Source organism: Nocardioides mangrovi (assembly GCF_020073815.1).
Taxonomy (GTDB): Bacteria; Actinomycetota; Actinomycetes; order Propionibacteriales; family Nocardioidaceae; genus Nocardioides; species Nocardioides mangrovi.
In genome coordinates, this window is sequence record NZ_JAIQZJ010000001.1 from 57,672 (window position 1) to 171,114 (window position 113,443).

The window sequence follows — 113,443 nt, forward strand, 5'->3', positions numbered from 1 at the left end:
CATCGTCAACGGCACCACCAACTTCATCCTCGACAAGATGGACTCCTCCGGCGCCGGCTTCGCCGAGGCGCTCGAGGAGGCCCAGGAGCTCGGGTACGCCGAGGCCGACCCGACCGCCGACGTCGAGGGCTTCGACGCCGCCGCGAAGGCCGCGATCCTCGCCTCGCTCGCGTTCCACTCGCGGGTGACCGCCTCCGACGTCTACCGCGAGGGCATCACCGAGGTCACCGCGGCCGACGTCCAGTCCGCGGTCGAGATGAACAGCGTCGTCAAGCTCCTCGCCATCGCGGAGCTCAGGACCGGACCCGGGGGAGACGACTCGGTCGCCGTCCGCGTCCACCCGGCGATGATCCCGCGGTCCCACCCACTGGCGTCGGTGCGCGAGGCCTTCAACGCGGTCTTCGTCGAGTCCGAGGCCGCCGGCCAGCTGATGTTCTACGGCCCGGGCGCCGGTGGCGCGCCGACCGCGTCCGCCGTCCTCGGCGACCTCGTCACGGTCGCCCGCAACCGGCTCGCCGGGACCCGCGGCGCGGGCGAGTCGGCCTACGCCGACCGCGCCGTGCTGCCGATGGGGGAGACCGTCACCCGCTACCACGTCGCGATCGACGTCGACGACCGCGCGGGCGTGCTCGCGTCGGTCGCGATGGCGTTCGCGGAGCACGGCGTCTCGATCCAGACCGTCCGCCAAGAGGGCCGCGACGCCGACGCCCAGCTCGTCGTCGTCTCCCACGAGGCGACCGACGCCCAGCTGTCCGCCACCGTCGAGACCCTGCGCGGCATGGACGCCGTCCGCGAGGTCACCTCCGTCATGCGCGTCGAAGGAGCCACCGAGTGATCAGCCCGCCGACCTCCCGCACCCACCAGTGGCGCGGCGTGATCGAGGAGTACCGCCCGCTGCTCGAGATCCCCGAGGGCACCGCCGCGATCACGCTCCGCGAGGGTGGCACCCCGCTGGTCTTCTCCGAGTGGCTCTCCGGCCTCACCGGCGCGGAGGTGTGGCTCAAGGTCGAGGGCAACAACCCGACCGGCTCCTTCAAGGACCGCGGCATGACCGCGGCGATCTCGGTCGCCAAGCACGACGGCGCCGAGGCCGTCGTCTGCGCGTCGACCGGCAACACCTCGGCCTCGATGGCGGCGTACGCCGCGAAGGCCGGGCTGAAGCCGCTCGTCCTGGTGCCCGAGGGCAAGATCGCCGCCGGCAAGATGGCCCAGGCGATCCTGCACGGCGCCCAGGTGATCATGGTGCGCGGCAACTTCGACGACTGCCTGGCGATGGCCAAGGGCCTCTCCTGGGACTACCCCGTGGCGCTGGTCAACTCCGTCAACCCGGTCCGCCTCGAGGGGCAGAAGACCGCGGCGTTCGAGATCTGCGACCTCCTCGGCGACGCCCCCGACTACCACCTGCTGCCGGTCGGCAACGCCGGCAACATCTCGGCGTACTGGCTCGGCTACACGCAGTACGCCGGCTGGGGGATGGCGACCAAGAAGCCGATCATGCGCGGCTTCCAGGCCGAGGGCGCGGCGCCGCTGGTGACCGGGGAGCCGTTCCCGGACCCGGAGACCCGCGCCACCGCCATCCGGATCGGCAACCCGGCCTCGTGGAAGCTCGCCGAGGCGGCCCGCGACGAGTCCGGCGGCCGCTTCGCCTCGGTCAGCGACGGGCAGATCCTCGCGGCGCAGCGCGAGCTCGCCTCGCGGGACGGCGTCTTCGTCGAGCCCGCCTCGGCGGCCGGGATCGCCGGGCTGCTGCAGGAGCTCGCCGGCGGCGAGTCCTACCGCGGCGCGACCGTCGCGATCACCGTCACCGGCCACGGCCTCAAGGACACGGTGACCGCGCTCGAGGGCTTCACCGAGAGCGGCGGCACCATCGTCGACACCGTCGTGGACGCCGACGTCGCGGCTGCCGCCGCGGCGGCCGGACTCGCCTGAGGCCGCGGGTGGTGACCTTCGTCGAGGGGGCCGTCCGGGTCCGCGTGCCCGCGACCTCGGCCAACCTCGGCCCCGGCTTCGACGCGCTGGGCATCGCGCTCTCGCTCCACGACGAGCTCGAGGCGGAGGTCCGGCCCGACGGCCTGGTCATCGAGGTCACCGGTGCGGGCGCCGAGGACGTGCCGCGCGACGAGTCGCACCTCGTCGTCCGCTCGATGCGCGCGGCGTTCGAGGCGCTGGGGGAGCAGCCGCCCGGCCTGCGGCTGTCCTGCACCAACGTCGTCCCGCACGCCCGGGGCCTCGGCTCCTCCTCGGCGGCGATCGTCGCGGGTGTCGTGCTGGCCCGCGGACTGGTCGCGGGCGGCGCGCTGCTCGTGGACGACGACGCGCTCTTCCGCCTCGCCGCCCGGCTGGAGGGTCACCCGGACAACGTCGCGCCCGCCTTCTACGGTGGCTTCACGATCTCCGGCAAGGACACCCCGCCCGAGGGCGAGGGCGGCTTCTACTCCGTCGGCTCGGCGGTCGACCCGCGCGTCGAGGTGGTCGTCTTCGTGCCGCCGACGCCGGTCTCGACCGCGGTCGCCCGCGGCCTGCTGCCCGCCCGGGTCCCGCACGCCGAGGCCGCCGCCGACGCCGGGCGTACGGCGCTGCTGGTCGCGGCCCTCGCGGGTCAGCCGGAGCACCTGTGGCGCGCGACCCGCGACTACCTGCACCAGTCCTACCGGCGCCCCGCGATGGCCGACTCGCTCGCCCTGGTCGACGAGCTGCGCGACGACCAGGTGCCCGCCGTGGTGTCGGGCGCCGGACCCACCGTCCTGGCCTTCACCGACGCCTCGGGCGCCGCCGCGCTCCGGGCCCGCTGCCCCGACGGCTGGACCAGCCACCACCTCACCGTCGACCGGGACGGCGCCGTCCTCCTCTGAGCGTGGTCCCGTCACGCGTGCCGGATGCCACACCGGCGCCGACGCGGGTGTATGTTGTGGGCGCGCCGAGCTCTGGTCCCAGGGTTGGGCGCATCTCTCCCTCGTCCTGGTGCGGCCCCGCTTGGTGTGCCCCGGCGGCCGAGGGAACCTGACCCCACGCCGACGGCTCCAGGCCGGTACGGCGCTGATACGTGGGAAGGACCTCACGTGACGGAAACGATCGAAGCCACCACCGGCGACACCGGCGACCAGCCCCAGGGGCAGACCGCCAAGAAGCGCGGTGGAGGGCTCAACTCCATGCTGCTGGCCGACCTGAAGTCGATGGCCGGCGGCCTGGGGATCCCGGGCGCGGGCTCGATGAAGAAGGCCCAGCTGGTCGAGGCGATCAAGGCCCACCAGTCGGGCGGCGGCCGCCCCCAGCAGGACCAGGCGAAGCAGGACCAGCCGAAGCAGGACCGGCCCAAGCGGGACGAGCCGAAGCGGGACGAGCCGAAGCGGGACCAGCCGGACCAGGACGGGCCTAAGCAGGACCAGCCGGAGCAGCGGTCCGAGCCGCAGCAGGACCGCCCGCAGCGCGACCAGCAGCAGGATCGCCAGCAGCGTGACCGGCAGCAGGACCGGCAGCAGGGTGGCCAGCGCGCGAAGCAGGACCAGAAGCAGGGCAACCAGCAGGCCAACCAGCAGGGCAAGGGCGGTGACCAGAACAAGGGTCAGCAGCAGCCCCAGAACAAGAACGACCAGAAGAACGACCAGAAGAACGACGCCCGGAACGACCCCAAGGGCAACCAGCCGGCCGACCAGCAGGGCGACCAGCAGGGCGACGACGACGGCGACGGCGAGGGCAGCCGGCGCAACCGCCGGCGCCGCGGCCGGGACCGCTCGGGTCGCACCGGTCAGCGCACGGAGCCGGACACCACGATCCTCGAGGACGACGTGCTGGTCCCCGCGGCCGGCATCCTCGACGTGCTCGACAACTACGCCTTCGTCCGCACCAGCGGCTACCTCGCCGGCGCCGACGACGTTTACGTGTCGCTCTCGATGGTGCGCAAGTACGGCCTGCGCCGCGGTGACGCGCTCGTCGGGCAGGTGCGCCAGCCGCGGGAGGGTGAGCGCAAGGAGAAGTTCAACCCGATGGTCCGGATCGACGCCGTCAACGGCGCCGACCCCGAGACCGCCAAGCACCGCGTCGAGTTCGCCAAGCTGACCCCGCTCTACCCCTCGGAGCGGCTGCGCCTCGAGACCGGGCCGGACAACCTGATCGGCCGGGTCATCGACATCGCGGCGCCGATCGGCAAGGGCCAGCGCGGCCTCATCGTGTCCCCGGCCAAGGCGGGCAAGACGATGGTCATGCAGTCGATCGCCAACTCGATCACCACCAACAACCCCGAGTGCCACCTCATGGTGGTCCTGGTCGACGAGCGCCCCGAGGAGGTCACCGACTTCGAGCGCTCGGTCAAGGGTGAGGTCATCTCCTCGACCTTCGACCGGCCGGCCAGCGACCACACCACGGTCGCCGAGCTCGCGATCGAGCGCGCCAAGCGTCTCGTGGAGCTCGGCCACGACGTGGTCGTGCTGCTCGACGGCATCACCCGACTCGGCCGCGCGTACAACCTCTCGGCTCCCGCCAGCGGCCGGATCCTGTCCGGCGGCGTCGACTCCGCGGCGCTCTACCCGCCGAAGAAGTTCTTCGGCGCGGCCCGCAACATCGAGGACGGCGGCTCGCTGACGATCCTCGCGACGGCGCTGATCGAGAGCGGCTCGAAGATGGACGAGGTGATCTTCGAGGAGTTCAAGGGCACCGGCAACATGGAGATCCGCCTGCGCCGCGACTTCGCCGACAAGCGGCTCTTCCCGGCCATCGACGCGGTCCAGTCCGGCACCCGGCGCGAGGAGCTCCTGATGAGCCAGGACGAGCTCGCCATCATCTGGAAGCTGCGCCGGCTGCTGTCGTCCCTCGACGGCCAGCAGGCCCTCGAGCTGCTGCTCGAGCGGCTGAAGAAGTCGCAGACGAACATCGAGTTCCTCATGCAGGTCCAGAAGACCACGCCGACGGTCCCGGGCCGCGAGGACTAGCGGGGTCCGCACGACGGGCGGCGGTTCCCGCAATCGACAGGGGAGCGCGTTAGGCTGCCCCCGCACAGCAATCGAAAGGGGGCCGCGTGGCCCGGATCCTGGTCGCGGACGACGACGTCGACATCCGCGAGCTCGTCGAGTTCAAGCTCTCGACCCTCGGCCACGACGTGGTCGCCGTGGCCGACGGCGCGGCGGCGATCGACGCCTGCCAGGCGGAGCGTCCCGACCTTGCCGTGCTCGACGTCATGATGCCGGGGGTGTCCGGCCTGGATGCCATCCGCGCGATCCGCGCCGACCCCGCGCTCGCCGACCTGCCCGTGATCCTGCTGACCGCCCGTGCGCAGGAGTCCGACGTCGAGACCGGCTTCGACTCCGGCGCCGACGACTACATCACCAAGCCGTTCAGCCCCCGCGAGCTGGCCTCGCGGGTCCAGGCCCTGCTGACCCGCTCCGGCTGACTGGTCCGGCTGGCCGTTCGGCCTCCGGGACGCCGCTGTGACGGTAGTCTCGGATGAGGGGATGCGGCGCGCGATCCGGCGCGCCGTCGTGGGATTCGTTCGTCGTGCACTGGGGGGTGTGACCGAACCATGAGTGGCCGTCCGGTGACCCGCCTGGTGGCGCCCGTCCTGGCGCGGGTCGCCGTGGTCGCGGGGTTGATGACCCTGGTCGCGATCGTCGGCATCGCCGTGTCCGGGGCAGCGGTCGATCGCCTCGACGACGAGCTCCGGCCCGCGGTCGCGTCCAACCAGGCCGTGCTCCAGGACCTGACGAGCATGTCCGCCGCGGTCGAGGCCTGGTCGAGCACCGGGCGCGGGTCCGCCGCCGACGACTACCAGCAGGCGCTGGTCCAGCTGCCCGCCCACGAGCAGACCGTCCGCGAGTACGCCGCCGGCGACCGCGAGCTGACCGCACTGGCCGAGGGCCAGGAGCGGGCCGCGCAGACCTGGATCGCCGAGTACGCCGGTCCGCGCATGGATGCCGAGGGCGGGACCCCCGCGTCGGGCGCGGAGATCCGGAAGGGCACGGCCGCGTTCGACGACCTCCGCGCGGCCAACCGGGCCACCACCGAGGCGCTCGAGAGCCGGGTCCGGAGCTCGACCGACGCCATGTCCTGGCTGCTCAAGGGCACCGCGCTCGCCGTCCTGGCGGTCGCGCTGGTCGGCTACTTCGTGGTGGCGCGGTCGCGCCGCAAGCTGATGGCCGAGCTCTCCCAGCCGCTGCTCGACCTCGAGAAGGTCGTCTCGCGGATGCGCGACGAGCCCGACGTACGCGCCAAGCCGGCCGGGCCCAAGGAGGTCCAGGCGATCGCGCAGGCGATCAACGACCTGGCCGACGCCCAGTCGCGGGCCAAGGCGGTCGAGGTGTGGATCCAGAAGGAGATGCGGACCCTCGACACCGCCAAGGACGACTTCGTCTCCAACGTCTCGCACGAGCTCCGCACCCCGTTGACCACGATCAGCGGCTACCTGGAGATGGTGGCCGAGGAGTTCGAGGACGCCCTCGAGCCCCGCCACGAGCGGATGCTGGAGGCGACCCGCCGCAACGTCGCCCGCCTCAAGATGCTCATCGACGACCTGCTCACGCTGTCGCAGGCCGAGGGCCGGGCCAGCCAGATGGAGGTCATCGACCTCACCGGCCTGGTCCGCGAGGTTGTCATGGACGTCAAGATCACCGCGGCCCGGCGGGGTATCGAGATCGGGGTGGTCACGCCCGTGGCGCCGGTCGCGGTGCTCGCCGACCGGGCGATGCTGCACCGCGCGTTCCTCAACGTGGTCACCAACGCCGTGAAGTTCAGCCACGACGACGGCCGGGTCCGGGTCGAGCTGCGAGCCGACGGCGCCGAGGTCGCCGTGGCCGTCACCGACGAGGGCATCGGCATCCCCGCGTCGGAGATCGACCGGCTCGGCACCCGCTTCTTCCGCGCCTCCAACGCGGTCACCAACGAGATCGCCGGCACCGGCCTGGGGGTCCGGATGACCCAGACGATCGTCGACAAGCACCAGGGCAGCGTCCTCTTCTCCTCCGAGGAGGGTGCCGGTACGACGGTCACCGTCCGGCTGCCGCAGCAGTCCGCCTCGGTCCCGACCGTCACGCCGATCCCGATCACCCGCACCCCGGTCCCGGTCCCCACCCCTCGCGCCCTCGAGCCGGTCCCGGCCCCCGCGGTCACCCGAGAGACGAGCCCGGAGCCGTCCGGCGAGGTCGACCCCGCCGACGCCGGCGAGCTCCCGCGGATCGTGCCGGCCTTCGCCCGACGCCGCTCCTGAGCGGTGACCGAGCGGGAATGCCGCGGATTACCGCGACGTTCCCTCCCATGTCACAATCGTCTGTCGGTCCCGGTTCACGCACTCCTCGAAGGGGGGAGGCGACCCGGCGGCCATGAGAGGACACCATGAAGAAGGACATCCACCCGGACTACATCGAGACCCAGGTGACCTGCACCTGTGGCGCTCAGTTCACCACCCGCAGCACCGCGACCTCGGGCACGATCCACGCCGACGTCTGCTCGCAGTGCCACCCGTTCTACACCGGCAAGCAGAAGATCCTCGACACCGGCGGCCGCGTCGCCCGCTTCGAGGCCCGCTACGCCAAGAAGGCCGCTGACGCCAAGAAGTAGCTGCCTCCGAGCGCCGGTTCCCGCCACGTGCGGGGACCGGCGTTCTGTATTTCCACCGGCGCAGCAGGAGAGGGTGACGATGTTCGAAGCGGTCGAGGGGATGCTCGCCGAGCACACCGAGCTGGAGGGCCGCCTCGCCGAGCCCGAGACGCACGCCGACGCTCGGCTGGCCAAGCAGCTCAACCAGCGGTACGCCGCGCTGTCCTCCATCATCGGTGCCTGGCGGGAGTGGCAGCAGCTCGGTGACGACATCGAGGCCGCCCGCGAGCTCGCTAGCGAGGACCCGGCGTTCGCCGAGGAGGCCGAGTCCCTGACCGGCCGGCGGCACGAGGCCGAGGAGCGGCTCCGCCGGCTGCTCGTGCCCCGCGACGCGGCGGATGACAAGGACGCGATCCTCGAGGTGAAGTCGGGGGAGGGCGGCGAGGAGTCGGCGCTGTTCGCCGGCGACCTGCTGCGCATGTACACCCGGTACGCCGAGGCCCGTGGCTGGAAGGTCGAGGTCCTCGACGCGGCCGAGTCCGACCTCGGGGGCTACAAGTCCGTCACGGTCGCCGTGAAGGCGAAGGGCACGCCCGAGCCGGGGGAGGCGCCGTACGCCCTGCTCAAGTTCGAGGGCGGCGTGCACCGCGTCCAGCGGGTGCCGGTCACGGAGTCCCAGGGGCGTGTCCACACGAGTGCCGCGGGCGTCCTGGTGCTGCCCGAGGCCGAGCAGGTCGACGTGCAGATCGACGACAACGACCTGCGCATCGACGTCTTCCGCTCCAGCGGACCGGGCGGCCAGAGCGTCAACACCACCGACTCGGCGGTCCGGATCACCCACCTGCCGACCGGCATCGTGGTCAGCTGCCAGAACGAGAAGTCCCAGCTCCAGAACAAGGAGCAGGCCCTGCGCATCCTGCGCTCGCGGCTCCTCCAAGCCGCCCAGGAGGCCGCCGACGCCGAGGCCGGCGAGGCCCGGCGCAGCCAGGTCCGCACCGTCGACCGCTCCGAGCGGATCCGCACCTACAACTTCCCGGAGAACCGCATCTCCGACCACCGCACCGGCTACAAGGCCTACAACCTCGACCAGGTGCTCGACGGCGACCTCCAGCCGGTGCTCGACTCCTGCGTGGAGGCCGATCTCGCGGCGCGGCTCGAAGCCCTCGAGCAGTGAGCGATCGCCGCGAGCTGCTCCGCGCGGCCACCGGGCGGCTGCGCGAGGCGGGGGTCGCGAGCCCCGAGCACGACGCCGCGGAGCTCCTCGCGCACGTCCTCGGTACGACGCGGGCGGGTCTGGTGCTGGTCGACGACGTCCCCGAGGTCGCCGCGGGGGAGTACGCCGCACTCGTCGGCCGCCGGGCCGGCCGCGAGCCGCTGCAGCACCTGACCGGGGTCGCGTTCTTCCGCTACGTCGAGCTCGCCGTCGGCCCCGGGGTGTTCGTGCCGCGGCCGGAGACCGAGCTGCTCGCCGGGTGGGCGGTGGAGGTCGCCCCGCAGGGCGGCGTCGCGATCGACCTCTGCACCGGGTCGGGCGCGGTCGCCAAGGCGCTCGCCGACGAGCGGCCCGACCTCGAGGTCCACGCGGTCGAGCTGGACGAGCCGGCGTACGCCTGGGCCGAGCGCAACCTCGCCGGCACCGGCGTCGACCTGCGCCAGGGCGACTTCGCGACCGTCTTCGACGACCTCCTCGGCACCGTCGACGTGGTCACCTGCAACCCGCCGTACATCCCGCTGGAGGCGTGGGAGTCGGTGGCGCCCGAGGCCCGCGACCACGACCCGCACCTCGCGCTCTTCTCCGGCGCCGACGGCCTGGACGCGATCCGGGTCCTCGAGCGGCGTGCCGCGGAGCTGCTGCGTCCCGGCGGGGTGCTCGGCTTCGAGCACGCCGACGTGCAGGGCGAGTCCGCTCCCGGGGTGCTCGCGGGGACCGGCCGGTGGGCCGACGTGCGCGACCACGAGGATCTGGCGGGCCGTGCGCGCTACACGACCGCCCGGCTGGCACGATGACCCCTGTGACGAGCGAAGGGACGAGCGAGCGCTACCCGACCGGCACCGACGAGGAGCGCGAGGAGGCCGTCGAGGCCGCCGCCGACGCGATCCAGCGGGGTGAGCTGATCGTGCTGCCGACCGACACGGTCTACGGCATCGGCGCGGACGCCTTCGACCCCGTCGCCGTCCGCGGTCTGCTGGCCGCCAAGGGCCGCGGCCGGGAGATGCCGCCGCCGGTGCTCGTGAGCGCCGCGACGACGCTCGACGCCCTCGCCACCAAGGTGCCCGGCTGGGCCCGCTCGCTGGTCGAGGAGTTCTGGCCCGGCCCGCTGACCCTGGTCTGCCACCAGCAGACGTCGTTGCAGTGGGACCTCGGCGACACCCGCGGCACCGTCGCCGTCCGGATGCCCGACCACGACGTCGCCCGGGCGATCCTGGAGCGCACCGGCCCGCTGGCCGTCAGCTCGGCCAACAAGACGGGCATGCCCGCCGCGACCGACGCCGACCAGGCGATCGACATGCTCGGCGACGACGTCGCCGTCGTCGTCGATGCGGGGGAGTCGCCCGGCGGCGAGGCCTCCACGATCGTCGACTGCACCGGCGACCAGGGCCGGGTGCTCCGGCTCGGCGCCCTCTCCCTCGAGCAGCTCAACGCGGTCCTCGAGCCCCTCGGGGCGACCCTGACCGACGACGGTCCGGCCCAGGGTCAGTAGGGCGGCCCATGCGCGAGTACCTCCTCGTCTTCCTCGTCGCCGCGGCCACGACGTACCTCCTCACGGTCATCGCCCGGGAGCTCGCACTGCGGACCGGCGCGGTGGCGAAGGTCCGCGACCGCGACGTGCACGCCGTGCCGATCCCCTACCTCGGCGGCCTGGCGATGCTGGGCGGCCTGGTGGCGGCGTACGTCGTCGCGCGGCAGCTGCCCTTCCTCTCCACGAGCGGCCCCTTCGTCTTCCGCGACGCCGGCATCGTGCTGATCGCGGGGGCGCTGATCTGCGCAGTTGGGGTGCTCGACGACCTCTTCGAGCTCGATGCGCTCACCAAGCTCGGCGGGCAGGTGCTGGCCGCCGGCTTCCTCATCGCCTTCGGGATCCAGTACGTCTACGTGACGGGCCGCGACGGCACGCAGTACCCGCTCGATCCGGCGCAAGGCGCGCTGCTGACCGGCTTCATCGTCGTGGCCACGGTCAACGCCGTGAACTTCGTCGACGGACTCGACGGCCTCGCCGCCGGCGTGGTCGGCATCGGGGCGGTCGCCTTCTTCGTCTTCTGCTACCAGCTGGCCAGCATCAACAAGGTGTCGCTGGCGACCACCGGCGCGCTGCTCAGCGCCGCCCTCGCGGGTGCCTGCGCGGGCTTCCTGCCGCACAACTTCCACCAGGCGCGCCTCTTCATGGGGGACAGCGGGTCGATGCTGATCGGCCTGGTGCTCTCGGCCAGCGCGGTCACCCTGACCGGGCAGTTCAGCCCCGACCAGATCTCCCAGGGCGCCGCGGGCACCCAGGCGAGCCTGCTGCCGACGCTGCTGCCGCTGCTGCTGCCGATCTCGATCCTGATCGTGCCGATGCTCGACCTGGTCCTCGCCGTCGTACGACGAACGCGCGCGGGGCGCTCACCCTTCGCCCCGGACAAGCAGCACCTCCACCACCGCCTGCTCGAGATCGGCCACTCCCACCGCCGTGCCGTGCTGATCATGTGGATGTGGGCGGCCCTGGTCAGCCTCGGCACGGTGCTGATCAGCCTCTACAACGACGAGGCGTGGATGTGGGCGTCGGTGGGCGCGATGGCACTGCTCACCGTCGGCCTGACCTTCCTCCTGCCCAAGCTCCACCACCCCGGCCGTGCGCTCCCGGAGCAGGCCTGACAGACTGGCGCGTGGCCGGTGGTCTGCAGGGGCTCCACCCCCGAGTTCGGCGGCCGAGAGCGCTTGTGCTAGTTTTCACAAGCACCCCGAAGCACCACCCTGTTCAGCCACGAGAGAACGGCCGCCGACCATGACGACCGCGACCAACCGGACCCCGGTGACACGCCCGAGGACCGGTCTGTCTGGCTGTGGTAGTTTCGCGCCGTCGCCGGTTGCCGAGGGTCGGACCACCTCCCGTGTCCGCCTGCCCGGTGGCGTCCTGCCTTTCGATGTCGATGCCGACGAATGGGACTTGGGTGAATGGTCGATGAGCGCTCCGACGCTGGCCCCGCTGACGCGGGTCTGCGCGGCCGCGACCTCATCGGGCTCGGCGGTCTTCTCGCCGGCTGCGTCGTCCTCGGCCTGGTCCTCGGTCTCGTCGTCGACAACGCCGCGGGCTCCTCGCCGGTCGGTGTCCTGGTCGGCATCGGGCTCGGTGTCCTGGCCGGCTGCGTCGGTTTCGTCGCCAAGGTCCGTGCCGCCCTGCGGGGGTGAGCACCGATGACCTCCACCGAGATGAGCGTCCCGATGTCCGAGACCACCCCGCCGCAGAAGGCCTCGATCTGGCGCGTCGTCAAGGACCAGCGCAAGGTCTGCTACGTCGCGCTGGCGATGATGGTCGCGAGCTTCTGGGTGATCGGACAGCTCGACCGCTGGCAGCTCGCCGGCTGCATCGCGGGCGGCGTCCTCCTCGGCCTGGTCAACCACCTGGCCACCGAGTTCTGGCTGCTCAAGCTCATCGCCAACGGTGAGCAGCCCACCCGCAACCAGATGATCGTCTCGACGGTCGTCCGCCTGACCTTCCTCACGATCGTCGCCGTCGGCGTCGCCGTGATCTTCTGGCCCGACGGCATCGGGCTGCTGCTCGGTCTGGCCGTCTTCCGGCTCATCGCCCTGGTGATGACCACGATCCCGCTGCTCAAGGAGTTGAAGAACCAGTGATGGCTCTGATCGGCGTGCTGCCGCTCGAAGGTGGATCCGACATCGAGATCGGCCACCACGTCCAGCGGACGTGGCTCGGGATGACGTTCAACGTCGACACGATCATCTCCACGCTCGTCGCCGGCGTGCTCGTCCTGCTGCTCGGCTTCTGGGCGACCCGCGCGCTGCGCAAGGACACCGAGGACCACGTCCCGACCAAGCCTCAGATCCTCTGGGAGCTCGTCGTCGGCGAGGTCAACAAGCAGGTCGAGGACAACCTCGGCAAGGTGCACCCCTACGTCGCGCCCCTGGCGATCTCGCTGTTCTTCTTCATCCTCTTCTGCAACTGGCTCGAGCTGGTGCCGACCGAGCTGACCATCGCCGGTCACGACGTCCACCTGCTGCCGGCGCCCACCGCCGACACCAACCTCACCTACGCGCTGGCGGCGGTGACGATGGTGAGCGTGTGGACCTACGGCATCCGCCAGAAGGGCGTGAAGGGCTACTTCCGGCACTTCATCGAGCCCTTCCCGGTGCTCGCCCCGCTGAACGTCCTCGAGGAGCTGATCAAGCCGATCACGCTCGCGCTGCGACTCTTCGGCAACATCTTCGCCGGCGGCATCATGCTGGCGCTGATCGGCCTCATCCCGCTCTACGCGATGTGGGCGCCCAACCTGCTCTGGAAGGCGTTCGACGCGATCATCGGCGTCATCCAGGCCTTCATCTTCGCGCTGCTGACGGTCCTCTACTTCGCGATGGCCGGTGCCGGCCACGAGGAGCACGAGTCCCACGAGGAGTACCTCGACGAGGAGCGCCGCAAGAAGGCGGAGGCCGCGCACGCGGACGACGCCGCCCCCGTTCCCGCGCACTGACCACCCGGTCGGGCGTGACCCGAGTTGTAAGAAACAGGCACCGGACCCCGGTGCGTAACCAAGGAGAGACATGGCAGACGCAACTGCAACTTCCGACGCCGTCAAGCTGGCCGGCGCCTTCGTCGGCGGTGGCATCGCCCTTGCTGGTGGCGCCATCGGTGCCGGTATCGGTGACGGCCTCGCGGGCTCGTCCTACATCGAGGGTGTGGCTCGCCAGCCCGAGGCCCAGGGTCGCCTCCAGACCATCTTCTTCCTGACGGTCGGCCTGGTCGAGGCGATGTTCTTCATCAACCTCGCCTTCATGGCGCTGTTCGTCTTCGTCCTCGGCGCGTGACGGAGGGCGCTTCGCCCCACCTCACCTGTCAGAAGCAAAGGAACTAATCGATGGCAAGCCTTGCGGTCACCCCCATGGCGGACAACTTCCTCGTGCCCAACGGCACGTTCTTCGTCGAGCTCCTCGCTTTCGCGCTCCTGCTGTTCCTGCTGGGCAAGTACGTCATCCCGCCGATCAACCGCGCGATGACCGCCCGTCAGGACGCGATCCGTGAGCAGTTCGCCGAGCTGGACGAGGCGAAGGCCGAGGCCCATGCGGCCGAGGACGAGTTCAAGTCGCAGATCGCGGACGCGCGCCACGAGGCGGCGCGGATCCGTGAGGAGGCCCGTGAGCAGGGCGCCGCGATCATCGCGGAGATGCGGGAGCAGGCCCAGGCCGAGGCGACCCGCATCGTCGAGCACGCGCACGCGCAGATCGAGGCCGACCGCAAGGCGGCCGCGGCCTCCCTGCGTTCCGAGGTCGGCACGCTCGCCACGACGCTCGCGGGCCGGATCGTCGGGGAGTCCCTCGACGACGAGGCGCGCCAGAGCCGGGTCGTCGACCGGTTCCTCGCGGACCTGGAAGGCGCCAGCTGATGGATCTGCGTGGAGCATCGGCGGACTCCCTCCGGGAGCTCACCACCGAGGCCGAGCAGGCGCTGCGCGCCGGCCAGCACGCCGAGCGCGTGGCCGGCGAGCTGTACGACGTCGCGGAGCTGCTGCGGGCCGAGCCGGCCCTGCGCCGGTTCGCGACCGACGCCTCGCTCCCGGCCGAGGCCAAGCAGGGCCTCGCCCAGCAGGTCCTCGACGGCAAGGTCGACGGCGTGACGCTCGCGCTGGTCACCAGCGCGGTGGCGCGCCGGTGGACCATCAGCCGCGACCTCGCCGACGCACTCGAGCGGCTCAGCGAGCTCACCTGGGTCCGGTCCTCCGACGCCAATGTCGTGGCCGACGAGCTCTTCTCGTTCGGCCAGACCGTCACGGCCCACCCCGACCTGCGCGACGCGCTGGCCAACCCGGCCCGCTCCCGTGCGGACAAGAGTGCGCTCCTCGACGGGCTGCTCGACGGCAAGGCCAGCACCGCGACGGTGGCGCTCGCCAAGCAGGCGCTCGGCGGCACCTACCGCACGCTCACCGCGGCCCTGGCGACGTACCGCCAGGTCGCGGCGCAGGCCAGCGGTCAGGCGGTCGCCACGGTCCGGGTCGTCACGCCGCTCAGCGACGCCGACCGGGCCCGCCTCGGCGAGGCGCTCTCGAAGCAGTACGGCAAGAACGTGCACCTCAACGAGGTCGTCGACCCCGGCGTCCTCGGTGGCATGCGGGTCGAGATCGGTGACGACGTCATCGACGGCACGGTCTCGAGCCGCCTCGACGACGCCCGTCGCAAGCTGGTCGGCTGACAGCGTCAGCACCGGCCGTCCATCCAGCACCCACGAAGACTTCAGAAGAGAACCAAGAGAGTAGGGACGCAATGACGGAGCTTTCGATCCGTCCGGAGGAGATCCGCGACGCGCTGCAGAAGTACGTCGCCGACTACCAGCCCGAGGCGGCGAGCAAGGAAGAGGTCGGCACGGTCGCGACCGCCGGCGACGGCATCGCCCGCGTCACCGGTCTGCCCTCGGCGATGGCCAACGAGCTGCTCGAGTTCGAGGACGGCACGCTCGGCCTCGCCCTCAACCTCGACACCCGCGAGATCGGTGTCGTCATCCTGGGTGACTTCGACAAGATCGAGGAGGGCCAGACGGTCCGCCGGACCGGCGAGATCCTCTCGGTCCCCGTCGGCGACGCCTTCATGGGCCGCGTCATCGACCCGCTCGGCACCCCGATCGACGGCCTCGGCGAGATCGCGTCCGACAGCCGCCGCGCGCTGGAGCTCCAGGCTCCGGGCGTGATGCAGCGCAAGTCGGTGCACGAGCCGCTCGCCACCGGCATCAAGGCGATCGACGCGATGACCCCGGTCGGCCGCGGTCAGCGCCAGCTGATCATCGGCGACCGCTCGACCGGCAAGACCACGATCGCGATCGACACGATCATCAACCAGAAGGCCAACTGGGAGTCGGGCGACCCGACCAAGCAGGTGCGGTGCATCTACGTCGCCGTCGGCCAGAAGGGCTCGACCATCGCCTCCGTGCGTGGCGCCCTCGAGGAGGCCGGTGCGCTGGAGTACACCACGATCGTGGCCTCGCCGGCCTCGGACAGCGCGGGCTTCAAGTACCTCGCCCCCTACACCGGCTCGGCTATCGGTCAGCACTGGATGTACGACGGCAAGCACGTCCTGATCGTCTTCGACGACCTGACCAAGCAGGCCGAGGCCTACCGCGCGGTGTCGCTGCTGCTGCGCCGCCCGCCGGGCCGCGAGGCCTACCCGGGTGACGTCTTCTACCTGCACTCCCGCCTCCTGGAGCGCTGCGCGAAGCTGTCCGACGAGATGGGCGCGGGCTCGATGACGGGTCTGCCGATCATCGAGACCAAGGCCAATGACGTGTCGGCCTACATCCCGACCAACGTCATCTCGATCACCGACGGCCAGATCTTCCTGCAGTCGGACCTGTTCGCGGCCAACCAGCGCCCGGCGATCGACGTCGGCGTGTCGGTGTCCCGCGTGGGTGGCTCGGCGATGACGAAGGCGATGAAGGCCGTCACCGGCTCGCTCAAGGTCGACCTCGCGCAGTACCGCGCGATGGAGGCGTTCGCGATGTTCGCCTCCGACCTCGACGCCGCCTCGCGTCAGCAGCTCGACCGCGGTCAGCGGCTCATGGCCCTGCTCAAGCAGCCGGCCTACTCGCCGTACCCGATCGAGGAGATGACCGTGTCGCTGTGGCTGGGCACCTCCGGCCGTCTCGACCGCGTCCCGACCGACGACGTGCTCCGCTTCGAGCGCGAGTTCCTCGACTACCTGCGCCGCTCGCACGACGGCATCCTCGCGGCCATCCGCGAGTCGCTGAAGTTCGAGGACGACACCGAGTCCTCGCTGTCCGACGCCTACGACTCCTTCCTGGACCAGTTCGAGACCTCCGACGGTGGCTCGATCAAGGTCGGCAACGAGCCGAAGGCCGAGGCGCTCGAGGACGACGAGGTCGAGCAGGAGCAGATCGTCAAGCAGAAGCGGGGCTGACGCATGGCCGTATCGCTGCGTGAGTACCGCGCGCGGATCAAGTCGACGGAGTCGATGAAGAAGATCACGCGCGCCATGGAGCTCATCGCTGCGTCCCGCATCATCAAGGCGCAGCAGCGGGCCCAGTCGGCCGCGCCGTACGCGCGTGAGCTGACCCGCGCCGTGTCCGCGGTGGCGACGTACTCCAACGTCGACCACCCGCTGACCCGGGAGCCGGAGGACCCCAAGCGGGCCGCCGTGCTCATCGTGACCAGCGACCGCGGTCTGGCCGGCGCCTACTCCTCCAGCGTGCTCAAGGAGGCCGAGCGCCTCGCCGAGCGCCTGCGGGGCGAGGGCAAGGACGTGGTCACCTACATCGCCGGACGCAAGGGCGAGGCGTACTACAAGTTCCGCAACCGCCCGATCGCCCAGTCGTGGACCGGGTTCTCCGACCAGCCGTCGTACGACGTGGCGCACGAGATCGGCCGCACGCTGATCGACGCGTTCCTCGCCGACGAGGGGGAGGAGAACGCCGTCGACGAGGTGCACGTGGTCTTCACGCGCTTCCGCTCGATGCTGGTCCAGGAGCCGACGGACGTCCGCCTGCTGCCGCTCGAGGTCGTCGAGGGCGAGGAGAAGCCGTCCAACGGTGACGTGCTCCCGCTCTACGAGTTCGAGCCGTCGCCGGAGGAGGTGCTCGACGGGCTGCTCCCGCAGTACGTCCAGAGCCGCATCTTCTTCGCGCTGCTCCAGGCCGCGGCCTCCGAGCTCGCGGCCCGGCAGAAGGCGATGAAGTCGGCGACCGACAACGCGGACGAGCTGATCAAGAAGTTCACCCGTATCGCCAACCAGGCCCGCCAGGCCGGCATTACCCAGGAAATCAGCGAGATCGTCGGAGGCGTCAACGCGCTCGCCGACGCCCAAGCCGGGAGTGAGTGAAAGACATGACTGCAACGATCGACGAGACGCAGGAGACGGGCACCGCCGGTGTCGGTCGCATCGCCCGGGTGATCGGTCCGGTGGTCGACGTGGAGTTCCCCGTCGACGCCATGCCCGACATCTACAACAAGCTGGAGAGCGAGGTCACCCTCGACGGTGAGACCGTCGTGCTCCCGCTCGAGGTGGCCCAGCACATCGGGGATGGCATGGTCCGCGCCATCTCGCTGAAGCCCACCGATGGCATGGTCCGCGGCGCCCAGGTGACCGACACCGGTGGCCCGATCACCGTCCCGGTCGGCAACGCGACGCTCGGCAAGGTCTTCAACGCCACCGGTGACGTGCTCAACCTGGAGGAGGGCGAGACCCTCGACGTCCAGGAGCGGTGGGGCATCCACCGCAAGGCCCCGGCCTTCGACCAGCTGGAGTCCAAGACCCAGATGTTCGAGACCGGCATCAAGGTCATCGACCTGCTCACGCCGTACGTCCAGGGCGGCAAGATCGGCCTGTTCGGTGGCGCGGGCGTGGGCAAGACCGTGCTCATCCAGGAGATGATCGCGCGCGTCGCGAAGGACCACGGTGGTGTGTCGGTGTTCGCCGGTGTCGGCGAGCGCACCCGTGAGGGCAATGACCTCATCGTCGAGATGGAGGAGGCCGGCGTCATCGGCCAGACCGCCCTCGTCTTCGGCCAGATGGACGAGCCGCCGGGCACCCGCCTGCGCGTCGCCCTCTCGGCCCTGACGATGGCGGAGTACTTCCGCGACGTGCAGAACCAGGACGTGCTGCTCTTCATCGACAACATCTTCCGGTTCACCCAGGCCGGTTCCGAGGTGTCGACGCTGCTCGGCCGGATGCCGTCCGCCGTGGGCTACCAGCCGAACCTCGCCGACGAGATGGGCACGCTCCAGGAGCGGATCACCTCGACCCGTGGTCACTCGATCACCTCGATGCAGGCGATCTACGTCCCCGCGGACGACTACACCGACCCGGCGCCGGCGACCACCTTCGCCCACCTGGACGCGACCACCGAGCTCTCGCGCGAGATCGCGTCGCTCGGTATCTACCCCGCGGTGGACCCGCTGACCTCGACCTCGCGGATCCTCGACCCGCAGTACATCGGTCAGGCCCACTACGACTGCGCGATCCGCATCAAGCAGATCCTGCAGCGCAACAAGGAGCTCCAGGACATCATCGCGATCCTCGGTGTCGACGAGCTCTCCGAAGAGGACAAGATCATCGTGTCCCGCGCGCGTCGTATCCAGCGGTTCCTCTCGCAGAACACCTACGTGGCCAAGCAGTTCACCGGCATCGAGGGCTCGACCGTCCCGGTGTCGGAGACCATCGAGGCGTTCAACAAGATCGCGGACGGCGAGTACGACCACGTGGCCGAGCAGGCGTTCTTCATGTGCGGCGGTCTGGACGACGTCGAGCAGAAGTGGGCCGACATCCAGAAGAACCTCTGAGGCACCTGATGGCAGACAACGACCAGCTCCAGGTGGAGCTCGTGGCGGCCGACCGGACCGTGTGGTCCGGCCAGGCCACCATGGTCATCGCCAAGACGGCCGAGGGCGACATCGGCGTGCTGCGCAACCACATGCCGGTGCTCTCGCTCCTCGACGACGGCGTCGTGTCCATCGACCCGGTCGACGGTGAGCGGATGTACGCCGCCGTCGACGGGGGCTTCCTCTCCGTCGCGAACAACCGGGTCTCGATCCTGGCCCAGTTCGCCGCGCTGTCCGACGAGATCGACGTCGAGGCCGCGCGCGCCGAGCTGGAGTCGGCCCAGGCCGCCGGCGACGACGACGAGGACGCCGCCAACCGGGCCCGCCGCGCCGAGGTCCGGATCCGGGCGGCCGAGAAGGCCTCCTGACCGACCGGTCGGATCCACCCCGACATCGCACCCGCAGGGTCGCCCGCTAGGGTGAGCACCCCTGCGGGTGCGAGTCATTTCAGGCTGGATGTGGAGGGCGTGGATGCCGGTGTGGCAGTGGCTGCTCGATGCAGCCGGGGTGCTGCTCGGCTTCGTCCTGCTCTACGGCCTCGGCCTCGTCGTCCGTCGTCGGCTGCTCGCCCGCAACGGCGGCACGTTCGAGCTCAGCTACCGCGTCCGGCCCGGAAGGGCCGGGCGCGGTTGGCTTCTCGGGCTCGGTCGCTACTCGGGCGAGGGCCTCGAATGGTTCCGCTACTTCTCGCTGTGGCCGCGCCCGAAGCGGGTGCTCGAGCGCTCCAGGCTGACCTTCGTCGGTCGTCGTGACCCCGAGGGGGTCGAGCAGATGTCGCTCTACCCCGACCACGTGGTCATCTCCTGCGCCACCCCCGAGGGCGGGGTGGTCGAGCTGGCCATGTCCCCGGCCTCGCTCATGGGCTTCCAGTCGTGGCTCGAGGCCGGGCCGCCCGGGACCGACTGGACCCGGACGACCCGACCTCGCACGACCTGACGAGAGACGGGGGTTCTCCGTCAGGCGGTCGTGGGACGGCCCTCCTCGAAGAGCCGCGGCACCCGGTGGTTGGCCACGAAGACGCCGTGCGGGTCGACGGCGCTGCGGATGCCGGCGAGCTGGGTCCACACGTTCTCGGCGTACGCCGAGCGGGTGTCGACCGGGTTCTCGGCGAAGTTGAGGTACTGGCGGCCGTTGGCGAACGGCTCCAGGGCCTCCATGAGGCGGACGGCGTCGGCGTGCGCCGCCGCGCCCATCTCGGGGGTGATCGCCATGCCGCCGGCGAACGCCACGAACTGCGCGTCCAGGCGGTCGAGCACGCCGCCGCCCGCGTGCGGACGGGCCAGCGCGCCGCCGAGCTGGCGCAGCTCGGCGAGCAGCAGGCTGCTGGACGCGTCCGGGCCGGCCTCGGCGATGAAGGCGTCGATCGCGGCCTCGGGGAAGGAGCCCAGCATCGCGGTGTCGGAGGCGAACGGCGCGCCGCCCTCGGGGTCCATGTGGATCCTGGTCAGCGCGGGTGCCGGCATGCGGCCGAAGGTGTCGATCTCGGGGCGGAGCGCCCGCAGGCCGGCGAGCAGCTCGGCGCCGCGCTCGTCGGAGCCGATGACGGCACCGTCGATGACGACCAGGTTGCGGCCGCGCAGGCCCTCGGGGAGCTCGGGCAGCGGCGGGATCCGCATCGCGCGGAACGCCGTGGTGATCTCGTCGGGCGCCTCGTAGGCCCAGGACGACCACTCGCGCAGCACCGGCTCGATCTGCCGGAGATCCCAGACGAGCATGCCGGCGTACGCGGTGGGGAGGTCGTACATGCGGAACTCGAGGGCGGTGACGACGCCGAAGTTGCCGCTGCCGCCGCGCAGCGCCCAGAAGAGCTCGGCGTTGGTCGTGGCGTCGCAGCGGACGAGGGTGCCGTCGGCCGTGACCAGCTCGACCGCGGTGAGGCTGTTGGTGGCCAGGCCGAGCTTGCGGGCGTACCAGCCGATGCCGCCGCCGAGGGAGTAGCCGGCGATGCCGACGTCGGGGGAGGAGCCGTGCAGGACGGCCCGGCCGTGGGCGGCGGCCGCCTCGACGGCGGGCTCCCAGATCGCGCCGCCCTCGACCCGGACGATGCCGCGGGTCGGGTCGGCGATCGCGGCGCCCATCTCGGAGGTGCGGACGACGACGACGTCGTCGAGGCCCTGGGCGGCCAGCGGGCCGGCGTTGTGGCCGGTGCTCTGTGGGGCGACCCGGAGGCCGGCCTCGGCCGCGAGCCGGACGACGGTGGCGACCTCGGCGGCGGTGCGGGGGAGCGCGACAGCGGCGGGGCGCTGGTCGACGGCGACGTTCCAGGGGAGGCGGGCGGCGTCGTACCCGGGGTCGCCGGGCAGGTGCAGACGGCCGTCGAGCAGGCCACGCAGCGCGTGGGCGACGGGCTGAGCAGCCGGGTGGGTGGCGGCCGGGCTCTGGGTCGAGAGCTCGATGGTCATGGTGGTGACTCCTTTGTCGGTGATCGGTGGGAGGACCATGACCGGACCCACTTGGAGGCGACTTTGAGCCGACTGGGAGCGCCGTGGCTGTGCTCTCCCTACGCTCTCCCTGTGGAGGTCTCCGTCCTCGGCCCGGTCGAGGTGACGCGGTCCGGTGAGCCGGTCGATCTCGGCACCCCGAAGCAGCGCGCGCTCATCTCCGCGCTCGCGCTTTCCCGCGGCTGGCCGGTGTCCGTCGACGGGATCGTCGACCTGCTCTGGGAGGACGCCGCGCCCCCGGGCGTCACGGCGACGCTCCAGGCCTACGTCTCCCAGCTGCGCCGCGCGCTCGAGCCCGACCGCGAGCGCCGGGCCCCGGCGACCGTGCTGGTCACCGTGGCCCCGGGCTACGCGCTGCGGGTGCCCGACGACAGCATCGACGCGAGCCGCTTCGAGCAGGCCGTGGTCGGTGCCCACCGGACGCTCCAGCCGCTCGGCGAGGGCTGGGGTGGCGGCGCCGTGCCCGCCGCCGACCTGAGCGCCGCCGCGGACGCCCTGGACGCCGGGCTCGCGCTCTGGCGCGGGGTCCCGTACGTCGAGCTCGGGGACGCGGACGCCGCGGTGGCCGAGCGGGCGCGGCTCGACGACCTCCGCCTCGTGGCGCTCGAGGACCGGGCCGTGGCCGCCCTGGCGCTCGGCCGGCACGCCACCGTCGCCGCCGAGCTGGAGTCCCTGACCGCGGCCCATCCCCTGCGCGAGCGGCTCTGGGGACTGCGGGCGCTCGCGCTGACCCGGTCGGGCCGGCAGGCGGACGCCCTGGAGGTGCTGCGCGAGGTGCGCGAGGTCCTCGACGCGGAGCTCGGGATCGAGCCGTCCGCGGCGCTGCGCGAGCTGCAGACCGCGGTGCTCCGCCAGGACCCTGCCCTCGACTGGGCGGCGCCCGAGGGTGGGCTGCCCGCGCCCGCCCCGGTGTCCGCTGCGCCGCCGGCACCCCCTCCGGTCGCGCACCCGGTCGCGCACCCGGCGGTCGACCAGGTCGCGCCCTGGCCGATGGTCGGCCGCGACCCCGACCTCGAGCTGCTGCTCGGCGCGCTCGCCCGGGCCGAGACGGGCGTGCCGACGTACGCCGCGGTGACCGGCGAACCGGGCATCGGCAAGTCCCGGCTGTCCGCCGAGCTGGTGCGCGAGGCGCGGCTGCGCGGGGCGACCGTGCTCGTCGGACGTTGCTCCCAGGACGACGGTGCCCCGCCGCTGTGGCCGTGGAAGGCGGTGCTCGACGGGCTCGGCCAGGAGCTGCTGCCCGACGCGGCCGCGGGTGCGGCGGAGGACGAGGGCAGCCGCTTCCGCACCTGGGAACGGATCGCCGGGCTGGTCCGTGACGCGGCGGCCGGCGACACCGTCGTCGTGGTGCTCGACGACCTGCACTGGGCCGACACCCCGACGCTGCGGGTGCTGCGCCTGCTGGTCGAGACCGTCGACCAGGCGCGGCTGCTGGTCGTCGGGACCTGGCGGCTGCACCCCGAGCCCACCGGCGCTCTCGCCGACGTCGCGGAGTCGCTGGCTCGGATGCACGCGCTGCGCCTCCAGCTCGGCGGGCTGCCCAGCGCCGCCGTCGCTCGCGTCTTCGAGGCCGTCTCGCAGCGCGAGCTGACCCGGGAGCAGGCCGCGGCGCTCCAGGAGCGGACCGACGGCAACCCCTTCTACCTCGTCGAGTTCGCCCGTCTGGCGGCCGAGCGCCGCGAGGGCACGGTGGCTGCCGAGGAGGAGCTGCCGACCGCGGTCACCGACGTGCTGCACCGCCGCCTGCTCCGGCTACCCGAGCAGACGGTGACCACGCTGCGGGCCGCGGCGGTCCTCGGCCGCAGCTTCGACGCGCCCACGCTGGCGACGGTCACCGGCATCGACGAGGACGACCTTCTCGACATCGTCGACCCCGCGCAGGCGGCCGGCCTGGTGCGCGAGGACGGCATCGACCAGTACCTCTTCGCCCACGCCCTCGTCCGCGACACCCTCCGCGGGTCGCTCAGCGTCAGCCGCCGGGCCCGGGTGCACGCGCGCGCCGCCGAGGCGCTCGAGGGCGTCCCGGGTCGCGAGACCGAGGTGGCCCGGCACTGGCGCGAGGCGGGTCCGTCGTACGCCGACCGCGCCTGGCGTTCCGGCGTCGACGCCGCGGGCCTCGCCCGCCGCTTCTACGCGTACGACGAGGCCGCGGAGCTGCTCCGCGGCGCGCTCGTCTCGATGGAGGGCGACGCCGGGGCGGGCCTGCAGGAGCGCTACGACCTGCTCATGCTGCTCATCGACGACCTGCGCTGGGCGGCTCTGCTGCCGCCGCTGGTCGGTGCCGTCGAGGAGGCGATCGAGGTCGGCAAGCAGCTGCGCGACCCCGAGGCCGTGGCCCGCGCCGCCCTTTCGGCGACCCAGGGCGTGCTGTGGCGCTCGGCGCCTCCCGGGATGGTCAACGAGACCGTGGTCGACGCGCTGCGGGGAAGCCTCGAGCGGCTGCCCGCCGAGGACAGCGACCTCCGTGCCCGCTCGCTGGTCTCGCTCGCCCGCGAGCTCGACAGCGGCACCTGGTCCGAGGAGCGCCGGGCGCTCTCGGACGAGGCGCTGGCCATGGCCCGGCGGGTCGGCGACCCGCGACTCGTCATGGACGTCGCCATGGTCGCCTTCGTGGCGCTCTGGGTGCCCCCGACCGCCGAGGAGCGGCTGGCGCTGATCACCGAGTCGGTCGAGCTCGCGCGGCAGACCGGCAGCGAGCGCGCCCATCTCGTCGCGACCTGCCTGCGCGCCGCCGTCCTCAACGAGCTCGGGCGGCCCGAGGAGATGTACGCGACCGCCCGGGCGGCGATGGCCGAGGCCGAGCGGCTCCGGATCCTCTACGGGCAGATCGTGATCTGCGGGATCCTCGCGCCCTGGCACGCGATGTCGGGGCGCCAGGACGAGGCCGAGGACCTCGTGGAGCGCTGCCGTGCCCTGGCGAGCAGCATCTCCCATGCCAACGCCGACGAGTCCGTGCTCAGCTGCCTGCTCGCGCTCCGGCTCTGGCAGGGGCGGTCGATCGAGATGGTGCCCGCGCTGCTGGCCTTCGACGAGTCGCCCTACCCCTTCCACGCCAGCGTGGCGGTGTACCTGTGGCGGGCGGGAGAGGAGCAGCGGGCCCGCGACTACCTCGCGGAGCACGACCCTCGGCTGCAGCACATGATCGACACCTCGCTGCTGTCCTGGTGCCACAGCGCGGAGATCGCCTTCTACCTCGGCGACCCGGGGCTCGCGGCCGACGTCTACGCGATGATCGCGCCGTACGCCGGCCACAACTGCAGCGCCGGGTCCTACCTCGGCCTCGGCCCGGTCGACAGCTACCTCGCGCTCGCGGCCGCCGCGACGGGGGAGTCCGCGGTCGCCGCCCGGCACGCCGACGACGCCCTCCGGCTCGCCGAGGAGTGGGGCGTCACCCTGGTGGCGGAGTGGCTCACCGGGCTGCGCCGCACCCACGGGTTCTGAGCCGATTCTGGACCGGTCAAGAAACTCTGGAAGACTGTCCCGGTGACGTCCCTCCTCCGCACCCGCAACGCCGTCGCCCTGAGCTTCGCGCTGAACGGGTTCTGCTTCGCCACGATGGCGTGCCGTCTCCCCGACATCCGCAGCGGCCTGGGGCTCGACAACGCCTCGATCGGCCTGCTGCTGCTCGCGATCTCGATCGGGTCCGTGATCGCGCTGCCGCTGAGCGGACGCCTCATCGATCGGTTCGGTGCGGCCACGGTCACCCGCTTCGGCGCGGTCCTGGTCGCGGCCGGGCTGACCGTCGCGATGACGGGCGTGGTGACCGACCTGATCGTCCTGACCGCGATCGGCTTCCTGGTCGACGGGGTGGGCATCGCGACCTGGGACGTCTCGATGAACGTCGAGGCCGCCGAGGTCGAGCGTCGCCTCGGGCGCACGATCATGCCCCGCTTCCACGCCGGCTGGAGCCTCGGATCGTTCGCCGGCGCCGGCATCGGCATCCCGATGGCGGCCGTGCACGCACCGCTCCTGCTGCACGTGCCGGTCTTCGCCGTCGCGGCGGCCGTCGCGACCTGGTGGGCGGCCGCGACGTACCTCCCGGCACAGGAGGACCACGCCGACAAGGCCGCCGCCGCGGGGTCCTGGAGCCCCTGGCGGGAGCCGCGGACCTTGGCGATCGGCGTGATGGTGATGGCGTTCGCGCTCTCCGAGGGGGCCGCCAACGACTGGCTCTCCCTCGCCCTCATCGACGGGTACGACGTGCGCCACTGGGTCGGCGTCGCCGGCTTCACGCTCTTCGTCTGCTCGATGATGGCCGGCCGTCTCTACGGCCCGGTCGTCCTCGACCGGTTCGGCAGGGCGCCGGTGCTGTGGGGGTCGGCCGCGACGGCGTTCGTCGGCATCCTGCTCGTCGTCTTCGGCAACGCGGTCGTGCCCGTGGGCCTCGGCATCGTCGTCTGGGGCCTCGGCGCCTCCCTGGGCTTCCCGGTCGGCATGAGCGCCGCGGCCGACGACCCGTTGCGGGCCGCCCGCCGGGTCAGCACCGTGTCGACGATCGGCTACACGGCCTTCCTTGCCGGCCCGCCGATCCTGGGCTTCCTCGCCGACCACATCGGCACCCTGGAGACCCTGCTGATCATCGCCGCGCTCATGGTCCCGGCCGCCCTCACCGTCTTCGCCGCGCGGCCGGCCAGGCCGGTCGCCGAGGAGGTCTCGGCGTGACCGGACCGCGGGTCACGATCGCCTACTGCACCCGCTGCCGCTGGCTGCTGCGCGCCCAGTGGTACGCCGCCGAGCTGCTGCAGACCTTCGAGGCCGAGCTCGGCGAGGTCGCGCTCGTGCCCGCCTCGGCCGAGGGCGAGGCCGGCGTCTTCCGGATCGAGGTCGACGGCACGTCGGTCTGGAACCGCAAGCGCGACGGCGGCTTCCCGGAGATCACCGAGCTCAAGCGCCGGGTGCGTGACCTCGTCGCCCCCGACAAGCCGCTCGGCCACGCCGACCGCTGACGCGACGTCAGGCCACGAGCGTGATCGGGCAGGTCGCGACGTCAGCAGCCGCCCGGGCGAGCCGTCGGTCAGCGGTCACCAGCTCGGCGTCGAGCGCCTCCGCCAGCGCCACGTAGGTCGCGTCGTACGCCGTCAGGTTGTCGCGCAGCTGCCAGAGCCGGGGGAGCAGGCCCTCGACCGGCCAACGGGTGCAGGGCAGGACTGCGAGATCCGCCAAGGCTCCCTCGGCACGGTCGGTGGCGACCCGGGAGCCGAGGACGAGGCCGCGCAGGACTGAAGCGGTCTCGACGACGGCGAGATGCGGGATGTGCAGGCCGCCAGCCCGCCGCGACGGCAGCTCACCCGCCACTCGGCGTCCGAGCGGGGAGACGATCAGCAGCTCGACGATGACCGACGCATCGAGGACGGTCCCGGTCATCGCCGGCGTTCGGCGGCGATGATGTCCGCTGCGGCGATGCCCGGTGAGGTCGGCCCGCGCGCCTCGATCCGCTCGAGGAACTCGTCCAGTGTCGGCTGCGCGACCAGCTGGGTGAGCTCGCGGAGGACGTACTCCGACAGGCTCATGCCCGCGGCCGCGGCGCGCTGCTTGAGCACGACGCGGACCTCCTCGGGCACCCCCCGGACCTGCAGCGTCGACATGACGACCACGGTACCCGGGGTGCATGCATTCTGCATGTGTCTGCTCCTCACTCGAAGAGCGCTCGGACGTCGGCCGCGGTCAGGCCGGTGGCCGAGGCGCCCTCCCCGTCGACCACCCGGGCGAACAGCTCGGCCTTGCGGTCCTTGAGCGCGACCACCTTCTCCTCGATCGTGTCGGTCGCGATCATCCGGTAGACGTGGACGGGGCGGGTCTGGCCGATGCGGTGCGCCCGGTCGACGGCCTGGGCCTCGACGGCGGGGTTCCACCAGGGATCGAGGACGAAGACGTAGTCGGCCTCGGTGAGGGTGAGGCCGACACCACCGGCCTTGAGGGAGATCAGGAACACCGGTGCGGAGCCGGACCGGAAGCGAGCGATGGCCGCGTCGCGGTCGGTCGTGCTGCCGTCGAGGTAGGTCGTGTCGATCCCGGCCTCTCCGAGTCCGGCCTCGACCCGTGTGAGGTAGGAGGTGAACTGGCTGAACACCAGCGCCTGATGGCCCTCGGCGGTGATCTCGGCGAGGTGGTCGACCAGGACGTCGAGCTTCGCCGACCCGACCCGGTCGTGTGCTGGCTCGAGGAGCGCCGCGTCCAGGGCCGCCCGGCGCAGGGTGGTGAGCGCGCTGAAGATCTCGACGCGGTTCTGCTCGAAGTCCTCCAGGAGGCCGAGGATGCGCTGACGCTCCTTCGCCAGGTGGGCGTCGTAGAGCTTGCGGTGGCGTGGGTTGAGCTCGACCTCGAGGAGCTGCTCCTGCTTGGGCGGCAGGTCCTCGGCGACGAGCTCCTTGGTGCGCCGCAGGAGGAAGGGACGGATCCGTCGGCGGAAGCGGTCGAGTGCGGCCTGGTCGCCGTTCTTCTCCACCGGTGTCACCACCTGGGAGGTGAACGAGCGGGGCCACGGGTAGATGCCGGGCACCGTGATGGACAGCAGCGACCACAGCTCCATCAGCCGGTTCTCGAACGGCGTGCCGGTCACGGCGAGCCGGAAGGGGGCGTCGACCTTGCGCGCCGCGGCGTAGGTCTGGCTCCGGTGGTTCTTGAGCTGCTGAGCCTCGTCGAGCACCAGGCCCGCCCAGCCGACCCCGGCGAAGGCCTCCTGCTCCAGCCTCAGCAGGGCATATGTCGTCACCACGATGTCGGCGTCGTGGGCTGCGGCGGCCACGTCGTCCGCCCGCCGCGTCACCCGGGCGACGCGGAGGCCGGGGGTGTGGCGCGCGGCCTCGCTCGCCCAGGCGGACACCACGCTCGTCGGCGCCACCACCAGGAACGGTCCGGCGTCGTCGGTCGCGACCGCATGCTGGATCAGGGCCAGGACCTGGAGGGTCTTCCCGAGTCCCATGTCGTCGGCGAGGATCCCGCCGAGCCGGTGCTGCCAGAGGAACGCGAGCCAGTGGAAGCCGTCGCGTTGGTAGCTGCGCAGCTCGGTGGCGAGCCCGACCGGCTCGGGCCGGGGGAGCTCGGCGAGGTCCGCGAGCGCTCGAGCCCGGCTCACCCACTCCGCCGCCTGGGCGTCGACGATGCCCAGGTCCCCGAGCTCGCGCCACACTCCCAGGTCGTGCTTGCCCACGCTCATCCGGTCGCCCTCGGCCTCGCGCAGCTCGGCCGCGGCGGCCACGACCTCGCGGAGCCGCTCGAGCTGCGGGTGGTCCGTGCGGAGGTAGAGCCCGCTCGGCAGCACGAGGTGCTCGTCGCCGCGGGTCAACGTGGCGAGGACGTCGGGCAGCGGGACCTTCTCGCCCTCGACCGTCACGGTGACGGCGAGGTCGAGCCAGTCCGTGGTGTCGGAAGGCTGGTCGTCGGCGACCTCGAGGCTGATCGAGGGGTCCGCCGTCGACTCGCGGAAGACGGGTGCGGCCTCCTCCACCACCTCGACGTCCTCGAGGTCGCGGACGGCCGGCAGGTCGTGGATCGCGAAGGCGAGGGCGTCGCCGTCGCGCACCGAGGCACGCTGGAGGAGGTCGGCCGGCACCCGGCCCCGGATCTCGCGCTCGGCATCGCGGTCGCGCAGTCCGGCGAGGGCGTCCCGCGAGTCGAGCGCGCACTGCTGCTCCGCGTAGTGCCAGGTCCAGGTCAGAGCGGCCTGGGTCGACGACGACCAGCGGACGGTGAGGCGCAAGGTCGGGCGCACCGGCTCCGGCAGCTGCACGCTGCCGTCCGTCGACCGCAGGTCGACCGTGCGCGCCAGCCGTGCGAGGACGTCGTGGGCCTGCTCGTGGTGGGTGAGCGGGACCCGGATGTCGGTGCCGGTGTCGAGGAGGTCGGCGACCGCGGCCGGCACTGGCGCGCTGGTGGGAGCGAGGACGAGGCGGCCCTCCCGCAGCAGGCCGACGGCGTACGCCGTGCCACCGATCGGGAACACTCCAGGCCCGCGCCACCACCGACCGTCGTGGTCCACGCCCACCCCGACGACGGTGGTGCCGGCGTCGTCGCGGGTCACGTCGCAGGCGATCGGCACGGCTGCGTCGAGCAGCTCGACGGACTCCAGCCCGGCGCCTGCGAGCAGGGGCAGGCCGACCTCACGAGCCCGGGCGAGCAACGTCACCAGTCGGCGGCCGAAGGCGTGGAGCTCGACCGGCCCGGTGTGCCGCCACCCCGGGTCGCTGGACATCAGCGCCGAGCGCAGGTCGAGCACGGCGTCGACCTCGGCGGTGCGGAACCCGCGCTGGGCGACCGGTCCGCCGAGGTTGGTCCAGTCGGCACCGGTCTTGACCCAGCGGCCCTTGGCGCCGAGCCGCATCGGCCGGAGCGTCAGGACGGACTCGGCGCCGCGGTAGTAGTGGTGGCGCGCCTCGAGCGCGACCTCCAGGGCGAGGGGGACCGGGTCGCCCTGCCAGGACGCCTGCTGGTCGCGGGACGTCAGCTCGGTCATCAGCTTGCCGACCTGCTGCTCCCACGCGGCCGGGCCGGTCGGCGCGTGCGGCGCCGGGCTGGCGATCGTCCTGGCGAGGGCGACGCCGTGCTTGCAGTCGACCTGGACGGGGCAGCTGCACGTCGACGTCGCCCAGAACGCGTCGCCGACGAGCTCGGCATAGAGATGGACGGAGTAGTGCCGGCCCGAGCTCCCGATCGCGTGACCGGTGGCGATCACGGTGTCGTCGGTGATCTTGGTGAGCTCGGGATCGATGATCCGGCCGTCCCGCGCGTAGTCGCGCCCACGCAGCAGCGCGCCCGGGTCGAAGAAGGGCGCCAGGGCGTCGAGGGTCAGGGCCGCGAGGATGCTCATCGTGCGGACATCGTGGCAAGGAATGCCGACATGCGGCCCGCTTCATCCACAGGGTCTCAGCAGGAGACCTGCTTCTCCGCCTCGCAGGCGTCGCGGCCGGCCCCGCCGTCGGCCCGGTCGTGGCCCCCGCGGCCGACGATCCTGTCGGCCCCGCCACCGCCGGTGAGGACGTTGTCGTAGGAGTCGCCCCTCAGGGTGTCGGCCCGCGAGGTGCCGACGACGTCGTGGACGCCGACCAGCACGTCGGTGCCGTCCGCGGTGCGGGCGGTGCCCGTGGCCAGGTCCACGACGACCGGGCCGACCCCGGCGAAGCGGGCGACCGACCGGGGAGAGCCGGACGCGTCCAGGACGTCGCTGCCGGGACCGCCGTCGAGGACGGTCAGGCTGCTGCGGGTGCCGGGCTCGCCGCCGTAGAGGTAGTCGTCCCCGGGCCCGCCGTACAGGCTCTCACCGACGAAGTCGCCGAAGATCCGGTCGTTTCCCGGGCCGCCGCGGACGGTCGTGGAGGAGTCCGCGAAGAGCCGCGACACCACGCAGATCGTGTCGTCGCCGCCCAGGCCGTCGACCTCGTCGACGTCGGTGCCGGCCTGGACCACGATGACGTCGTCGCCGTCCGTCCCGGTCCAGGTGCGCGTGTCGGCGTCGTAGGTCCAGGTGTCGGTCTGCTCCTGGCCGTCGCAGGGACGGTCGTCGACGGGACCCGCGGCGGCGGGCACGGCGGGGGCGGCGGTGAAGGCGAGACCGAGCACCGCGGTCGCGACCAGGCGGCGCCTCATCGCGCGCTCACCACCTGGTGCACGGTGGTCAGGTTGCTCCGCCAGAGCGTGGCGTGGCGGGCCCCCTTCGCGGCGGCCGCGACGTAGAGCCGGTCGCCGACGGCCGCGAGCTCCCCGTCGCGGCCCACGCCGAGCCAGCCTCGCGACGGCCGGATCTCGTGCGTCCCGGCGGTGGTGCCGTCGGTCGTCCAGAGGCGGCGGTGCGAGGTGCCACCGCCGCCACGGGTCCAGGCCACCGAGTCTCCGACGACGGTCAGCGCGTCGAGGGCGACGTCGCGGTCACCGTGCCCCGGGACGACCTCGGTGACGGAGGCGCCGTCGGTCCGGAAGATCCCGGCGCGCAGTCCGGCGTCCCGGGCGATGACGTAGACCGAGTCGTCGACCACCTGGAAGTCCGTGGGCTGCGGGATGTGGGCGAGGTCGGGGGAGTCCAGTCGGACCGTCCCCTCGGCGGTGCCGTCGCTCGACCAGAGCGCGGGGGCGTTCGGGTGGGCCTCGGAGCCGCGGAAGACGAGGTGTCCTCCGGCCACCGCCGCCTCCGGCCCCCGGGGTGACTCGGTGAAGACGGTGTCGGTGACCCGGTGGGTGCCGGCGAGGGTGCCGTCGCTGGTCCAGAGCTGCGCGGCGTAGTTGGTGGGCGAGACGTAGGTGAAGAAGAGGGCGTGGCCGTCGACCTCGTAGACCGGCGAGGAGATCTCGATCCGGTCCGTCCCCGGGTCGGTGACCTGCGTCGTGCCCGCCGCCGTGCCGTCGGTCGAGAAGAGGGCCCCGCCGCTGACGAGGTAGTAGCGGCCGCCGGCGCTGCCCTCGACGGCGTACGCCGCCCCCGGCAGCTCGGCCAGCTGCGTCACGGTGCCGTCGGCGGCGATGCGATCGAGGACTCCCGGGGCGGCGCCGCCGTCCCAGCCGGCGACGAGCAGGCTGTCGTCGAGCACCCCGACGATGTCGACGTGCCCGGCGAACGACGCGACCGAGGTGGTCCCCTCGGCGGTGCCGTCGGTCTCCCAGACCTGCTGCGGGTCGAAGGCGCCGCCGGTCCAGAAGTAGGCGTGATCACCTGCGGGCGTGACGTCCTCGATCCAGTAGCCGAAGCTCCCGTCCGGGATGTCCAGCAGTGGCTGGGTCCCGGTGCGGGTGCCGTCGCTGACCCAGGCGGTGGTGCCGTCGGTGTCGTTGATCTCGGCCAGCAGCCGGTCGCCCCAGGGCGTGAGGCCGACGCAGCAGAAGCCGTCGTCCTGGTGCACGTCGGTCAGCCGGCGCGTGCCGGCGGACGTGCCGTCGCTGTGCCAGAGCTGCTGGTGGTCACCGCTGCCGGCGACGAAGGAGACGCCGTCGCCGACCGCCGTCAGGTCGAAGGGATCCTTCGGTGCCGAGGCGGCGTGTGCCGGGCCGGCGAGGCCGGTCGCCAGGAAGACCGCGGCGACGACGGCGCAGGCAGAGCGGACGAGCATGCGACCCCCGAGTCAGCGACTGCGGCGGTCAGCGCTCCCCGCCGGGCACCCACAGTACGTCGCCGCGCTCCCGGTTGGCGTGCCTCGCGAGGATGAAGAGCAGGTCGGACAGCCGGTTGAGGTAGGTGATGGCGAGCTTGTTCATCGTCTCGCCGTGCACCTCGTACGCCGCCCACGCCGACCGCTCCGCGCGCCGGGCGACGGTGCGGGCGACGTGCAGCAGCGCGGCCCCCTCGGTGCCACCGCTGAGGATGAAGGAGCGCAGCGCCGGCAGGTGCTCGTTGTAGGTGTCGCACCAGCCCTCGAGGCGGTCGACGTACGCCTGCTCGACGCGCAGCGGCGGGTACTCCGGGTCCGCCACCACCGGGGTCGAGAAGTCCGCGCCCACGTCGAAGAGGTCGTTCTGGATGGTGGTCAGCACGGCGACGACGTCGTCCTCGAGCGCGCCCTGCGCGATCGCGACGCCGATGTGCGCGTTGGCCTCGTCGACGTCGGCGTACGCCGCCAGCCGCGGGTCTGTCTTGCTGGTGACGCTCATGTCGCCGAGCCGGGTCTCCCCGCCGTCGCCGGTGCGGGTGTAGATCCGGGTCAGGTTCACCATGGGTCGAGGGTAGCGACGTACCGTCGACCACCATGCGACGTCTCGCGCGGCCGACCCTCCTGGCGCTCCCGGCGCTGGCGCTCGCGGTGGCGGGCCTGTTCCACCCGCACCACCTGACCTACGACACGTCGTGGCGCTGGTTCACCCTCCACCTCCCGGGTCTGCTCGTCTTCCCGCTGGTCGGGCTCGCCCTCGCTGCGCTGGTCGGGACCCGGACCGACCCGCTGGCGTGGGCGATCCGGGTCACGGCCTACGTCTACGCCACCTTCTACACGGCGCTCGACGTGATCAGCGGGGTGGCGGCGGGCTATGTCACCCACGAGCTCGGGCCGGGGGTGCCGCGACCGGAGGCGGTGAGCCTGCTCTTCCGGATCGGCACGCCGCTCGGCGAGCTCGGGTCCTGGGCGCTGCTCGCCACGTGCGCCCTGGTGGTGGTCGACCAGGTCCACCGCCACCGCGCGAGGGGCGCGGTCGCGCTGGTGCTGCTGCCCGGTGCCTGGCTCGTGCACGTCGGCCACATCTTCGCGCCCGAGGGCGTCGTGGGGATGCTCCTGCTCGGAGTGGGTACTGCTGCCGCTGCGACAGCGGACGCGACACCTCCGAATTGATCGGGCGCGAGAGGCAACCGATCGCGCTCGTCGCGCGTCATAGTGGGTGACAGGCCGGTTGGAGCGACCGGGGCGATCTCGGGTCCCGGAGGACGGGGACACGTGCCATGACCATGGAGATCATCACCGACGGACCGACCCTGCTGCTGAGCGGCGACTTCGACGTGCGGAGCACGATGGAGGTCCGCAACGCCATCTACGACCACCTCGACGGCCACGACGAGGACGTCGTCGTCGACCTGACCGAGGTCAGCACCATCGACATGACCGCGCTCCGGGTGCTCGCCGTCGCGACCCGCGAGGCGACCCGCCACGGCCACCACCTCACGCTGCGCGGCTGCAACCCCGCCGTACGCCGGATGCTGCACCTGACCCGGCTGATCCGGGTCGTCGAGGTCGAGCGGGTCGCCGTCTCGGCCTGACCGGCGGCCCGTGTCGGATACCCCACAGGCGGTTACCAAGCGGTAGCCATCGCCCTACCCTCGGACGCATGACGGAGAAGGACCGCGCCACCAAGGACCGACCCTGGGTGATGCGCACGTACGCCGGGCACTCGACGGCCGCCGCGTCCAACGCGCTCTACCGGGGCAACCTCGCCAAGGGCCAGACCGGCCTGTCGGTCGCCTTCGACCTGCCGACCCAGACCGGATACGACCCCGACTCCTCGCTCGCGCGCGGCGAGGTCGGCAAGGTCGGCGTCCCCGTGCCGCACCTCGGCGAGATGCGCCGCCTCTTCGAGGACATCCCGCTCACCGAGATGAACACCTCGATGACGATCAACGCGACGGCGATGTGGCTGCTCGCGATGTACCAGGTCGTCGCCGAGGAGCAGAACCCCGACGCCACCCCCGAGGAGGTCGCCGCCCAGCTGGCCGGCACCACCCAGAACGACATCATCAAGGAGTACCTCTCCCGCGGGACCTACGCGTTCCCGCCCGAGCACTCCATGCGGCTGATCGCGGACGTCATCTCCTACACCGTCCACCAGATCCCGAAGTGGAACCCGATCAACATCTGCAGCTACCACCTGCAGGAGGCCGGCGCGACGCCGACGCAGGAGCTCGCCTACGCGCTGAGCACCGCGATCGCGGTGCTCGACGCGGTCAAGGACTCCGGCCAGGTCTCCGCCGACGACTTCGAGAAGGTCGTCGGCCGGATCTCGTTCTTCGTCAACGCCGGCGTGCGCTTCATCGAGGAGACCTGCAAGATGCGGGCCTTCGGCCGGCTGTGGGACGAGATCACCCGCGAGCGCTACGGCGTCCAGGACGCCAAGATGCGCCGCTTCCGGTACGGCGTCCAGGTCAACTCGCTCGGCCTCACCGAGGCCCAGCCCGAGAACAACGTGCAGCGCATCGTCCTCGAGATGCTCGGCGTCACCCTGTCCAAGAACGCCCGCGCCCGCGCGCTCCAGCTGCCCGCGTGGAACGAGGCGCTCGGCCTGCCGCGACCCTGGGACCAGCAGTGGTCGCTGCGCCTCCAGCAGGTGCTCGCCTTCGAGTCCGACCTCCTCGAGTACGACGACATCTTCGACGGCTCGCACGTCATCGAGGCCAAGGTCGCCGAGCTGGTGGAGGGCGCGAAGGCCGAGATCGACCGCGTCCAGGCGATGGGAGGCGCGATCGCCGCGGTCGAGTACATGAAGCAGGAGCTGGTCTCCTCCCACGCCGCCCGCCGCGCCCGGATCGAGTCCGGCGAGGAGGTCATCGTCGGCGTCAACAAGTACGAGACGACCGAGCCCTCGCCGCTCACCTCCGACCTCGACGCCGCGATCATGGTCGCCGACCCCGAGGCCGAGAAGACCGCGATCGCCAGCGTCGAGGCCTGGAAGGCCCAGCGCGACGAGGCCGAGGTGGCCGAGGCACTGGCGGCCCTGGCCGAGGCCGCGAAGACCGACGCCAACCTGATGGAGCCCACCCTGGTCGCCGCCCGAGCCGGTGCGACGACGGGGGAGTGGGCCGGCACCCTGCGGGAGGTGTTCGGCGAGTACCGCGGACCGACCGGCGTCAGCGGCGCCGTGGGTGTCGTCGGTGCCGGCGAGGCGGGCGAGGAGCTGACCGCCGTCCGCGCGCGGGTCCAGGAGACCGGCGAGGAGCTCGGCTCCCGCCTGCGGCTGCTGGTCGGCAAGCCCGGGCTCGACGGTCACTCCAACGGCGCCGAGCAGGTCGCGGTCCGGGCCCGCGACGCGGGCTTCGAGGTCATCTACCAGGGCATCCGGCTCACCCCCGAGCAGATCGTCGCCGCCGCGGTCGCCGAGGACGTGCACTGCGTCGGACTGTCGATCCTGTCCGGCTCGCACATGGAGCTGGTGCCGGCCGTCCTCGCCGGCCTCCGGGCGGCCGGCGCGGGCGACGTGCCGGTCATCGTCGGCGGGATCATCCCGGACTCCGACGCCCGCCGTCTGCGCGAGCTCGGGGTCGCCGCCGTCTACACGCCGAAGGACTTCGGGCTCACCGCGATCATGGGCGGCATCGTCGACGTGATCCGCGCGGCCCAGGGCCTCGACGACTGACGGATCACCAGCCCCAGGTGCCGGGCGAGCCCTTGAACGGGCCGACCACCCGGCTGGTGATCCAGCCGCCGTAGAACCCGCCCTCCTGGGGCTGCACCCGTTCGCCGTCGACCCGGCACTCGTCGACGAGGCCGGGCATCACGGCGACGTACCCCGCGATCCGCGTGAACGCCGCCGTCGGGTCCGGGTAGGTCCAGCCCGCGCGCTCGGCGGTCCGGGTCGGCGTCACCAGGTCGAAGTAGGCCGCGACGCCCTTCCACTCGCACACCGACGACCCGCGCGTCGGGCGCAGGACGCCTGGCTCGAACGCGTCGGGCGGCAGGTAGTAGGTCGGCGGGTGACTGGTCTCGAGGACGCGCACGGACCGGGTCGTCCGCGCGACGACCAGCCCGCCCAGCTCGACCTCGACGACCGCGTCCGTCGGGTCGATCCGCGGCGGGCGCGGGTAGTCCCAGACCGACTCCTGGCCGGGGCCCGGCGGTGTGCGCTCCACGCGTCGAGCGTACGACGGCGCGTGAGACGCCCCACGTGGAAGGTAAGGCATACCTTCCTTCGTGCTACGGTTCCGGCCGTGGGCAAGAAGAAGGGCGGCAAGGCCAAGCTCCCGAAGATGGAGTGCTGCGTCTCCAAGTCGAAGTGCGGCCGCTGTCCGCTGCGCATGTTGAAGGACGGCACCCTGCCCGCCGGGTATACGGTCAAGAAGCGCAAGCTTGTTCGCGTCGACGGCACGAAGGTCACGAAGAAGAAGCTCGCCAAGGCAGCCTGACCCCCCGCCAGACCGCCCGCCAGACCGCCCGATCAGGAGACGATCCCGTGGCCGCACCGCGCTTCACCGACCAGCTCAACGTGCAGATCGGCAACGAGCTGGCGGCCCACCACCAGTACCTCGCCTGCGCGATCTACTACGACGCGCTGACGATGCCGCAGATGGCGGCGTTCTTCTACGCCCAGGCGCTCGAGGAGCGCGGCCACGCGATGATGATGGTGCAGTACCTCCTCGACACCGACGCCCAGGTGGCGATCCCCGCGGTCGAGGCCCCGGTCAAAGAGTTCTCCGACGTCGCTGCTCCCGTCGCCCTCGCGCTCGACCAGGAGAAGCGGGTCACCGAGCAGATCAACCAGCTGCTGCGGATCGCGCGCGAGGAGTTCGACTTCGCCTCCGAGCAGTTCATGCAGTGGTTCATCAAGGAGCAGGTGGAGGAGGTCGCCACGATGAGCGACCTGCTCACCGTGGTCCAGCGCAACCTCGACGACGTCGAGGACATCGAGGAGTACGTCGCCCGCGAGCAGAGCGGCGGCGAGTCCGACCCCACCGCGCCTCGCGAGGCCGGCGCCTGAGCCGCGTCCTCGTCGTCGGCGCGGGCGTCGTAGGACTCACCTGCGCCGTCCGCCTCCTCGAGGCCGGCCACCGGGTCGACGTGGTCGCGCGCGACCTGCCGCTCGAGACCACCTCGGCCGTCGCGGCCGCGCTCTGGTACCCCTACCGGGCCCTGGCACAGGACCGGGTGACGACCTGGTCCCGCACGTCGTACGCCGCCTTCGCCGCGATCGCCGCTCCGGAGGAGTACGGCGGCGACCCCGAGGCGGGCGTGCGGATGGTGCCCGGCACCGAGGTGCTCGACGGACCGCGGCCCGATCCGTGGTGGCGCGCCGCGGTGCCCGACCTGCAGCCGGCCGCGGACCTTCCGGAGGGGTGGACCGCCGGGTGGTCGTTCGTGGCGCCGGTCGCCGACATGAGCGTCTACCTCGGGTGGCTGGTCCGGCGGGTCGAGGAGCTCGGCGGCACGCTGACCCGGCTCAACCTCGGCGCTCTGCCACCGCACGGGATCGTGGTCAACTGCTCGGGTCTGGGCGCCCGGCTGCTCGGCGCGGACCGGAGCGTGGTGCCGGTCCGCGGCCAGGTGGTCGTGGTCGAGCAGTTCGGGCTGGACCGCTGGTGGCGGCACGGCGGCGGACCGACGTACGTCGTCCCGCGCACCCACGACGTGGTCGTCGGCGGCACCGACGTCGAGGGCGAGTGGAGCCGGACGCCGTCGCCCGCGACGTCGACGGCGATCCTCGAGCGCGCCGCCGCCCTCGTCCCCGCCCTCCGTGGTGCCCGGGTGCTGCGCCACCGGGTCGGCCTGCGTCCCGTGCGACCGGCGGTGCGGGTGGAGCGTGTGGGGGACGTGGTGCACTGCTACGGCCACGGCGGCGCAGGGGTGACGCTCAGCTGGGGCGTTGCGGACGACGTCGTGGGCCTCGTCGACCGATAGGCTCCGGCCCGTGGGAGAGCCCCCGCCGCCGGACGTCCTTCTCCGGGGCGTCGTCGAGTCGGTCCCGGACGCGGTCGTGGTGGTCGACGCGGACGGGCGGATCGTGCTGACCAACTCCCAGTGCCGCGCGACCTTCGGGTGGGACCCCGAGGAGCTCGTTGGGCTGTCCGTCGAGGTGCTCGTGCCGACCAGCCGGCAGTCCGACGAGCGCCAGTACCGCGCCGACCCGCGCCTGCCGACCGGCCTGCTGCGGGTCACCGCGATGCGCAGCGACGGGACGGAGTTCCCCGCCGAGGTCTCCATGGCGCCGATCTCGGCCGAGGGCTACTCGTACGTCTCGGCGACCATCCGCGACATCACCGAGCGGGTCAACGAGGAGGAGCGCTTCCGCAGCCTCCTCGACGCCGCCCCCGACGCCACGGTGATCATCGATGACACCGCCACCATCGTCCTGGTCAACGACCGGGTGGAGGAGATGGTCGGCTTCACCCGGTCCGAGCTCCTCGGCAGGTCGCTGGTGGTGCTGGCCGCCGCACCGGAGCCCGAGGAGATCCTCGAGCGGATCGGCAACTACCTGCGCGAGCCCGAGTCGGTGCCGATGGGCTACAGCCAGGAGTTCCGGGTGCGGCACCGCGACGGCCACGACCTGCCGGTGGAGATCTCGCTGTCGCCGCTGGAGACCGCCGACGGCCTGCTGGTCTCGATCGCGCTGCGCGACCTCACCGAGCGGCGCCGGCTCGAGGCCGAGTCGCACCGGCTGCGCGACGACCTGATCGCGTCGGTCTCGCACGAGCTGCGCACGCCCCTGACCTCGATCATCGGGTACGCCGAGCTGATGGCCGATCTCGACGAGGCCGACCTCAGCCGGCGGGCCCGCAAGCTCCTCAGCGTGATCGAGCGCAACGCCACCCGCGAGCTCCAGCTGGTCAACGACCTGCTGACGATGGCCTTCCTCGACGACGACCGCCTGCGGATGCTGCAGGAGGCGCTCGACCTCGACATGGTCTGCGAGCGGGTGGTGGAGAACCTCCGGCTCCGGGCCCGTGAGCGCGCCCTCACCCTGGTCTTCCTCGGCGGCGAGGCGAAGCCGGTCATCGGCGACCTGCACCGCGTCATCCAGGTCGTCGAGAACATCGTCACCAACTCGCTGAAGTTCACCCATGCCGGCGGCCGCATCGAGCTGAGCGTCGAGGACGACGGCGAGATGGGTGTCGTCGAGATCCGCGACACCGGAATCGGCGTCTCGCCCGAGGACCAGGCCCGCCTCTTCGAGCGGCTCTACCGGGCGCCCCGCGCGGTCGCCGACCAGGTGCCGGGTGCCGGGCTCGGACTCTCGATCGCGCGCGCGATCGTCGAGGCGCACGGCGGCTGGATCACGCTGAACAGCGAGCTCGGCGTCGGCACCGTGGTGCGGGTCGCGCTCCCGCACCACGTCCGGCCTATCCCAGCGCCGTGACCGCCACGACGGCGGCCGGGGCGAGCGCGCCGTAGACGTGCGGGAAGGTGTCCTCGACGTCCGGGGCCGGACGCTCCTCGACGACGGGGACGTCGAGCAGGTCGGTCTCGATCTCGAGCAGCACCAGCGGCTCGGCGACGTCGGCGTAGAACGCCGCCCGCACGCCCTCCCACTGGTCGGCGCGGCTGGCGTGGAGGAAGCCCTCCTCCTCGAGCGTGACCCCGCGGGTCGAGGTCGTGTAGGCCCCGGACTCCTGGGCGGCCGTCCAGTCGGGGAGCGTGGCGATGTGGAAGATCCTCACCCGTCGATCTTCTCCCACACGCTCACGTGCTTGGTGCTGGCATCGGTGAAGGGCGACCGGTCCCAGTCCGCCCACCGGTCCCGCAGGCGCATCCCGGCGATCCGCGCCATCAGGTCGAGCTCGGAGGGCCACACGTAGCGGTAGGGCAAGGTCCCCTTGCGGTACGTCGAGCCCTCACGCGTGTAGTGGTGGGACCACGCGAGCTGGGTGGTGACGTCGTACTCGTCGACGCCGACGTGGTCGTCGCCGTGGTCGAAGACCACGAAGCGGTTGCCCTCGGGCAGCTGCCGCAGCTTCGGGACCCCGACCTCGACCACGAAGCGGCCCCCGGGCGCGAGGTGCGCGGCGGCGTTCTCGAAGACGGCGACATGGTCGTCCTGCGACGGCACGTTGCCGATCGTGTTGAAGACCAGGAAGGCCAGGCTGAAGTCACCCTCGACGCGCGTCTCGGTCATGTCGCCGACCGTCACCTGGACCCGGTCGCCTCCCGGCTTGGCCCGCAGCTGGTCGACCATCGCCTGCGACAGCTCGATCCCGTGCACCTCGACCCCACGCTCGGCGAGCGGCAGCGCGACCCGTCCGGTCCCGACCGCCAGCTCCAGCGCCCGCCCGTCGCCGGCCAGCTCGGCCAGCAGGTCCACGGTCGGCCCCAGCACCTCCGGCGCGAACATCTCGGGCGAGCCGGCGTCGTACCGCTCGGCGACCTCGGTGTCGAAGTGGTTCTCACGCATGGTCGCCATCGTGGCCACGCGAGCGGTCGTGGCGCGACCGAGTTTCTTTCAGAAGAGCCGGTGGCTCGGGTCGTCGAGGCCGCGGAGGGCGTCGTAGTCGACGACGGCGCAGGCGATGCCGCGGTCGGTGGCGAGGACGCGGGCCTGGGGCTTGATCTCCTGGGCGGCGAAGATGCCGCGCACCGGGGCGAGCAGCGGGTCGCGGTTGAGGAGCTCGAGGTAGCGGGTGAGCTGCTCGACGCCGTCGATCTCGCCGCGGCGCTTGATCTCGACCGCGACCGAGTGGCCGTCCGCGTCCTTGCACATGAGGTCGACCGGGCCGATGGCGGTGGGGAACTCGCGCCGGACCAGCGTGAGCCCGGGGGAGAGGGTCGCGGGGTGGTCGGCGAGCAGCTCCTGGAGGTGCTTCTCGACGCCGTCCTTCTGCAGGCCGGGGTCGATGCCGAGGTCGTGGCTCGACTCGTGGTGGATCTCCTCGATGAGGATCCGCAGCGTGTCGTCGCTCTTTGGGTTGGTCACCGTCCACTCGACCTGGCCGTCGTCGGTGGTGCCCTCGCGCAGGGTGCACGGCGGCGACATCCAGTTGAGCGGCTTGTAGGAGCCGCCGTCGGAGTGGACGAGCACGGACCCGTCGGCCTTGATCATCAGCACCCGGGTGGCCATCGGGAGGTGGGCGGTCAGCCGCCCGGCATAGTCGACCTGGCACCTGGCTACGACGAGTCTCACGGGCGAGGAATCTACCGGGGCGGCGGGCGGACCGGTGCGGCCTGGTGCTGGTTCCCCTTCATCCCGTGGTGAACCTGCGCTCCCCACGCGGAGCTCAACGGGGGGAGCGCGGGCTCGCCCGGGGGAGCGCCGGCTCGCCCTCATCCCGTGGTGAACAGGTACCAGCGCCGGCGCAGGAGCAGCTCGTGCAGCGATTGGATCGTTAAGTTACTCGCGAGTGAACTAGGACACTGTCACGGGCGGCCTTCCCGTGCCACGATGCGCCGCATGACGACCTCGCCCGGCTCTGCAGCTGCCTCCGAAGCGCGTACATTCACCACGATCGGCATCGTCGGTCTGGGCACCATGGGTGCCGGCATCGCCGAGGTCTTCGCCCGCAACGGGTACGCCGTCGTGGGCGTCGAGAAGGACGAGGACGCGCTCGGCCGCGGCCGCCAGTACCTCGAGCACTCCACGACCCGCGCGGTGAAGCGGGAGAAGATGACCGACCTCGAGCAGAGTGAGCTGCTCGGCCGGATCACCTTCACCACCGAGCTCGCCGACGTCGCCGGCGCCGACCTGGTCATCGAGGCGGTCGTCGAGTCGCTGGAGACCAAGAAGGACCTCTTCCGCCAGCTGGACGGGATCGTCGGCGCCGACACGATCCTCGCGACCAACACCTCGAGCCTCTCGGTCACCGAGATCTCCACCGCCAACTCCCGTCCGGGCCGGGTCATCGGCGTCCACTTCTTCAACCCGGCCCCGGTGCAGCAGCTGGTCGAGGTGGTCCGCACGGTGGTCACCGAGCAGCAGGTCCTCGACGACGTGACCGCGCTGATGACCGGCCTCGGCAAGACCCCGGTGGTCTGCGGGGACAAGGCCGGCTTCATCGCCAACACCCTGCTCTTCGGCTACCTCAACCACGCGGTCTCGATGTACGAGGGCCGCTACGCCAGCCGCGAGGACATCGACGCGGCCATGCGCTTCGGCTGCGGCTACCCGATGGGCCCGCTGGCGCTGCTCGACCTGATCGGGCTCGACACGGCGTACGAGATCCTCGAGACGATGTACCGCCAGGGCCGCGACCGCCTGCACGCGCCGTCCCCGATCCTCAAGCAGATGGTCACCGCGGGCTGGCTGGGCCGCAAGACCGGCCGCGGCTTCTACACCTACGAGGCCCCGGACAGCCCGATCGTCGTCGCCGACGACCGCACGCCGTCGGCCGACGCGAAGCCGCAGCTGCGCCACGACATCAAGCAGGTCGGCGTCGTCGGCACCGGCACCATGGCCAGCGGCATCGTCGAGGTCTTCGCCAAGAGCGGGTACGACGTCCTCTTCGTCGGCCGCAGCCAGGAGAAGGTCGACGGGGTGGTCGCCACCATCACCAAGAGCTTCGACAAGCAGATCCAGCGCGGCCGGGCCACCGAGGAGGCCAAGGCCGAGGTGCTCGCCCGACTGACCGGCTCGACGTCGCTCGACGACCTCCAGGACGTCGACATCGTGGTCGAGGCGATCGCCGAGGACCTGGCGATCAAGACCACGCTCTTCGAGAACCTCGACGAGATCTGCAAGCCCGGGGCGATCCTGGCGACGACCACGTCCAGCCTGCCGATCATCGCCTGCGCCCAGGCGACCTCACGGCCGCAGGACGTCATCGGCATGCACTTCTTCAACCCGGCGCCGGTGATGAAGCTGGTCGAGGTGGTCTCGACCGTCGTCACCTCCGACGAGGTCACCGAGACCACCCGCGCCCTGTGCGCGGGGGTCGGCAAGGTGGCCGTCTCCTGCGGCGACCGCGCCGGCTTCATCGTCAATGCGCTGCTCTTCCCCTACCTCAACGACGCCGTGCGGATGCTCGAGGCCCACTACGCCACGGCCGACGACATCGACACCGCGATGAAGCAGGGCTGCGCGCTGCCGATGGGTCCCTTCGAGCTGCTCGACGTGGTCGGCAACGACGTGTCCCTGGCCATCCAGCGCGAGCTCTACCTGGAGTTCCGCGAGCCGGGCTTCGCGCCCGCCCCGCTGCTGGAGCACCTGGTCACCGCCGGCTACCTCGGCCGCAAGACCAAGCGCGGCTTCCGGGACTACAGCCAGCGCTGACCTACAGCCCCAGCTCGACGGCCGCCTCCAACGCGGCCTCGATGCTCGAGCGCCAGCCGCCGGCGAGGGCCTCGTGGGTGTCGCCGTACAGGCTCTGACCGGCGACCAGGTTGCTCGAGCAGGAGCAGACCATGGCCGCCCGCAGGCCGCGGAGCCGCGCGACGACGAAGAGCGCCGACGCCTCCATCTCGATGTTGAGCACCCCGAGGTCGTGGAGCTCGGTGATCCAGGCGGGTCCCTCGGCGTAGAACGCGTCGTCGGTCGCGCTGATCCCGCGGTGCGCGGTGACGCCGTCGCGTGCCGCGAGCCGGGCGCTGTGGCGGGTCAGCGCGAGCGTCAGCTCGGGGTCGGGGACCGCGGGATAGCCCGCGTGCGCGTACGCCGCGGTGGTGCCGTCGTTGCGCAGGGCGCCCTCGCTGACCAGCAGGTCCCCGGGCGCCACGCCGGGCTGCACGGCCGCCGAGGACCCGACCCGGATGAACGACGTGACGCCGACCCTGGCGAGCTCCTCCACCGCGATCGCGGTGGACGGGCAGCCCATGCCGGTCGAGGTCGCGGTGATCCGACGACCCCGGTAGCTGCCGACGATCGTGCGGTGCTCGCGGTGGTGGGCCACCTCGACCACGTCGGTGAGGAACTCACCGATGAGCGGCACCCGGAAGGGATCGCCGGGGAGCAGGGCGACGGTCGACACCTCGCCGGGCGCCACCGCGATGTGGAACTGCCGGGCGCTGACACCCTCGGCGGACTTGTCGACGACGGACAGATCGGACTCGTGAGTCACGTGAGCCTCCTGTGCGGGGATGGTGGTCCCCGCCCTGACACTCGGTCATGGTGATAGGACTCGCGTGGGGGCGAGCCTAGCCGCCCCGGCGGCGTCAGTAGCTGAACTGCTCCACCAGGGTCCGCATCCGCTCCGCCATCCCGGCCAGCTCCTCGGCCGCCTGGCTGGTGCTGGCGGCGGCGGTCTGGGTGTCGGAGGCGGCCTGGGCGACGACCGTGACGTTGGCCGCGATGTCGGTCGAGCCGCTGGCGGCGTCGCCGACGTTGCGGCGCATCTCGTTGGTCGTCGCGGTCTGCTCCTCGACCGCGGAGGCGATCGTGGCCTGGGTGTCGTTGATCTGGCCGATGATCTGCGAGATCGCGGCGATCGCCGCGACGGCGTCCTCGGTGTCGGACTGGATCGCCTCGATCCGGCGGCCGATGTCCTCGGTCGCCTTCCCGGTCTCCTGGGCGAGCTCCTTGACCTCGTTGGCGACGACCGCGAAGCCCTTGCCGGCCTCGCCGGCCCGGGCGGCCTCGATGGTCGCGTTCAGTGCGAGCAGGTTGGTCTGCTCGGCGATCGAGGTGATCACCTTGATCACGTTGCCGACCTCGGCCGAGGAGTCGCCGAGCTTCGCGACGGTCGCGGTGGTCGACTCCGCGACCCGCACCGCCTCGGCGGCCACACCCGCGGCGTTGGTCGCATTGGTGGCGATCTCGCGGATCGAGGAGGACATCTCCTCGGTCCCGGTGGCCACCGTCTGCACGTTCTGGGAGACCTGGTCCGCGGCCGCGGACACCACGCCCGCCTGGGAGGAGGACGTCGAGGCTGAGGCGCTCATCTGACCGGAGACCTCCGAGAGCTCGGCCGAGGCCGACGCCAGCGACCGGGCGTTCTCGTCGATGGCGGCCATCGCGGCCCCCAGTCGGTCGAGCGCGTTGTTGAGGGCCACGCCCATCTGGCCGACCTCGTCACCGGAGGTCACCTCGACCCGTTCCACGAGCCGCCCCTCGGCGACCGCGTCGAGGACGGTCGAGACCCGGTGGATCGGCCGCACGATGAGGCGGGCGACGAAGAGGCTGAGGCCCACGGCGAGCGCGAGCCCGACGGCGAGCAGCACCAGGATGAGGGTCCGCGACTGGTCGTGCACCCTGTCCGCGCTGCGGGCGAGGCTCTCGGCCGCCGAGGTCTCCTGGGTGTAGAGCTCGTCCAGGGGCTCGGCGAACGCGTCGTCGAGCGGGTCGAGCTGCTGGGCGATCGCCCGGTAGGCCGCGGGCGTGCCGGCGAGCGGGAAGACCGCCGAGTCCCGCACGTCCTTCCACTTCGTCCACTGCTCCTCGAAGGTGGCCATCAGCTGCGCGCGGGCGTCGGTCGTGCTGCCGTGCGCGGTCGTGTACGCCGCGATCGCGGCGTCCGCCTCGGAATCGGTGTCCGCGATCTCCTGGGCGAGGTCGCTGCGCTCGGCGTCGGTCGTCGCGTCGACGTACCGCCAGACGAGCACCCGGTTGTCGCCCTCCATGTCGCGCAGGTCGCCGAGGGCGGCCAGCGGCTTGGCGCCCCGCGAGTAGAGGACGTCGGCCTTACCGCCGACCGCGCCGAGGCGGTCGATCGAGAAGACGCCGACGCCGGCCGCCACGAGCACCACCATGCCGAGGGAGAGCAGGATCTTGGCGCGGAGCCGGAGACCGCCGATCCACCGGCTGGGGTGCAGGGAACGGCTCGAGGTGTCGGCCATGTCGGGACCTTTCGAGAGGGCAGGCGGCATCGAAGCGGGGCGCCCTTCCCGAGTGGGAGCGATCCGACCATCACCATCGGCAGCGGCGGTCCGGACCTGAGCGAGACGCTCCCTCAGCGGGCGACGGTCATCTGCGGGATGCGGGCCCGGATCGCGTCGAGCTCGCGCTCGTCGGAGATGCCCTGCCAGTCGTGCCGCGGGGTGTACGGCGACTCGAGGGCGCGCAGCTCGTCCTCGGTCAGCCCGAGCTCCAGGGAGGCGACGGCGTCGTCGATCTGCTGGGTGGTCGAGGCGCCGACCAGGGGAGCGGCCACCACCGGCTTGTTGTGCAGCCAGGCCAGCGCGACCTGGGCACGGGAGACGCCGCGGTTCGCGGCGATGGTGCCGACGGCGTCGATGATCGAGCGGTCGCTCGCCTCGGTCAGCGGCGTGTAGAGGAGGTCGGCGTACGCGCCGTCCGTCTCCGAGCGCCGGGTGGCGTGCGCGTCGTCGTACGCACGAGCAAGGCGGCCGCGCGCGAGCGGGCTCCACACGACGGTGCCGACGCCCTCGTCGAGGCAGAGCGGGATCATCTCGCGCTCCTCTTCGCGGGCCAGCAGGTTGTAGTGGTCCTGCATCGAGACGAAGCGCGCCCAGCCGTGCTCGCGCTGGAGGTGCAGCGCCTTGGCGAGCTCGTAGGCGCGCATCGACGACGCGCCGAGGTAGCGGACCTTGCCGGAGCGGACCAGGTCGTCGAGCGCCTGCAGGGTCTCCTCGAGCGGCGTGGCGGGGTCGTTGCGGTGGACCTGGTAGAGGTCGATGTAGTCGGTGCCGAGGCGGCGCAGGCTGTGCTCGACCTCGGTCATGATCGCCTTGCGGGAGAGTCCGGTGGCGTTCGCGCCGGACCGCATCGGGTGCCGGAGCTTGGTCGCGATCACCACGGCGTCGCGGTCGGCGTAGCGCCGAAGTGCCGTGCCGAGGATCTCCTCGCTGGAGCCCAGGGAGTAGAGGTTCGCGGTGTCGAAGAAGTTGATGCCGGCCTCGAGCGCGTGCCGGACGAGGGGGAGCGCGTCGTCCTCGCCGAGCGACCAGGCCGGGTGGCCGCGGTCGGGCTCGCCGTACGTCATCGCGCCGATCGCGACGGGGGAGACGTCGAGGCCGGTGGTGCCGAGCTTGGTGTAGTGCATGGGTCGCCTCTATCGTTTGTGGAGAGTTCTCCGCTTGACCGTAGTGGAGAGTTCTCCACTTATCAAGGAGACGCATGCGCGCCGACGCCCGCGACAACCGCGACCGCATCCTGGCGGCCGCGCGAGAGGCGTTCGCGGACGACGGCGACGTCTCGATGAACCAGGTCGCCCGGCGGGCGGGAGTGGGGGCGGGGACGCTCTACCGCAACTACCCGACGCGGGAGGCGCTCGTTCTCGCGGTCTACCGGCAGGAGGTCGAGCAGCTGGTCGAGGCGGTGCCCGCGCTGCTCGCGGAGCAGCCGCCGCTCGACGCGCTGCGGAGCTGGACGGTCGACCTCGTCGACGCGATGCGCCGCAAGCACGGCCTGGGCGACGCGCTCAGCGCGACCGCGCACCAGGCGATGGCCGAGCAGTCCTACGGGCCGGTGATCGGGGCGATCACGGCGCTGCTCGAGGCCGGGCAGCGCGAGGGCGTCGTCCGCGCCGACGCCGACCCGCGCGACTTCCTCCAGCTCACGGGCGCCCTGTGGCGAGCGGCCTCGGGTCCCGAGGACCGCTCGCCCCAGATGCTCGAGCTGATCCTGGACGGGCTCACCGCTCGTCCGTGAGCCGGCCCGCCAGGGTCGGCACGACGATCGCGGCGGCGACGGTGTGCAGCGCGATCAGCGTGGCCGCGGAGGCGGCGTCGAAGCCGAAGGTCAGGTCGGGGACGAAGGACAGCAGGGTCAGCGCCACGGCGGAGCGCACGAAGGTACGCCGCGGGCGCCGGGCCCGGCGCGCCATGACGGATGCCATCGCGACGCCGCCGAGCGAGAAGACCAGCGTCAGCTGGGCGAACCCGGCGAGCGGGATGCCCTCACCGGTGCCGTCGGAGAAGGAGACGCCGGCCGCCGAGGCCAGGGCGGCGAGCGTGGTGGTGGCGACCGCGGCGACGACGGCGGCGGCCAGGCCGTGCTTCCAGACGGTCGGCCGTGCCGGGGTGCGGGTCGTGGTGGTCGCGGACTGGGTGCTGGCGATGGTGGACATGTCGGTCTCCGTCTCTGTGGCCGGCCGCCCGGTGCGGCCTGCTCTCACCACCTCCACGAACGCGGAGGCACTCGTACGACAGTCGCCGTGAGCTTTTCTGATCACTCCCTCGAGCTCGGGTGTGGTGTCGTATCCGGGTCCGGGCGTTCGTGGTGCTGGTGAGAGGCGGTCGTCCGGACCGCCCCCCGACAGGAGGAGAAGGACGATGACGCACTACCTGATGAGCGTGCACGGCGCCGCCGAGATCAGCGAGTTCGGCAACTACGGCTCGAAGGAGGAGATGGAGGAGGCGTTCGCGGCGACGGGCGCCTTCAACGAGCAGCTCAAGGCCGACGGCTACTGGGTGTTCGCGGGTGGGCTCCAGTCCTCGACCACCGCGACCGTGGTCGACGGTCGGGGCGACGTACCGGTGATGACCGACGGGCCCTACCTGGAGACCAAGGAGTACATCGGCGGCTTCTGGGTCATCGACGCCCCCGACCTCGACGTCGCGCTGCGGCTCGCGGCCGAGGCGTCGAAGGCCTGCCGCGGCAAGGTCGAGGTGCGGCCGTTCGACGGGCTCGCCTGAGGCGGCGGACCGGCTACGGCCGCGGGTAGCCGCGGCGGACCGTGCGGTCGAGGATCCCGAGCGTCGCGCGCAGCGCGTTCTCGGAGATGACCGGGAAGATCCCCGCGGCCGCCCAGTCCGGGTGGATGTCGCTCCAGTCGTAGAACGACGTGACGAGCGTGCCGCCCTCGGCGCCGGGCTCGAGGCGGTAGCCGTAGACGTGGCCGATCTGCGGCCGGACCCGGCCGAGGATGTCCCACGAGATCAGCCGGTCCTGGTCGAAGTCGCGGATCGACACCGTGACGTCGTACTTCCCAAGCTCCGGGTAGTCGTTGAGCGACTCCCGGTCCATGTGGACGACGAAGGAGTCGCCGGCCGCCGTCACCGGATCGCCGGTCGCGTCCTGGAGCATCCCGGAGGAGTCGATCGCGACGTGGCCCTGCGGGTCGCACAGCACGCGGAAGACGTCGGCGGCCGGCGCCTCGATCACGCGGCTGGTCTCGAGGCGGGTCGGCTGGTCGCTGGCGACGGCGTCGGGCATGGCGCGATCCTCGCACGGGTACGCCGAGACCATGGGAGTGGAGACGGGACGCATCACGACCGACATTCCGGCCCGGCTGGACCGGTTGCCCTGGGCGCGCTGGCACTGGCTGGTCGTCATCGGGCTCGGCACCGTCTGGATCCTCGACGGGCTCGAGGTCACGATCGTCGGCTCGATGTCCGACGCGCTCAAGGACCCGACCACCGGGCTGGGCATGTCCAGCTCCCAGATCGGTCAGGCCGGCGCGATCTACGTCGCGGGCGCCTGCGTCGGGGCGCTCTTCTGGGGTCACCTGACGGACCGCTTCGGCCGCAAGAAGCTCTTCCTCATCACCCTCGGCGTCTACATGGTCGCGACCGTGCTCACGGCGTTCTCGATGGCGCCGTGGTGGTACTTCGGCGCCCGCTTCCTGACCGGCTTCGGCATCGGTGGCGAGTACGCCGCGATCAACTCGGCGATCGACGAGCTCATCCCCGCGTCGTACCGCGGCCGCGTGGACGTCGCGATCAACGGCTCCTACTGGGTCGGCGCGGCCGGGGGAGCGCTGCTCACCATCCCGCTGCTCGACCCGACCGTGATCGACGCCGAGTGGGGCTGGCGGCTCGCCTTCGGACTCGGCGCGATCCTCGCGGTGGGCATCCTGCTGGTGCGCCGCAACGTGCCGGAGAGCCCGCGCTGGCTCTTCATCCACGGCCGCGACGAGGAGGCCGAGAAGATCGTCCACGGCATCGAGTGGACGGTGTCGGAGGAGACCGGCGAGCAGCTCCCGGACGTCGACGAGACGATCACGATCCGTCAGCGCCGGGCGATCCCGTTCACCACGATCGCGCGCACGGTCTTCACGCTCTACCCGAAGCGGACGGTGCTCTGCTTCTCGCTCTTCGTCGGGCAGGCGTTCCTCTACAACGCCTTCTTCTTCACCTACGGCGACACCCTCAGCACCTTCCTGGGCGTCGACCAGACCGGCTGGTACATCGCGGTCTTCGCGCTCAGCAACTTCGTCGGCGCGCTCGCGCTCGGCCCGCTCTTCGACCGGGTCGGCCGGGTCCGGATGATCACCTTCACCTACGTCTTCTCCGGGGTGCTGCTCGGCGTCACCGGCTTCCTCCTGGGCTCGGTCAGCGCCGTCTCGCTGACGATCCTCGGCGCGGTCATCTTCTTCTTCGCCTCGGCCGGTGCCAGCGCGGCGTACCTCACCTCCAGCGAGGTCTTCCCGATGGAGACCCGCGCGCTGTGCATCGCGTTCTTCTACGCGATCGGTACGGCGGCCGGCGGCATCAGCGGTCCGCTCCTCTTCGGCTGGCTGATCGACCGCGCGTCCGCCAGCGGCGACATCACCGGCATCGCGCCGGGCTACTTCCTCGGCGCGGGCCTGATGGTCGCCGCCGGCGTGGTCGAGGCGTTCCTCGGGGTCAAGGCGGAGGGACGCTCCCTGGAGAGCATCGCCCAGCCGTTGACCGCCGAGGACGCCAACGACAGCGAGGACGCCGGCGAACCTACGCCTCGGTGAAGTGCACGCTGAGCGGGTTGTCCGGACCGGACACCAGCGAGGTGAGGACGGAGTCCATCAGCGCGCCGCAGCCGGTGAACTCCGGGATCGAGTAGGCCCCGGCCATCGTGTAGTCGCCCGGCCCGCCCGGCTGGCCGATCTTCGCGAAGTCGACCGTGCCACTCAGCGTCGCAGTGGTGCGGGCGGTGCCGCAGCCGTCCTTGACCAGGTTGATCAGGTCGCCGACGCCGGAGACCTTGGTGATGTGGATGGCGAAGCTCTGCTTGGCCGTGATCGACCAGACGGTGTCGTCGACGTCGATCGTGCCCTTGACCGGCGACGCGTCCGCGACCTCCATCGTGATGTGCACGAGGTCGAGGTCCCCGAGACCGGCGGCGGTCTTCGCCGGCGGCAGGGCCAAGGGCCCGCTGAGCTTTCGCTTCAGCGGCTTGATCGTCCCGGTGAACTGCGTGGTCGGGAAGGCCACCTCGGTGCCGAGCTTCTTGACGGTCGTGGTCGCGTCGGCGTTCCAGGTGAGTGAGAAGGGCTTCGCCTTCTGCGCCTGGTGCGCCGCCCTCGCGACGGGTACGGCGTCCGCGGGCGCGGTCGCCAGCGTGGTGGTCATGATCCCCGAGAGGGCGAGCGCGGTGAGCGCCGCCCGGGCATGCCGGTACAACATGGATCTCCCTCCAGTCAGGCGCCTCCCTCACGGCGCCTCGTGCATGACGTGGGAGCCCCTACCCACTGCAGCACCGGTTGCAACTCGCTGTCACAACTTTTCTCGGGACGCCGTGGCGGCGCCCCGTAGGCTGGCTGCATGACCGGCGTGTGGATCCTCGTCCTCCTCGCGATCATCGTGGGCGTGGTGGTGGTCGCCCGCCGCAACGGCCAGCGCCGCGAGCTCGAGCGTCAGCGTGCCGAGCTCGAGCCGGTGCAGAAGCTGGCGGCCGAGGACGTCACCGCGCTCGGCGAGCAGCTCCAGGAGCTCGACCTCGACCTGGCCGGCCACCAGCTCGACGCCGGCCAGCGCGCCGACTACCAGCGCGCGCTCGACGCCTACGAGGCTGCGAAGACCGCGGCCGACGCGATGACCCGGCCCGACGACGTCCGCCACGTCACCGAGATCGTCGAGGACGGCCGCTACGCCATCGCGTGCGTGCGCGCGCGGGTGGCGGGGGAGCCGCTCCCGACCCGCCGGCCGCCCTGCTTCTTCGACCCGCGCCACGGGCTGTCGGTCACCGACGTGCTCTGGTCGCCGCCGAGCGGCGCGCCCCGCGACGTACCGGCGTGCGCGCTCGACGCCGAGCGCGTGCGCGCCGGCGCCGACCCGGACTCCCGGATGGTGATGGCGGGCGCCCAGCGGGTGCCCTACTACCAGGCCGGTGGCGCCTACCGCCCCTACGCCCAGGGCTACTTCGGCGCCTTCGGGCCGATGGAGCTGATGTTCGCGGGCCTGCTCTTCGGCGGCCTCGGCGGCTTCGACATGATCGGCGACGGCATCGGCGCGATCGGGGACGGCATCGGCGACCTCGGCGAGGGGATCGGAGACGCGGTGGGCGGCATCGGCGACGGCATCGGTGACATGTTCGACGGCTTCGACTTCTGATGTCCCTCCTCACCACGCTCGCTGCCGTGGCCGCGCTCGCCGTCACGCCGCTGCCCACCGGCACCGACGTCGACTACCAGCTCGGCGGCGACCGCCCGGTCCCCGCCCACGTCGGGATCGTGGCCCGCGACCGCGAGTCCGCGCCGATCGACGGCAAGTACAACGTCTGCTACGTCAACGGCTTCCAGACCCAGTCCAACGAGAGGAAGTTCTGGAAGAAGCACTGGAACCTCGTGCTCAAGAAGAACGGCAAGGCGGTCGAGGACTCCGCGTGGGGCGAGTGGCTGCTCGACGTCCGCACCGCGAGCAAGCGTGAGAGGCTCGCGCGCATCGTCGGCCGGTGGACCGACGGCTGCGCCGACGACGGGTACGACGCGGTCGAGTTCGACAACCTCGACTCCTTCACCCGCAGCCACCACCTGATCACCAAGAAGGAGGCGGTCGCGTACGCCGGCCTCCTCGTCGATGCCGCGCACGACGCGGGGCTGGCCGCGGGGCAGAAGAACCTCGCGGGCTTCGACGGCACCTCGATCGGCTACGACTTCGCGGTCGCCGAGGAGTGCGGTCGCTACCGCGAGTGCGCGTCGTACACGAAGTTCTACGGTGACCGGGTGCTCGCGATCGAGTACCGGCGGCAGGACTTCCGGTGGACCTGCCAGCACGTCGGGGACGACCTTCCGGTGGTGCTCCGCGACCGCAACCTCACCACCCACGGCGTGCGGAAGTGGTGTTGAGGGAGCAGGGCCTGCACACCACGACCCTCGGTGCGCGCGGCCCCCTCGTCGCCTTCTGCCACGGGCTCTTCGGGCAGGGCAAGAACTGGACCTCGATCGCCAAGGCGGTCGCCGAGGACCACCGGGTGCTGCTGGTCGACATGCCCCACCACGGGCGCTCGACGTGGCCCGACCACTTCGACTACGTCGACGTCGCCGACCGGGTCGCCGAGCTCTTCGACCCCGAGGACCCCGTGGCGCTGGTCGGCCACTCGATGGGCGGCAAGGCGGCGATGGTGCTCGCGCTTCGCCACCCCGAGCTCGTCGAGCGGCTCTGCGTCGTCGACGTCTCGCCGGTGGACTACGAGTCGGCCAGCGAGTTCGCCGGCTACATCCGGGCGATGCTCGCCCTCGACCTGACCACGATCGAGCGCCGCTCCGACGCCGACGCCGCCCTGGCCGATGCGGTCCGCTCGCCCACGGTGCGCAGCTTCCTGCTGCAGAACCTGCGCCGCGAGGACGACGGCACCTGGTCCTGGCAGCCCAACCTCGAGGTGCTCGGCCGCGACATCGCCGCGCTCAGCGGCTGGCCGGAGGACCGGCTCGCCGGAGCGGCGCCGTACGACGGTCGCACGCTGTGGATCAACGGCGAGACCTCCGACTACGTCCGTCCCGACTACGTCGCCGCCATGGACCGGTGGTTCCCGCGCAACCGCCGGGTGACCATCAAGGGCGCCGGCCACTGGGTGCACTCCGAGCAGCCGGCCGTCTTCACCGAGGTGCTGCGCCGCTTCCTGGCGTGAGCCGGGCGCGGGCTCAGGAGTCGCCGGCCTGCCGGGCCCGGTAGGCCGCGACCGCGTTGCGGTTGCCGCACGCGGTCGAGCAGAAGCGCTTGGACCGGTTGCGGGAGAGGTCGAGGACGATGCCGTCGCAGTCCTCGTCGGCGCAGACCCCGAAGCGGGACATCTCGTCGTCCCGGACCACGTCCAGCATGGCCATCGCGGTGTCGACCACGATCCGGGTCGCGGGTGCGGCATGCTCGGGGACGGCGTGCAGGTGCCAGTCCCAGGGTCCGTGCCGGACCAGCTGGGGCACCGCTCCCGCCTCGGCGAGCAGCTCGTTGACCAGCGCCGCCGCGTCGTCGCGGGGTGCGGAGAGCAGCTGGTAGAGCACGGGGCGGACGGCGCGGACGCTCTCGAGCTCGTCCTCGCCGGCGGACCGGTGCTCGGTGAACATGTGGTCGGCGTACCACGCGTCGAGCTCCTCGACCGTGGCCAGGGTGTCGTGCCCGACGACGCCGGAGTTCACCAGGACCACTGCCGCCTGCAGCATGATCTTGGTGTCATCCGTCAACGCCACGATGACAGATTACCGATCGGTCCGCCCTAGCATCATCCCAATGACGAGATTGGCCGAGGACCCGCTGCCCCGGGAGGTCGTCGCGGAGCCGTCGCGGCTGGCGGCCGGACTGGTCTTCGCCGTGATCTCGGCCGGCACCTTCGGCATGTCCGGCGCGCTCGCCCGCCCGCTGCTCGACGCGGGCTGGAGCGCGGGCGCGATCGTGCTGGTCCGGGTGCTGATCGGGGCGGTCGTGCTGCTGCCTGCGGCGCTGGTGGCCCTTCGCGGCCGGTGGAGAGCGCTGCGCCGCAACGCGGGGATGATCCTCGTCTACGGCGCCGTCGCGGTCGCCGGCACGCAGTTCTGCTACTTCTCCGCCGTCCAGTACATGCAGGTCGGCCCGGCGCTGCTGATCGAGTACACCGCCCCGGTCGCGGTCGTCGCGTGGCAGTGGGTGCGGCACGGGCAGCGGCCCGGTCCGCTGACCGTGGTCGGCGCCGGGGTCGCCGCCGTCGGCCTGGTGCTCGTGCTCGACCTGCTCTCCGGCGCCGACCTCGACCCGGCCGGGGTGCTGTGGGCGCTGGCGGCGATGATCGGCGCGGCGATGTACTTCGTGATGTCCGCCGACGGCGACAACGGGCTGCCCCCGATCGCCCTGGCCTCCGGCGGACTCCTCGTCGGGGCCGCCGCGCTCGGCCTCGCCGGGCTGGTCGGCGTGCTCCCGATGCACACCGCCCACGACGCCGTCACGTACGCCGGCAGCACGGTCGACTGGTGGGTGCCGATGGTCCTGCTGGGCGTGGTGACCGCGGCCGCGCCGTACGCGACCGGGATCGCCGCGAGCCGGCGGCTGGGCTCGCGGCTCGCGTCCTTCGTGGCGCTGCTCGAGGTGGTCTCGGCCGTGCTCTGGGCGTGGCTGCTGCTCGACCAGCTCCCGCGCGCGGTGCAGCTGGCCGGCGGCCTGCTGATCCTGGCCGGTGTGGTCGTGGTGAAGCTGGGGGAGCGGGCTACCGCGCGTCCTGCCGGCGCACCCACACCTCCCGGATGAGCATCAGGATCGAGGCCGCGGTCGGGATCGCGAGCAGCGCGCCGACCACGCCGAAGAGCGCGGCGCCGACCAGCGCCGCGATCACGGTGAGCGCGCCGGGGATGTCGACCGACTTCGACATCACGCGCGGGTAGATCACGTAGTTCTCGACCTGCTGGTAGACCACGTAGAAGACGATGCACGCGAGGCCGATCTTCCAGTCCTCGGCGAAGGCGATCGCGGTGACGATGACCGCGCCGATGGTGGCACCGATCATCGGGATCACGTCGAGCAGCGCGACCACGAAGGCGAGTGCCACGGCGTACTCGCTCAGGCCGGCGAAGAAGAGGAAGACCAGCGACGACAGACCGGCGCACAGGGCGACCAGGAAGGCACCGGACACGTAGCCGCCGACGCTGCGGAAGATCCGGTTGCCGAGGCGGCTGACCCGGTCGCGGCGCGAGGCCGGGGCCAGGCGCCAGAGCGCGGACTTGATGGTCTCGAGCCCGGCCAGGAAGTAGAGCGTCAGCACGACGATCACGAAGGCGTTGAAGAGCGCCCCCACGACGGCCAGGCCGATGCCGACGGCACCGCCGAAGATGGCGCCGGCGAAGTCGCCGGTGGTGACGTAGTCCTGGATCTTGTCGATGACGTCGTACTCGTCGTCGAGGCGCTGCACCTGCCGGTTGCGCTGCAGCTCGTCGAGCCAGTGCGGCACGTTGTCCGTCAGGGAGTTCACCTGGTCGACGATCACCGGCACGATCGCGACGAGGAACAGCGCGACCGCGGCCAGGAACGCGACGATCACCGTGAAGACGGCGTACGAGCGACGCATGCCGTGCCGCTCGAAGAAGCGCACCGCGGGGTCGAGCCCCGCCGCCAGGAACATCGAGACCACGATGAGCATGAGGGTCGAGCCGATGGCTTGGACGTGCATCGCCAGCCAGACCGCGGCCAGGACCCCGAGGCCGCCGATGAAGCCGACGTAGAAGGGTGCCCGGTGGTCGAGGGGCGGACCCGGCTCGCCGAGGTCGTCGTCGGCCTCGGTGAGGGGGCCGTCGCTCATGCGGGGTCCCCGCGGAAGTGCGCGCTGGAGGAGCGGAGCGGGGGAAGCGCGCAGTGGGGTGGGGTGATCACTCCTCGTCCTTGCCGAAGCCGGCGACGACGTCACGGAGGGAGGCGAGCTGGGCGGTGATGGCGTCGCGGCGCTTGGCCATCCGGTCGACCTCGGCGCGGACCGCGGCCAGCTCGCGCTCGGCCTCGGCGGTGCCGGTCGAGGCGATCGACTCGGCCTGGGTGCGCGCGGAGGTGACGATCTGCTCGGCCTCGCGGCGGGCGCGGGAGAGCAGCGCCTCGGCCTCGGTGGTCGCCTGGGTGCGGTGCTCGGTGGCCTGGGCGGTGGCGGCCCGGGCGCGGTCCTCGGCGGCCGCGGCGCGCTCCTCGGCCTCCTCGACCAGGCGGCGGGTCTCTGCGGTGGCGCTCGCGTGGTGGTCGGTCGCCTCCCGGGCGAGCCGCTCCTTCTCCACGGCGAGCGCGCGCCGGGCCTCCTGGACCTCGCGGTCGGCGGCGGCGCGCAGCTGCTCGGCCTCGCGCTTGGTGGAGGTGCGCTGCTCGTTGGTCTCCTGGTCGGCGGCCAGCCGCAGCTGGTCGGCCTCGCGCTTGGCGGAGGCGATCAGGTCGGCGGCCTCGCTGCGGGCCAGCGAGCGCTCCTGCTCGGCGTCGGCCATCAGGCGGGCGCGGTTCTCGTCCAGCTCCTTGAGCTGGACCAGGCGCATGTCCTCGGCCTCGCGGGCCGCGTCGGCGCGGGTCGCCTTGGCGTCGCGGGTCGCCTGCTCGCGGATCTCGGCGGCGTCACGCTCGGCGTTGTCGCGGACCTCGCCCGCCTCCTCCTCGGCCAGACGGAGCATCGCGCTCGCGCGGCCGCCGAGGCCGGCGTACGACGGGTTCTCGTGCTCGTCGAGCTGCTGCTGCAGCGACTGGACCTGCTTCTCCAGCTCGAGCGCGCGCTGCTCGGACTCCCCGAGGCTGCGGCTCAGGCCGGCCTTCTCGGTGGCGAGCTGCTGCACGCGGGCGTCGACAGCGGTCTTGTCGTAGCCGCCGCGCCGGACCATCGGGAAGGTGCCCGCCGCGCCGCCCACGGCAGCCTGCGACGGAGCGGCGGCCGGGGGGAGGACCGGCGCCGGGGCCGGGGCCGGGGTCGCGGCCGCGGGGCGCGGCTGCGCGGGCGGCTGGGTACGGGCAGGCTGCTCCCGCGGGGGCACCGCGGGCATCACCTGGGTGGAGTCATCGTCGGCGACCGCAGCGTCCGCCGTGGCGTCCTCCGGCTCGTTGTCGTCGAAGATGGACAGTCCCTGGTCGCTCATGCGGCGCTACCTCTTCCGGCGGGTCGATCGGGTGTTGACGCCCAGTGTTGCGGATGAGACCGCGGGATCACAGGCCGGGTTGCCGTGAAATCGCAAGGAACCCCCGGCGGACCGGGGGTTCCTGCGTGGCTGGTCCGGGATCAGACGCCGCGGAAGCGGTTGATCGCGTCGAGGTGCTTCGCGCGCATCTCCTGGTCGCGGACGCCGAGGCCCTCCTCGGGCGCCAGGCAGAGCACGCCGACCTTGCCCTGGTGGGCGTTGTGGTGCACGTCGAGCGCGGCCTGGCCGACCTCGTCGAGGGTGTAGGTCTTCGACAGGGTCGGGTGGATCTTGCCCTGGGCGATGAGGCGGTTGGCCTCGTAGGCCTCGCGGTAGTTGGCGAAGTGGCTCGAGACGATCCGCTTGAGGTTCATCCACAGGTAGCGGTTGTCGTACTCGTGCATGAAGCCCGTGGTCGAGGCGCAGGTGGTGATGGTGCCGCCCTTGCGGGTCACGTAGACCGAGGCGCCGAAGGTCTCCCGGCCGGGGTGCTCGAAGACGATGTCGATGTCCTCGCCGCCGGTGAGCTCGCGGATCTTCTTGCCGAGGCGCTGCCACTCCTTGGGGTTCTGCTGGGTGTTGTCCTCGTTCCAGAACTGCCACTTCTCCTCGGAGCGGTTGATCACCATCTCCGCGCCCATCGACCGAACGATCTTGGCCTTCTCCTCGTTGGAGACCACGCAGATCGGGTTGGCGCCGCCGTTGAGGGCGTACTGCGTCGCGAAGCCGCCGAGGCCACCGGAGGCGCCCCAGATCAGGACGTTGTCGCCCTGCTTCATCTGGCCGGCGTTCTTCGACACCAGCTGGCGGTAGGCCGTGGCGTTGACCAGGCCGGGGGAGGCGGCCTCCTCCCAGGTGAGGTGCGCCGGCTTCGCGAGCAGCTGGTTGGACTTGACCAGGGCGATGTGCGCGAGGCCGCCGAAGTTGGTCTCGAAGCCCCAGATCCGCTGCTGCGGGTCCATCATCGTGTCGTCGTGACCGGCGGGGTCCTCGAGCTCGACGGACAGGCAGTGCGCGACGACCTCGGCGCCCGGCTTCCAGGCGGTGACGCCGGGGCCGGTCTTGAGCACGACGCCCGCGAGGTCGGAGCCGACCACGTGGTAGGGCAGGTCGTGGCGCTTGGTCAGCTCCGAGAGGCGGCCGTAGCGCTCGAGGAAGCCGAAGGTGGAGACCGGCTCGAAGATCGAGGTCCAGACGGTGTTGTAGTTGATGGCGCTCGCCATCACCGCGACCAGCGCCTCTCCCGGGCCGAGCTCGGGCAGCGCGACGTCCTCGACGTGGAGCGACTTGCGGGGGTCCTTGTCGCGGCTGTCGATGCCCTCGAACATGTCGACGTCGTCCTTGTGGACGGTCGCGGCGCGGTAGTGGTCGGGGATCTCGAGGTTTGCGAAGTCCTCAGAGGCAGTGTCGCCTGCCTGGATCGCGTCGAGGATGTGCTGCACGTCGGCTCCTGGGTGGGTCAGGGTCGGGCTTTGGCGGGGAGATTACCCATCGGTAACCGTGGGCGACACCCTCCGCGGTGTGACTTATTTCGCGGGCTCGACGAGCTCGACGAGGACGCCGCCGGCATCCTTGGGGTGGATGAAGTTGATCCGCGAGTCCGAGGTGCCGCGGCGCGGCTCGTCGTACAGCAGGCGCACGCCGCGCTCGCGCAGGATCGCGCAGACCTCGTCGACGTCGACGACGCGGTAGGCCATCTGCTGGATGCCCGGGCCCTTGCTGTCGAGGAACTTCGCGATCGTGGACTGCTCGTTGAGCGGCGCGAGCAGCTGGATGTGGGAGCCGGAGTCGCCGACGGCCATCATGGCCTCGCGCACGCCCTGCTCCTCGTTGACCTCCTGGTGCGCCAGGCGCATGCCGTAGGTGCCCTCGTAGAAGGCGATCGCGGCGTCGAGGTCGGGCACGGCGATGCCGACGTGGTCGATGGCGGTGAAGAGGTGCGTGGCGGCGTCCAGACTCATGCCGGACATGGTCGTACGGCGCGGGGCCGGCCGCGAGTGCGTGTGACATGTTCCACCCTCGCCCCGCAGGTGACCCGTGGGTAGGGTCGGCGACAGGACCACCCCTTGATCTCTGGAGGCTTGTCATGTCCGGAACGTCCGTCATCGTCGCGGGTGCACGCACCCCGATCGGCCGCCTGCTCGGCGGCCTGAAGAGCCTCTCGGCGGCCGAGCTCGGCGGCGTCGCCATCAAGGGCGCGCTGGAGAAGGCCGGCGTCGCGCCGGAGCAGGTCGACTACCTGATCATGGGCCAGGTCATCCTCGCCGGCGCCGGGCAGAACCCCGCCCGGGCCGCCGGCATCGCGGCTGGCCTGCCGTGGAGCATGCCGTCGATCACCATCAACAAGGTCTGCCTCTCCGGCCTCAACTCCATCGCGATGGCCGACCAGATGATCCGCGCGGGCGAGGTCGAGATCGTCGTCGCCGGCGGCATGGAGTCGATGACCAACGCCCCGCACGTCCTGCCGAAGTCGCGCGAGGGCTTCAAGTTCGGTGACGTGAAGCTCGTCGACTCGATGGCCTACGACGCCCTCTACGACCAGGCCACCCAGCAGGCCATGGGCGGGCTGACCGAGCAGATCAACGCCGAGGGCGTGAAGCTCACCCGCGAGGAGCAGGACGCGTTCGCGGCCGCCTCGCACCAGAAGGCCGCCGAGGCCTGGAAGAACGGCGTCTTCGACGACGAGGTCGTCCCCGTCACCATCCCGCAGCGCAAGGGCGACCCGATCGTCGTCTCCGCCGACGAGGGCGTGCGTGGCGACACGACCGCCGAGTCGCTGGCCAAGCTGCCCCCGGCGTTCGCCAAGGACGGCACCATCACGGCCGGCTCGGCCTCCCAGATCTCCGACGGCGCGGCCGCCGTGGTCGTGATGAGCAAGGCCAAGGCCGAGGAGCTCGGCCTGGAGTGGCTCGCCGAGATCGGCGCCCACGGCATGGTCGCCGGCCCCGACTCCTCGCTGCAGCTGCAGCCGGCCAACGCCACGCAGAAGGCCCTCGACAAGGAGGGCATCACCGCCGCGGACCTCGACCTGGTCGAGTTCAACGAGGCGTTCGCCGCGGTCGGCATCGAGTCGACGCGCGCCCTCGGCCTCGACGGGAGCAAGGTCAACGTCAACGGCGGCGCGATCGCGCTCGGTCACCCCGTCGGCATGTCCGGCACCCGGGTCGTCCTGCACCTCGCGCTCGAGCTCAAGCGTCGCGGTGGCGGCGTCGGTGCGGCGGCTCTCTGCGGCGGCGGCGGCCAGGGCGACGCCCTGATCGTGCGTGTCCCCCAGGGCTGACGCCGACGTCACGGACCTCGTCGCGCGCGCCCGCGCCGGCGAGGCCCGGGCGGTCGCCCGCCTCATCTCGCTCGTCGAGGACGAGTCGCCGCTGCTGCGCGAGGTGATGACCGAGCTCGCGCCGTACGCCGGGCGCGCCCACGTCGTGGGCATCACCGGTGCGCCGGGGGTCGGCAAGTCGACCTCGACCAGCGCGCTGGTGGCGGAGCTCCGGCGCGCCGGCAGGCGGGTCGGGGTGCTGGCGGTCGACCCGTCGTCGCCCTTCTCCGGCGGCGCGCTGCTGGGCGACCGGGTCCGGATGGGCGAGCACGCGCTCGACCCCGGCGTCTTCATCCGGTCGATGGCCGCCCGCGGCCACCTCGGTGGCCTCGCGTGGACGACGCCCCAGGCGTTGCGGGTGCTCGACGCCGCCGGCTGTGACGTGATCCTCGTCGAGACCGTCGGGGTCGGGCAGAGCGAGGTCGAGGTGGCGGCGCTCGCCGACACCACCCTCGTGCTCCTCGCGCCCGGGATGGGCGACGGCATCCAGGCCGCGAAGGCCGGGATCCTCGAGATCGGCGACCTCTACGTCGTCAACAAGGCCGACCGCGACGGCGCCGACCAGGTCCGCCGCGACCTCCGGTCGATGCTCGCGCTCGGCGACCGCCCCGAGGGTGCGTGGAGGCCGCCGATCGTGAAGACCGTCGCCTCGTCCGGCACCGGCGTCGACGAGGTGGTCGCCGAGATCGACCGGCACCGCGCCTGGCTCTCCGACAGCGGCGAGCTCGAGCGCCGGCGTACCCGCCGCGCCCGTGAGGAGATCGAGGCGATCGCGCTCACCACGCTGCGTCGGCGGTGGGACGACGACCGCGGCCGCGCCGACGTCGGTCGGCTGGCCGCGGAGGTCGTCGCCGGCACCTCCGATCCCTACGCAGCGGCTGACGAGCTGCTCGGCACCGTCCCGGACTGACGGGAGCGCGGGCGGCCCGGGAGGAACGCCGCGGCGAGCGCCACCGCCGCCGTGGTCACGCTCAGGTAGACGAGGCTGGCCCCGAAGGCGTCCACCATGCCGGCATCGACCCGGCCGAAGAAGACGATGCCGACCAGCGCGACGCCCAGCGCGTTGCCCACCTGCTGCACGGTCGAGGCGGTGCCGGACACGGTGCCCGCGTGCTCGACCGCCACCGAGCCCATGACGGTGCCGACCAGTGCCGCGAGGGCGACCCCCATCCCGAGCCCGGCGACGGCGAGGCCCGGCGCGAGCCACGCCACGGACCCGCCCACGCCGACGTGCTCGACCGCGGCCAGCAGCAGGAGGTGACCGATCCCGAAGGTGGCCGCCCCGCCGGTGATCGCCGCGCGGGCGCCGTACCGACCGACGAGGGCGCCTGCCTCGGCGGTACCGACCATGTACGCCGCCGCGACGATCGTGAAGACCGCGCCGGAGGCGAGCGGGCCGAGGCCGCGGCCGTCCTGGAGGTAGAGCGCGAGCACCAGGAAGTACGACGCCATGCCCGTGAAGAGCAGCGCCTGGCCGACGAGGCCGGCGCGGACCGGGCGAGCGCCGAGGGCGGCCGGGTCGAGCAGCGGCCGGGTCCCGCGCCGGCGCAGGGCGCGGCCGCGCAGCCAGGCCAGCTCGGCCAGGAGGGCCGCTCCGGCCAGGCTCGCCCAGGTCCAGAGCGGCCAGCCCTGGCGCTGTCCCTCCACCAGCGGCAGCACCAGGGCCGTCAGCGAGGCGACGACGAGCGACGCCTCCACGACGTCGACCCGCGGCGCGCCGGGGACCCGGGTGTCGGGCAGGAACCGGGGCGCGGCGGCCAGCGCCACCAGACCGATCGGCACGTTGACCAGGAAGATCGCCCGCCAGCCGGTGCCGGCCAGGTCGAGGTGGATCAGCAACCCGCCGACGAGCTGGCCGGACGCCGCGGCCACGCCCATCACCGTCGCGTAGGCGCCGAGGGCGCGCACCCGCTGCGGCCCGGCGTACACGTCGCCGATCAGCGCGAGCACGGTCGGGCCGACGGCGGCTGCGGCCGCGCCCTGGACCAGCCGGGCCAGGACCAGCGTGGTGGTGTCGGGTGCGAAGCCGCACGCCGCCGAGCTGGCGACGAAGAGGGCGACGCCGAGCAGGAAGACCCGTCGGCGGCCCCAGCGGTCGGCGACCCGGCTCGCGACGAGCAGCAGCCCGCCGAAGGTGAGGCCGTAGCCGGCGACGAGCCACTCGAGGGCGGTGTTGCCGGCGTGGAGGTCGCGCTGCACCGACGGCAGCGCGACGTTGACGACGAAGAAGTCGAGGACGATGAGGAAGGTGCCGGTCAGCAGCACCGCGAGGGGGCCGCGCCGGAGGCTGGTGTCTGTCATGGTGCCGTTCTCGACCCTCCGGCAGCAGGAGGGTCAACTCTCCTGCTGGGGGAGGGTGCAGAGTGACGGCCATGGCGGACCTGCTGAGCATCGGCGACTTCTCGCGGATGACCTTCCTGACGGTGAAGGCGCTGCGGCACTACCACGACGTCGGCCTCCTCGAGCCGGCCCGGATCGACGACCACAGCGGCTACCGCTACTACCGGCCCGAGCAGGTCGCCGCCGCCCGGCTGATCCGGCGCCTGCGCGACCTCGACCTCCCGGTCGACGACGTCCGCGCGGTGCTGGCGGCTCCCGACGAGCAGGCCCGCAACCGTGTGATCGTCGAGCACCTGGAGCGGATGAGCCGGCAGCTGCGGGCGACCCAGGAGACGGTCGACTCGCTGCGGCAGATGCTCGCGGGCGAGGACGACCTGACCGTCGTCGAGCGGGACGAGCCGGCGTGCACGGCGCTCGCCGTCCGTGGGGTGGTGACCGGCGAGCACGTCGTCGGCTGGTGGCTGGAGGCCTTCGCGGAGCTGCACCGGCTGCTGCGCACCTCCGGGGTCGGGCGCACCGGGCCCGACGGCGCCGTCTTCCCGACCGCGTTCTTCACCGATGGTCAGGCGGAGCTCGTGGCCTTCGTCCCGGTCGCGTCCGTCCCGCCGCTGCCGGGCCGGGTGGAGGCCATCGACCGACCGGCCACGCGCTACGCGGTCGCGGCGTACGACGGGCCGATGCTCGACCTCGACGGCGCCTACTCGGCCGTCGGTCGTCACGTCACCGAGCGGGCGGCAGCCGGGGACGGGCCGGTCGTCGAGCGCTACCTGCCGACCGGCGATCCCGACGACCTCCTTGCCCACACGACCGAGGTGTGCTGGCCTATGCGCTCGTGAGCATCGCGAGCGGACCGCTGATCCAGGTCGCCTGGGTCACCGACGACATCGACGCGACCGAGCGGCTGCTGACCGAGCAGTTCGGCGTCGCGGCCTGGACCCGGATCCCGGACGTCCGCTTCGGCCCCGAGGACACGACGCTGCGCGGCGAGCCGGTCGACCTCACCCTGCACGTCTCGCTCGGCTACTCCGGCGAGCTGCAGCTGGAGCTGATCCAGCCGCTGACGGGCGAGTCGATCTACACCGAGTTCCTGGCGGCGCACGGGCCTGGGCTGCACCACGTCTGCTTCGCGGTCGACGACCTGGAGGCGGCCTGCGCCGCCGCGGTGGACGCCGGGGTGCCGGTGCTGATGCGCGGATCGATGATGGGCGGCGAGATCGAGTTCGCTTATATCGACTCCTCCGTCGTCGACGACGGCTCCGCCGGCGGAGCGCCGTACGTCGAGCTGGCCAGGATCGGCCCGCAGATGCAGGCCTTCTACGACGCGGTGCGTGCAGGATGAGGACCGCGCTGGTCACCGGGGCGGGGGAGCGCTCGCTCGGTGAGGCGACCGCGGACGCCTTGCGGGCACAGGGCTTCCGGGTCCTGACGACCACCCGCACCTGCCCCGTCGGCTCGGACACGCACCCGCTCGAGCTCGCCTCGCGGGAGTCGGTCGCCGCCCTCGCCGCCTGGGTGGGTGCGACCACCGACCGGCTCGACGTGCTCGTCAACAACGCGGGCATCCACCTCGACCTGCGCTCGAAGTGGCGGGAGCCGCAGCTGGTCGACGGCCACGAGATCCACTGGCGCACCAACTACCTCGGCACCGCCCAGCTGACCCGCCTGCTCCTCCCGCTCCTGCTCGCCACCGCCGAGGCGCACGGCGAGGCGCGCGTGGTCGACGTGGTCTCCAAGCTCCACGAGCGCGGCCGCAACGCATGGCTGACCGGGCCGGTCACGCCGTACGACTCCTGGGCGGCGTACGGCACCTCCAAGCTGGCGCTCGTCCACGAGGCCGCCGAGATCGAGCGGCGGTACGGCGACCGCGGGCTGCACGGCTACTCCCTGCACCCCGGCTCGGTCTACACCCGGATCGCCGACCGCGGCCTGGAGACCGCGCCCGTGCTCGGCCGGCTTCGCAGGCTCGCCGCGCCGCTGGAGCGCCGTACCCTCACCTCTCCGGAGGAGGGCGCCCGGACCACGGTCTTCTGCGCGACCTCGCCCGACGCGGTGCCCGGCGGCTACCACCGCCGGTCCGCGGTCGCGGAGCCGTCGGCGGACGCGCGCGACGCGGCGGTCGCCGCCCGGTTGTGGGACGTCACGTCCGCCGATCTGGTCTAGACCGGCGTGTCGGGCTGCATCGCGCCCGGGATCTCGATAGACACGGCGACCATGAAGAAGGCCGTGATCGTCGTCCTCGTCGCGTTCGGCGTGTTCTGGCTCGTGACCGACCCGCACGGGCTCGCGAAGTCCGCGCGCAAGGCCGGCGACAGCGGCGCGTCGGTGACGGCCGACGTCTTCGACTCGGTGATCACCTTCGTCCGCGACCTGCAGTAGCGGGGCTGTGGTGGGCCTGGCCTCCTGGACCGACCCGGTCATCGCCAAGCACCTCCTCCGGGACGAGGGGGAGGTGATCGTCGACGAGGTGCGCCACCACTGGGCCGCCTACACCCGCCCGGCCCTCGAGGCGCTGCTCGCGATCGGGCTGCTGGTCGTCACCGCCGTCGCCCCGGTCGACGTCGCGTGGATCCCGTTCTTCCTCGCCTGCGCCGCGCTGCTGCACGCCGGCTGGCTGACCCTGCGGGAGCACCGCGACCGCTTCGTGATCACCAACATGCGCGTCTTCCGCGTGCACGGGGTGATCAGCCAGAGCCTGGCCACGATGCCCCTGAGCCGGATCCTCGACATCACCGTCCGGCGGCCGCTGCACGGGCGGTTGCTGGGCTTCGGGCACTTCGTCTTCGAGTCGGCCGCCCGCGAGCAGGGCATCCGCGACATCCGGTACGTCGGGCGTCCCTACGAGCGCGACCTGGCGATCCAACGGGTGGTCCAACGCGCCGGCCTGCGCGGCGGCCACGATCGGCTGCGCGGCTGACCTCGTGATGAGACGATCGCCACATGCGCATCCGGACAGCCCTCGTCGCCATCTCGCTCGCGGCCCTCGCCGCGACGGCGTTCCACCCGGTCGGGGCGGCCTCGGCCGCTGATCCCGAGGGGACGGTGCGGGGGAGCGTCAACCAGCTGTCGGTGCTGGACGCGACGCCCGGTGCGCACGTCGAGCTGCTCGACGCCGACAGTGCGGTGGTCGGCACCGGCACCGTCGACGAGCAGGGCAGCTTCCTGTGGCGCGAGCTCGACCCGGGCACGTACGCCGTGCGCGAGGACGGCGTGAGCCTCGGCACCGGCGACGTCACCGACTTCGCCGGCCCGGCGCCGGCGCAGTCGCTCTACGACGACCAGACCCTGAGCGAAGGCTTCAACTACATCACCACCCGCGACGGCACCACGCTCTCGGCGAACGTGACCTTCCCGTCCGGCGCGATGCCCGCGGGTGGCTACCCGACGGTCGTGGAGTACTCCGGCTACGACCCGAGCAACCCCGCCAACACCACGATGGCGACGCTCTTCAACACGCTCGGCTACGCCTACGTCGGCGTGAACGTCCGTGGCACCGGCTGCTCCGGCGGCGCGTTCATGACCTTCGAGCCGATCCAGAGCGTCGACGGCTACGACACCATCGAGACCGTCGCGGCCCAGTCCTGGGTGGCCGGCAAGGTCGGCATGGTCGGCATCTCCTACCCCGGCATCGAGCAGCTCTACGTCGCGCGCACCGAGCCGCCGCACCTGGCCGCGATCACGCCGCTCTCGGTCATCGACGACACCTACCGCGGCACGCTCTACCCGGGCGGCATCCTCAACACCGGCTTCGCCGTCCCGTGGGCGCAGGAGCGCGCCGACCAGGCGGAGCCCTACGGTCAGCAGTGGGCGAAGGACCGGGCCGACGCGGGCGACACGGTGTGCGCGGAGAACCAGCGGGTCCGGCTCCAGAACGTCGACCTCGGCACGATGATCGACCAGAATCCGACGTACGACCCCGCGGTGCTCGACCAGATCAACCCGAGCCTGTGGGTCAAGGACATCAACGTCCCGGTATTCCTCGCCGGCGCCTGGCAGGACGAGCAGACCGGCGGGCACTTCCCGAACTTCCTCGACGACTTCGCGCCGGGTGTGCCCGTCTACGCGACCATGACCAACGGCTCCCACGCGGAGTCGCTGAGCCTCGGGATCTTCGGGCGGTACGCCGACTTCCTCGACCTCTACGTCGGCAAGCGGGTGCCCGGCTCGGCCAAGCAGTTCGTCGCGCCCGTGCTCTCCCAGTCGATCACCGGCGTCTCCGGGCTGTCGCTGCCGAAGCAGATCGACTACACCGGCCTGAGCTACCAGCAGGCGCTCGCGAAGTACGAGGCGCAGAAGCCGGTCCGGATCCTCTTCGAGGAGGGCGCCGCCGCCGGCCAGCCGTCCGGCTCACCGCTGCCGCGCTTCGAGAAGTCCTTCTCCGCCTGGCCGATCGAGTCGGCGAAGCCGACCGCCTGGTACCTCGGCAAGCGCCGGCTGCGCAACCACCCGGTCGACTCCTCGGTCGCCGACGGCGTCCGCCGCTACTCCGCCGACCCGTCCGCGCTGCCGGCCACCGACTTCCCGGACCCGGACGCCAACATCTGGGCGGCGCACCCGACGTACGACTGGCAGCAGATCCCGAAGGGCAAGGGCCTCGGCTGGATCAGCGCGCCGCTGAAGAAGACGATGGTCTCGATCGGCTCCGGCTCGCTCGACGTGTGGATCCGCACCCCCGACGCCGACGACACCGACCTCGAGGCCACCATCTCCGAGGTGCGACCGAACGGCACCGAGGTCTACGTGCAGTCCGGCTGGCTCCGGGCCAGCCACCGCAAGCTGGACGCCGCCGAGTCGACCGTCACCAACCCGGTGCACACCGACCTCGCCGCCGACCAGGCGCCGCTGCCGGCCGGCCAGTTCACGAAGGTCCGCCTCGCGCTCTTCCCCTTCGCCCAGCCCTTCCGCAAGGGCTCCCGGATCCGGATCACCCTGGACGCGCCCGGTGGCGCCAGGCCGCTGTGGGCCTTCGACACCACGATCGCCCACGGCGAGACCGTCCAGGTCGCGGCCGACCGCAAGCACCCCTCCCGGCTGGTGCTCCCGATCGTCCCCGGCGTGAAGGTCCCCGCGAAGGCGCCCGCCTGCGCGTCCCTGCGCAGCCAGCCCTGCCGCACCTACCCGTGATGATCGGCGGGATCCCGGGCCTGGTGTGGACGCCTGCGTCGGCGTCCCCGGAGGCACCGGTCCCGCTGGTCCTGCTCGGGCACCCGGGCGGCCTCGACCGGATGCGACCCCGGCTGGAGGCGCGTGCGCGCGAGGCGATGTCCTCCGGCTTCGCGGCGGCCACGCTCGAGCTGCCCGGGAGCGGCGAGCGGACGCCGCTCGTCGGCGTCGACGAGGCGCGCGCCGAGCTGCGCGAGGCCATCCTCTCCGGGCGGCTGCCGAGCGCGGACGTCGTCGACCGGCTGATCCTGCCGCTGGTCGAGCAGGCGGTCCCCGAGTGGCAGGCGGCACTGGACGAGCTTCTCGACCGTCCCGAGATCGCCGGCCCGGTCGGCTTCTCCGGTGGCGTGATCTCCATCGGGGTCCGCCTGGCCCGCGTCGAGCCGCGCATCGTGGCCGCCGGTCTCTTCGCCGGGAGCGTCGTGCCCGCCTCGATCATGGAGGAGGCCAGGCTCGTCACCATCCCGGTGCACGTCCTGCTCCAGTGGGACGACGAGGGCAACGACCGGCAGGCCGCCCTCGACCTCTACGACGCCTTCGGCTCCGCGGAGAAGACGCTCCAGGCCAACCTGGGCGGCCACACCGGCGTTCCGGCGTACGCCGGCGAGGACGCCGCGCGCTTCCTCGCGCGCCACCTCGGCGACCCAGTCGCTTAGCAGCGCTCGCTGGTGACATCGACGACGTACTGCCGGCCGATGGCGTCGGTCCAGAGGTAGCTCTGGTCGGGGCGGCGCTGGTAGCGCCATCGATGTCGGGTCTTGGCGCGGTGGTGGTGGCGGCAGAGTGCGGCGAGGTTGCTCGGTGAGGTGGGGCCGCCGTCCTCGTGGGGGATGACGTGGTCGAGGTCGCAGGAGCGGGCGTCGGTCTGGCAGCCGGGGAAGACGCAGTGGCGGTCGCGAAGGATGACGAGCTCGCGCATCCAGGCAGGCGGGTCGTGCCGTTCGACGGCGTCGTCGCGGTCGGTGCGGATCACGGGCACGATGGTGACCGCGCTGTGGCCGACCCACTCCCTGATCCGGGCGATGGTGAGGGGACCGAGGCGCTCGACGGAGCCGACGCCGATGGTCTCGTCGGTGAGGTCCGCGAGGTCGGCGTGGACATAGAGACGGGTACGCCGAGGGCGGCTGCCGCTGAAGGTCCCGAGCCCGGCGACGGCCTTGGCGCGGCGAACCTCGATCGGGTCGTGGTCGCCGGCCTTCCCCGCGGCGACGGCGTCCGCGTTGAGGGTCTCGAAGAGGTCGGTGAGGACCGCGGTGTCGCCGGTGATCTCGAGGATGCTGGTGCCGACCCAGCGGCCCGGGCCGGTGGATGGGCCATGGAAGAGGCGGACGTCCCAGTGCCGGCGGGCCAGCTCCTCCTCGGTGTCCTGGGTGGTGGGGTCGGTCTGCGCGGTCACCTGCGCGATGGCCTTGTCGATGGTGACCAGCCCACAGATCGCGGCCTTGGGGGCGATGAGGTCGTCGACGAGCCGCGCGTGGTCGGCGGGGAGGTGGTGGGTGGCCTGGACGATCCGGCGGGCGCGCCAGACGGGGACCTCGAGTCGCTCGACCCGGGCCCACAGTCGTGGGTGGCGGTGGGCGAGGTCGAGGGTGTCGGCGATGAGCTGTCGCACCGATCCGGGGCTCGCGCCGAGGGCGGCCGCGAGCGGTTCGGCGGTGAACTCCTCGACCGGCGGCGTGCCGTCGCCGCCGGCGATCTCGACCCGGCCACGGGCGACCTCGGTGGGGTCTGCCGGGTGAGCGTGTGCCCACTGGAGCACGCAGCGCAGCTTGGCCAGCTCGGCGACCCAGACCTCGCGCTCGGCGTCCGTGCACAGGGACAGCAGAGCGTCGGCGTCGAGGTCCGCGACCTGCGCCTGCTCGTGCCCGCTGTCCACCGTGGTCATGGGTCCATCCCAGCACCGACCACCGACACTCCGACGCCCAGAACCCCGATATCCACAGGGTTCTAGGTCACGGAGTGATCACGAACTTCGCTATCCCTGAGCACTCACACCGGGGACTCCGAGCGTCGTCGCTGCTCGAGCCATTGCTGCCCGAACCGATCCCAGACGGCCCGGCGTTCCTGGTCGATCTTGGCGATCTTCGACGGGTCGAGGTCCTGCTCCGCGGACATGCCCACGTACCAGATGAGTTTCTGCTCGAGCGCGTACCAATCGTGCATGGCTTCCTCGGCCATGATCCAGCGTGATCGCCAGTTGAAGTAGGGCTCGATCGCACCGATCGTCGTCACCAAGGCGGTACAGACGAAACCCGCCGCGGCCAGATGGTCGAGCTCGGCGAAACCCAGCAGGATGGTTGCCGCAGCTGACAGGGCCAGAGCGCCGAACTTCGTCACGCTCGCGAACAGCCGCCATCGTGAGCGGCGTCGCCGGCCGTAGTTCTCGGCCTCCTGCAAGCGCTTTCGTAGAAGCTGCGCGAGCGCGAATGGGGGAAGGTCCTTTGCGAGTTCCTCTGGGACGTACCCGTTGTTCGGCGGCTGGGGCCGCACCCGACTGATGCCCGGCGAATGAGAGGCCGCCTCGCGACCGCAGCGCAGCTGGCGGTGAGGCGCGGGGGGTTTCGAGGCTCAGGTGCCAGGGCGCCTTCGCACCTCAACCACCGCACGCGCCCGAGAGCTCGCCGTACCTGACGCATTGGCTGCGTTTCGGCGCCTGGAGCGACCATCTCGTCAGGTACGTGGGGCGACCGACGGCCCGCCGCGTCACCACCACGCGCGGCGCGACCGCACCTCGGCCGGCCGCGGGCCACGCACCGAGATCTCCCGGGGCCGTCGGCGCGGTCGACTAGGGTCGCCCGCGTGACGCTTGAGTTCGACCCGATCGACGAGGCCGCGCGGCAGTGGGGGCAGCGGTGGGAGCGGGTGCCGGCGATGCACGCGGTGACGTCGCTGATGCGGGTGCAGCAGCTGGTGATCGGGCGGTTGGACGCGATCCTCAAGCCGCACGGGCTGACGTTCGCGCGCTACGAGGCGCTGGTGCTGCTCGTCTTCTCCTCGCGCGGCTCGCTGCCGCTGGGCAAGATGGGGGAGCGGCTGCAGGTGCACCCGACGTCGGTGACGTCGATCGTGCGGCGGCTGGAGTCGGCGGGCCTGATCACCCGGCGCGCCCACCCCGACGACGGCCGTGCGGTGCTCGCCGAGATCACGCCGGAGGGCCGGGCGCTGGTGGAGCTGGCGACGCAGGACCTCGTGGACGCCGACTTCGCGCTCGGCGCGCTCGAGGACGACGACCTCGGCACCATCTCGGCGCTGCTGCGCCCGATCCGCCAGGCGGCGGGGGACTTCTAGGAGGCGCGATGGTCACGGCCGACGACGTGCGCGGCGTCGGCCTCGCGCTGCCCCGCACCTACGAGTTCTTCACCGGGGGCCGCGCGAAGCTCAAGGTCCGGCAGATCGTGTACGTCGGGTTCAGCCGGGACGAGACCGCGATGGGCTTCGGCTACCCCAAGGACGCCCGCGACGGGTTGATCGAGTCCGCGCCCGACACGTTCTTCCTGCCGTCGACCAGCGACCTGCGCTACCAGTGGGTGTGCGCCCACCTGGACCGGCTCGACGGGGAGGAGATGCGCGAGCTGGTCACCGACGCGTGGCGCATGTGCACCCCGAAGATGCTGCACGACCTGCCCGAGATGCCGCCCCCGACCGCACGCGCGTGGAACGCGATCGACTCCCAGGAGTGGGCCGAGGTGAAGGAGCTGCTGCACCCCTACCTCCACTTCACCGACGGCGCCACGCAGCTGCGCGGCCGGGTCGACGTGCTCGCGCATCTCAGGGACCACCCCATCCCCAAGCCGCCCACCGACGTCGAGATCCGCGACGGACAGGTCTATCGCTGGACCCGCTGAGGACCAACGTCCCGAGCCCGGCCGGTCGAAAGGTGGTGGGATGGACCCGTGGACCTCGCGCACGCCCTGGCCGCCCTGCCCGCCGACCCGCGCATCGTCGTCACCGGCAACCACGCCACCCCCTGGCACACGCTGGGGCTCGTCGACGCCGCCGTCCCGTCGTACCGCCTCTGGATGCTCAACGCCCAGGCCGGCGTCCCGGACCGCGACGGGGTCGTCCTCGAGACGTCGTTCGTCGGCCCGGGGATGCGGCGCAGCCCGCGGTTGAGCTACGTGCCGTCCCGACTGTCGATGGTGCCGACGCTCTTCGGTCGGCAGCTGCCGCCGGACGCCGTCGTCATCCACACCACGCGCCCGCGCGACGGCAAGGTCTCGATGGGCGTTGAGGTCAATGTCGTCCCGGCCGCGCTCGAGGCGGCCAAGCGGCGCGGCGGCGTGGTGATCGCGCAGGTCAACGACGAGATGCCGTGGACGTACGGCGACGCGCTCGTCGACCTCGACCTGATCGACGTCCTGGTCGAGGCCGACGCGCCCCTGCCGACGGCGCCGGTCACCGCGATCGACGGGCCGTCGGCGCGGATCGGTGAGCTCGTGGCCGACCGCGTGACCGACGGCTCGACGCTGCAGGCCGGGATCGGGGCCGTGCCGGACGCGACGCTGCACGGGCTGCGCGGCCGGAGCGGCCTGCGCGTGTGGACCGAGATGTTCTCCGACAGCATCTTCGCGCTGGAGAAGCTCGGCGCCCTCGACCGCAACGTGCCGATCACCGCGTCCTTCCTCTTCGGGTCACCCGAGCTCCTCGAGTGGGTCGACGGCAACGAGCGGATCGTGATGGCCCGCACCGAGGTCACCAACAGCCCGGCGCTCATCTCGCGCAACCCATCGATGGTCAGCGTCAACACCGCGCTCCAGGTCGACCTCTTCGCGCAGGCCAACGCGTCGCGGATCAATGCGCGGATCCACTCCGGCTTCGGCGGGCAGACCGACTTCATCGTCGGGGCGATGCACAGCGCCGGTGGGCAGGCGTTCATCGCGCTGCGGTCCTGGCACCCCAAGGCCGACTGCTCGACGATCGTGCCGCTCGTGGACGAGCCGGTGACCTCCTTCCAGATGTCCGCGGTCGTCACCGAGCACGGGACCGCCGAGATCGCCGGCCAGGACCAGCGCGAGCAGGCGCGGCAGCTGATCGAGCACACCGCGCACCCGGACGTGCGCGAGGAGCTGCGCGAGGAGGCCGCGGCGCTGGGGCTCGCGTAGGCGGCTGGCGTGAGATCCCTAGGATTGGGCCCATGACGCAGCAGCCGTTCTCCCGCCCGGGAGCCGTCGACCTGTCCGGACTCAGCCAGCCTGCCGCCCCCGCGGGCGGTGCGGCGGGTGGCGCACCCGCCGGCTCGTCGTACGCCGTGCAGCTCGACGAGCAGAACTTCCAGGACACGATCCAGGCGTCGATGACGGCGCCGGTGCTGCTGGTCTTCTACTCCGCGTCCCGGATGCCGGAGAGCGCGACCCTGGCCGACGACCTGGTGACGGTCTCGGGTGAGCTCGAGGGTCGGGTCCTCGTGGGCCTGGTCGACATCGACGCCGTGCCGCAGATCGCCCAGGCGATGCAGATCCCCTCGATCCCGCTCGTGCTGGCGGTCATCGACGGCCGCCCGACCCCGCTCTTCCAGGACGTGCTCCCGCTCGACGAGCTGCGCGGCGCGCTCAACCAGGTCATGCAGCAGCTCACCGCCCAGGGCATCGCCGGTCGTCACCAGCCGCGGCACGCCGCCGGCGCCGCCGACGAGTCCGGCGAGCCGGCCGCCGACCCGCGGTACGCCGCCGCGCAGGACGCGCTGGGCGACGGCGACGTCGAGCGCGCGGTCGCGGAGTACCAGAAGCTGGTCGACGCCAACCCCGCCGACGCCGAGGCCGCTGCGGGCCTGGCCATGGCCAAGCTGCTCCAGCGCACGCAGGGCGTCGACCTCAACGACGCCCGCGCGGCCGCCGCGGCCGACCCCGACGACGTCGACGCGCAGACGATGGTCGCCGACCTCGACATGCTCGGCGGGCACGTCGAGGACGCGTTCAACCGGCTGATCGACCTCGTGCGTCGTACCGCCGGCGACGAGCGCAACCAGGCCCGCGAGCACCTCCTGGGCCTCTTCGGTGCGGTCGGCAACGACGACCCGCGTGTCCTCCGGGGTCGGCAGAACCTCGCGTCAGCGCTCTTCTAGCGCCGTCAGCACCGCCCGGATCGCGGGGGAGTCGGCCATGCTGCGCCGGTGCACCGCGAGCACGTCGCGGGTCGGCACCGGGTCGTGGGCGGGTACGCCGACGAGGTCGTCGCCCAGCGGCTGACGACCGAGCCGCGGCACCAGCGCGATGCCGAGGCCGGCACGCACGAGGGCGAGGTGCGAGTCGAACTCCAGCGCCTCGTGGACGACCCGCGGCACGCGGCCGGTGCCGGCGTACATCCGGGTCAGCCACTGCCGGCAGATCGTGCTCTCCGGGGTGGCCACCCAGGCCTCGTCGAGCACGTCGCGCGGGCTGAGCACGGCGCGACCGGCCAGCGGGTGGTCGGCGCGCATGACGACCTCGGCGAGGTCGCGGTAGACGAGCCGCGACTCGAGGTGGTCGGGGATCGAGATGGGGACGTCGCCCCAGCGGTGCACGACGCCGAGCTCGCTCTGCCCGGTGGCCACCAGGTCGATGGTGTCCCACGGCTCGCGCTCGGTGAGCGCGACCGACAGGGCCGGGTGGGCGGCGAGGAGGTCGCGCACGACCGGCGCGACCAGGCCGCGCATCGCGGTCGAGAAGGCCGTGACCCGCAGGTGGCCCGCGACCGTGCCGGCCCGGTCGTGGAGGCCGGACTCGACCTCCTCGAGGTCGGTGAGCAGCCGGGCGCCGGCGTCGACGAGGTGGCGGCCGTGCCCGGTGAGGATCACGCCGCGGCCGACCCGCTCGAGGAGCGGGACGCCGGTCTGCTTCTCCAGGCGCTTGATCTGCTGGGACACGGCGCTCGGGGTGAAGCCCAGCGCGTGGGCCGCCGCGATCACCGAGCCGTGGGTGTCGACGGCGCGCAGGCTGCTCAGGGCCGCGAGGTCGATCATGCAGCGATGCTACATGGATCCATGCATGTTCATTCGCTGGTGCTGCATGGTCCCGATCGGGGACCCTGGGGACGTGAACCGCCGTGACTCCCTCCTCGCCGCCGTCGTCGCCACGATCTGGGGCTTCAACTTCGTCGTCATCGAGTGGGGCATGGAGGGGGTCCCGCCGTTGCTCTTCGTGGCGATCCGCTTCACCGTCGTGCTGCTCCCGGCGATCGTCCTGGTCCGCCGGCCGCCGGTCCCGTGGCGCACGCTCGTCGCCGTCGGCGCGTTCATGTCGCTGGGCCAGTTCGGCTTCCTCTACGTCTCGATGGACGCCGGGATGCCGCCGGGTCTGGCCGCGCTGGTGCTGCAGGCGCAGGTCATCTTCACGATCGCGATCGCCGCGGGCGTGCTGCGCGAGGTGCCGACCTCGGCCCAGGTCGTCGGCGTCCTGCTCGGCGCCGTCGGCCTGGCGACGGTGGCGGTCGGCCGGGGCGGCCACGTACCGCTGGTCGCGCTGCTGCTCTGCCTGCTCGGCGCCCTCTCCTGGGGCATCGGCAACGTCGTCTCGCGCGCGTCCGGCGCGACCGGCGGACTGTCCCTGACCGTCTGGTCGGCGCTCGTCGTCCCGGTCCCGGCCCTCGTGCTGTCGCTGCTCGTCGACGGTCCCGCCGCGGTCGCCGACGGGCTCGGCGCGTTCGGCTGGCAGGCGGCCCTCTCGACGCTCTACACCGCCGGGCTCGCCTCGCTGGTCGGGTACGGCGTCTTCAACACGCTGCTCGCGCGCAACCCGTCGTCGTACGTCGTCCCCTGGGTGCTGCTCGCCCCGGTCGTCGCGATGGCCTCCGCCTGGCTGCTGCTCGACCAGCGCCCCAACGGCGCCGAGCTCGGCGGCGGGCTGCTGCTGATCCTCGGCGTCCTCGTGGCGATCCGGCCGGCCCGCCGCGGCGAGAGCTCAGTCCGCGACGTCGTCGGAGCAGAGGGCGGCGCTCCACTCGTCGGCGATGCCGCGCCCCTGGGGCAGGTCGTCGATCGCGTCCGCAGCGCGGGCTCGACCGAGGTTCCATGAGACCCAGTCGTCGTCCTCCCCGGTCCACCCGTTGAGCGCGCAGGCGGCCTGGTCGGCGGGCAGCGCGGCGAGGACCGGCACGGCGTCGTCGGAGAGCTCCTGCAGGTAGAGCCAGTCGACCCGGCCGGTCTCCTGGTAGCGGTCGATGTTGTGCTGGGCGATCCAGGCATCGGGGTTGATCGCGGCCAGGCCGACCAGTCCGACGACGCCGGAGATCCAGGCGAAGCGGGGGAGCCAGGACACGCTCAGCGCGATCCCGCTCGCCATCACCGCGAGGACGAGCAGGCCGAGCCAGCCCTCGAAGACGTCGACGAGCAGCCGCAGCCGGGTGAAGCCGTAGGCCTCCTGGTAGACGTGCATCCGGTAGAGCGCGGACGCGACGACGACGAGCGTCTCGGCGCACAGGACCCCGAGCGAGACGCGGAGCCAGAGCCGGTCCGCGGGCGTCCCCTGCGGCGCCTTGCGGGACGCCGCCCAGATCACCAGCAGGGTCAGGGCGGTGGCGACGGTGAGCTGGCCGAAGCCCTGGTGGACGTAGTCGGCGTAGGTGAGCCCGGTGGTGCGTTGCAGGTAGGCGTGGCCGCCGAAGACGACCGTCGCCTGCGCGACGAGGAACGCCGCGAAGACGGCCACCACGACGAGCACGGGCGCCAGCCACTCGTAGCGGTTGGCCACGGGTCGCGCCGGTCGCTCGGGGAGGTCGACGCGGGGCGGGTTCAGGGCGAGGTACGCCGCTGCCAGGACGACCCCGCCGACGCCGATCGTGATGAACGTGTGCTGCACGAACATGTCGACGGAGAGATCGGGGAGCAGTGCGCCCACCCACTCGGCGAGCAGGGCGTCGGCGGAGACGACGAGCGCGCCGAAGACGACGAGCAGCAGCGCCGACCAGACGAGGGTGCGGATCAGGGCCGCGCCGTGGCCGAGGCCCGGGACGCCGGCGAGCGTTCGGCCGAGCCACGGCAGCCCGCGCAGGCCGGCTAGCGGCCAGGAGGCTCCCGAGATCACGAACCCCGGGACGGTGCGGCCGCGGCAGACGCCGACGATGCAGGTCGCCGCCCCGGCGGCGATGCTCAGCGCGACGAGCCAGTCGGCGTCGCGCAGCATCGGGACGAGGGAGAGCAGCGCGCACAGCCCGGCGCAGGTCAGGGTGAAGGGGTCCCGGCGGTGCTTGCTGGCCGCCGCGACGACCGCGCCGCCCGCGAGCAGGAGCAGGGTCAGCCCGATCCCGGCGGACCGGTCGGGGAGCACCTCGCTGGCGAGCACGCCCACGGCGACGGCCGCGAGGACCAGGCCGATCCTGGTCCGGACGCCGGTCGCCGGCCAGAAGGAGCCGAACAGGTCGTCGAGGATCGGCGGCGAGGGGACCGGGGCCGTGCGCGGCGCCGGCGCGGGGTAGGGCGGGTACGGCGGGACGTTCGACGACACGGGTGCCTCCTGGCGTGGTGCGGGAGTGGGCGTGGGGGTCGGGGTGGGCCGGTCCGGCGGGACGAGGGGGAGCTCGACCCGGACCCGCGCGCCCCGGGTGCCGGGCTCGGGGTCGACGAAGCGGATGGAGCCGCCGTGCAGGTCGGTCACCCACCGGGCGATGGCCAGGCCGAGGCCGGTGCTGCCGCTGCCCTCGGTCGCGCGCAGCGTGCCGAAGGGCTCGAAGACGCGCTCCCGGTCGGCCGCCGCCAGACCCGTTCCCTGGTCGAGCACCTCGACGACGTACCGCTCCGCCTCGCGCCGGGCGGTCACCAGGACCGTGCCGCCGGCCGGGCTGTGCCGCGACGCGTTGTCGAGCAGGTTCGCGACGAGCTGGTGCATCCGGGCCGGGTCCGCGTGGACGACGAGGTCGTCGGGCTCGACGTGGACGTCGTAGGCGACCGCGCGACCGAGGACGCGCGCCTCGGCGACGGCGGCCTCGAGCAGGCCGGTCATCGCGACCGGTGCGGGGTTCAGCGGCGCCTTGCCGGCGTCGACCCGGGCCAGGTCGAGCAGGTCCTCGACCAGGCCGCTCAGCCGCTCCGCCTGGGCGAGCGCGGCGGCCAGGGTGTCCGGGTCGGACGGGGCGACGCCGTCGACGACGTTCTCGAGGACGGCGACCAGGCCGGCGATCGGGGTGCGCAGCTCGTGGCTGACGTTGGCGACCAGCTCGCGGCGCTGTCGGTCGGTGCTGGCCAGGTCACGGGCCATCCGGTTGAAGGCGCGGGCCAGCTCGCCGACCTCGTCGCTGGCGGTCTCGGTGACCCGGACGTCGTAGTCGCCGGTCGCCATCCGGCGGGCCGCCTCGGTCATCTGCCGCAGCGGCGAGGTCATCCCGACGGCCAGCAGCTGGGTGACGGCGAGCGCGAGCCCGATGGTGACCGGGATGCTCAGCCAGGCTCCGACGCCGGCGGCCCGGCCGATCGAGGCGACCACGGCGGCGACCGCGACGCTGATGGCGACGAGCAGCCCGAGCTTCACCTTGAGGGAGGCGACCCGGGCGAGCGGCTGCGAGGTCACGCAGGCACCTCGAGCGCGTAGCCGACGCCGTGCACGGTGCGGACCAGGTCGGCGCCGACCTTGGCGCGCAGGCCCTTCACGTGGCTGTCGACGGTGCGGGTGCCGGTGCCGCCGTCCCACCCCCACACCTCGGCCAGCAGCCGGTCGCGCGACACCACGGCACCGGGCGTCGCCGCCAGGCAGAGCAGCAGGTCGAACTCCGTCGGCGTCAGCCGCACCTCCTCGCCGCCGCGCCACACGCGGTGCGCGGGGCCGTCGATGCGCAGGTCACCCAGCTCGAGCGCCCGCTCCGGCTGCCGGGCGGCCAGCTCGGCGGCCCGGTCCACGCGGCGCAGCAGCGCCGCGATCCGGGCGACGAGCTCGCGCATCCGGAAGGGCTTGGTGAGGTAGTCGTCGGCGCCGACCCCGAGCCCGACGAGCACGTCGGCCTCGTCGGCGCGGGCGGTGAGCATGAGCACCGGCACCGGGCGGGCGGCCTGGATCCGTCGGCACACCTCGTGCCCGTCGTACCCGGGGAGCATCACGTCGAGGAGGACCAGGTCGGGGTGGTGCTCGGCCTCCGCGGCGACGGCGCCGGGGCCGTCCCAGGCACGGACGACGGCGTACCCCTCGGCCTCGAGCCGGTCGGCGACGGCCTGGTTGATGACCGGGTCGTCCTCGACGACGAGGACCGTCCGACTCGCGCTCATGCCCCGAGGCTAGGGCCGGGGCGGCGCAGGAGTGGGGGACGACGTGTGCAGGTTCTGTGCAGATCGGGTCAGCTGGATCGGGTCAGCCGGATCGGGTCAGCGACCCGACTCCGTGTACGCCGGCCCGCCGCCGGCCACGTTGGCCAGGGCGGCCTCGATCCGGCGGGCGGTGAAGTCGGCGCACCGCTCGCGCACCTGGTCGACGGTGCAGAACTCCGCCGTGCGGATCTCGCGGGCCTCGCGCACGATCGTGTCGGTCAGGGAGGCGTCGTGGACACCGCCGTCGAAGACCAGGCAGACCGCGTCGTCCCACCCGCTCCAGGGCGGCAGCCAGTCGGTGAGGACGAGCTGGCCCGCGGGGATCTGGAGCGCGAGCTCCTCCTCGATCTCGCGGCTGACCGCCTCTCGCGGGGACTCGTTGACCTCGACCACGCCGCCGGGCAGGTCCCAGTCCGGCTTGTAGGTGAGGTTGCACAGCAGGACCCGGCCGTCACCGTCGCGGACCAGCATCTGGCCGATCGCGCGCTTGCGCGGCAGGAAGGAGTTGAGCAGCGCCCGGAAGCCCTCGGGCTCGTTGAGCGGGGTGTCGGTCGCGAGCCGCGCGTAGACGATCCGGTCGACCGGCGCGCCGTCGACGGTCACGCCGCGCATCACGCCCTCGCGACGCAGCCCCGACCAGGTCGCGGCGCGCTGCGCGCCCTCGTCGTCGGGGTCCACCAGCGCCTCGACGCGGGCGTGGTCGACGAGCGCCGCGACCACCTGGTGCCGGATCACGTCGATCGGCTCGTCGGTGGTCCAGGAGATCCGGGCGATCCCCTCCGCGACGGTGCTCACGGAGGTGGTCGGCTCGGTCACGGGCTACACCCTAGCGACGCTTGCGGAACCAGACCGTCGCCAGCGGGGGTACGACGATCGTGGCGTGGGCGGGCTGCCCCGACCACTCGCCCTCGACCGCGGTGACCGACCCGAAGTTGCCCACGCCGGAGCCGGTGTAGGTCTCGGCGTCGGTGTTGAGGATCTCCTCCCACTCGCCGGCCGACGGCAGGCCGAGCCGGTAGTCGTCGTGGGGGACGGCGGCGAAGTTGGCCACGCAGACCACGTCGGGGGCGCCGTCCTCGCCGTGGCGGACGAACGTGAAGACGTTGCGGCCGGCGTCGTTGGCGTCGATCCACTCGAAGCCGGCCGGGTCGTGGTCACGCTGCCAGACCGCCGGCGACCCGACGTACGCCGCGTTGAGGTCGCGGACCAGGTCGGACACGCCCCGGTGCTCGGGGTGGTCGAGGAGCCACCAGTCGAGCTCGCGCGACTCCGCCCACTCCGACTCCTGGCCCAGCTCGCCGCCCATGAAGAGCAGCTGCTTGCCGGGGTGGGCCCACATGAAGGCCAGGTAGGCGCGCAGGTTGGCCAGCTGCTGCCACCGGTCGCCCGGCATCTTGCGCAGCAGCGAGCCCTTGCCGTGGACGACCTCGTCGTGGCTGAGCGGCAGCACGAAGTTCTCGGAGAAGGCGTAGACGAGCCCGAAGGTCATCTCGCCGTGGTGGTAGGAGCGGTGGATCGGCTCGCGGGCGAGGTAGCCGAGGGTGTCGTGCATCCAGCCCATGTTCCACTTGAAGCCGAAGCCCAGGCCGTCCGCCGACGTCGGCCGGGTGACGCCGGGCCACGACGTCGACTCCTCGGCGATCGTGGTGATGCCGGGAACCCGCTTGTAGACGGTGGCGTTCATCTCCTGGAGGAACTGCACCGCCTCGAGGTTCTCGTGGCCGCCGTGGATGTTGGGCGTCCACTCGCCGTCCTTGCGGGCGTAGTCGAGGTAGAGCATCGACGCGACGCCGTCGACGCGCAGCCCGTCGGCGTGGAACTCCTCGAGCCAGTAGAGCGCGTTGGCGTAGAGGAAGTTGCGCACCTCGCGGCGGCCGAAGTTGAAGATGTGGGAGCCCCACTCCTGGTGCCACCCGCGCTGCGGGTTGGGGTCCTCGTAGAGCGGGGTGCCGTCGAAGCGGGCCAGCGCCCACTCGTCGGTGGCGAAGTGGCCGGGCACCCAGTCGAGGATGACGCCGACGCCGGCCTGGTGCAGCCGGTCGACGAGCAGCCGGAAGCCGTCGGGGTCGCCGAACCGCGCGTCCGGCGCGAAGTAGGACGTCACGTGGTAGCCCCACGAGCCGCCGAACGGGTGCTGCATCACCGGCATCAGCTCGACGTGGGTGAAGCCCAGGCCGGCGACGTACGCCGGGAGCTCCTCGGCGAGCTCGGCCCACGACCAGTAGCGGCCGTCGTGGTGCTTCTTCCACGAGCCGAGGTGCATCTCGTAGACGCTCATCGGCTCGCTGACGGGGGAGCGGTCGGGACGCGCGGTGATCCAGGCGTCGTCGCCCCAGGCGTAGTCGGACTCGAAGACCTTCGAGGCGGTGTCGGCGGGCTTCTCGGCCCAGAACGCCATCGGGTCGGCCTTCTCGCGCCACTCGCCGTCGGGGCCGAGGATGACGTACTTGTACGCCGTGCCGGAGCCCACGCCCGGGACGAAGAGCTCCCAGACGCCGGAGGTGCCGAGCTGCCGCATCGGGTGCTCGCGGCCGTCCCAGCTGTTGAAGTCGGCCTTGAGCCGGACCGCCCGGGCCGCCGGCGCCCACACCGCGAAGGAGGTGCCGGACACCGGGCCGAGCGCGCCGGGGTAGTGGTGCACCCGTGCGCCGAGGACCTCCCACAGCTGCTCGTGGCGGCCCTCGTTGATGAGGTGGAGGTCCATCTCGCCGAGCGTGGGCAGGAAGCGGTAGGGGTCGTCGCCGACGGTCTCGTCGGCGTCGTAGCGCACCGCGACCCGGTAGTCGGGCACGTCCGGCAGCGGGATCACGCCGACCCAGACGCCCTCGTGCTCGTGGTGGAGCTCGGCCTCGCCGCCGTCCCAGCGGACGCTCACCGCGGTCGCGAGCGGGCGCAGCACGCGGACGGTGACGGCGCCGTCGTGCGGGTGCGGGCCGAGCACGCCGTGCGGGTTGCCGTGCTCGCCGTGGGCCACCTGGTGGAGCTCGGCGGTGCCGACCTCGAGCGGTTGCGGCGTGGCTTCGGTGGGCTTCTGGGGCGTCATGCGGCTCCGATCCTCGCCACGGCCGCGAGCGGGATCGCCACCCAGGCCGGACGGTTGCGGGTCTCGTACACGGTCTCGTAGACCGCCTTGTCGGCGACGTACGCGTCGAGCAGCACGCGCTCGGCATCGCTCAGCTCGCCGCCGGCGTAGGCCGTGAGGAAGTGGTTGCGGTTGCGGTGCGCCCACTCCTCGGTGCGGTAGGCGCGCTGCTCGCCACCGTCGGGGTGGTCCTCGGCGAACTGCCGCTCGACGACGTGCGGCGCGTAGTCGAAGGAGCGCAGCATGCCGGCGACGTCGCGCCACGGCGAGTCGGGCAGCAGCCGCTCGGCGAGCGGCTTGGCCGGCTCGCCCTCGAAGTCGACGATCTTCCAGCCCAGGCTGGTGCGCAGCGTCTGGCCGAGGTGCAGGTCGCCGTGGATCTGCTGGACGTCGACTCCCTCCAGCTCGCGCAGCCGGGAGTACGCCGCCCGCAGCGCGTCGGTGTGCTGGGCCAGCTCGGGCACCACCTGGAGCGCCTCGTCGAGCCGGGCGTCCATCGCGTCGGCGAGCTCGGCGACCGCGGCCGGGGCGAGCCGGTCGACCGGGAAGTGCTCGGCGAGCACCCCGTGCACCTCGCGCAGCGCCTGGCCGAGGCGGGTCGCCTCGCCCGAGAAGTCGCCGCCGGCCTCGTGGGCGTGCAGGTCGGCCTCCGCGAAGAGGTTGCGCACGCTGGCGAGCGCGAGGTCCCAGCCGTCGCTGGCGGTGCGGAGGAACTCCTGGAGCATCGCGAGCTGGAGGGTGGTGCCGGTGCCGTCCTCCGCACCGCCCTCGACGCTGCTGGCGGGGTCGCTGTCGACCCAGTCGAGCCAGCCGTAGAGCGAGGCGATGTGCGTCGACTCGGCGCGGGTCAGCACGTCGTGGACGCTGATGTCCGGGTTGACCCCCGGCGTGATCTTGCGGAAGACCTTCATCAGCGCGTCCTCGCCGAAGGCCACCGAGGAGTTGGACTGCTCGCCGGAGAAGAGCGTCGAGTGGGTCTCGAGGTCGAGTGCGTGGTCGCCGATGCGGTGGAAGCGCAGGCCGCTGTCGTCGTTGAGGTTGCCGCCCGGCGAACCCGCCGCGCGGTCGAACGCCCGCAGCCACAGGGCCATCGCCTCGCGGTCGTGGAGGGCGTCGTACGCGTGCACCCAGCCGTACGCCGGCTCCTCCCACCACCCGATGAAGGCGTGGTCGAGCCGGGTCTCGGGGTCGGTGTAGAGCGCCATCGGCACCTGGTAGACCTCGCTGCCGCCGGACGCGTCGTCGTAGGCGACCTCGACCAGGTCGATGACGACCTGGGGGTCGCCGTCGGTCGTGGCCGGCACGGCGCCGACCCGGCGCACGGACGCGACCCGGAACGGACGGCCCTTGCCGCCGAACCAGCGCGTGCGTTCCAGGTATCTCGCGAACACCTCGGGCTCTACCTCGGACATGGGGGTGGTCACAGCAGCGGGCCCTCCTCGCTGGACAGCGTGGTCGTCTCGGGGGCGGTCAGCCGGAACCAGTAGAAGCCGTAGCCGGCCAGGGTGAGCAGGTAGGGGAGCTCGCCGATCTCGGGGAAGGGCACGCCCCCGAGCAGCTCGATCGGCCGTCGTCCCTCGAACCGGCGCAGGTCGAGCTCGACCGGCTGCGGGAAGCGGGAGAGGTTGTTGACGCAGAGGATGACGTCCTCGTTGCCGTCCGCGTCGACGTGCTCGCGCACGTAGGACAGCACCGACGGGTTGGAGCCGCCCAGGTCGTGGAACTCGCCCAGCCCGAAGGCCGCGTGGTTGCGCCGCGCGTGGATCATCCGGCGGGTCCAGTGCAGCAACGAGGAGGCGTTCTCCAGCTGGGCCTCGACGTTGACCGACTGGTAGCCGAAGACCGGGTCCTGGATCACCGGGCGGTCGAGCTTGCCGGGGGTCGCCGAGGAGAAGCCGGCGTTGCGGTCGGCGGTCCACTGCATGGGCGTGCGGACCCCGTCGCGGTCACCGAGCCAGATGTTGTCGCCCATGCCGATCTCGTCGCCGTAGTAGAGGACGGGCGAGCCGGGCAGCGAGAGGAGCAGCGCGTTGAAGAGCTCGATCTGGTTGGTGTCGTTGTCGAGCAGGGGAGCGAGGCGCCGGCGGATGCCGATGTTGGCCTTCATGCGGGGGTCCTTGGCGTACTCGCCCCACATGTAGTCGCGGTCCTCGTCGGTCACCATCTCGAGCGTCAGCTCGTCGTGGTTGCGCAGGAAGATGCCCCACTGGCAGTTGTCCGGGATCGCCGGGGTCTGCTCGAGGATCTCGGAGATCGGGAAGCGGGACTCGCGGCGGACCGCCATGAAGATGCGCGGCATCACCGGGAAGTGGAAGGCCATGTGGCACTCGTCGCCGCCGACCGAGAAGTCGCCGAAGTACTCGACCACGTCCTGCGGCCACTGGTTGGCCTCGCAGAGCAGGATCCGGCCGGGGTACTCGTCGTCGACGACCTTGCGGAGCTTCTTGAGCATCTCGTGGGTCTCGGGGAGGTTCTCGCCGTTGGTGCCCGGGCGCTCGTAGAGGTAGGGGACCGCGTCGAGGCGGAAGCCGTCCATGCCCATGTCGAGCCAGAAGCGGATCGCGTCGAGGATCGCGTCGTGGACCTTCGGGTTGTCGAAGTTGAGGTCCGGCTGGTGGGAGAAGAAGCGGTGCCAGAAGTACTGCTGGCGGACCGGGTCCCACGTCCAGTTGGACGGCTCGGTGTCGACGAAGATGATCCGCGCGTCCTGGTAGAGCTCGTCGGTGTCGGACCAGACGTAGAAGTCGCCGTACGGGCCGTCCGGGTCGGTGCGCGACTGCTGGAACCACTCGTGCTGGTCGCTCGTGTGGTTCATGACGAAGTCGATGATCACCCGGATGCCGCGCTTGTGCGCCTCGCCGAGGAAGTAGCGGAAGTCGTCGATGGTGCCGATCTCCGGGTGGACCTCGGTGTAGTGCGCGACGTCGTACCCGTCGTCGCGCAGCGGGCTCGGGAAGAACGGCGGGATCCACAGGCAGTCGACGCCGAGCCACTCGAGGTAGTCGAGCTTCTCGACGAGGCCGCGGAAGTCGCCGGTGCCGTCGGCGTTGGAGTCGCGGAACGCACGGACCAGGACCTCGTAGAAGACGGCGCTCTTGAACCAGTCGGGGGTGCGCTCGTTGAGGACCTGGACCTCGGTGGAGGTCTCGGGGGAGTCCTGGGTCACCGGGCGCTCCTCACCGTCAGCACGTGGGCCGGCTCCGAGTAGGGGTCGAGGCGGACGTAGTTGTGCTCGCCCCAGGTCCACTCCTGGCCGGTGATCTCGTCGCGCACGGCGAAGGAGTCGCCGGCGCCGATCGCGGCCAGGTCGAGGTGGACGACGGTCTCGCGGGCGGCGTGCGGGTCGACGTTGACCACCACGATCACGGTGTCCTTCCTGCCGTCGGGCAGGGTGGCCTGCTTGCTGAAGACGAGGATGTTCTCGTCATCGCTCCAGTGGATGCTCACGTTGCGCAGCAGCTGCAGCGCGGGGTGGGCGCGGCGCAATTCGTTGAGCCGGGTGAGGTACGGCGCGAGCGTGCGTCCCTCGGCCGCGGCGCCGTCCCAGTCGCGGACCCGGATCTGGTACTTCTCCGAGTCGAGGTACTCCTCGCTGCCGGGTCGCACCGCGACGTGCTCGAAGAGCTCGTAGCCGGCGTAGACGCCCCAGCTCGGGGAGGAGAGCGCCGCGATCGTCGCGCGGATCTTGAACGCCGCCGGGCCGCCGTACTGCAGGTAGGCGTGGAGGATGTCGGGGGTGTTGACGAAGAAGTTCGGCCGCATCAGGTGGTCGGACTCGTGGGACACCTCGGTGAGGTACTCCTCGAGCTCCCACTTGGCGGTGCGCCAGGTGAAGTAGGTGTAGCTCTGGTGGTAGCCGATCGCGCCCAGGCCGTGCATCATCGCCGGGCGCGTGAAGGCCTCGGAGAGGAAGAGCACGTCCGGGTCGGTGGACCGGATCTCCTTGAGCAGCCACTCCCAGAAGGCCAGCGGCTTGGTGTGCGGGTTGTCGACCCGGAAGATCCGGACGCCGTGGGACATCCAGAGCCGCACGACCCGCAGCACCTCGGCGCAGATGCCGCTCGGGTCGTTGTCGAAGTTGACCGGGTAGATGTCCTGGTACTTCTTGGGCGGGTTCTCGGCGTAGGCGATGGTGCCGTCGGCGCGGGTGGTGAACCACTCGGGGTGGCTGCGCACCCACGGGTGGTCCGGCGCCGCCTGCAGCGCGAGGTCGAGGGCGACCTCGAGGCCGAGGCTGGTGGCGTGCGCGACGAAGGCGTCGAAGTCGGCGAAGGTGCCGAGGTCGGGGTGGATCGCGTCGTGGCCGCCGTCCTTCGAGCCGATAGCCCACGGCGAGCCCGGGTCGTCCGGACCGGGGTCGAGGGTGTTGTTCGGGCCCTTGCGGTTGACCTCGCCGATCGGGTGGATCGGCGGCAGGTAGATGACGTCGAAGCCCATCGCCGCGACGGCGTCGAGCCGCTTGGCGGCGGTGGTGAGCGTGCCGCTGGTGACCTTGCCGGTCTTCACGTCCTTCGTCGCGCCCTCGGAGCGGGGGAAGAACTCGTACCAGCTGCCGTAGAGGGCGCGGGTGCGGTCGGCGTACGCCGGGTAGGGACCCTCGACGGTGATCAGGTCGCGCAGCGGGTGGGTGGCGAGGACCCCGACCAGCTCGGGCGCCTGGAGCACGGCCAGCCGGGCGCCCACCGGGCGCTTGGTGTCGGTGGTGGCCTCGATCGCGTCCTGGAGCACGGTCGAGGCGTCGGCCGAGCCGGGGTCGCGCGGGTCGAGGGTGGTGATCACCCGCTCGAGCAGCAGCCGACCCTCGGTGAACATCAGCTCGACGTCGATGCCCTCGGGGATCTTGATGCCGGCGGCGTGCTGCCAGGTCGCGACCGGGTCGGACCAGGCGACGATCTCGAAGGTCCAGGCGCCGGGCAGGTCGGGGGTCACCCACGCGGCGTACCTGTCCGGGACCTCGGGGTCCTTCTCCATCCGGACCGGCGGCCTGCGCCGGCCGTCCGGCGCGGTGAGCACGACCTCGGCGCCGAGCTTGTCGTGGCCCTCCCGGAACACCGATGCGCTCACCGGGAACGGCTCGCCGACCGTCGCCTTCGCCGGGAGTCGACCGAGATCGACCAGCGGCATGACGTCCATGACGGGGATGCGTCCGACCATGATCTCCAACCTAGCGAGGGTGCGGGAGGGGTCGGCAAGGGTGCAGCGCCGACTCCTCCCGCGTACCCGTCACCCGGGAGCGGAAACAGCCCGTCTCGTCGGTCGGTCAGAAGACCTGCAGCTCCGCCGCGTGGACGATCGTGCCGCGGTCGGAGGCCGTGGCGCAGTCGGTCGCGTTGGTCGGGTCGTTGTCCTGCTCGCCCGCGTAGCCCGCGTAGCCGGTGCACTGGTTGTCCAGCGCGACCAGCCGGATCGCCGCGGCCTTCGTGGCCGGTACGGCGAACGAGCGAAGCGTCAGGTCGGGCGCGACCGGTCGGGGCCGCAGCGCCGGGAAGGCGTCTCCCGGCGAGGTGTAGAAGCGCTTCCACACCGCCGCGTCCGACGAGCAGGCCGTGACGCACGCCTCGAGCGCGAAGCGGCGCAGCGCGGTGAAGCGCGACCCGGAGTCGGGGTCGTCGTCGGCGGCCAGCGGGACCCCGGAGTCGTCGGCGGGCGCCGGGTTGAGCATCGCGCTCACCTGCACCCGGTGCACGACGTGGGTGCCGCCGGCCAGGTCGACCGCGACGTACGGCTTGGTCGCGTCGACCGTGGTGTCCGAGACGCCGCCCCAGGCCGTCGCCTCGGTGCCGTCGATCAGGGACGCCGCGTTGAGCGATCCGGCGGTCGCGTCGATCACCGTCGCGCCGTTGCCGGCGCTCGCGAGGTTGCGGGCACCCGGGACCCGGACGGTCTGCTTGCCGGTGCCGACCTTCATCGTGAAGCGCGTGAATCCGGTCGTCGGCGAGGCGAAGACCATCTGGTAGCGCCCCGGCGTGAACGTCGTCGTCTTGGCGATCGGGGTGGCCCGGGCCTCGTAGCGGCCCACGTAGAGCTTGCCGGCCGAGGGGGTGACGAAGCGGACGGTGCCGTTGCGGCCCGTCGGCGTCGTGAAGCTCGGCGTGGGCTGGTCGGAGTCGGCGTCCGGGGTGGAGGCCTTCGCGCCCATGCCCCGCTTGGCGAACGCGGCCCAGAGCGCGGCCTTGTCCGCGCCGCCGAAGCGCATCTGGTCGGCTGCGATCATCGCGTCGCGGGCGTCGAGCATCGACGTCGCGCCCTGCTGGAGCAGGAACGCGTCGAACATGAGCTGGATCCAGCGGCGGTTGCCCGGGCACTGGTCGGCCGGCAGCGGACTGCTCGTCGAGGTCGCCTGGGCGCAGCGCAGCTGGAGCTTGCGGTCGTCGTACGGGAACCGCTTGTTCCACTTCGTGACCAGCGCCTGCCGGACCTGCCACTGGGTGCCGTTCCAGATCTCGCCGTCGGCGTGGACCTCGGGGCCGGTGGAGTCGAAGCCGTAGTCGCTGTAGTTGAGCGGGTTCTTGTTGATCGCGTAGTCGCGGATGCCCTTGGTCTGGTTGCCGGTGGCGTAGGGACCGACCACCCAGGGGTTCTTCGCGCCGGTGGAGTAGCCGTGGCTGAACATGTACTCGCCGGCGGTCAGGTCGCCCCAGGACTCGCCCATCGCGCCGCCCTGCTCGGAGGTGATGCCCTCGTCGGGTCCGCCGATCATCCGGTTGCTGATCGCGTGGGTGTACTCGTGGCCGACGATGCTCATGTCGAGCGCGCCGTCGGCGCAGGGGGAGTAGAACGAGCCGGCGATCGGCTGGAAGAGGTACTGGTTCGTGATCCCCGGTACGCCGTCCTGCAGCGCGATCTGGTTGGCGTTGTCGCGGCCGAGCAGCAGCGGCTGGCCGCCGGTGAGCGCGCCCGCCTGCGCGTTGCCGATCTCCTGGTCGCCGCCGGTGCCGCCGCGGCCGAGGTTGTCGAGCTGGAGGTTGTAGTTGTCCTCGGTGAAGCCCAGGTAGTAGGCGTAGTCGTGCATCCGGTTGTGCGCGACGAAGAGGTTGGTGACCACGGCGTCGATGTCGTTGCCGCCGGGCACCAGCTGGGTCGGGTCGCAGCCGGAGTTGTTCCAGGCGTCGGTGAACTCCGTGGTGTAGTCACGCGTCGGCGAGATCGGCGCCTGCTCGAGGCCGCCGGGCGCGAGCGGGTCGGCCCAGGCCTCGTGGGTGTTGGCGTTGTTGCCGATCGTCGTCATCGAGCCGACCCCGGTCGCGGCGACCGCGTCCCACGGGCCCGGCGCGGCCACGTTGCGCAGCGAGCCGGCCGGCGAGGTGCAGCCGTCGGCGTCGACCCAGCAACCGATCACGGAGTTCTTCGGGGTGGTGTCGGGGGAGTAGTCGAGCGAGGGGTTGGCGGTGAAGTAGCGCCAGCGCGAGGGGAAGCCCGCGTCGCCGGTCGACGGACCGCTGGCGTCGCTGGTCGTCACGCCGGCGACGTACGTGCCGGGGCCGACGAAGGGCACCGTGGGGTCGGCGTACGGGCAGACCTGCATGGTGTAGATGCCCTTCGGCATCGCGTCCGCGGTGTACGTCGCGGTCTCGGGGCTGGTGCCGAGGTCGCCGGTCACGAGGAGCTGGCCGTCGGGGTCGAAGAGCTTGACCTCGATGTCGTTGACGGTGTTGACCTCGGCGGCGACCGCGACGATCTGCTTGGTGTTGTCGTCGGTCAGCTCGAACTCGTGCTTCGGGCCGCAGTCGGTGGCGGTGACCTCGCCCTGGAACTGGAAGGCGTCGGAGCTGTTCTCGACCTGGTTCTCCCGGTGGAGGACGTCGCCCGTGACGCCGTCGACCAGGACGGTGTAGGCGAAGGTCGAGCCCTTCTGGGTGTCGACCACGTTGGTCTCGAAGACCGGGCGGACGGTGCCGTCGGCGAGGGCCAGGGCGCGCAGCCGGACCAGCTGCTCGCGGTCGTAGCCGGGCACGGTGAGGCGGGTCCAGCCGCCGGCCACCGTGCTGGTGACGTCGGCGACCGTGCCTCCGGTGAGCGCGCGCCCGACGTTCGCGGCGGCCGCGGCGAAGGCCTGGACGGGGGAGAGGGTCGCGGCCGGTGCGGTGCCGCTCGCCTTCACGATGGAGGAGGAGACGTAGGCGATCTCGCCGTCCGCAACGCCGACGGTGACCATGCTGGCCAGGGCCGGCGCGAGGTCGCCGAAGCGCTGCCGGAAGAGCACCGCGCGGGCGTCGCTCTGGGCGAGCCGCTGGCTGTTGACGAGCTCGAGGTCGTCGACCCCGGCGGCGGTGAGGCCGAAGAGGGCTGCGTGCTGGCGCAGCCAGGCGCGGGCGGCGACGGCCGGGTCGTCGGAGGTCGACCGCGCCAGCACGCCGTCGGTCGGGAGGATCGAGGCCGGCGTACCGAATCGGTTCCAGCGGACGTCGACCGCCCCCAGGTCGCGCGCGGCGGTGCGCTGGGCCGCCGACGGGACGGCGGTCCCACGGGCGTCGAGGTCGGAGAGTCCGGGGACGGCGTCGGCGAGGGTGCCGAGCGTGTCGTCGACCGCCGCGGCCCCGGCGGGGGCCGCATCGGCGGTGGGCAGCTGCGCGAGCGACGGCACGGCGGTGGCGAGCAGCGCGGCGCAGGCGGTGAGCACGACCGCGCGGTGGCGCGGCGTACGGCGGGAGGTGGGAGGCATGCCCCGCCAACGGCGAACGGGTCCGTTCGTTATGCGGACGGCCGGTCCAGAGCGATCTCAGGCGAACCTTTGATCGTTCCAAGGATCTGGCGGTACCGTCCCCGTGTGCGTGCGATCCGTCGATTCACCGTCCGTCCCGTCCTGCCCTCCGCGCTCGCCGCGCTGGGCGATCTCGCGGGCAACCTGCGCTGGTCCTGGCACCCGGAGACGCAGGACGTCTTCGCCGCCGTCGACCCCGACCTGTGGGAGTCGACGGGCCACGACCCGGCCCGCCTCCTCGGCGCCGTCGGACGGCAGCGGCTCGAGCAGCTCGCGACCGACGCGGGCTTCCTCGACCAGCTGGCCGGGGCACGTGCCGACCTCGAGCACTACCTGACGGGCGACCGGTGGTACCAGCGCCGCCTGGCCGCGGGCGTCGAGGGCCCGAAGGCGATCGGCTACTTCTCCCCGGAGTTCGGCATCACGGCCGTGCTGCCGCAGTACTCCGGCGGTCTCGGCATCCTCGCCGGCGACCACCTCAAGGCCGCCAGCGACCTCGGCGTCCCGATCATCGGCGTCGGCCTGCTCTACAAGCACGGCTACTTCAAGCAGTCGCTCTCCCGCGAGGGCTGGCAGCAGGAGACCTACCCCGTCCTCGACCCCGACGGCCTGCCGATCTCGGCGCTGCGCGAGGACAACGGCTCCCGGGCGGTCATCTCCCTGGCGCTGCCCGACGGGCCCGAGATGCTCGCTCGTGTCTGGGTCGCCAGCGTCGGCCGGGTGCCGCTGCTCCTCCTCGACACGGACGTCGAGGGCAACCCCGACCACTACCGCGACGTCACCGACCGCCTGTACGGCGGCAACAGCGAGCACCGGCTGCGCCAGGAGATGCTGCTCGGCATCGGCGGCGTCCGCGCGATCCGCGCCTTCTCGCGGCTCACCGGCCACGCGGCGCCCGAGGTCTTCCACACCAACGAGGGCCACGCCGGCTTCCTCGGCCTGGAGCGGATCCGCGAGCTGACCGTCGCCGAGGGCGGCCCGAAGCTCGACTGGGACACCGCCCTCGAGGTCGGCCGCGCCTCGACCGTCTTCACCACGCACACCCCGGTCCCGGCCGGCATCGACCGCTTCCCGCGCACGCTGGTCGAGCAGTACTTCAGCGAGGCCGGCCCGACCCCGGGCGTCCCGGTCGACCAGGTGCTCGCGCTCGGCACCGAGGACTACGCCGGCGGCGACCCGTCGGTCTTCAACATGGCGGTGATGGGCTTCCGGCTCGCCCAGCGCGCCAACGGCGTCTCGCAGCTGCACGGTCACGTCAGCCGTGGCATGTTCAACGGCCTCTGGCCGGCCTTCGACGAGGCCGAGGTGCCGATCGGCTCGATCACCAACGGCGTCCACGCGCCGACCTGGGTGGCCCGCGAGGTCATCGCGCTCGCCGCCAGTCAGGGCGCCGACCCGGACAGCGACGACACCGACGGCTTCTGGGCCGCGGTCGACAAGGTGCCCGGCGCGGAGATGTGGGCGGTCAAGCGCCAGCTGCGCGAGCGTCTCGTCCACGACGCCCGCCGCCGGCTGACCCGGTCCTGGGAGAAGCGCGGCTCCGCCCGGGCCGAGCTCGGCTGGATCGACGGCGCGCTCGACCCCGACGTGCTGACGATCGGCTTCGCGCGGCGCGCGGCGTCGTACAAGCGGCTGACGCTGATGATGCGCGACCCGGAGCGGCTCAAGAGCCTGCTGCTCCACCCCGAGCGCCCGATCCAGCTGGTCATCGCCGGCAAGGCGCACCCCGCCGACGACGGCGGCAAGAAGCTGATCCAGGACATCGTCCGGCTCTCCGACGACCCGGCGATCCGGCACCGCATCGTCTTCCTGCCCAACTACGACATCGCGATGGCGCAGCCGCTCTACCCCGGCTGCGACGTGTGGCTCAACAACCCGCTCCGTCCCTACGAGGCCTGCGGCACCTCCGGCATGAAGGCCGCGCTCAACGGCGGCCTCAACCTCTCGGTGCTCGACGGCTGGTGGGACGAGTGGTACGACGGCGACAACGGCTGGGCGATCCCGACCGCCGACGGCGTCGAGGACATCGACCACCGCGACGACCTCGAGGCGCACGCGCTCTACGACCTGATCGAGAACGAGGTCGCCCCGCGCTTCTACGACCTCGACCACGAGGGCGTGCCCACGCGGTGGATCGAGATGACCCGCCACACGCTCAAGTCGCTCGGCCCCAAGGTCCTCGCGACCCGGATGGTGCGCGACTACGTGCGCGAGCTCTACGCGCCGGCGGCCAGCACCGCCCACCGCCTCAACTCCGACTACGCCGGCGCCGTCGAGCTGGCCGCGTGGAAGAAGAAGGTGCGCACCGGCTGGGCCGGCGTCCGCGTCGAGCACGTCGAGAGCAGCGGCGTCAGCGACGCCCCCGAGGTCGGCGACGTGATGAGCGTCCGCGCCTTCGTGGCGCTCGGCGACCTCGCGCCCGCCGACGTCGAGGTGCAGCTGGTCCACGGCCGCAGTACCGGCGAGGACGACCTCGTCGACACCACCACGGCGCTGCTCGCCGCGGCCGAGAGCTACGAGGGCGGCCGGCACCGCTTCGACGGCGACGTCGTCCTCGACCACTCCGGCTCGTTCGGCTACACCGTGCGCGTCGTCCCGCGCAACGACCTGCTCGCCTCGACGGCCGAGCTCGGCGTGGTAGCCGTCCCCTGAGTCGAGTCGGCGCTGATTCACCCCCGAGTCGGCGCTGACTCACCCTCGAGTTCGGAGAATCAGCGCCGACTCGAGGGTGAGATGGCGCCGACTCGGCGAGGAGTCAGACCTCGCGGAGCACCACGACGGTACGGCGGCCCAGGGCGATCCGGTCGCCGGCGCGGACCTGGGTGCCGACGGGCAGCCGGAAGTCGGTGGAGAGCACGACCTCGCCGGTCTGCACCCAGTCGTTCTCGGGGAGCGAGAGCGAGGTGGGCAGCCAGTCGGCGTTGAACCAGAGCATGAAGGACTTGTCGACCTGCTGCTCGCCGTGCCGGCCCGGCGCGCGCAGCGGCCGGCCGGAGACGAACATGCCGATCGTGCGCAGGTTCGGGTCGTGCCAGTCGTCGTCGGCCATCTCGCGGCCCGAGGGGTGGATCCAGGCGAGGTCCTTGGGGCCGCCGGCGATCGCCGGCCGCCCCTCGAACCAGTGCCGCTGCCGCAGCGCCGGGTGCTCGCGCCGCAGCCGCAGCGCGGCCTTGGTGATCTCGTAGACGTCGAGCCACGCGTCGTCGGGACGCCAGTCGACCCACGAGATCTCGTTGTCCTGGCAGTAGGCGTTGTTGTTCCCGCGCTGGGTGCGCCCGCGCTCGTCGCCGGCGGTGATCATCGGGACGCCGTTGGACAGGCACAGCGTCGCCATCATGTTGGCCAGCTGCCGCCGGCGTACGGCGACCAGCGCCGGGTCGTCGGACTCGCCCTCGTGGCCGAGGTTCCAGGACCGGTTGTTGTCGGTGCCGTCGCGGTTGTCCTCCCCGTTGGCCTCGTTGTGCTTGTGCTCGTAGGTCACGAGGTCGCGCGCGGTGAAGCCGTCGTGGGCGGTGATGAAGTTGATCGAGTTGTACGCCGAGCGCCCGTCGTCGGCGTAGAGGTCGGAGGAGCCGGCGAGCCGGGTCGCGACGGTCCGGACGTTGGGGGAGTGGTTGCGCCAGAAGTCGCGGATCTCGTCGCGGTACTGGTCGTTCCACTCGGTCCACGGCGGCGGCATCCGGCCGACGAGGTAGCCGTCCATCGAGGCGTCCCACGGCTCGGCGATCAGCTTGACGTGCCGCAGCACGGGGTCCTGGCCGATCGCGACGAGCAGCCGGCAGTTCATGTCGATGTCGTAGCCGGTGCGGGTCAGCGCCGACATCAGGTCGAAGCGGAAGCCGTCGACGTGCATCTCGGTGACCCAGTAGCGCAGCGAGTCGAGGATGAGCCGCAGCGCCAGCGGGTCGTTGGTGTCGACGGTGTTGCCGCAGCCGGTGACGTCCCAGTAGGTGTCGTCGTACGCCGTCGTCCCGGTCGCGGTGTCGACGGCCGGCTTGACCCGCTTGTAGAAGCCGCGGTCGTCGAGGCCGCGGAAGGAGATGGTCGGGCCGCTCGGACCACCCTCCGCGGTGTGGTTGTAGACGACGTCGAGGATCACCTCGATGCCGGCCGCGTGCAGGGTGCGCACCATCTCCTTGAACTCCGCGACCTGCTGGCCGCGGTCGTCGGACGCGGCGTAACCGGCGTCGGGAGAGAAGTAGCTGATGGTGTTGTAGCCCCAGTAGTTGGACGTGCCCCGGTCGAGCAGCGCCGGCTCGGAGAAGTACTGGTGCACGGGCAGCAGCTCGACGGCGGTCACCCCGAGGTCGCGCAGGTAGTCGACGACCGCGGGCGACGAGAGCCCGGCGTACGTGCCGCGCAGCTCCTCGGGCACCCGGTCGTGGAGCTGCGTGAAGCCCTTGACGTGCAGCTCGTAGATGACGGTGTCGCGCCACCGGCGGCGCATCGGGGTGTCGCCCTGCCAGTCGAAGGACGGGTCGACCACGACGCTGCGGGCGGTGTACGGCGCGGAGTCGGCCTCGTTGCGCTGGGTGGGGTCGGCATGGTCGTAGCCGAAGAGCGGCGGCTCGGGACGGATCGTCCCGGAGGTCGCGAGCGCGTAGGGGTCCAGCAGCAGCTTCGCCGGGTTGAAGCGGAAGCCCTGGGCGGGGTCCCACGGACCGTCGACCCGGTAGCCGTAGCGGGTGCCCGGTGCGATGTCCGGGAGCGCGCCGTGCCAGATGCCCAGCGACTGCTCGGTGAGCTGGTGGCGGGTCTCGACGTCCTCGTCGTCGAAGACGCACAGCCAGCACTCGGTCGCGTTGGGCGCGTAGACCGCGAAGTTCGTCGACTCCGCCGACCAGGTCGCGCCGAGCGGCCAGTTGCGGCCGGGCCACACCTTCGCGCGCTGCCCGAGGTGGGTCCACATGGCTGAGGTCACGGGCTGCATTCTTCCCGATGGTGACACGATGCCGTGACCGACGTTGAGAGGAGAGGCAGACGATGGGTGAGTTCGTGCGGCTCGAGGTGGCCGACGGGGTCGGGACGATCCGGCTGGACCGGCCGAAGATGAACGCGCTGAACGTGCAGGTCCAGGAGGAGATCCGCGCCGCCGCCCTCGAGGCGACCGAGCGCGACGACGTCCGGGCCGTGGTCGTGTACGGCGGCGAGCGGGTCTTCGCGGCCGGCGCGGACATCAAGGAGATGGCCGACATGTCCTACACCGACATGGTCAAGCGCTCCGGCGCCCTCCAGTCCTCGTTCGGAGCCGTCGCCCGGATCCCCAAGCCCGTGGTCGCCGCGGTGACCGGCTACGCCCTGGGCGGTGGCTGCGAGCTCGCGCTCTGCGCCGACATCCGGATCGCCGCCGACGACGCGACCCTCGGCCAGCCCGAGATCCTGCTGGGCATCATCCCGGGCGCCGGCGGCACCCAGCGGCTCACCCGCCTGGTCGGCCCGAGCCGCGCGAAGGACATCATCTTCAGCGGCCGCAACGTGTTGGCCGACGAGGCCCTGGCCATCGGCCTGGTCGACAAGGTGGTGCCCGCCGCGAGCGTGTACGACGAGGCCGTGGCCTGGGCGAAGCAGTTCAGCGCGGCTGCGGCGTACGCCCTGCGCGCGGCGAAGGAGAGCATCGACCGTGGCTCGGAGGTCGACCTCGAGACCGGCCTGGAGATCGAGCGGCAGCAGTTCGCGGCGCTCTTCGCCACCGAGGACCGGACCATCGGGATGCAGTCCTTCGTCGAGAACGGGCCCGGCAAGGCGCGTTTCGTCGGCCGCTGATCGGGGGAGAGCGCACGTGTGGGCAGCACCGACGAGAAGACATCCGGGACCCGTCGAGGGGAGAGGCCGGTGAGCGGCGGCGCGACGGCGGCCACCCGGCTGCGGGTGAGCCAGGTGGTCTGGCTGGCGGCCGTGGTGTGCGCGCTGTTCCTCGCCGTGGGTGCCCTGCTGATCGCCCTGGACGCCAACCCCGACAACGCGCTGGTCAAGCTCGTCCACGACGTCGCGGACGCCCTCGACCTCGGCGTCTTCTCCCTGAACAACGGGATCTTCACCTTCGACGGCAAGGACGCCCAGACCAAGAGCGCGCTGGCCAACTGGGGTCTGGCGGCGATCGGCTACCTGGTCGTCGGTCGGATCCTCGAGCGGATCATCCGCCCCTGACCGTGACAGCAGCGCTGTGACGAATCCGACCCCGGCACGAGTTTCCGCGTGTCCTACGCGACGGTAGCCTCACGAGCACATCCGAGATCACAGGAGGGGCCTTCTCGGCCAACCACCATGAACATTGTCGTCTGTGTGAAGTACGTCCCCGACGCCACTGCCGACCGGCAGTTCGAGTCGGACAACACCGTGGACCGCGTCGGCGTCGACGGGCTGCTCTCGGAGCTCGACGAGTACGCCGTGGAGCAGGCCCTCCAGTTGAAGGAGAAGGCCGGCGACGACACCGAGGTGACCGCGCTCTGCATCGGCCCGGAGAAGGCCGTCGACGCGGTGCGCAAGGCGCTGCAGATGGGTGCGGACAAGGGTGTCATCGTGACCGACGACGCGATCGCCGGCTCCGACTACGCCGCCACCTCGCTCGTGCTCGCCAAGGCCATCGAGAAGATCGGTTCGCCGGACGTCGTCATGTGCGGCATGGCCTCGACCGACGCCTCCGGCGGCGTCGTCCCGGCGATGGTCGCGGAGCGCCTCGGCCTCCCGCAGGTCACGCTCGCCTCGGTCGTCGAGACCCAGGGCGACCAGGTCCGCATCAAGCGCGACGGCGACACCGCCACCGAGGTCATCGGCGGCACGATGCCGCTGCTGATGTCGGTCACCGACCAGTCGGGCGAGGCCCGCTACCCGTCGTTCAAGGGGATCATGGCGGCGAAGAAGAAGCCGCTGGAGACCTGGTCGCTCGGCGACCTCGGCGTGGACGCCGGCCAGGTCGGCCTGGACGCCGCGTGGACGACGGTCGAGGACACCACCGCCCGCCCGCCGCGCACCGCCGGCGAGATCGTCAAGGACGAGGACGGCTCCGGCGCCACGGCGCTCGTGGAGTTCCTCGCCTCGAAGAAGTTCATCTGAGGAGCGACACCCCATGTCTGAAGTTCTGGTTCTGATCGACCACGTCGACGGCGCGGTCAAGAAGCCGACCTACGAGCTCCTGACCATCGCCAAGCGGCTCGGTGAGCCGTCCGCCGTCTTCATCGGCGCCGGCGACAAGGCCGCCGAGGTGGCCGAGAAGGTCAAGAAGTACGGCGCGGAGAAGGTCTACGTGATCGACGACGCGCAGCTCAAGGGCTACCTGGTGGCCCCCAAGGCCGAGGCGCTCCAGCAGCTGGCGGAGAAGACCTCGCCGGCCGCGATCCTGATCCCGTCCTCGGCCGAGGGCAAGGAGATCGGCGCCCGCCTGTCGATCAAGCTGGAGTCCGGCCTGATCACCGACGCGGTGGACGTGCAGGAGGGTGGCGTCGCCACCCAGAGCGTCTTCGCCGGCAACTACACGCTGACCGGCAAGGTCACCAAGGGCACCCCGATCATCACGGTCAAGCCCAACTCCGCCGCCCCGGAGGAGTCCGAGGGCGCCGGCTCGGTCGAGGAGTTCTCCGTGTCCGTCTCCGACGGTGCGAAGACCGCCCAGATCGTGGCCGCCCAGCCGCGTCAGGCGACCGGCCGCCCCGAGCTCACCGAGGCCGCGATCGTGGTCTCCGGCGGTCGTGGCACCGGCGGCAACTTCGAGCCCGTCGAGGCCTTCGCGGACGCCCTCGGCGCCGCGGTCGGCGCCTCGCGCGCCGCGGTCGACTCCGGCTGGAAGCCGCACAGCTTCCAGGTCGGCCAGACCGGCAAGACGGTCTCGCCGCAGCTCTACGTCGCCAACGGCATCTCCGGCGCGATCCAGCACCGCGCCGGCATGCAGACCTCCAAGACCATCGTGGCCGTCAACAAGGACGAGGAGGCCCCGATGTTCGAGCTCGTCGACTTCGGCGTGGTCGGCGACCTCCACGCCGTCCTCCCGGCCGCCACCGAGGAGATCACCAAGCGCAAGGGCTGACCCGGCTCCACACGAACGCTGACCCGGCAGAGAGTCTGGATGGCGAGCTCGCAAGCTCGCTCACTCTCTGCCGGGTCAGCGTCATTTCGGGGCGGGACCGATCAGCCGGTGCCGCCGTAGTTCTCGTCCTCGATGATCCCGACCTGCTTGACGGTGACCTTGCGCTTGTCACCCTTGCCGCTCAGCTTGATCTTGCGGAGCGACTGGTTGTTGGTGGTGTCCGACTCGACCAGGTTGCCGTCGGGGTTGGCGTCCACGGCGACGTAGTAGGTGCCGTTGGGCAGGTTGTCGACCCGCAGCGACTGGCCGGCGCGGTACTGCGTGTAGGTGTCGCCCCAGCCGGAGGCCAGCACCTCACGGATGCTGAGCGAGGAGTAGTCGCCGCACGAGGTGGCGAGGTCCATGTTCTCCGGCTTCCAGGCGGCGCCGGTGACGGTCAGGTCGGCCGCATCGGTGTTGGCCAGGCAGAAGGCGTCCTTCTTCGAGACCACGGCCTGCGACAGGTCGGAGTTGAGCAGCGAGTAGCGCGCGAAGTCCTCGAAGTGCCAGTGGTTGTGCGACGGGTCGGCGTCCCAGTGCATGTGGCCGACCGGGGTGTAGCCGACCTGGTTGCCGTCCGCGTCGAAGAAGTACTGGTAGGCGTCCATGAGGTCCTGGTCGTCCTGGTTGCGGAAGCCGTCGACGACCAGCGGGCTGTCGCCGGCGTTCCACACCGTGGCGGAGAACCGGAGGTACTTCTTGCTCTTCGACAGCGAGATGCCCCACGCCGGGAAGGACTGCAGGTCCGGCTGCGGTCCGTCGACCTCGTCGGCCTTGGTGACCGCGCCCGTGGGCCGGTGCGCCGCGGGACGGGCCGTGCCGCTCGCGTGCCGAGCTGCGCGCCGCCCCTCGCCGACCCACTGCTCGCCCTTGACCTTCAGCGTCGTGCTCACGGTCGCCTCGTCGGCGGACAGGCCGAAGAGGCTGGCGTAGGCCGGGGTCACGGTCGCGGTGACGTCGTACGTGCCCTTGCCGATCTTGAGCGGCCGGTCCTGGTTCATGATCGAGGTCGCCCAGCCCTCCTGGACGCCCTGGACGGAGCCGAGGCTGAAGGCGTTGAAGTAGCAGCCCGTCGGGTACGGCGAGGTGGCCGGCGCGTCCGGCTCGACCCGCTCGGAGACGTAGCTGCTGAAGCAGACCTTCGGGTTCATGGTCACGGCGGTGCCCTTCTTGGGCGTCACCGTGATCGTCACGAAGTCCTTGAAGCCGGAGAAGTCCGTCATCGCCCCGGTCGGCAGCGCGACGTCGCCGTCGGCGGAGCGCCAGGTGGTCTCGATCTGGTCGTCGTACGACGGCCGGTGCGACCAGAGCTCGAAGGGGCCGTTCTCGGCGATGACCCGCAGGCCGAGGTCGGTCCACGTCTTGTTCCGGTAGGCGTAGGCCGTGACCGACGGCGGGGCCCAGAGCCGGAACGGCGCGGTGGTGGCCTTGGCCGCCTCCTCGGCGTGCGCCGGCCCGGAGGCGAGCGCGGCCGTGGCGGCGGGGAGCGCCAGGGCCAGGGTGGTGACGAGCCCGAGGGCCCGGGTGGATCGTGGCACGGTGAGATTCCCCTCCCGATGATGCTGTCGCTGTGATCAGCCTGTGCAGCGTACGACGCCGCTGAGACGCGATCGGTTGCCTCGCCGCCCCGGAATACCCTCGGTGCATGACCGAGCAGCAGGACGTCCTGGAGGTCGCCGAGCGGGCGCGCGCCGCGAGCCACGGGCTGGCCCTCGCGACCCGGGCGACGAAGGACGCCGCGCTGCACGCGATGGCCGACGCGCTGCTCGCCCGCGAGGAGGAGATCCTCGCGGCCAACGCCGAGGACGTCGCCCGCGCCGAGGAGGGCGGCACTCCGCCCAACATCGTCGACCGGCTGCGGCTGACCCCCGACCGGCTGGCCGGGATGGCGCAGGGTCTGCGCGACGTGGCCGGCCTGCCCGACCCGGTCGGCGAGGTGGTGCGTGGCGGCACGCTCGCCAACGGCCTCGAGCTGCGGCAGCTCCGCGTCCCCTTCGGGGTGGTCGGGATGATCTACGAGGCCCGACCCAACGTCACCGCCGACGCCGCCGGCATCTGCCTGAAGTCCGGCAACGCCGTCCTGCTCCGCGGCAGCTCGAGCGCCCGGTCCAGCAACGCCGCGATCGTCGCCGCGCTGCGCGACGCCGTGGCCGGTGCCGGGCTCGAGGCCGACGTCGTCCAGCTCGTCCCCGGCGACACCCACGACAGCGTCAAGGCGCTGATGCGCGCCCGCGGCCACGTCGACGTGCTCATCCCGCGCGGGGGAGCGGGTCTCATCCGGTCGGTCGTCGAGGAGTCGACGGTGCCCGTCATCGAGACCGGTGTCGGCAACTGCCACGTCTACGTCGACCGCGCCGCCGACCTCGACAAGGCGCTCGCGATCGTCCTCAACGCCAAGACCCACCGCACCAGCGTCTGCAACGCCGCTGAGTCGCTGCTCGTGCACGTCGACCTCGCCGACACCTTCCTCCCGCGCGTCGTCACCGCGCTCCAGGACGCCGGCGTCACCGTCCACGGCGACCCCGCGTTCGCGTCGTACGACGGCGTGGTGCCGGCCACCGACGCCGACTGGGACGAGGAGTACCTCTCCCTCGACATCTCCGCCGCCGTCGTGCCCGACCTCGACGCCGCGGTCGACCACATCCGCCGCCACTCGAGCCAGCACACCGAGGCGATCGTGACCGAGGACCTCGCCGCCGCGCGCCGGTTCACGGCCGCCGTCGACTCCGCGGCGGTGCTGGTCAACGCCTCGACCCGGTTCACCGACGGCGGCGAGTTCGGCTTCGGCGCCGAGATCGGGATCAGCACCCAGAAGCTGCACGCCCGCGGCCCGATGGGCCTGCCGGAGATGACGACGACCAAGTACGTCGTCACCGGGGACGGCCACGTCCGCTGAGCGGGGGGTCACCCGGTAGGGTGTCGGCCATGCCGAACGCGCTCCTCACCGTGCTGCACACCGAGAACCCGAACGTGCCCAACCACTGGCTCATCGGCGGCATCGCGCTGGTCATCCTGATGGCGCTGATCATCGGCCTGCTGATCTTCGGCGCCGGACGCGAGCACAGCTGACCACCGACGTGTCCGGTCGGCGGCCCGGCCCGCGCCGGATCGGCGTGATGGGCGGGACGTTCGACCCGATCCACCACGGCCACCTCGTCGCGGCCTCCGAGGTGCAGTCGTGGTTCGACCTCGACGAGGTCGTCTTCGTGCCCACCGGCGACCCGTGGCAGAAGTCCGACCGGGTGGTCACGGCCGCCGAGGACCGCTACCTCATGACGGTGATCGCGACCGCCTCCAACCCGCGGTTCAACGTCTCCCGCGTGGACATCGACCGGCAGGGCCGGACGTACACGATCGACACGCTGCGCGACCTGCGCGAGCACTTCCCGGACGCCGAGCTCTACTTCATCACCGGAGCCGACGCACTCGCCGACATCTTCACCTGGCGCGACGCGGAGGAGCTCTTCGGGCTCGCCCAGTTCGTCGGCTGCACCCGCCCGGGGTACACCATGGACGAGGCGACCCTCGCGGCCATCCCGGCCGACCGGGTGACGATGGTCGAGATCCCCGCGCTGGCGATCTCCTCCACCGACTGCCGCGACCGGACCCGCCGCGGCGAGCCCGTCTGGTACCTCGTGCCGGACGGGGTCGTCCAGTACATCGCCAAGCACCACCTCTACCCGAAGGACCAGCAGTGACAGCGACCGACCACGCCCTCGAGCTCGTCGTCGCAGCGGCCCGCGCCGCCTCCGACAAGCTCGCCCAGCAGATCGTCGCCTTCGACGTCAGCGACCAGCTCGCCATCACCGACGCCTTCGTGCTCGCCTCGGCCACCAACGACCGTCAGGTGAAGTCGATCGTCGACGAGATCGAGGACAAGCTCCGCGAGATCGGCGCCAAGCCGATCCGCCGCGAGGGGGAGCGCGACGGCCGCTGGGTGCTCATCGACTACGGCGAGATCGTCGTGCACGTCCAGCACGAGGAGGAGCGGCAGTTCTACGCCCTCGAGCGGCTCTGGCGCGACTGCCCGACCATCGAGCTGCCCGCGGACGTCGTCTCGCATGAGCGGTGACGCCCCGCGGCGTCTGATCCTGCTCCGGCACGGCCGGACGGCGTGGAACGCCGCCGGCCGCGTGCAGGGACAGCTCGACGCCGACCTGGACGAGACCGGGCACCGGCAGGCCGCCCGCGTCGCCGAGGTGCTGGCCGGGCTGAAGCCGACCGCGGTCTGGTCCTCCGACAGCGTCCGCGCCCGCGAGACGGTGGCCTACGTCGCCGATGCGGCCGGGCTCGTCGCGACGTACGACGCCCGCCTGCGGGAGTACTACCTGGCCGAGAGGCAGGGCCTCACGCACGCGGAGTACGCCGACCAGGCCCCCGCGGAGTTCGCGGCGTTCCGGCTCGGTGACTTCGACGTCGTCCCCGGGGGCGAGAAGGCCGCCGAGGTGGCCGCCCGGGTCAGCGCCGCCGTCCACGAGCTGCTCGCGACCGTCGAGCCGGGACAGCTCGCCGTCGCCGTCTCGCACGGCGCGGCCATCCGCGACGCCGTCCCGGTCCTGCTCGGCTGGCCGGTCACCGAGCGCGCCGCCCTGCACGGTCTCGACAACTGCGCGTGGGTCGAGCTCGACCAGGCCGAGCCCGGCGCCGTGCTGCGCCTGCGGGCCTACAACCGGACCGCCCCGGACCCCGCCTGAGCGACACCCCGATTTCGCATCCGCGACATCGGTTGGCTAGTATTCCGCGAGTTGTCACCCCGCAGGTTCGGGGGAAGCAATGGGGCTGTGGCGCAGCTGGTAGCGCATCTGCATGGCATGCAGAGGGTCAGGGGTTCGAGTCCCCTCAGCTCCACCGGACAGGAGCCCGACACGCGAGTGTCGGGCTTCTGGCATTTCCGGACGGTGGCGCCGGGGCGCAGCTGGTAGCGGCTCCGTCATTTCTGGGCAATGGCAGGCAGAGGGTCAGGGGTTCGAGTCCCCTCAGCTCCACCGAACAGAAGCCCGGCGCACTCGCGCCGGGCTTCTGGCGTTTCTAGTACGCCGGCGCGCCCTCGTGCCGCCGGTCGATGGTCTGGCAGACCCAGAAGACGCCGAGCAGGCCGATCAGGATCGCCTCGAGGACGAAGGTGGCGTGGATGTCGAGCCAGCCGGAGTAGAGGCCCAGGGCGTCGCCGCCGCGGACGATGACGACGGTCAGGATCATCAGGCCGGCGAGGGCGCCGTAGACCCAGGTCCACGGGTCGTCCCACCACACGGGCCTCCACCGCGCCCACCAGGGGCCGGGGGCGTCCGGGTCGCGGGACTTCTCGAGGGCGGCCAGGACCACGGCGACGATGACGAACCCGACGCCGATGTTCGCCGACATGCTGTGCACCTGGTGGTTGAAGACGCTGTCGGGGTTCGAGCGGTCGAGGTAGAGAACGAGGTAGACGACCCAGGCGATCGCCGCGAGCAGCCAGGTGACGGCGTAACCGGCGATGACCTTGGTGCCCGGCGACGCGCCGGCCGGGGCGGTCACGTAGTGCCACACGCCGAGGACCGCGAGGAAGACCAGGACCAGGGCGAGCACCACGAGGAGCGAGCTGAAGCTGCGGGCGACCGTCTGCGCGTTGTCGGCGATCAGGTCGTTGTCGGCGACCGGCTTCTCCTGGCTGCCACCGGTCTGGGCGACCGAGGTCGGCAGGCTGCAGTAGTTGGCGTCGAGGGTGGGCACCAGGGCGACGACCATGAGCAGCAGCCCGGCCAGGTTGAGGGCGACGTCCTCCGCAGCGGTCTTCCCCCAGAGCACGATCATCGCGAAGCCGATGATGAGCAGGGCGCCGACGAAGACCGGTCGGACCGGCGTGTAGTAGTAGGCGCTCAGCGAGCGCTGCACGCAGCCGTGCTGCTCGTTCGCGATCTCGCGCCACACCGCGAAGCCGAGGGCGAGGATCACCGCGACCACGCCGAGCCGGATGGCGGCGTAGGTCCGGAGCGCGATCGGCGGCACCGGTGACGGGGGCGGCGGGGTCCCGAGAGTGGACATGGTTGCCAGCGTCGCGACCCGGCCGCCGCGGCGGAATACCCAAAAGTGCCATTGCCGCCGGCGTACGACGAGAGCAGCGTGACGTCATGGCGCTCTCGGTCCTGCACGCCCCCCTGCACGCGCCCTCGGCCGTCGGCAGGTCGGACGTGGTGGTCCGCGAGATCCGGAGCCACGCCCCGACGATCGTCGGCCTCACCGAGGCGTACGGCATCCTCGACGGGCTGTCCCGGATGCGCGGCTACCGGATGGTCGTCGAGACCGGCGGCCTCGACCGACGCCGGGGCCAGAAGGACAACCCGGTCCTGGTCCGCAGCTCCCTGCGCTCGCTGGGCTCCGGCCAGGTGATCGGCTGCGATGCCTCGACCCCGATCAAGATCGCGCCGGAGCGATGGTTCACCTACTCCGCGCAGCAGGTGGACGAGCTGGGTTCCGTCTGCCACGTCGCGCTGCACCCGCACGCGGCCGTGCAGGTCGAGAGCACGGGTCGGCTGCGCGTGGACACCGACCGGGCCCGCCAGTACGGCCGGCAGATGACCGGGTTCGCCGCACTCCTCGACTTCGCCGTCGCGATGGGCTGGCTGGTCGTCGTGACGGGGGACCTCAACTTCCGCGACCGTGGCGACGACGCGCGGTCGCCCTACCGGATCATGCGCGATCGCAAGCTCCAGGTCGTCGTCCACGGGATCGACTGCATCGCCTTCTCCCGCGGGCTCGGGCTGACGGTGAGCGAGGTGCCCGCACCGGCGACGATCACCGACCACCCCTGGCTCCTGGGCGTGGCCGGCTAGCTGTCCCGATCGGCGGGACTCGGACCGACAGATCACTGGCCGTTCACCTCCTGGTGGGTCCCGGTTGTGGGTTCGTTGCGCTGCGAGCCCGAGTCTTCGTCGCGGATCTCGGGCTCCTCCGGACGAAAGAACCTCCCTTGCGTCGTCTTCGCAGTTCGCTCTCAGCCGTCCTCGCGGTCGCACTCTCCACCGCCGCACTCTGGGTCGTCGTCCCCACCGCAGACGCAGCGACCGGTGCGGTCATCACGATCACCGAGTACGCGTACGGCGGCAAGGCCAGCGGCGCCGGCGGCACCGACGGCGAGTACGTCGAGCTGACCAACGTCGGCGACGCGGCGCAGGACCTCACCGGGTGGAAGTACGACAACTCGGCGGCGACGTTCTCGACCGCGCTCTCCCTCTCCGGGCTGGGGACGGTCGCGCCGGGGGAGTCGGTGATCATCACCGACCTGACCGCGGCCGAGTTCCGCACCGAGTGGGGCCTCAAGGACACCGTCAAGGTGCTGAGCAACGGCAAGACGCACACCCTCAACGGTGGGCCGAACGCCGTGCACATCTACAACTCCGGTGGCACCGACGTGGACACCGTCTCCTACGCGAGCGGCTACTTCACCGGTGGCAAGGGCCAAGCCGTGGCCGGCAGCACGAGCACCAGCTTCGCCTTCGAGACCGTCGGTGACGGTGAGGGCTCCTGGGCCAGCGTGGGCGGCAGCGTCGGTTCCCCGGGCGCCTCCACGCTCGGCACCACGACCCCGACCGACGTCCGCACCAGCACCGGTGGCGGCGGCACGCCGACCACCGACCCGAACTACGCCGACATCGTGATCAACGAGGTCACCTCCAACAACAGCGGCAACGGCTTCGCGCCGCTCGACGCCGACGACCTGATCGAGCTCTACAACAAGGGCACGCACGACGTCAGCCTCAGCGGCTGGAAGCAGACCGACAGCAACGCCAACGGGTTCGCCGCCGCCACCGACTTCTCGACCGGGCTCTACGTGGACGGCACGCTCGCGACCACGATCCCCGCCGGCGGGTACGGCGTCTTCTCCTCCGGCCCCGGCCTGAGCAGCGGCGGCGACGCCGTGAAGGTCTACACGCCCGACGGCACCCTGGTCGACAGCCTCACCTACACCGCGGGCCAGGCCGGCGTCGACGAGACCATCAACACCTCCGGCTACTACAAGTCGCTCGCCTCCTGCCCCGACGGCAGCGACACGCTCAAGGAGGTGCCGACCGCTACCTTCGGCACCACCAACGGCGCGTGCACCGGCGGCGTCACGCCGCTGACCAGCGACCCCGAGGCGCCGTGCAGCACCGAGAACTCCGGCACCGCGTCCGGCACCCTGCCCTCCGGTCTCGTCACCTGGCCGGGCTCCCCGTCGCCGGCGACCATCGACGACGAGTGCGCCTGGGTGACCGCCGAGTCGGGCCAGGACCTCAGCGGTCTGGCGTTCGACCCGAGTGACGCGAACGTCCTGTACGCCGTGAAGAACAAGAGCCACGTCTACCGGCTCGTCCGCTCCGGCTCGACCTGGGTCAAGGACACCGCCAACAGCTGGGGCAGCGGCAAGGACCTCCGCTTCCAGGGCAACACCGGCCTGCCGGACAGCGAGGGCCTGACCGTCGGCCCCGACGGGATGCTCTACATCACCACCGAGCGCGACAACAGCGCCTCGGGCGTCCCACTGGACTCGATCCTCCGGTTCGACCCGAGCGCCAGCGGCACCACCCTGGTGGCGACCGAGCAGTGGGTGCTCACGTCGGACCTGGACTTCACCAACGCCGACGCCAACCTCGGCTTCGAGGGCGTCACCTACGTGCCCGACAGCTTCCTGACGGGGTACGGCTTCCGCACCGACGACGGCACGCTCTACGACCCGGCCGACTACCCGGACAAGGCGCTGCCCGGCCTCTTCCTCGGCGCCGTCGAGAAGACCGGTCACCTGCGGGCCTACGTCCTCGACACCGACGGCACCTGGGCGCGGGTCGCGGACATCGCGACCGGCATGGTGGGCGTCATGGACGCGTCGTACGACGCCGACCTCGGCCGGATCTGGGCGCACTGCGACAACACCTGCGGCAACGCCACCACCCTGCTCGAGATCGGCAGCGACGGGCACGTCGCGGTCGACCGGTCCTACAGCACCCCGGCCGACCTGCCCAACTACAACCTCGAGGGCTTCGCCGTCGCGCCGATGTCGACGGCCACCGACGGCAGCCGCGAGGTGCTGTGGAGCGACGACGGCAACCGCTTCGGCCACTCGCTGTGGAGCGGGACGATCGACGTCGAGCTGGACCTCGACCAGACGGCCACCCCGACCCCGACCATCGTCGGCTCCCCGACCGTCGGTCAGACCCTCACCGCGAGCGTCGGGACCTGGGACCCCGGCGTCACCACGCACTACGTCTGGAAGGACGGGAGCACGGTCCTCGCCACGGACGGTCCGCTCGTGCTGGGCGACTCGCTGGTCGGCCACGCGGTCACCCTCGAGGTCACCGGCACCAGGGCCGGCTTCGCCGCCGCCACCGCGTCCGCGACGGCGACCGTCGCCGCGGCCGAGCTCGACGGCCCCGCCGCGCGGATCGTCGGCACGCCCGAGCTGGGCCAGACCCTGACCGCCGACGTCGGGAGCTGGGAGAGCGGGGTCACGACGCACTACGTCTGGAAGGACGGCGACGGCGTCCTGGCGACGGACGCGCCGCTCACCCTGAGCGACCCCGCGCTGGTCGGCCGGACGATCACCCTCGCGGTCACCGGCAGCAAGCCCGGCTACACGCCGCACACGTCGACGGTGACCGCCGTCGTGCGGGCCGCGACCCTGGACGCGCCGGAGCCGACCATCAGCGGCAGCCCGCAGGTCGGCCGGACGCTCACCGCCTCGGCGACCTGGGGGCCCGGCTCGGTCGACCTCACCTACGCGTGGTTCGCCGACGGCGCACCGATCAGCGGCGCCGACGGCACCACGCTGGTGCTGGGTGCCGGCCAGGTCGGGGCGACCATCACGGTGGCGGTGACCGGCACCAAGACCGGCTACGCGACCCGGACGGTCTCCTCCGACCCGACCGCCCCGGTCGAGCGCGGCACGATCAGCTCGAAGCGCCCGACCATCAAGGGCAAGGCGAAGGTCGGCCGGACGCTCACCGCCGTCCCAGGTCGGTGGAGCGCCGGCGGCGCCCCGGTGACCCTGACGTACAAGTGGTTCGCCGACGGCTCCGCGATCAAGGGCGCGACCACCTCCGAGCTGGGCCTCACCAAGAAGCTCAAGGGCGCGAGGATCACGGTGCGGGTCACCGGCTCCGCGGCCGGCTTCGAGAAGGCCGCCGAGACGTCGAAGGCGACCTCGAAGGTCAGGTAGCGGTACGCCGAGGGAGCCCGTCACCGCACGGTGGCGGGCTCCCTCGCACCCGCATCTGGAATCCTTCCCCGCGTGAGTGCCGCGACCTCCCGATCCCTGCCCCTGCCGCTCCGTCTGGAGCGGGCCGCGATCCGCGGCCTCGTGCGCCTGCCCCGCCCGCTCATCGAGCGGCTCGGCGCCGGCGCACCGGTGAACAGCGACGGCGAGCGGCTGGCGCCCGAGATCGCGCTCGCGCTCGCCGCGATGAACCGGATGCCGGGCAACGACTTCTCGGAGCGCACGGTCGAGAAGGCGCGGCACCAGATCGACGAGGAGGCGCTCACGTTCGCGGCGACCTATCCGCCGTTCGCGGTCGAGGAGGACCTCGTCATCCCCGGCCCCGCCGGGCCGATCCCGGCCACCCGCTACCGCGCCCGGGCGGGGGAGTCGCGCGGCCTGCTGGTCTTCTTCCACGGCGGTGGGTGGGTGGTCGGCAGCCGGGTCAGCCACGACTCGCCGGTCCGCTTCCTCGCCCAGCACGCCGAGGTCGACGTGCTCTCCGTCGACTACCGGCTCGCGCCGGAGCACCCGTTCCCCGCAGCGATCGAGGACGCGCGCGCAGCGTGGGACTACGCCGTCGCCCAGGCGCCCGCCTGGGGCCTCGACCCGGCCCATATCGCGATCGGTGGCGACAGCGCGGGCGGCAACATGACCGCCTCCCTGGCCCTCCTGCTGCGCGGCGAGCCGGTCCAGCCGACCCTCCAGCTGCTGCTCTTCCCCGCGACCGACCTCTCGGAGGCGCGCCTGACGCGGGCCTCCCTCCACGAGTTCGCCGACGGCTTCTTCCTCACCCGGCGACAGATGGACTGGTACCTCGAGCGCTACCTCGCCGATCCCGCCGACGCGCTCGACCCCCGTGCGTCGCCGCTCCTCGCCGACGACCTGGCCGGTGCCGCCCCGGCGTACCTCGCGGTCGCCGGCTTCGACCCGCTGCGCGACGACGGCCTCGCCTACGCGCAGCGGCTCGAGGAGTGCGGCGTCCCGGTCGAGGTGGCGCGCGAGGGCGACCTGATCCACGCCTTCATCAACGTCACCGGCCTCAGCCCGAGCGCGTACGACGCCACGCTGCGGGCCGCCCACGCGGTCCGGGCCGCGGTCACCGCGGGGTAGGCGAGCGGCGCCGCACGACGAGCTTCACCAGCTCCTCGACGACCACCAGCGACATCGCGATGCCGATGCTGGCGGACCACTGGCCGAGATCGAGCCCGGTGGTGTCGAAGATCCGCGCCAGGAAGTCGAGCGCGGTGATGGCGACGATCGCCAGCAGCGCCAGCCCGTACCGGCGCAGCTGGACGACGCCCGGCATCGCGTCGCGGTCGAGGATCGTCCCGACCTGGTCGCGGCTCAGCAGCGCGCCGGCGAGGTGGAAGAGCGACAGCGTCGTCAGCAGCATGGTCGAGGCGAGCACCGCGTCACCCTGGTGGTCGCCGAGCTGGTAGGCCGCGAGGGAGCCGACGGTCATCACCGCGCCCTGCACGCAGAGCCTGACCCAGTCGGTGCGGGACAGCACGGGCGCGCCGACCGGGCGGGGTGGTCGCGACATCAGGCCGCGGGCGGGCTGGTCGAAGCCGAGCGCGATCGCGAGCGGGATGTCCACCACCATGTTCAGCCACAGGATCTGGAGCGGGTTGAGGGGTGCGCCGGCCGCGATGCCGAGGATGCCTGCGCCGATGAAGATCGCGATGTAGGCGACCAGGGTCGACATCTGGAAGCGCAGGTACTTGAGCAGGTTGTCGTAGAGCGTCCGGCCGTAGGAGACCGCGCCGACGATGGTCGCGAAGTTGTCGTCGGTCAGGATCATCACCGCGGCCTCCTTGGAGACCTCCGTACCGGTGATGCCCATCGCGACGCCGATGTCGGCCGTCTTGAGCGCGGGCGCGTCGTTGACCCCGTCGCCCGTCATCGCGACGACCTCGTCCTCCTCCTTGAGGATCCGGACCAGGCGCACCTTGTCCTCGGGGGCCACGCGGGCGACCACGCCGATCTCGTCGATCTCGGTGCGGAGCCGGTCATCGCTCATCGCCGCGAACTCGGCGCCGGTGACCGCGCGCCCCTCGATCCCGAGCTCGCTCGCGATGGCGGCCGCCGTGGTGGCGTGGTCGCCGGTGATCATCCGCACCCGGATCCCCGCCTGGTGGCACTCCGCGATCGCGTCCCGGGCCTCGGGTCGGGGCGGGTCGACGATCCCGACCATCGCGAGGAGCGTCAGGTCTCGGACCCGCTCGATGAGGTCGTCGCCCGCACGCACCGTGCCCGGCTCGAAGTCGCGCTGGGCGACCACCATGACCCGCTCGCCGGCGTTGGCGATCTGGTCGTTGGCCTCGAGGGCCAGGTGCCGGTTGTCGTCGGTGATCGGCAGCAGGGTCCCGTCCGGGTGGCGCAGCGTCGTGGCGCGGGCGATCAGGACGTCGGGCGCGCCCTTGACGTAGCAGCGCACCACGGGCCGACCGTCGTCCGCGGTCATCTCGTGGAAGGTCGCCATGAACTTGTAGTCGGAGTCGAAGGGCACCTCGGCGACGCGAGGGAGGGCCGCGCGGGTCTCGGCGACGTCGAGCCCGCCCTTGGCACCGAGGACGATCAGGGCGCCCTCGGTCGGGTCCCCGATGAGGGTCTCGCCGTCCAGCACGGCGTCGGCGCAGAGCACCATCGGCAACAGGTAGGGGTCGAGGTCGTGGCGCTGGCCACCGACGTGGCTGATATCGCCGACCGTGCTGTAGCCCTCGCCCGAGACCGTGTACCGGTTCTGGCCGGGGATCACGATCTCCCGCGCCGTCATCTTGTTCAGCGTCAGCGTCCCGGTCTTGTCCGAGCAGATGGCGGAGGTCGACCCGAGCGTCTCCACGGCGGGCAGCCGCTTCACGATCGCGTTCCGCTGGGCGATCTCGCGGGTGCCCATCGAGAGCAGCGCGGTGACCACGGCCGGGAGGCCGGTGGGGATGGCGGCGACCGCGAGCGCGACGCCGGTGATGAAGAGCGTGTCGAAGGACTCGCCCTGCGCGAGGCCGAGCAGCACCACGACCACCAGGGCCACGGCGGCGATCGAGGCGATGATCTTCGAGAGCGAGTCGAGCTGCCGCTGCAGCGGGGTCCTGCTGGTCTCGGTGCTGGCGAGCATCCCGGCGATGTGGCCGATCTCGGTGTCCATCCCGGTCGCGGTGACGATCAGCTCGCCACGGCCCCGGGTGACCGAGGTGTTCATGTAGGCCATGCAGATCCGGTCGCCGAG

The 113,443-nt window shown here is 72.0% G+C and carries 105 protein-coding genes and 1 tRNA gene (2 of these 106 only partly in view); 68 read left to right on the plus strand and 38 right to left on the minus strand.

The annotated features are described in order from the left end of the window. From K8U61_RS00250 to K8U61_RS00355, 22 genes are all read left to right on the plus strand, one after another. Positions 1–835: the 3' portion of a homoserine dehydrogenase gene (locus K8U61_RS00250; RefSeq protein WP_224120949.1), read on the plus strand. Its footprint begins 491 nt before the window's first position; the window shows 835 of its 1,326 coding nt (coding positions 492–1,326); its start codon lies beyond the left edge, outside the window; the stop codon is at positions 833–835. Next, complete coding sequence (gene thrC / locus K8U61_RS00255; RefSeq protein WP_224121907.1) at positions 835–1,929, plus strand: threonine synthase; 1,095 nt, start codon at positions 835–837, stop codon at positions 1,927–1,929. The genes K8U61_RS00250 and thrC overlap by 1 nt, the downstream gene beginning before the upstream one ends. A gap of 11 nt (positions 1,930–1,940) precedes the next feature. Further along, entirely contained in the window at positions 1,941–2,852 is a 912-nt protein-coding gene (gene thrB, locus K8U61_RS00260; RefSeq protein ID WP_224120950.1) for a homoserine kinase, read from the plus strand. Between the two features lie 207 nt (positions 2,853–3,059). Beyond that, positions 3,060–4,925, plus strand: coding sequence for a transcription termination factor Rho (rho, locus tag K8U61_RS00265; protein ID WP_372454157.1), 1,866 nt, complete (start codon positions 3,060–3,062; stop codon positions 4,923–4,925). 86 nt (positions 4,926–5,011) lie between these two features. Then, positions 5,012–5,383 carry a response regulator transcription factor gene (locus K8U61_RS00270; RefSeq protein ID WP_224120951.1) on the plus strand — a complete coding sequence of 124 codons (372 nt, stop codon included), beginning with the start codon at positions 5,012–5,014 and terminating at the stop codon, positions 5,381–5,383. Positions 5,384–5,527: 144 nt separating this feature from the next. Then, positions 5,528–7,192, plus strand: coding sequence for a sensor histidine kinase (locus K8U61_RS00275; protein ID WP_224120952.1), 1,665 nt, complete (start codon positions 5,528–5,530; stop codon positions 7,190–7,192). 125 nt (positions 7,193–7,317) lie between these two features. Beyond that, complete coding sequence (rpmE, locus tag K8U61_RS00280) at positions 7,318–7,542, plus strand: 50S ribosomal protein L31 (RefSeq protein WP_224120953.1); 225 nt, start codon at positions 7,318–7,320, stop codon at positions 7,540–7,542. Positions 7,543–7,621: 79 nt separating this feature from the next. Beyond that, positions 7,622–8,695 carry a peptide chain release factor 1 gene (gene prfA / locus K8U61_RS00285; protein WP_224120954.1) on the plus strand — a complete coding sequence of 358 codons (1,074 nt, stop codon included), beginning with the start codon at positions 7,622–7,624 and terminating at the stop codon, positions 8,693–8,695. Beyond that, on the plus strand, positions 8,692–9,528 hold the full coding sequence (prmC, locus tag K8U61_RS00290) for a peptide chain release factor N(5)-glutamine methyltransferase (protein WP_224120955.1): 837 nt from the start codon (positions 8,692–8,694) through the stop codon (positions 9,526–9,528). The genes prfA and prmC overlap by 4 nt, the downstream gene beginning before the upstream one ends. A gap of 5 nt (positions 9,529–9,533) precedes the next feature. Then, positions 9,534–10,223 (plus strand): L-threonylcarbamoyladenylate synthase, encoded by a 690-nt coding sequence (locus K8U61_RS00295; RefSeq protein ID WP_224120956.1) that lies wholly within the window; start codon positions 9,534–9,536, stop codon positions 10,221–10,223. A gap of 8 nt (positions 10,224–10,231) precedes the next feature. After that, entirely contained in the window at positions 10,232–11,374 is a 1,143-nt protein-coding gene (locus K8U61_RS00300; RefSeq protein WP_224120957.1) for a glycosyltransferase family 4 protein, read from the plus strand. 300 nt (positions 11,375–11,674) lie between these two features. Next, on the plus strand, positions 11,675–11,908 hold the full coding sequence (locus K8U61_RS00305) for an AtpZ/AtpI family protein (protein ID WP_224120958.1): 234 nt from the start codon (positions 11,675–11,677) through the stop codon (positions 11,906–11,908). A gap of 6 nt (positions 11,909–11,914) precedes the next feature. Beyond that, positions 11,915–12,355 carry a hypothetical protein gene (locus tag K8U61_RS00310; protein ID WP_224120959.1) on the plus strand — a complete coding sequence of 147 codons (441 nt, stop codon included), beginning with the start codon at positions 11,915–11,917 and terminating at the stop codon, positions 12,353–12,355. After that, positions 12,355–13,206, plus strand: a complete 852-nt coding sequence (atpB, locus tag K8U61_RS00315; protein ID WP_224120960.1) for a F0F1 ATP synthase subunit A — start codon at positions 12,355–12,357, stop codon at positions 13,204–13,206. Before K8U61_RS00310 ends, atpB begins: the two co-directional genes overlap by 1 nt. A 70-nt stretch (positions 13,207–13,276) precedes the next feature. Then, the gene (locus K8U61_RS00320; RefSeq protein WP_224120961.1) at positions 13,277–13,540 is read left to right on the plus strand and encodes a F0F1 ATP synthase subunit C; all 264 of its coding nucleotides are present in this window, start codon (positions 13,277–13,279) and stop codon (positions 13,538–13,540) included. 50 nt (positions 13,541–13,590) lie between these two features. After that, on the plus strand, positions 13,591–14,115 hold the full coding sequence (locus tag K8U61_RS00325; RefSeq protein ID WP_308043050.1) for a F0F1 ATP synthase subunit B: 525 nt from the start codon (positions 13,591–13,593) through the stop codon (positions 14,113–14,115). Then, on the plus strand, positions 14,115–14,918 hold the full coding sequence (locus K8U61_RS00330; RefSeq protein ID WP_224120962.1) for a F0F1 ATP synthase subunit delta: 804 nt from the start codon (positions 14,115–14,117) through the stop codon (positions 14,916–14,918). The genes K8U61_RS00325 and K8U61_RS00330 overlap by 1 nt, the downstream gene beginning before the upstream one ends. A gap of 71 nt (positions 14,919–14,989) precedes the next feature. Beyond that, entirely contained in the window at positions 14,990–16,633 is a 1,644-nt protein-coding gene (atpA, locus tag K8U61_RS00335; protein WP_224120963.1) for a F0F1 ATP synthase subunit alpha, read from the plus strand. Positions 16,634–16,636: 3 nt separating this feature from the next. Beyond that, entirely contained in the window at positions 16,637–17,551 is a 915-nt protein-coding gene (locus tag K8U61_RS00340) for a F0F1 ATP synthase subunit gamma (protein WP_224120964.1), read from the plus strand. A 5-nt stretch (positions 17,552–17,556) separates the two neighbouring features. Continuing rightward, the gene (gene atpD, locus K8U61_RS00345) at positions 17,557–19,011 is read left to right on the plus strand and encodes a F0F1 ATP synthase subunit beta (protein WP_224120965.1); all 1,455 of its coding nucleotides are present in this window, start codon (positions 17,557–17,559) and stop codon (positions 19,009–19,011) included. An 8-nt stretch (positions 19,012–19,019) separates the two neighbouring features. Then, positions 19,020–19,418 (plus strand): F0F1 ATP synthase subunit epsilon, encoded by a 399-nt coding sequence (locus K8U61_RS00350; protein WP_224120966.1) that lies wholly within the window; start codon positions 19,020–19,022, stop codon positions 19,416–19,418. A 103-nt stretch (positions 19,419–19,521) separates the two neighbouring features. After that, the gene (locus tag K8U61_RS00355) at positions 19,522–19,986 is read left to right on the plus strand and encodes a DUF2550 domain-containing protein (RefSeq protein ID WP_224120967.1); all 465 of its coding nucleotides are present in this window, start codon (positions 19,522–19,524) and stop codon (positions 19,984–19,986) included. Positions 19,987–20,006: 20 nt separating this feature from the next. Here the strand turns inward: K8U61_RS00355 and K8U61_RS00360 are convergent, their stop codons facing one another. Beyond that, positions 20,007–21,452, minus strand: coding sequence for an FAD-binding oxidoreductase (locus tag K8U61_RS00360; protein WP_224120968.1), 1,446 nt, complete (start codon positions 21,450–21,452; stop codon positions 20,007–20,009). Positions 21,453–21,563: 111 nt separating this feature from the next. On the opposite strand from K8U61_RS00360, the gene K8U61_RS00365 reads away from it, so the two are divergent. The 3 genes from K8U61_RS00365 to K8U61_RS00375 are packed head-to-tail and all read left to right on the plus strand — an operon-like array spanning position 21,564 to position 26,437. Beyond that, positions 21,564–24,932, plus strand: coding sequence for an ATP-binding protein (locus K8U61_RS00365; RefSeq protein ID WP_224120969.1), 3,369 nt, complete (start codon positions 21,564–21,566; stop codon positions 24,930–24,932). Between the two features lie 42 nt (positions 24,933–24,974). After that, positions 24,975–26,153 carry an MFS transporter gene (locus K8U61_RS00370; protein WP_224120970.1) on the plus strand — a complete coding sequence of 393 codons (1,179 nt, stop codon included), beginning with the start codon at positions 24,975–24,977 and terminating at the stop codon, positions 26,151–26,153. Then, the gene (locus tag K8U61_RS00375; RefSeq protein ID WP_224120971.1) at positions 26,150–26,437 is read left to right on the plus strand and encodes an Rdx family protein; all 288 of its coding nucleotides are present in this window, start codon (positions 26,150–26,152) and stop codon (positions 26,435–26,437) included. The genes K8U61_RS00370 and K8U61_RS00375 overlap by 4 nt, the downstream gene beginning before the upstream one ends. Positions 26,438–26,444: 7 nt before the next feature. On the opposite strand, the gene K8U61_RS00380 is transcribed toward K8U61_RS00375, so the two are convergent. The 6 genes from K8U61_RS00380 to K8U61_RS00405 are packed head-to-tail and all read right to left on the minus strand — an operon-like array spanning position 26,445 to position 33,125. Beyond that, complete coding sequence (locus tag K8U61_RS00380) at positions 26,445–26,855, minus strand: type II toxin-antitoxin system VapC family toxin (RefSeq protein WP_224120972.1); 411 nt, start codon at positions 26,853–26,855, stop codon at positions 26,445–26,447. Next, on the minus strand, positions 26,852–27,076 hold the full coding sequence (locus K8U61_RS00385) for a FitA-like ribbon-helix-helix domain-containing protein (protein WP_224120973.1): 225 nt from the start codon (positions 27,074–27,076) through the stop codon (positions 26,852–26,854). Before K8U61_RS00385 ends, K8U61_RS00380 begins: the two co-directional genes overlap by 4 nt. Before the next feature lie 47 nt (positions 27,077–27,123). Continuing rightward, positions 27,124–30,297, minus strand: a complete 3,174-nt coding sequence (locus K8U61_RS00390) for a DEAD/DEAH box helicase (RefSeq protein WP_224120974.1) — start codon at positions 30,295–30,297, stop codon at positions 27,124–27,126. A 56-nt stretch (positions 30,298–30,353) separates the two neighbouring features. Next, a complete protein-coding gene (locus K8U61_RS00395) occupies positions 30,354–31,073 on the minus strand; it encodes a calcium-binding protein (protein ID WP_224120975.1) in 720 nt (239 codons plus the stop codon). Further along, positions 31,070–32,524 carry a hypothetical protein gene (locus tag K8U61_RS00400; RefSeq protein WP_224120976.1) on the minus strand — a complete coding sequence of 485 codons (1,455 nt, stop codon included), beginning with the start codon at positions 32,522–32,524 and terminating at the stop codon, positions 31,070–31,072. Before K8U61_RS00400 ends, K8U61_RS00395 begins: the two co-directional genes overlap by 4 nt. Positions 32,525–32,552: 28 nt before the next feature. Further along, a complete protein-coding gene (locus K8U61_RS00405) occupies positions 32,553–33,125 on the minus strand; it encodes a cob(I)yrinic acid a,c-diamide adenosyltransferase (RefSeq protein ID WP_224120977.1) in 573 nt (190 codons plus the stop codon). A gap of 32 nt (positions 33,126–33,157) precedes the next feature. On the opposite strand from K8U61_RS00405, the gene K8U61_RS00410 reads away from it, so the two are divergent. The 3 genes from K8U61_RS00410 to K8U61_RS00420 all read left to right on the plus strand — a co-directional run bounded on the left by K8U61_RS00410 (position 33,158) and on the right by K8U61_RS00420 (position 36,242). Continuing rightward, the gene (locus tag K8U61_RS00410; protein WP_224120978.1) at positions 33,158–33,733 is read left to right on the plus strand and encodes a hypothetical protein; all 576 of its coding nucleotides are present in this window, start codon (positions 33,158–33,160) and stop codon (positions 33,731–33,733) included. Positions 33,734–33,840: 107 nt separating this feature from the next. Continuing rightward, entirely contained in the window at positions 33,841–34,155 is a 315-nt protein-coding gene (locus K8U61_RS00415; RefSeq protein WP_224120979.1) for an STAS domain-containing protein, read from the plus strand. Between the two features lie 68 nt (positions 34,156–34,223). Then, entirely contained in the window at positions 34,224–36,242 is a 2,019-nt protein-coding gene (locus K8U61_RS00420; RefSeq protein ID WP_224120980.1) for an ethylmalonyl-CoA mutase, read from the plus strand. Positions 36,243–36,246: 4 nt separating this feature from the next. Here K8U61_RS00420 and K8U61_RS00425 read toward each other — a convergent pair whose 3' ends face one another. Continuing rightward, the gene (locus K8U61_RS00425) at positions 36,247–36,735 is read right to left on the minus strand and encodes a DUF427 domain-containing protein (RefSeq protein ID WP_224120981.1); all 489 of its coding nucleotides are present in this window, start codon (positions 36,733–36,735) and stop codon (positions 36,247–36,249) included. Between the two features lie 78 nt (positions 36,736–36,813). Between K8U61_RS00425 and K8U61_RS00430 the strand changes: the two genes are divergently transcribed. The 4 genes from K8U61_RS00430 to K8U61_RS00445 are packed head-to-tail and all read left to right on the plus strand — an operon-like array spanning position 36,814 to position 39,953. Further along, positions 36,814–37,008: a hypothetical protein gene (locus tag K8U61_RS00430; RefSeq protein WP_224120982.1), complete on the plus strand. Its 195-nt coding sequence runs from the start codon at positions 36,814–36,816 to the stop codon at positions 37,006–37,008. Positions 37,009–37,055: 47 nt separating this feature from the next. Beyond that, the gene (locus K8U61_RS00435; RefSeq protein WP_224120983.1) at positions 37,056–37,580 is read left to right on the plus strand and encodes a ferritin; all 525 of its coding nucleotides are present in this window, start codon (positions 37,056–37,058) and stop codon (positions 37,578–37,580) included. Continuing rightward, positions 37,577–38,497 (plus strand): FAD-dependent oxidoreductase, encoded by a 921-nt coding sequence (locus K8U61_RS00440; RefSeq protein WP_224121909.1) that lies wholly within the window; start codon positions 37,577–37,579, stop codon positions 38,495–38,497. The genes K8U61_RS00435 and K8U61_RS00440 overlap by 4 nt, the downstream gene beginning before the upstream one ends. Positions 38,498–38,507: 10 nt before the next feature. Next, entirely contained in the window at positions 38,508–39,953 is a 1,446-nt protein-coding gene (locus tag K8U61_RS00445) for a PAS domain S-box protein (protein ID WP_224120984.1), read from the plus strand. On the opposite strand, the gene K8U61_RS00450 is transcribed toward K8U61_RS00445, so the two are convergent. The 3 genes from K8U61_RS00450 to nucS are packed head-to-tail and all read right to left on the minus strand — an operon-like array spanning position 39,937 to position 41,711. After that, positions 39,937–40,254 carry a DUF952 domain-containing protein gene (locus K8U61_RS00450; protein ID WP_224120985.1) on the minus strand — a complete coding sequence of 106 codons (318 nt, stop codon included), beginning with the start codon at positions 40,252–40,254 and terminating at the stop codon, positions 39,937–39,939. The genes K8U61_RS00445 and K8U61_RS00450 overlap by 17 nt on opposite strands. After that, a complete protein-coding gene (locus K8U61_RS00455; protein WP_224120986.1) occupies positions 40,251–40,985 on the minus strand; it encodes a class I SAM-dependent DNA methyltransferase in 735 nt (244 codons plus the stop codon). The genes K8U61_RS00450 and K8U61_RS00455 overlap by 4 nt, the downstream gene beginning before the upstream one ends. A gap of 48 nt (positions 40,986–41,033) precedes the next feature. Then, positions 41,034–41,711 (minus strand): endonuclease NucS, encoded by a 678-nt coding sequence (nucS, locus tag K8U61_RS00460; protein ID WP_224120987.1) that lies wholly within the window; start codon positions 41,709–41,711, stop codon positions 41,034–41,036. A gap of 267 nt (positions 41,712–41,978) precedes the next feature. Here nucS and K8U61_RS00465 point away from each other — a divergent pair, with 267 nt between their 5' ends. Next, positions 41,979–43,793 carry a 3-hydroxyacyl-CoA dehydrogenase family protein gene (locus K8U61_RS00465; protein WP_224120988.1) on the plus strand — a complete coding sequence of 605 codons (1,815 nt, stop codon included), beginning with the start codon at positions 41,979–41,981 and terminating at the stop codon, positions 43,791–43,793. Between the two features lies 1 nt (position 43,794). On the opposite strand, the gene K8U61_RS00470 is transcribed toward K8U61_RS00465, so the two are convergent. The 3 genes from K8U61_RS00470 to K8U61_RS00480 all read right to left on the minus strand — a co-directional run bounded on the left by K8U61_RS00470 (position 43,795) and on the right by K8U61_RS00480 (position 47,457). Continuing rightward, entirely contained in the window at positions 43,795–44,577 is a 783-nt protein-coding gene (locus K8U61_RS00470) for a nucleoside phosphorylase (RefSeq protein ID WP_224120989.1), read from the minus strand. Positions 44,578–44,671: 94 nt separating this feature from the next. After that, a complete protein-coding gene (locus K8U61_RS00475; protein WP_224120990.1) occupies positions 44,672–46,291 on the minus strand; it encodes a methyl-accepting chemotaxis protein in 1,620 nt (539 codons plus the stop codon). A gap of 113 nt (positions 46,292–46,404) precedes the next feature. Continuing rightward, a complete protein-coding gene (locus K8U61_RS00480) occupies positions 46,405–47,457 on the minus strand; it encodes an aldo/keto reductase (RefSeq protein WP_224120991.1) in 1,053 nt (350 codons plus the stop codon). A gap of 74 nt (positions 47,458–47,531) precedes the next feature. On the opposite strand from K8U61_RS00480, the gene K8U61_RS00485 reads away from it, so the two are divergent. Further along, complete coding sequence (locus K8U61_RS00485; protein WP_224120992.1) at positions 47,532–48,065, plus strand: TetR/AcrR family transcriptional regulator; 534 nt, start codon at positions 47,532–47,534, stop codon at positions 48,063–48,065. On the opposite strand, the gene K8U61_RS00490 is transcribed toward K8U61_RS00485, so the two are convergent. Then, complete coding sequence (locus K8U61_RS00490) at positions 48,049–48,483, minus strand: DUF6069 family protein (protein ID WP_224120993.1); 435 nt, start codon at positions 48,481–48,483, stop codon at positions 48,049–48,051. The genes K8U61_RS00485 and K8U61_RS00490 overlap by 17 nt on opposite strands. 205 nt (positions 48,484–48,688) lie before the next feature. Between K8U61_RS00490 and K8U61_RS00495 the strand changes: the two genes are divergently transcribed. Continuing rightward, positions 48,689–49,051, plus strand: a complete 363-nt coding sequence (locus tag K8U61_RS00495) for a YciI family protein (protein WP_224120994.1) — start codon at positions 48,689–48,691, stop codon at positions 49,049–49,051. 13 nt (positions 49,052–49,064) lie between these two features. Here the strand turns inward: K8U61_RS00495 and K8U61_RS00500 are convergent, their stop codons facing one another. Next, the gene (locus K8U61_RS00500; RefSeq protein WP_224120995.1) at positions 49,065–49,571 is read right to left on the minus strand and encodes an SRPBCC family protein; all 507 of its coding nucleotides are present in this window, start codon (positions 49,569–49,571) and stop codon (positions 49,065–49,067) included. 31 nt (positions 49,572–49,602) lie between these two features. On the opposite strand from K8U61_RS00500, the gene K8U61_RS00505 reads away from it, so the two are divergent. Further along, positions 49,603–51,081, plus strand: a complete 1,479-nt coding sequence (locus K8U61_RS00505) for an MFS transporter (RefSeq protein WP_224120996.1) — start codon at positions 49,603–49,605, stop codon at positions 51,079–51,081. Here K8U61_RS00505 and K8U61_RS00510 read toward each other — a convergent pair. Next, positions 51,068–51,739, minus strand: a complete 672-nt coding sequence (locus K8U61_RS00510) for a hypothetical protein (protein ID WP_224120997.1) — start codon at positions 51,737–51,739, stop codon at positions 51,068–51,070. The genes K8U61_RS00505 and K8U61_RS00510 overlap by 14 nt on opposite strands. A 138-nt stretch (positions 51,740–51,877) precedes the next feature. On the opposite strand from K8U61_RS00510, the gene K8U61_RS00515 reads away from it, so the two are divergent. From K8U61_RS00515 to K8U61_RS00525, 3 genes are read left to right on the plus strand one after another with little or no spacing between them, the layout of a single operon-like run. Continuing rightward, a complete protein-coding gene (locus tag K8U61_RS00515) occupies positions 51,878–52,666 on the plus strand; it encodes a hypothetical protein (RefSeq protein WP_224120998.1) in 789 nt (262 codons plus the stop codon). Continuing rightward, entirely contained in the window at positions 52,666–53,400 is a 735-nt protein-coding gene (locus K8U61_RS00520; RefSeq protein WP_224120999.1) for an endo alpha-1,4 polygalactosaminidase, read from the plus strand. The genes K8U61_RS00515 and K8U61_RS00520 overlap by 1 nt, the downstream gene beginning before the upstream one ends. Then, positions 53,394–54,182, plus strand: a complete 789-nt coding sequence (locus K8U61_RS00525; RefSeq protein ID WP_372454158.1) for an alpha/beta fold hydrolase — start codon at positions 53,394–53,396, stop codon at positions 54,180–54,182. Before K8U61_RS00520 ends, K8U61_RS00525 begins: the two co-directional genes overlap by 7 nt. A gap of 13 nt (positions 54,183–54,195) precedes the next feature. Here K8U61_RS00525 and K8U61_RS00530 read toward each other — a convergent pair whose 3' ends face one another. After that, positions 54,196–54,738 (minus strand): CGNR zinc finger domain-containing protein, encoded by a 543-nt coding sequence (locus K8U61_RS00530; RefSeq protein ID WP_224121001.1) that lies wholly within the window; start codon positions 54,736–54,738, stop codon positions 54,196–54,198. 40 nt (positions 54,739–54,778) lie between these two features. Here K8U61_RS00530 and K8U61_RS00535 point away from each other — a divergent pair, with 40 nt between their 5' ends. Then, on the plus strand, positions 54,779–55,765 hold the full coding sequence (locus K8U61_RS00535) for an EamA family transporter (protein ID WP_224121002.1): 987 nt from the start codon (positions 54,779–54,781) through the stop codon (positions 55,763–55,765). Here K8U61_RS00535 and K8U61_RS00540 read toward each other — a convergent pair. The 4 genes from K8U61_RS00540 to mce form a co-directional block, all read right to left on the minus strand. Further along, on the minus strand, positions 55,725–56,810 hold the full coding sequence (locus K8U61_RS00540) for an AI-2E family transporter (RefSeq protein ID WP_224121003.1): 1,086 nt from the start codon (positions 56,808–56,810) through the stop codon (positions 55,725–55,727). The genes K8U61_RS00535 and K8U61_RS00540 overlap by 41 nt on opposite strands. 67 nt (positions 56,811–56,877) lie before the next feature. Further along, entirely contained in the window at positions 56,878–58,107 is a 1,230-nt protein-coding gene (locus K8U61_RS00545; protein ID WP_224121004.1) for a coiled-coil domain-containing protein, read from the minus strand. A 140-nt stretch (positions 58,108–58,247) separates the two neighbouring features. After that, positions 58,248–59,588 carry a crotonyl-CoA carboxylase/reductase gene (ccrA, locus tag K8U61_RS00550; protein WP_224121005.1) on the minus strand — a complete coding sequence of 447 codons (1,341 nt, stop codon included), beginning with the start codon at positions 59,586–59,588 and terminating at the stop codon, positions 58,248–58,250. Between the two features lie 84 nt (positions 59,589–59,672). Beyond that, positions 59,673–60,116 (minus strand): methylmalonyl-CoA epimerase, encoded by a 444-nt coding sequence (mce, locus tag K8U61_RS00555; RefSeq protein ID WP_224121006.1) that lies wholly within the window; start codon positions 60,114–60,116, stop codon positions 59,673–59,675. A gap of 116 nt (positions 60,117–60,232) precedes the next feature. Between mce and K8U61_RS00560 the strand changes: the two genes are divergently transcribed. Further along, the gene (locus K8U61_RS00560) at positions 60,233–61,426 is read left to right on the plus strand and encodes an acetyl-CoA C-acetyltransferase (RefSeq protein ID WP_224121007.1); all 1,194 of its coding nucleotides are present in this window, start codon (positions 60,233–60,235) and stop codon (positions 61,424–61,426) included. Next, complete coding sequence (gene meaB / locus K8U61_RS00565; RefSeq protein ID WP_224121008.1) at positions 61,410–62,375, plus strand: methylmalonyl Co-A mutase-associated GTPase MeaB; 966 nt, start codon at positions 61,410–61,412, stop codon at positions 62,373–62,375. The genes K8U61_RS00560 and meaB overlap by 17 nt, the downstream gene beginning before the upstream one ends. Here meaB and K8U61_RS00570 read toward each other — a convergent pair. Next, complete coding sequence (locus tag K8U61_RS00570) at positions 62,333–63,766, minus strand: MFS transporter (protein ID WP_224121009.1); 1,434 nt, start codon at positions 63,764–63,766, stop codon at positions 62,333–62,335. The genes meaB and K8U61_RS00570 overlap by 43 nt on opposite strands. 71 nt (positions 63,767–63,837) lie before the next feature. Between K8U61_RS00570 and K8U61_RS00575 the strand changes: the two genes are divergently transcribed. The 7 genes from K8U61_RS00575 to K8U61_RS00605 are packed head-to-tail and all read left to right on the plus strand — an operon-like array spanning position 63,838 to position 69,621. Further along, on the plus strand, positions 63,838–64,641 hold the full coding sequence (locus K8U61_RS00575) for a MerR family transcriptional regulator (RefSeq protein ID WP_224121010.1): 804 nt from the start codon (positions 63,838–63,840) through the stop codon (positions 64,639–64,641). Continuing rightward, positions 64,638–65,144, plus strand: coding sequence for a VOC family protein (locus K8U61_RS00580; RefSeq protein ID WP_224121011.1), 507 nt, complete (start codon positions 64,638–64,640; stop codon positions 65,142–65,144). Before K8U61_RS00575 ends, K8U61_RS00580 begins: the two co-directional genes overlap by 4 nt. After that, on the plus strand, positions 65,141–65,965 hold the full coding sequence (locus K8U61_RS00585) for an SDR family NAD(P)-dependent oxidoreductase (protein ID WP_224121012.1): 825 nt from the start codon (positions 65,141–65,143) through the stop codon (positions 65,963–65,965). The genes K8U61_RS00580 and K8U61_RS00585 overlap by 4 nt, the downstream gene beginning before the upstream one ends. 51 nt (positions 65,966–66,016) lie before the next feature. Further along, positions 66,017–66,181: a hypothetical protein gene (locus K8U61_RS00590; protein WP_224121013.1), complete on the plus strand. Its 165-nt coding sequence runs from the start codon at positions 66,017–66,019 to the stop codon at positions 66,179–66,181. 10 nt (positions 66,182–66,191) lie between these two features. Further along, entirely contained in the window at positions 66,192–66,719 is a 528-nt protein-coding gene (locus tag K8U61_RS00595) for a PH domain-containing protein (RefSeq protein ID WP_224121014.1), read from the plus strand. 23 nt (positions 66,720–66,742) lie between these two features. Continuing rightward, positions 66,743–68,926, plus strand: a complete 2,184-nt coding sequence (locus tag K8U61_RS00600; protein WP_224121015.1) for a CocE/NonD family hydrolase — start codon at positions 66,743–66,745, stop codon at positions 68,924–68,926. Then, positions 68,926–69,621, plus strand: coding sequence for an alpha/beta hydrolase (locus K8U61_RS00605; RefSeq protein WP_224121016.1), 696 nt, complete (start codon positions 68,926–68,928; stop codon positions 69,619–69,621). The genes K8U61_RS00600 and K8U61_RS00605 overlap by 1 nt, the downstream gene beginning before the upstream one ends. Here K8U61_RS00605 and K8U61_RS00610 read toward each other — a convergent pair. Beyond that, on the minus strand, positions 69,618–70,850 hold the full coding sequence (locus K8U61_RS00610; RefSeq protein ID WP_224121017.1) for an HNH endonuclease signature motif containing protein: 1,233 nt from the start codon (positions 70,848–70,850) through the stop codon (positions 69,618–69,620). The genes K8U61_RS00605 and K8U61_RS00610 overlap by 4 nt on opposite strands. Before the next feature lie 104 nt (positions 70,851–70,954). Next, positions 70,955–71,362, minus strand: a complete 408-nt coding sequence (locus K8U61_RS00615; RefSeq protein WP_263426471.1) for an SLATT domain-containing protein — start codon at positions 71,360–71,362, stop codon at positions 70,955–70,957. A gap of 402 nt (positions 71,363–71,764) precedes the next feature. Between K8U61_RS00615 and K8U61_RS00620 the strand changes: the two genes are divergently transcribed. The 4 genes from K8U61_RS00620 to K8U61_RS00635 are packed head-to-tail and all read left to right on the plus strand — an operon-like array spanning position 71,765 to position 75,026. Continuing rightward, positions 71,765–72,253 carry a MarR family winged helix-turn-helix transcriptional regulator gene (locus tag K8U61_RS00620; protein ID WP_224121019.1) on the plus strand — a complete coding sequence of 163 codons (489 nt, stop codon included), beginning with the start codon at positions 71,765–71,767 and terminating at the stop codon, positions 72,251–72,253. Between the two features lie 8 nt (positions 72,254–72,261). Further along, entirely contained in the window at positions 72,262–72,810 is a 549-nt protein-coding gene (locus K8U61_RS00625) for an MmcQ/YjbR family DNA-binding protein (protein WP_224121020.1), read from the plus strand. Between the two features lie 48 nt (positions 72,811–72,858). Further along, positions 72,859–74,067, plus strand: a complete 1,209-nt coding sequence (locus K8U61_RS00630) for an acetyl-CoA hydrolase/transferase family protein (protein ID WP_224121021.1) — start codon at positions 72,859–72,861, stop codon at positions 74,065–74,067. Between the two features lie 32 nt (positions 74,068–74,099). Further along, positions 74,100–75,026: a co-chaperone YbbN gene (locus K8U61_RS00635; RefSeq protein ID WP_224121022.1), complete on the plus strand. Its 927-nt coding sequence runs from the start codon at positions 74,100–74,102 to the stop codon at positions 75,024–75,026. Here the strand turns inward: K8U61_RS00635 and K8U61_RS00640 are convergent. Next, a complete protein-coding gene (locus K8U61_RS00640; RefSeq protein ID WP_224121023.1) occupies positions 75,012–75,902 on the minus strand; it encodes a LysR family transcriptional regulator in 891 nt (296 codons plus the stop codon). The two genes, K8U61_RS00635 and K8U61_RS00640, sit on opposite strands and share 15 nt — an antisense overlap. Before the next feature lie 73 nt (positions 75,903–75,975). Between K8U61_RS00640 and K8U61_RS00645 the strand changes: the two genes are divergently transcribed. Then, on the plus strand, positions 75,976–76,953 hold the full coding sequence (locus K8U61_RS00645; RefSeq protein ID WP_224121024.1) for an EamA family transporter: 978 nt from the start codon (positions 75,976–75,978) through the stop codon (positions 76,951–76,953). Here K8U61_RS00645 and K8U61_RS00650 read toward each other — a convergent pair. From K8U61_RS00650 to K8U61_RS00685, 8 genes are all read right to left on the minus strand, one after another. Next, positions 76,840–79,440, minus strand: a complete 2,601-nt coding sequence (locus tag K8U61_RS00650) for a DUF4153 domain-containing protein (protein ID WP_224121025.1) — start codon at positions 79,438–79,440, stop codon at positions 76,840–76,842. The two genes, K8U61_RS00645 and K8U61_RS00650, sit on opposite strands and share 114 nt — an antisense overlap. Beyond that, a complete protein-coding gene (locus K8U61_RS00655; protein WP_224121026.1) occupies positions 79,437–80,129 on the minus strand; it encodes a response regulator in 693 nt (230 codons plus the stop codon). The genes K8U61_RS00650 and K8U61_RS00655 overlap by 4 nt, the downstream gene beginning before the upstream one ends. Positions 80,130–80,225: 96 nt before the next feature. Further along, positions 80,226–80,984: an NUDIX hydrolase gene (locus K8U61_RS00660; RefSeq protein ID WP_224121027.1), complete on the minus strand. Its 759-nt coding sequence runs from the start codon at positions 80,982–80,984 to the stop codon at positions 80,226–80,228. A gap of 10 nt (positions 80,985–80,994) precedes the next feature. Beyond that, positions 80,995–83,211: a 1,4-alpha-glucan branching protein GlgB gene (gene glgB, locus K8U61_RS00665; RefSeq protein WP_224121028.1), complete on the minus strand. Its 2,217-nt coding sequence runs from the start codon at positions 83,209–83,211 to the stop codon at positions 80,995–80,997. Beyond that, on the minus strand, positions 83,208–84,662 hold the full coding sequence (locus K8U61_RS00670; protein ID WP_224121029.1) for a maltokinase N-terminal cap-like domain-containing protein: 1,455 nt from the start codon (positions 84,660–84,662) through the stop codon (positions 83,208–83,210). The genes glgB and K8U61_RS00670 overlap by 4 nt, the downstream gene beginning before the upstream one ends. Before the next feature lie 8 nt (positions 84,663–84,670). After that, positions 84,671–86,416, minus strand: coding sequence for a maltose alpha-D-glucosyltransferase (gene treS, locus K8U61_RS00675; protein ID WP_224121030.1), 1,746 nt, complete (start codon positions 86,414–86,416; stop codon positions 84,671–84,673). Then, positions 86,413–88,404, minus strand: coding sequence for an alpha-1,4-glucan--maltose-1-phosphate maltosyltransferase (locus K8U61_RS00680; RefSeq protein WP_224121031.1), 1,992 nt, complete (start codon positions 88,402–88,404; stop codon positions 86,413–86,415). The genes treS and K8U61_RS00680 overlap by 4 nt, the downstream gene beginning before the upstream one ends. Positions 88,405–88,510: 106 nt before the next feature. Continuing rightward, complete coding sequence (locus K8U61_RS00685) at positions 88,511–91,912, minus strand: M36 family metallopeptidase (protein WP_224121032.1); 3,402 nt, start codon at positions 91,910–91,912, stop codon at positions 88,511–88,513. 105 nt (positions 91,913–92,017) lie between these two features. Between K8U61_RS00685 and glgP the strand changes: the two genes are divergently transcribed. After that, positions 92,018–94,603, plus strand: coding sequence for an alpha-glucan family phosphorylase (glgP, locus tag K8U61_RS00690; RefSeq protein ID WP_224121033.1), 2,586 nt, complete (start codon positions 92,018–92,020; stop codon positions 94,601–94,603). A 103-nt stretch (positions 94,604–94,706) separates the two neighbouring features. Here the strand turns inward: glgP and glgX are convergent, their stop codons facing one another. Beyond that, entirely contained in the window at positions 94,707–96,872 is a 2,166-nt protein-coding gene (gene glgX, locus K8U61_RS00695) for a glycogen debranching protein GlgX (RefSeq protein ID WP_372454160.1), read from the minus strand. Between the two features lie 62 nt (positions 96,873–96,934). Between glgX and K8U61_RS00700 the strand changes: the two genes are divergently transcribed. The 4 genes from K8U61_RS00700 to K8U61_RS00715 all read left to right on the plus strand — a co-directional run bounded on the left by K8U61_RS00700 (position 96,935) and on the right by K8U61_RS00715 (position 99,971). Next, positions 96,935–97,714, plus strand: a complete 780-nt coding sequence (locus tag K8U61_RS00700; protein WP_224121035.1) for an enoyl-CoA hydratase/isomerase family protein — start codon at positions 96,935–96,937, stop codon at positions 97,712–97,714. A gap of 69 nt (positions 97,715–97,783) precedes the next feature. Further along, positions 97,784–98,098 carry a hypothetical protein gene (locus K8U61_RS00705; RefSeq protein ID WP_224121036.1) on the plus strand — a complete coding sequence of 105 codons (315 nt, stop codon included), beginning with the start codon at positions 97,784–97,786 and terminating at the stop codon, positions 98,096–98,098. A gap of 135 nt (positions 98,099–98,233) precedes the next feature. Beyond that, a complete protein-coding gene (locus K8U61_RS00710) occupies positions 98,234–99,004 on the plus strand; it encodes an electron transfer flavoprotein subunit beta/FixA family protein (RefSeq protein ID WP_224121037.1) in 771 nt (256 codons plus the stop codon). 13 nt (positions 99,005–99,017) lie between these two features. Beyond that, positions 99,018–99,971, plus strand: a complete 954-nt coding sequence (locus K8U61_RS00715) for an electron transfer flavoprotein subunit alpha/FixB family protein (RefSeq protein ID WP_224121038.1) — start codon at positions 99,018–99,020, stop codon at positions 99,969–99,971. A 101-nt stretch (positions 99,972–100,072) separates the two neighbouring features. Here the strand turns inward: K8U61_RS00715 and K8U61_RS25280 are convergent, their stop codons facing one another. Beyond that, positions 100,073–101,548 (minus strand): lysyl oxidase family protein, encoded by a 1,476-nt coding sequence (locus tag K8U61_RS25280; RefSeq protein WP_224121039.1) that lies wholly within the window; start codon positions 101,546–101,548, stop codon positions 100,073–100,075. Positions 101,549–101,655: 107 nt separating this feature from the next. Between K8U61_RS25280 and K8U61_RS00725 the strand changes: the two genes are divergently transcribed. The 6 genes from K8U61_RS00725 (at position 101,656) to K8U61_RS00750 (ending at position 104,858) form a co-directional block, all read left to right on the plus strand. After that, positions 101,656–102,906 carry a glutamate-5-semialdehyde dehydrogenase gene (locus tag K8U61_RS00725; protein WP_224121040.1) on the plus strand — a complete coding sequence of 417 codons (1,251 nt, stop codon included), beginning with the start codon at positions 101,656–101,658 and terminating at the stop codon, positions 102,904–102,906. Positions 102,907–102,935: 29 nt separating this feature from the next. Next, positions 102,936–103,079, plus strand: coding sequence for a hypothetical protein (locus tag K8U61_RS00730; protein WP_224121041.1), 144 nt, complete (start codon positions 102,936–102,938; stop codon positions 103,077–103,079). A gap of 8 nt (positions 103,080–103,087) precedes the next feature. Further along, positions 103,088–103,708, plus strand: coding sequence for a nicotinate-nucleotide adenylyltransferase (gene nadD, locus K8U61_RS00735; protein ID WP_308043073.1), 621 nt, complete (start codon positions 103,088–103,090; stop codon positions 103,706–103,708). Beyond that, complete coding sequence (rsfS, locus tag K8U61_RS00740; protein WP_224121043.1) at positions 103,705–104,082, plus strand: ribosome silencing factor; 378 nt, start codon at positions 103,705–103,707, stop codon at positions 104,080–104,082. Before nadD ends, rsfS begins: the two co-directional genes overlap by 4 nt. Beyond that, positions 104,072–104,704 carry a histidine phosphatase family protein gene (locus K8U61_RS00745; protein ID WP_224121044.1) on the plus strand — a complete coding sequence of 211 codons (633 nt, stop codon included), beginning with the start codon at positions 104,072–104,074 and terminating at the stop codon, positions 104,702–104,704. Before rsfS ends, K8U61_RS00745 begins: the two co-directional genes overlap by 11 nt. Positions 104,705–104,785: 81 nt before the next feature. Next, positions 104,786–104,858 (plus strand) — tRNA-Ala (locus K8U61_RS00750). Between the two features lie 180 nt (positions 104,859–105,038). Here the strand turns inward: K8U61_RS00750 and K8U61_RS00755 are convergent. After that, a complete protein-coding gene (locus K8U61_RS00755; protein ID WP_224121045.1) occupies positions 105,039–106,031 on the minus strand; it encodes a hypothetical protein in 993 nt (330 codons plus the stop codon). 86 nt (positions 106,032–106,117) lie between these two features. Here K8U61_RS00755 and K8U61_RS00760 point away from each other — a divergent pair, with 86 nt between their 5' ends. The 3 genes from K8U61_RS00760 (at position 106,118) to K8U61_RS00770 (ending at position 111,327) form a co-directional block, all read left to right on the plus strand. Further along, positions 106,118–106,819: a hypothetical protein gene (locus K8U61_RS00760; RefSeq protein WP_224121046.1), complete on the plus strand. Its 702-nt coding sequence runs from the start codon at positions 106,118–106,120 to the stop codon at positions 106,817–106,819. 137 nt (positions 106,820–106,956) lie between these two features. Further along, positions 106,957–110,178, plus strand: a complete 3,222-nt coding sequence (locus K8U61_RS00765) for a lamin tail domain-containing protein (protein ID WP_224121047.1) — start codon at positions 106,957–106,959, stop codon at positions 110,176–110,178. A gap of 72 nt (positions 110,179–110,250) precedes the next feature. Next, the gene (locus tag K8U61_RS00770; RefSeq protein WP_224121048.1) at positions 110,251–111,327 is read left to right on the plus strand and encodes an alpha/beta hydrolase; all 1,077 of its coding nucleotides are present in this window, start codon (positions 110,251–110,253) and stop codon (positions 111,325–111,327) included. On the opposite strand, the gene K8U61_RS00775 is transcribed toward K8U61_RS00770, so the two are convergent. Next, positions 111,314–113,443: the 3' portion of a cation-translocating P-type ATPase gene (locus K8U61_RS00775; protein ID WP_224121049.1), read on the minus strand. The gene runs 597 nt beyond the window's last position; the window shows 2,130 of its 2,727 coding nt (coding positions 598–2,727); its start codon lies off the right edge, out of view — the gene reads right to left on this strand; the stop codon is at positions 111,314–111,316. The genes K8U61_RS00770 and K8U61_RS00775 overlap by 14 nt on opposite strands.

Bases quoted from the DNA above. Each gene is read 5' to 3' on its own strand.
- rpmE (WP_224120953.1), top strand. From the start codon at position 7,318: ATGAAGAAGGACATCCACCCGGACTACATCGAGACCCAGGTGACCTGC.
- prfA (WP_224120954.1), top strand. From the start codon at position 7,622: ATGTTCGAAGCGGTCGAGGGGATGCTCGCCGAGCACACCGAGCTGGAG.
- K8U61_RS00300 (WP_224120957.1), top strand. From the start codon at position 10,232: ATGCGCGAGTACCTCCTCGTCTTCCTCGTCGCCGCGGCCACGACGTAC.
- K8U61_RS00305 (WP_224120958.1), top strand. From the start codon at position 11,675: ATGGTCGATGAGCGCTCCGACGCTGGCCCCGCTGACGCGGGTCTGCGC.
- K8U61_RS00310 (WP_224120959.1), top strand. From the start codon at position 11,915: ATGACCTCCACCGAGATGAGCGTCCCGATGTCCGAGACCACCCCGCCG.
- atpB (WP_224120960.1), top strand. From the start codon at position 12,355: ATGGCTCTGATCGGCGTGCTGCCGCTCGAAGGTGGATCCGACATCGAG.
- K8U61_RS00320 (WP_224120961.1), top strand. From the start codon at position 13,277: ATGGCAGACGCAACTGCAACTTCCGACGCCGTCAAGCTGGCCGGCGCC.
- K8U61_RS00325 (WP_308043050.1), top strand. From the start codon at position 13,591: ATGGCAAGCCTTGCGGTCACCCCCATGGCGGACAACTTCCTCGTGCCC.
- K8U61_RS00330 (WP_224120962.1), top strand. From the start codon at position 14,115: ATGGATCTGCGTGGAGCATCGGCGGACTCCCTCCGGGAGCTCACCACC.
- atpA (WP_224120963.1), top strand. From the start codon at position 14,990: ATGACGGAGCTTTCGATCCGTCCGGAGGAGATCCGCGACGCGCTGCAG.
- K8U61_RS00340 (WP_224120964.1), top strand. From the start codon at position 16,637: ATGGCCGTATCGCTGCGTGAGTACCGCGCGCGGATCAAGTCGACGGAG.
- atpD (WP_224120965.1), top strand. From the start codon at position 17,557: ATGACTGCAACGATCGACGAGACGCAGGAGACGGGCACCGCCGGTGTC.
- K8U61_RS00350 (WP_224120966.1), top strand. From the start codon at position 19,020: ATGGCAGACAACGACCAGCTCCAGGTGGAGCTCGTGGCGGCCGACCGG.
- K8U61_RS00355 (WP_224120967.1), top strand. From the start codon at position 19,522: ATGCCGGTGTGGCAGTGGCTGCTCGATGCAGCCGGGGTGCTGCTCGGC.
- K8U61_RS00360 (WP_224120968.1), bottom strand. From the start codon at position 21,452: ATGACCATCGAGCTCTCGACCCAGAGCCCGGCCGCCACCCACCCGGCT.
- K8U61_RS00380 (WP_224120972.1), bottom strand. From the start codon at position 26,855: ATGACCGGGACCGTCCTCGATGCGTCGGTCATCGTCGAGCTGCTGATC.
- K8U61_RS00385 (WP_224120973.1), bottom strand. From the start codon at position 27,076: ATGTCGACGCTGCAGGTCCGGGGGGTGCCCGAGGAGGTCCGCGTCGTG.
- K8U61_RS00390 (WP_224120974.1), bottom strand. From the start codon at position 30,297: ATGAGCATCCTCGCGGCCCTGACCCTCGACGCCCTGGCGCCCTTCTTC.
- K8U61_RS00395 (WP_224120975.1), bottom strand. From the start codon at position 31,073: ATGAGGCGCCGCCTGGTCGCGACCGCGGTGCTCGGTCTCGCCTTCACC.
- K8U61_RS00400 (WP_224120976.1), bottom strand. From the start codon at position 32,524: ATGCTCGTCCGCTCTGCCTGCGCCGTCGTCGCCGCGGTCTTCCTGGCG.
- K8U61_RS00405 (WP_224120977.1), bottom strand. From the start codon at position 33,125: ATGGTGAACCTGACCCGGATCTACACCCGCACCGGCGACGGCGGGGAG.
- K8U61_RS00410 (WP_224120978.1), top strand. From the start codon at position 33,158: ATGCGACGTCTCGCGCGGCCGACCCTCCTGGCGCTCCCGGCGCTGGCG.
- K8U61_RS00415 (WP_224120979.1), top strand. From the start codon at position 33,841: ATGACCATGGAGATCATCACCGACGGACCGACCCTGCTGCTGAGCGGC.
- K8U61_RS00420 (WP_224120980.1), top strand. From the start codon at position 34,224: ATGACGGAGAAGGACCGCGCCACCAAGGACCGACCCTGGGTGATGCGC.
- K8U61_RS00455 (WP_224120986.1), bottom strand. From the start codon at position 40,985: ATGCGTGAGAACCACTTCGACACCGAGGTCGCCGAGCGGTACGACGCC.
- K8U61_RS00465 (WP_224120988.1), top strand. From the start codon at position 41,979: ATGACGACCTCGCCCGGCTCTGCAGCTGCCTCCGAAGCGCGTACATTC.
- K8U61_RS00475 (WP_224120990.1), bottom strand. From the start codon at position 46,291: ATGGCCGACACCTCGAGCCGTTCCCTGCACCCCAGCCGGTGGATCGGC.
- K8U61_RS00480 (WP_224120991.1), bottom strand. From the start codon at position 47,457: ATGCACTACACCAAGCTCGGCACCACCGGCCTCGACGTCTCCCCCGTC.
- K8U61_RS00485 (WP_224120992.1), top strand. From the start codon at position 47,532: ATGCGCGCCGACGCCCGCGACAACCGCGACCGCATCCTGGCGGCCGCG.
- K8U61_RS00490 (WP_224120993.1), bottom strand. From the start codon at position 48,483: ATGTCCACCATCGCCAGCACCCAGTCCGCGACCACCACGACCCGCACC.
- K8U61_RS00495 (WP_224120994.1), top strand. From the start codon at position 48,689: ATGACGCACTACCTGATGAGCGTGCACGGCGCCGCCGAGATCAGCGAG.
- K8U61_RS00500 (WP_224120995.1), bottom strand. From the start codon at position 49,571: ATGCCCGACGCCGTCGCCAGCGACCAGCCGACCCGCCTCGAGACCAGC.
- K8U61_RS00505 (WP_224120996.1), top strand. From the start codon at position 49,603: ATGGGAGTGGAGACGGGACGCATCACGACCGACATTCCGGCCCGGCTG.
- K8U61_RS00510 (WP_224120997.1), bottom strand. From the start codon at position 51,739: ATGTTGTACCGGCATGCCCGGGCGGCGCTCACCGCGCTCGCCCTCTCG.
- K8U61_RS00515 (WP_224120998.1), top strand. From the start codon at position 51,878: ATGACCGGCGTGTGGATCCTCGTCCTCCTCGCGATCATCGTGGGCGTG.
- K8U61_RS00520 (WP_224120999.1), top strand. From the start codon at position 52,666: ATGTCCCTCCTCACCACGCTCGCTGCCGTGGCCGCGCTCGCCGTCACG.
- K8U61_RS00535 (WP_224121002.1), top strand. From the start codon at position 54,779: ATGACGAGATTGGCCGAGGACCCGCTGCCCCGGGAGGTCGTCGCGGAG.
- K8U61_RS00540 (WP_224121003.1), bottom strand. From the start codon at position 56,810: ATGAGCGACGGCCCCCTCACCGAGGCCGACGACGACCTCGGCGAGCCG.
- K8U61_RS00545 (WP_224121004.1), bottom strand. From the start codon at position 58,107: ATGAGCGACCAGGGACTGTCCATCTTCGACGACAACGAGCCGGAGGAC.
- mce (WP_224121006.1), bottom strand. From the start codon at position 60,116: ATGTCCGGCATGAGTCTGGACGCCGCCACGCACCTCTTCACCGCCATC.
- K8U61_RS00560 (WP_224121007.1), top strand. From the start codon at position 60,233: ATGTCCGGAACGTCCGTCATCGTCGCGGGTGCACGCACCCCGATCGGC.
- K8U61_RS00570 (WP_224121009.1), bottom strand. From the start codon at position 63,766: ATGACAGACACCAGCCTCCGGCGCGGCCCCCTCGCGGTGCTGCTGACC.
- K8U61_RS00575 (WP_224121010.1), top strand. From the start codon at position 63,838: ATGGCGGACCTGCTGAGCATCGGCGACTTCTCGCGGATGACCTTCCTG.
- K8U61_RS00585 (WP_224121012.1), top strand. From the start codon at position 65,141: ATGAGGACCGCGCTGGTCACCGGGGCGGGGGAGCGCTCGCTCGGTGAG.
- K8U61_RS00590 (WP_224121013.1), top strand. From the start codon at position 66,017: ATGAAGAAGGCCGTGATCGTCGTCCTCGTCGCGTTCGGCGTGTTCTGG.
- K8U61_RS00600 (WP_224121015.1), top strand. From the start codon at position 66,743: ATGCGCATCCGGACAGCCCTCGTCGCCATCTCGCTCGCGGCCCTCGCC.
- K8U61_RS00605 (WP_224121016.1), top strand. From the start codon at position 68,926: ATGATCGGCGGGATCCCGGGCCTGGTGTGGACGCCTGCGTCGGCGTCC.
- K8U61_RS00610 (WP_224121017.1), bottom strand. From the start codon at position 70,850: ATGACCACGGTGGACAGCGGGCACGAGCAGGCGCAGGTCGCGGACCTC.
- K8U61_RS00625 (WP_224121020.1), top strand. From the start codon at position 72,262: ATGGTCACGGCCGACGACGTGCGCGGCGTCGGCCTCGCGCTGCCCCGC.
- K8U61_RS00635 (WP_224121022.1), top strand. From the start codon at position 74,100: ATGACGCAGCAGCCGTTCTCCCGCCCGGGAGCCGTCGACCTGTCCGGA.
- K8U61_RS00640 (WP_224121023.1), bottom strand. From the start codon at position 75,902: ATGATCGACCTCGCGGCCCTGAGCAGCCTGCGCGCCGTCGACACCCAC.
- K8U61_RS00655 (WP_224121026.1), bottom strand. From the start codon at position 80,129: ATGAGCGCGAGTCGGACGGTCCTCGTCGTCGAGGACGACCCGGTCATC.
- glgB (WP_224121028.1), bottom strand. From the start codon at position 83,211: ATGACGCCCCAGAAGCCCACCGAAGCCACGCCGCAACCGCTCGAGGTC.
- K8U61_RS00670 (WP_224121029.1), bottom strand. From the start codon at position 84,662: ATGTCCGAGGTAGAGCCCGAGGTGTTCGCGAGATACCTGGAACGCACG.
- K8U61_RS00680 (WP_224121031.1), bottom strand. From the start codon at position 88,404: ATGGTCGGACGCATCCCCGTCATGGACGTCATGCCGCTGGTCGATCTC.
- K8U61_RS00685 (WP_224121032.1), bottom strand. From the start codon at position 91,912: ATGCCTCCCACCTCCCGCCGTACGCCGCGCCACCGCGCGGTCGTGCTC.
- K8U61_RS00700 (WP_224121035.1), top strand. From the start codon at position 96,935: ATGGGTGAGTTCGTGCGGCTCGAGGTGGCCGACGGGGTCGGGACGATC.
- K8U61_RS00715 (WP_224121038.1), top strand. From the start codon at position 99,018: ATGTCTGAAGTTCTGGTTCTGATCGACCACGTCGACGGCGCGGTCAAG.
- K8U61_RS00725 (WP_224121040.1), top strand. From the start codon at position 101,656: ATGACCGAGCAGCAGGACGTCCTGGAGGTCGCCGAGCGGGCGCGCGCC.
- K8U61_RS00730 (WP_224121041.1), top strand. From the start codon at position 102,936: ATGCCGAACGCGCTCCTCACCGTGCTGCACACCGAGAACCCGAACGTG.
- K8U61_RS00745 (WP_224121044.1), top strand. From the start codon at position 104,072: ATGAGCGGTGACGCCCCGCGGCGTCTGATCCTGCTCCGGCACGGCCGG.
- K8U61_RS00755 (WP_224121045.1), bottom strand. From the start codon at position 106,031: ATGTCCACTCTCGGGACCCCGCCGCCCCCGTCACCGGTGCCGCCGATC.
- K8U61_RS00760 (WP_224121046.1), top strand. From the start codon at position 106,118: ATGGCGCTCTCGGTCCTGCACGCCCCCCTGCACGCGCCCTCGGCCGTC.